Source organism: Coralloluteibacterium stylophorae, assembly GCF_018122625.2.
GTDB lineage: Bacteria > Pseudomonadota > Gammaproteobacteria > Xanthomonadales > Xanthomonadaceae > Coralloluteibacterium > Coralloluteibacterium stylophorae.
The window spans coordinates 113,312-199,675 of record NZ_JAGQFT020000009.1 but is presented as its reverse complement, the minus strand read 5'-3'; the positions used below and the strand labels follow the sequence as shown (position 1 = coordinate 199,675).

The 86,364-nt window shown below is 73.4% G+C and carries 89 protein-coding genes, 1 tRNA gene and 1 pseudogene (1 of these 91 running past the window's edge); 45 read left to right on the top strand and 46 right to left on the bottom strand.

All coding sequences use genetic code 11. The annotated features are described in order from the left end of the window. Positions 1-232: 232 nt before the first annotated feature. Entirely contained in the window at positions 233-1,009 is a 777-nt protein-coding gene (locus tag KB893_RS14055) for a siderophore-interacting protein (protein ID WP_213173800.1), read from the top strand. 28 nt (positions 1,010-1,037) lie between these two features. Here KB893_RS14055 and KB893_RS14050 read toward each other — a convergent pair whose 3' ends face one another. From KB893_RS14050 to KB893_RS14040, 3 genes are all read right to left on the bottom strand, one after another. After that, the gene (locus KB893_RS14050; protein ID WP_211925300.1) at positions 1,038-3,374 is read right to left on the bottom strand and encodes an NADP-dependent malic enzyme; all 2,337 of its coding nucleotides are present in this window, start codon (positions 3,372-3,374) and stop codon (positions 1,038-1,040) included. Between the two features lie 101 nt (positions 3,375-3,475). After that, a complete protein-coding gene (locus tag KB893_RS14045) occupies positions 3,476-4,306 on the bottom strand; it encodes an ABC transporter permease (RefSeq protein ID WP_211925299.1) in 831 nt (276 codons plus the stop codon). Beyond that, positions 4,303-5,283, bottom strand: a complete 981-nt coding sequence (locus KB893_RS14040) for an ATP-binding cassette domain-containing protein (protein WP_211925298.1) — start codon at positions 5,281-5,283, stop codon at positions 4,303-4,305. The genes KB893_RS14045 and KB893_RS14040 overlap by 4 nt, the downstream gene beginning before the upstream one ends. Before the next feature lie 152 nt (positions 5,284-5,435). Here KB893_RS14040 and KB893_RS14035 point away from each other — a divergent pair, with 152 nt between their 5' ends. After that, a complete protein-coding gene (locus tag KB893_RS14035; RefSeq protein WP_211925297.1) occupies positions 5,436-8,555 on the top strand; it encodes a ligand-binding sensor domain-containing diguanylate cyclase in 3,120 nt (1,039 codons plus the stop codon). Here KB893_RS14035 and KB893_RS14030 read toward each other — a convergent pair. Both KB893_RS14030 and rsgA read right to left on the bottom strand, forming a co-directional pair. Continuing rightward, positions 8,552-9,838 carry a peptidase MATCAP family protein gene (locus KB893_RS14030; protein WP_211925296.1) on the bottom strand — a complete coding sequence of 429 codons (1,287 nt, stop codon included), beginning with the start codon at positions 9,836-9,838 and terminating at the stop codon, positions 8,552-8,554. The two genes, KB893_RS14035 and KB893_RS14030, sit on opposite strands and share 4 nt — an antisense overlap. A 5-nt stretch (positions 9,839-9,843) precedes the next feature. After that, the gene (gene rsgA, locus KB893_RS14025; protein ID WP_211925295.1) at positions 9,844-10,932 is read right to left on the bottom strand and encodes a ribosome small subunit-dependent GTPase A; all 1,089 of its coding nucleotides are present in this window, start codon (positions 10,930-10,932) and stop codon (positions 9,844-9,846) included. Positions 10,933-11,044: 112 nt separating this feature from the next. On the opposite strand from rsgA, the gene KB893_RS14020 reads away from it, so the two are divergent. From KB893_RS14020 to KB893_RS14010, 3 genes are read left to right on the top strand one after another with little or no spacing between them, the layout of a single operon-like run. Beyond that, the gene (locus KB893_RS14020) at positions 11,045-11,554 is read left to right on the top strand and encodes a DUF4345 family protein (RefSeq protein WP_211925294.1); all 510 of its coding nucleotides are present in this window, start codon (positions 11,045-11,047) and stop codon (positions 11,552-11,554) included. Beyond that, entirely contained in the window at positions 11,508-12,746 is a 1,239-nt protein-coding gene (locus KB893_RS14015; RefSeq protein ID WP_211925293.1) for an aminotransferase class I/II-fold pyridoxal phosphate-dependent enzyme, read from the top strand. The genes KB893_RS14020 and KB893_RS14015 overlap by 47 nt, the downstream gene beginning before the upstream one ends. A 22-nt stretch (positions 12,747-12,768) precedes the next feature. Beyond that, the gene (locus tag KB893_RS14010) at positions 12,769-13,437 is read left to right on the top strand and encodes an SGNH/GDSL hydrolase family protein (RefSeq protein WP_213173802.1); all 669 of its coding nucleotides are present in this window, start codon (positions 12,769-12,771) and stop codon (positions 13,435-13,437) included. Between the two features lie 3 nt (positions 13,438-13,440). Here the strand turns inward: KB893_RS14010 and KB893_RS14005 are convergent, their stop codons facing one another. Both KB893_RS14005 and KB893_RS14000 read right to left on the bottom strand, forming a co-directional pair. Continuing rightward, the gene (locus KB893_RS14005; RefSeq protein ID WP_211925292.1) at positions 13,441-13,950 is read right to left on the bottom strand and encodes a hypothetical protein; all 510 of its coding nucleotides are present in this window, start codon (positions 13,948-13,950) and stop codon (positions 13,441-13,443) included. Then, positions 13,947-14,510 (bottom strand): RNA polymerase sigma factor, encoded by a 564-nt coding sequence (locus KB893_RS14000; protein WP_211925291.1) that lies wholly within the window; start codon positions 14,508-14,510, stop codon positions 13,947-13,949. The genes KB893_RS14005 and KB893_RS14000 overlap by 4 nt, the downstream gene beginning before the upstream one ends. A 135-nt stretch (positions 14,511-14,645) precedes the next feature. On the opposite strand from KB893_RS14000, the gene adhP reads away from it, so the two are divergent. Together adhP and KB893_RS13990 are read left to right on the top strand one after the other, a co-directional pair. Next, positions 14,646-15,674: an alcohol dehydrogenase AdhP gene (adhP, locus tag KB893_RS13995; RefSeq protein ID WP_211925290.1), complete on the top strand. Its 1,029-nt coding sequence runs from the start codon at positions 14,646-14,648 to the stop codon at positions 15,672-15,674. Between the two features lie 68 nt (positions 15,675-15,742). Continuing rightward, positions 15,743-16,411: a class I SAM-dependent methyltransferase gene (locus tag KB893_RS13990; RefSeq protein ID WP_211925289.1), complete on the top strand. Its 669-nt coding sequence runs from the start codon at positions 15,743-15,745 to the stop codon at positions 16,409-16,411. Here KB893_RS13990 and KB893_RS13985 read toward each other — a convergent pair. After that, entirely contained in the window at positions 16,358-17,188 is an 831-nt protein-coding gene (locus KB893_RS13985; protein ID WP_211925288.1) for a polysaccharide deacetylase family protein, read from the bottom strand. The genes KB893_RS13990 and KB893_RS13985 overlap by 54 nt on opposite strands. Next, positions 17,188-17,922 carry a COG4648 family protein gene (locus tag KB893_RS13980; protein ID WP_211925287.1) on the bottom strand — a complete coding sequence of 245 codons (735 nt, stop codon included), beginning with the start codon at positions 17,920-17,922 and terminating at the stop codon, positions 17,188-17,190. Before KB893_RS13980 ends, KB893_RS13985 begins: the two co-directional genes overlap by 1 nt. 71 nt (positions 17,923-17,993) lie before the next feature. On the opposite strand from KB893_RS13980, the gene grxD reads away from it, so the two are divergent. The 7 genes from grxD (at position 17,994) to yedA (ending at position 25,224) form a co-directional block, all read left to right on the top strand. After that, on the top strand, positions 17,994-18,920 hold the full coding sequence (gene grxD / locus KB893_RS13975; protein ID WP_211925286.1) for a Grx4 family monothiol glutaredoxin: 927 nt from the start codon (positions 17,994-17,996) through the stop codon (positions 18,918-18,920). 92 nt (positions 18,921-19,012) lie between these two features. Next, complete coding sequence (locus tag KB893_RS13970) at positions 19,013-19,291, top strand: DUF493 family protein (protein WP_211925285.1); 279 nt, start codon at positions 19,013-19,015, stop codon at positions 19,289-19,291. After that, positions 19,288-20,019 (top strand): lipoyl(octanoyl) transferase LipB, encoded by a 732-nt coding sequence (gene lipB / locus KB893_RS13965; RefSeq protein WP_338026961.1) that lies wholly within the window; start codon positions 19,288-19,290, stop codon positions 20,017-20,019. Before KB893_RS13970 ends, lipB begins: the two co-directional genes overlap by 4 nt. Continuing rightward, the gene (gene lipA, locus KB893_RS13960; RefSeq protein WP_213173799.1) at positions 20,016-21,032 is read left to right on the top strand and encodes a lipoyl synthase; all 1,017 of its coding nucleotides are present in this window, start codon (positions 20,016-20,018) and stop codon (positions 21,030-21,032) included. Before lipB ends, lipA begins: the two co-directional genes overlap by 4 nt. A gap of 136 nt (positions 21,033-21,168) precedes the next feature. Further along, positions 21,169-23,319 carry a carboxy terminal-processing peptidase gene (locus KB893_RS13955; RefSeq protein WP_211925282.1) on the top strand — a complete coding sequence of 717 codons (2,151 nt, stop codon included), beginning with the start codon at positions 21,169-21,171 and terminating at the stop codon, positions 23,317-23,319. 85 nt (positions 23,320-23,404) lie between these two features. Beyond that, the gene (locus KB893_RS13950) at positions 23,405-24,292 is read left to right on the top strand and encodes a methylated-DNA--[protein]-cysteine S-methyltransferase (protein ID WP_211925281.1); all 888 of its coding nucleotides are present in this window, start codon (positions 23,405-23,407) and stop codon (positions 24,290-24,292) included. Continuing rightward, on the top strand, positions 24,289-25,224 hold the full coding sequence (gene yedA, locus KB893_RS13945) for a drug/metabolite exporter YedA (RefSeq protein ID WP_377730403.1): 936 nt from the start codon (positions 24,289-24,291) through the stop codon (positions 25,222-25,224). The genes KB893_RS13950 and yedA overlap by 4 nt, the downstream gene beginning before the upstream one ends. 107 nt (positions 25,225-25,331) lie before the next feature. Here the strand turns inward: yedA and KB893_RS13940 are convergent, their stop codons facing one another. From KB893_RS13940 to KB893_RS13875, 14 genes are all read right to left on the bottom strand, one after another. Continuing rightward, the gene (locus KB893_RS13940; RefSeq protein WP_246505663.1) at positions 25,332-26,429 is read right to left on the bottom strand and encodes an alpha/beta hydrolase; all 1,098 of its coding nucleotides are present in this window, start codon (positions 26,427-26,429) and stop codon (positions 25,332-25,334) included. Between the two features lie 58 nt (positions 26,430-26,487). Then, entirely contained in the window at positions 26,488-27,366 is an 879-nt protein-coding gene (gene rarD / locus KB893_RS13935; RefSeq protein WP_211925304.1) for an EamA family transporter RarD, read from the bottom strand. Positions 27,367-27,491: 125 nt separating this feature from the next. Further along, a complete protein-coding gene (locus KB893_RS13930) occupies positions 27,492-27,785 on the bottom strand; it encodes a hypothetical protein (RefSeq protein ID WP_211925280.1) in 294 nt (97 codons plus the stop codon). 13 nt (positions 27,786-27,798) lie between these two features. Then, positions 27,799-28,977, bottom strand: a complete 1,179-nt coding sequence (locus tag KB893_RS13925; RefSeq protein WP_211925279.1) for an ABC transporter permease — start codon at positions 28,975-28,977, stop codon at positions 27,799-27,801. Between the two features lie 16 nt (positions 28,978-28,993). Beyond that, the gene (locus tag KB893_RS13920) at positions 28,994-30,145 is read right to left on the bottom strand and encodes an ABC transporter permease (RefSeq protein ID WP_211925278.1); all 1,152 of its coding nucleotides are present in this window, start codon (positions 30,143-30,145) and stop codon (positions 28,994-28,996) included. A 70-nt stretch (positions 30,146-30,215) separates the two neighbouring features. After that, positions 30,216-30,914, bottom strand: a complete 699-nt coding sequence (locus tag KB893_RS13915; RefSeq protein ID WP_211925277.1) for an ABC transporter ATP-binding protein — start codon at positions 30,912-30,914, stop codon at positions 30,216-30,218. A 51-nt stretch (positions 30,915-30,965) separates the two neighbouring features. Beyond that, a complete protein-coding gene (locus KB893_RS13910; protein ID WP_211925276.1) occupies positions 30,966-32,207 on the bottom strand; it encodes an efflux RND transporter periplasmic adaptor subunit in 1,242 nt (413 codons plus the stop codon). Between the two features lie 339 nt (positions 32,208-32,546). Further along, positions 32,547-33,941: a leucyl aminopeptidase family protein gene (locus tag KB893_RS13905; protein ID WP_211925275.1), complete on the bottom strand. Its 1,395-nt coding sequence runs from the start codon at positions 33,939-33,941 to the stop codon at positions 32,547-32,549. Next, positions 33,938-34,654 carry an HAD family hydrolase gene (locus KB893_RS13900; RefSeq protein WP_211925274.1) on the bottom strand — a complete coding sequence of 239 codons (717 nt, stop codon included), beginning with the start codon at positions 34,652-34,654 and terminating at the stop codon, positions 33,938-33,940. Before KB893_RS13900 ends, KB893_RS13905 begins: the two co-directional genes overlap by 4 nt. Before the next feature lie 38 nt (positions 34,655-34,692). After that, positions 34,693-35,796 carry an AI-2E family transporter gene (locus KB893_RS13895; RefSeq protein WP_211925273.1) on the bottom strand — a complete coding sequence of 368 codons (1,104 nt, stop codon included), beginning with the start codon at positions 35,794-35,796 and terminating at the stop codon, positions 34,693-34,695. Continuing rightward, a complete protein-coding gene (locus KB893_RS13890) occupies positions 35,793-36,173 on the bottom strand; it encodes a hypothetical protein (protein WP_211925272.1) in 381 nt (126 codons plus the stop codon). The genes KB893_RS13895 and KB893_RS13890 overlap by 4 nt, the downstream gene beginning before the upstream one ends. Continuing rightward, positions 36,170-36,757 (bottom strand): phage holin family protein, encoded by a 588-nt coding sequence (locus tag KB893_RS13885; RefSeq protein ID WP_211925271.1) that lies wholly within the window; start codon positions 36,755-36,757, stop codon positions 36,170-36,172. Before KB893_RS13885 ends, KB893_RS13890 begins: the two co-directional genes overlap by 4 nt. Beyond that, positions 36,757-37,197 carry a hypothetical protein gene (locus tag KB893_RS13880; RefSeq protein WP_246505662.1) on the bottom strand — a complete coding sequence of 147 codons (441 nt, stop codon included), beginning with the start codon at positions 37,195-37,197 and terminating at the stop codon, positions 36,757-36,759. Before KB893_RS13880 ends, KB893_RS13885 begins: the two co-directional genes overlap by 1 nt. Before the next feature lie 73 nt (positions 37,198-37,270). Continuing rightward, a complete protein-coding gene (locus KB893_RS13875) occupies positions 37,271-38,710 on the bottom strand; it encodes a Do family serine endopeptidase (RefSeq protein WP_211925270.1) in 1,440 nt (479 codons plus the stop codon). 195 nt (positions 38,711-38,905) lie between these two features. Here KB893_RS13875 and KB893_RS13870 point away from each other — a divergent pair, with 195 nt between their 5' ends. The 6 genes and pseudogenes from KB893_RS13870 (at position 38,906) to KB893_RS13845 (ending at position 42,757) form a co-directional block, all read left to right on the top strand. Then, positions 38,906-39,730 (top strand): histone H1-like repetitive region-containing protein, encoded by an 825-nt coding sequence (locus KB893_RS13870; protein ID WP_211925302.1) that lies wholly within the window; start codon positions 38,906-38,908, stop codon positions 39,728-39,730. A gap of 304 nt (positions 39,731-40,034) precedes the next feature. Next, positions 40,035-40,394 (top strand): EF-hand domain-containing protein, encoded by a 360-nt coding sequence (locus KB893_RS13865; RefSeq protein ID WP_211925269.1) that lies wholly within the window; start codon positions 40,035-40,037, stop codon positions 40,392-40,394. A gap of 126 nt (positions 40,395-40,520) precedes the next feature. Beyond that, complete coding sequence (locus tag KB893_RS13860) at positions 40,521-40,718, top strand: hypothetical protein (protein ID WP_211925268.1); 198 nt, start codon at positions 40,521-40,523, stop codon at positions 40,716-40,718. 3 nt (positions 40,719-40,721) lie between these two features. After that, positions 40,722-41,702 (top strand): annotated as a pseudogene (locus tag KB893_RS13855) (glutathione S-transferase family protein). A 58-nt stretch (positions 41,703-41,760) separates the two neighbouring features. After that, positions 41,761-42,477: an HAD family hydrolase gene (locus KB893_RS13850; RefSeq protein ID WP_211925267.1), complete on the top strand. Its 717-nt coding sequence runs from the start codon at positions 41,761-41,763 to the stop codon at positions 42,475-42,477. A gap of 70 nt (positions 42,478-42,547) precedes the next feature. Next, positions 42,548-42,757 (top strand): hypothetical protein, encoded by a 210-nt coding sequence (locus tag KB893_RS13845; protein WP_211925266.1) that lies wholly within the window; start codon positions 42,548-42,550, stop codon positions 42,755-42,757. On the opposite strand, the gene KB893_RS13840 is transcribed toward KB893_RS13845, so the two are convergent. After that, positions 42,754-43,062: a hypothetical protein gene (locus KB893_RS13840; protein ID WP_211925265.1), complete on the bottom strand. Its 309-nt coding sequence runs from the start codon at positions 43,060-43,062 to the stop codon at positions 42,754-42,756. The genes KB893_RS13845 and KB893_RS13840 overlap by 4 nt on opposite strands. Before the next feature lie 139 nt (positions 43,063-43,201). On the opposite strand from KB893_RS13840, the gene KB893_RS13835 reads away from it, so the two are divergent. The 7 genes from KB893_RS13835 (at position 43,202) to KB893_RS13805 (ending at position 49,970) form a co-directional block, all read left to right on the top strand. Then, positions 43,202-43,645 (top strand): hypothetical protein, encoded by a 444-nt coding sequence (locus KB893_RS13835; RefSeq protein WP_211925264.1) that lies wholly within the window; start codon positions 43,202-43,204, stop codon positions 43,643-43,645. A 100-nt stretch (positions 43,646-43,745) separates the two neighbouring features. Beyond that, entirely contained in the window at positions 43,746-44,195 is a 450-nt protein-coding gene (locus KB893_RS13830; protein ID WP_211925263.1) for a hypothetical protein, read from the top strand. A gap of 131 nt (positions 44,196-44,326) precedes the next feature. Next, entirely contained in the window at positions 44,327-46,183 is a 1,857-nt protein-coding gene (locus tag KB893_RS13825) for an ABC transporter ATP-binding protein (RefSeq protein ID WP_211925262.1), read from the top strand. Positions 46,184-46,264: 81 nt separating this feature from the next. Then, positions 46,265-47,287, top strand: a complete 1,023-nt coding sequence (dusA, locus tag KB893_RS13820; protein ID WP_211925261.1) for a tRNA dihydrouridine(20/20a) synthase DusA — start codon at positions 46,265-46,267, stop codon at positions 47,285-47,287. Between the two features lie 137 nt (positions 47,288-47,424). After that, positions 47,425-47,763 (top strand): hypothetical protein, encoded by a 339-nt coding sequence (locus tag KB893_RS13815; RefSeq protein ID WP_213173798.1) that lies wholly within the window; start codon positions 47,425-47,427, stop codon positions 47,761-47,763. 61 nt (positions 47,764-47,824) lie between these two features. Further along, complete coding sequence (locus tag KB893_RS13810) at positions 47,825-48,505, top strand: response regulator transcription factor (protein ID WP_213173797.1); 681 nt, start codon at positions 47,825-47,827, stop codon at positions 48,503-48,505. A gap of 85 nt (positions 48,506-48,590) precedes the next feature. Then, positions 48,591-49,970, top strand: a complete 1,380-nt coding sequence (locus tag KB893_RS13805) for an ATP-binding protein (protein ID WP_211926716.1) — start codon at positions 48,591-48,593, stop codon at positions 49,968-49,970. Between the two features lie 10 nt (positions 49,971-49,980). On the opposite strand, the gene KB893_RS13800 is transcribed toward KB893_RS13805, so the two are convergent. Then, positions 49,981-50,712, bottom strand: a complete 732-nt coding sequence (locus tag KB893_RS13800) for a M90 family metallopeptidase (RefSeq protein WP_211926717.1) — start codon at positions 50,710-50,712, stop codon at positions 49,981-49,983. A gap of 89 nt (positions 50,713-50,801) precedes the next feature. Further along, positions 50,802-51,059: a hypothetical protein gene (locus tag KB893_RS13795; RefSeq protein WP_211926698.1), complete on the bottom strand. Its 258-nt coding sequence runs from the start codon at positions 51,057-51,059 to the stop codon at positions 50,802-50,804. A gap of 150 nt (positions 51,060-51,209) precedes the next feature. Here KB893_RS13795 and KB893_RS13790 point away from each other — a divergent pair, with 150 nt between their 5' ends. From KB893_RS13790 to KB893_RS13735, 12 genes are all read left to right on the top strand, one after another. Next, positions 51,210-52,256, top strand: a complete 1,047-nt coding sequence (locus tag KB893_RS13790) for a biotin--[acetyl-CoA-carboxylase] ligase (protein WP_211926699.1) — start codon at positions 51,210-51,212, stop codon at positions 52,254-52,256. A 79-nt stretch (positions 52,257-52,335) separates the two neighbouring features. Continuing rightward, complete coding sequence (locus KB893_RS13785) at positions 52,336-53,079, top strand: type III pantothenate kinase (protein ID WP_211926700.1); 744 nt, start codon at positions 52,336-52,338, stop codon at positions 53,077-53,079. 23 nt (positions 53,080-53,102) lie between these two features. Beyond that, positions 53,103-53,762: an SPOR domain-containing protein gene (locus tag KB893_RS13780; protein ID WP_211926701.1), complete on the top strand. Its 660-nt coding sequence runs from the start codon at positions 53,103-53,105 to the stop codon at positions 53,760-53,762. Positions 53,763-53,809: 47 nt separating this feature from the next. After that, positions 53,810-53,885, top strand: a tRNA-Thr gene (locus KB893_RS13775). A gap of 146 nt (positions 53,886-54,031) precedes the next feature. After that, positions 54,032-54,436, top strand: a complete 405-nt coding sequence (locus tag KB893_RS13770) for a rhodanese-like domain-containing protein (protein ID WP_211926702.1) — start codon at positions 54,032-54,034, stop codon at positions 54,434-54,436. Next, complete coding sequence (gene rocF, locus KB893_RS13765; protein WP_211926703.1) at positions 54,433-55,356, top strand: arginase; 924 nt, start codon at positions 54,433-54,435, stop codon at positions 55,354-55,356. Before KB893_RS13770 ends, rocF begins: the two co-directional genes overlap by 4 nt. A 145-nt stretch (positions 55,357-55,501) precedes the next feature. Next, entirely contained in the window at positions 55,502-55,615 is a 114-nt protein-coding gene (locus KB893_RS13760; protein WP_377730426.1) for an entericidin A/B family lipoprotein, read from the top strand. Between the two features lie 41 nt (positions 55,616-55,656). After that, positions 55,657-55,800, top strand: a complete 144-nt coding sequence (locus tag KB893_RS13755; protein ID WP_211926705.1) for an entericidin A/B family lipoprotein — start codon at positions 55,657-55,659, stop codon at positions 55,798-55,800. Between the two features lie 122 nt (positions 55,801-55,922). Beyond that, positions 55,923-57,266, top strand: coding sequence for a tryptophan--tRNA ligase (locus KB893_RS13750; protein ID WP_211926706.1), 1,344 nt, complete (start codon positions 55,923-55,925; stop codon positions 57,264-57,266). Next, the gene (locus tag KB893_RS13745; protein ID WP_211926707.1) at positions 57,263-57,577 is read left to right on the top strand and encodes a hypothetical protein; all 315 of its coding nucleotides are present in this window, start codon (positions 57,263-57,265) and stop codon (positions 57,575-57,577) included. Before KB893_RS13750 ends, KB893_RS13745 begins: the two co-directional genes overlap by 4 nt. Next, positions 57,570-57,998 (top strand): HIT family protein, encoded by a 429-nt coding sequence (locus KB893_RS13740; RefSeq protein WP_211926708.1) that lies wholly within the window; start codon positions 57,570-57,572, stop codon positions 57,996-57,998. Before KB893_RS13745 ends, KB893_RS13740 begins: the two co-directional genes overlap by 8 nt. Before the next feature lie 22 nt (positions 57,999-58,020). After that, a complete protein-coding gene (locus tag KB893_RS13735) occupies positions 58,021-58,971 on the top strand; it encodes an MBL fold metallo-hydrolase (RefSeq protein WP_211926709.1) in 951 nt (316 codons plus the stop codon). Between the two features lie 5 nt (positions 58,972-58,976). Here the strand turns inward: KB893_RS13735 and KB893_RS13730 are convergent, their stop codons facing one another. After that, positions 58,977-59,360, bottom strand: coding sequence for a VOC family protein (locus KB893_RS13730; protein ID WP_211926710.1), 384 nt, complete (start codon positions 59,358-59,360; stop codon positions 58,977-58,979). Between the two features lie 142 nt (positions 59,361-59,502). Between KB893_RS13730 and KB893_RS13725 the strand changes: the two genes are divergently transcribed. Continuing rightward, the gene (locus KB893_RS13725) at positions 59,503-61,167 is read left to right on the top strand and encodes a M28 family metallopeptidase (RefSeq protein WP_211926711.1); all 1,665 of its coding nucleotides are present in this window, start codon (positions 59,503-59,505) and stop codon (positions 61,165-61,167) included. A 12-nt stretch (positions 61,168-61,179) separates the two neighbouring features. Here KB893_RS13725 and KB893_RS13720 read toward each other — a convergent pair whose 3' ends face one another. The 10 genes from KB893_RS13720 to phhA all read right to left on the bottom strand — a co-directional run bounded on the left by KB893_RS13720 (position 61,180) and on the right by phhA (position 71,523). Further along, a complete protein-coding gene (locus tag KB893_RS13720; RefSeq protein ID WP_211926712.1) occupies positions 61,180-61,989 on the bottom strand; it encodes a DODA-type extradiol aromatic ring-opening family dioxygenase in 810 nt (269 codons plus the stop codon). A 98-nt stretch (positions 61,990-62,087) separates the two neighbouring features. Continuing rightward, positions 62,088-62,360: a hypothetical protein gene (locus tag KB893_RS13715; RefSeq protein ID WP_211926713.1), complete on the bottom strand. Its 273-nt coding sequence runs from the start codon at positions 62,358-62,360 to the stop codon at positions 62,088-62,090. A 77-nt stretch (positions 62,361-62,437) separates the two neighbouring features. Beyond that, positions 62,438-63,187 carry an SDR family NAD(P)-dependent oxidoreductase gene (locus tag KB893_RS13710; protein ID WP_211926714.1) on the bottom strand — a complete coding sequence of 250 codons (750 nt, stop codon included), beginning with the start codon at positions 63,185-63,187 and terminating at the stop codon, positions 62,438-62,440. A 27-nt stretch (positions 63,188-63,214) separates the two neighbouring features. Further along, the gene (locus KB893_RS13705; RefSeq protein ID WP_213173796.1) at positions 63,215-64,639 is read right to left on the bottom strand and encodes a dihydrolipoamide acetyltransferase family protein; all 1,425 of its coding nucleotides are present in this window, start codon (positions 64,637-64,639) and stop codon (positions 63,215-63,217) included. Between the two features lie 79 nt (positions 64,640-64,718). Beyond that, positions 64,719-65,714, bottom strand: coding sequence for an alpha-ketoacid dehydrogenase subunit beta (locus KB893_RS13700; RefSeq protein ID WP_211928076.1), 996 nt, complete (start codon positions 65,712-65,714; stop codon positions 64,719-64,721). After that, entirely contained in the window at positions 65,711-66,820 is a 1,110-nt protein-coding gene (gene pdhA, locus KB893_RS13695; RefSeq protein WP_377730429.1) for a pyruvate dehydrogenase (acetyl-transferring) E1 component subunit alpha, read from the bottom strand. Before pdhA ends, KB893_RS13700 begins: the two co-directional genes overlap by 4 nt. 661 nt (positions 66,821-67,481) lie before the next feature. Next, on the bottom strand, positions 67,482-68,453 hold the full coding sequence (locus KB893_RS13690; RefSeq protein WP_211928281.1) for an IS110 family RNA-guided transposase: 972 nt from the start codon (positions 68,451-68,453) through the stop codon (positions 67,482-67,484). A 358-nt stretch (positions 68,454-68,811) separates the two neighbouring features. After that, complete coding sequence (locus KB893_RS13685) at positions 68,812-69,519, bottom strand: 2OG-Fe(II) oxygenase (protein WP_211925209.1); 708 nt, start codon at positions 69,517-69,519, stop codon at positions 68,812-68,814. A gap of 4 nt (positions 69,520-69,523) precedes the next feature. Continuing rightward, complete coding sequence (locus KB893_RS13680) at positions 69,524-70,573, bottom strand: class 1 fructose-bisphosphatase (protein WP_211925208.1); 1,050 nt, start codon at positions 70,571-70,573, stop codon at positions 69,524-69,526. A 59-nt stretch (positions 70,574-70,632) separates the two neighbouring features. Next, on the bottom strand, positions 70,633-71,523 hold the full coding sequence (gene phhA, locus KB893_RS13675; protein ID WP_211925207.1) for a phenylalanine 4-monooxygenase: 891 nt from the start codon (positions 71,521-71,523) through the stop codon (positions 70,633-70,635). Positions 71,524-71,647: 124 nt separating this feature from the next. Between phhA and KB893_RS13670 the strand changes: the two genes are divergently transcribed. From KB893_RS13670 to KB893_RS13660, 3 genes are all read left to right on the top strand, one after another. Beyond that, entirely contained in the window at positions 71,648-72,130 is a 483-nt protein-coding gene (locus KB893_RS13670) for an Lrp/AsnC family transcriptional regulator (protein WP_211925206.1), read from the top strand. Between the two features lie 180 nt (positions 72,131-72,310). After that, positions 72,311-73,042 carry an ATP-binding cassette domain-containing protein gene (locus KB893_RS13665; RefSeq protein ID WP_211925205.1) on the top strand — a complete coding sequence of 244 codons (732 nt, stop codon included), beginning with the start codon at positions 72,311-72,313 and terminating at the stop codon, positions 73,040-73,042. Next, positions 73,039-74,502, top strand: a complete 1,464-nt coding sequence (locus KB893_RS13660; RefSeq protein WP_211925204.1) for a glycine betaine ABC transporter substrate-binding protein — start codon at positions 73,039-73,041, stop codon at positions 74,500-74,502. The genes KB893_RS13665 and KB893_RS13660 overlap by 4 nt, the downstream gene beginning before the upstream one ends. On the opposite strand, the gene KB893_RS13655 is transcribed toward KB893_RS13660, so the two are convergent. From KB893_RS13655 to KB893_RS13615, 9 genes are all read right to left on the bottom strand, one after another. Beyond that, positions 74,503-75,192 carry a rhomboid family intramembrane serine protease gene (locus KB893_RS13655; protein ID WP_211925203.1) on the bottom strand — a complete coding sequence of 230 codons (690 nt, stop codon included), beginning with the start codon at positions 75,190-75,192 and terminating at the stop codon, positions 74,503-74,505. It abuts the gene before it with no gap. Between the two features lie 44 nt (positions 75,193-75,236). Beyond that, positions 75,237-75,779: a DUF3016 domain-containing protein gene (locus KB893_RS13650; RefSeq protein ID WP_211925202.1), complete on the bottom strand. Its 543-nt coding sequence runs from the start codon at positions 75,777-75,779 to the stop codon at positions 75,237-75,239. Positions 75,780-75,873: 94 nt separating this feature from the next. After that, positions 75,874-76,986, bottom strand: a complete 1,113-nt coding sequence (locus KB893_RS13645; RefSeq protein ID WP_211925201.1) for a glycoside hydrolase family 88/105 protein — start codon at positions 76,984-76,986, stop codon at positions 75,874-75,876. Beyond that, complete coding sequence (locus KB893_RS13640) at positions 76,983-78,560, bottom strand: glycoside hydrolase family 28 protein (RefSeq protein WP_211925200.1); 1,578 nt, start codon at positions 78,558-78,560, stop codon at positions 76,983-76,985. The genes KB893_RS13645 and KB893_RS13640 overlap by 4 nt, the downstream gene beginning before the upstream one ends. After that, positions 78,557-79,852 carry an ABC transporter substrate-binding protein gene (locus KB893_RS13635; protein WP_211925199.1) on the bottom strand — a complete coding sequence of 432 codons (1,296 nt, stop codon included), beginning with the start codon at positions 79,850-79,852 and terminating at the stop codon, positions 78,557-78,559. Before KB893_RS13635 ends, KB893_RS13640 begins: the two co-directional genes overlap by 4 nt. Beyond that, the gene (locus tag KB893_RS13630) at positions 79,849-80,715 is read right to left on the bottom strand and encodes a carbohydrate ABC transporter permease (RefSeq protein WP_211925198.1); all 867 of its coding nucleotides are present in this window, start codon (positions 80,713-80,715) and stop codon (positions 79,849-79,851) included. The genes KB893_RS13635 and KB893_RS13630 overlap by 4 nt, the downstream gene beginning before the upstream one ends. Further along, on the bottom strand, positions 80,712-81,608 hold the full coding sequence (locus KB893_RS13625; protein WP_211925197.1) for a carbohydrate ABC transporter permease: 897 nt from the start codon (positions 81,606-81,608) through the stop codon (positions 80,712-80,714). The genes KB893_RS13630 and KB893_RS13625 overlap by 4 nt, the downstream gene beginning before the upstream one ends. Next, on the bottom strand, positions 81,605-82,711 hold the full coding sequence (locus KB893_RS13620; protein ID WP_338026959.1) for an ABC transporter ATP-binding protein: 1,107 nt from the start codon (positions 82,709-82,711) through the stop codon (positions 81,605-81,607). Before KB893_RS13620 ends, KB893_RS13625 begins: the two co-directional genes overlap by 4 nt. Before the next feature lie 314 nt (positions 82,712-83,025). Next, on the bottom strand, positions 83,026-84,045 hold the full coding sequence (locus KB893_RS13615) for a sugar kinase (protein ID WP_211925196.1): 1,020 nt from the start codon (positions 84,043-84,045) through the stop codon (positions 83,026-83,028). A 436-nt stretch (positions 84,046-84,481) separates the two neighbouring features. On the opposite strand from KB893_RS13615, the gene KB893_RS13610 reads away from it, so the two are divergent. Both KB893_RS13610 and KB893_RS13605 read left to right on the top strand, forming a co-directional pair. Then, entirely contained in the window at positions 84,482-85,762 is a 1,281-nt protein-coding gene (locus KB893_RS13610) for a pectate lyase family protein (protein WP_211925195.1), read from the top strand. Next, positions 85,749-86,364, top strand: partial view of a 2-keto-4-pentenoate hydratase gene (locus KB893_RS13605; RefSeq protein WP_211925194.1) — the 5' portion only. The gene runs 185 nt beyond the window's last position; the window shows 616 of its 801 coding nt (coding positions 1-616); the start codon lies at positions 85,749-85,751; its stop codon lies beyond the right edge, outside the window. Before KB893_RS13610 ends, KB893_RS13605 begins: the two co-directional genes overlap by 14 nt.

Below are 86,364 nucleotides of genomic sequence, written 5' to 3'. Positions count from 1 at the left end.
TGACGGGGGGCGGGAACGGGGGGGGGGAACGGGGAACGGGGAACAGGGAACAGGAGCCTTGCAGCCAGCCCAGGCCCGACCAGCCCCAAAGCCCCCCAGCCTCGACGCCTCGAACCGACCTCCACGCGCCAAGCCCGCTCCAGTTCCCTGTTCCCCGTTCCCCGTTCCCGCCTCCGATTCCCGATTCCCGATTCCCAATTCCCGCCCCAAACCCTTCCCCAAGGCCCCACCCATGCCCCACCACGACAACCGCACCCTCCGCCACGCCACCGTCCTGCGCCGCCTCGAGGTGCGCGAGAGCGTCGCCCTGACGCCGCACATGCGCCGCATCGTGCTCGGCGGGGCGGAGCTGGAGGGCTTCCACAGCGCCTCGCCGGACGACCACGTCAAGCTGTTCCTGCCGAACGCCGAGGGCGAGCTGGTGCTGCCCACGCTCACGCCCGAGGGTCCGCGGTTCGCCGAGGGTGCGCTGCCGTCGCCGGCGCGCGACTACACGCCGCGCCGCCACGATCCGGCGGCCGGCACGCTCACGGTCGATTTCGTCCTGCACGGCGACGGGCCCGCGGCCGCGTGGGCGGAACGGGCGCGGCCTGGCGATGCGATCGCCGTCGGCGGCCCGCGCGCGTCCTTCGTGGTCGCCGACGACTTCGACGCCTACCGCATCCTCGGCGACGAGACCGCGCTGCCGGCGATCGGGCGCTGGCTGGAGGAGCTGCCGCCGGGCCGGCGTGCGCAGGTCTTCGTCGAGATCCCCGGGGACGCCGACCGCCAGGACCTCGCCAGCCGTGGCGACGTCGCCATCACCTGGCTGCCGCGCGACGGTGCGCCGGCGCATGCCGAAGGCCGGCTGGAGCAGGCGCTGCGCACGGCCGCGCCGATCGCCGGCGACGTGTTCCACTGGATCGCCTGCGAATCGCGCCGCGCGCGCGCCATGCGCAAGGCGCTGGAGGAGGCCGGCGTGCCCGGCGACTGGATCCGCGCCACCGGCTACTGGAAGCACGCCGCCTGAGCACGGCGTGCGCTGCGACGACGGGGCCTCAGCCCTCGTCGTCGAGCTCGTCTTCCTCGGGCAGGGCCTCGCCGCGGCCGCGCGGCATCGAGCCGAGCTCCTCGCGGATCTGCGCCTCGACCGCGGCGATCGCCGACATGTTGACCACCCGCCGCACCGTCGCCGAGGGCGTCAGCACGTGCGCGGACTTGGCCACGCCCATCAGGATCGGCCCGAGGCCGACGCCGTCGGTCATCGCCCGCACCAGGTTGTAGGCGGTGTTGGAGGCGTCGAGGCTGGGGAACACCAGCAGGTTGGCGCTGCCCTTGAGCGCGGAGTTCGGGAAGATCCGGCTGCGGATCTGCTCGTTGAGCGCGGCGTCGACGTGCATCTCGCCCTCGGCCTGCAGCCGCGGCGCGCGGCGGCGGATGATCTGCAGCACCTCGCGCATCTTCTGCGCGCTGGGGTTGTCGTGGCTGCCGAAGTTGGAATGCGACACCAGCGCCACCTTGGGCTCGATGCCGAACAGCTTCAGCCGGTAGCTGGCCTGCAGCGCGGCCTCGGCGATGGTCTCGGCGTCCGGCTCGTACTGCACGTGGGTGTCGGCGAAGAAGAACACGCCCTTGTCGTTGAGCACCGCGCTCATCGCCGAGGTGCGCTTCACCCCCGGCTCGCGGCCGAGGATGTTGACCAGGTAGGCCAGCTTCTTCTGGTAGCGGCCGACCACGCCGCAGATCAGCGCGTCGGCCTCGCCGCGGCGGACCATCAGCGCGGCGATCGCCGCCGAGCGGCTGCGCACCACCGCCTTGGCCGCGGCCGGGGTGACGCCGCGGCGCTCCATGATCGAGTGGTAGAGCTGCCAGTACTCGTTGAAGCGCGGGTCGTCGTCGATGTTGGTGACCTCGACGTCCTCGCCGATGCGGATGCGCAGGCCCAGGCGCCTGATGCGCGATTCGATCACCGAGGGGCGGCCGATCAGGATCGGCCTGGCCAGCTTCTCGTCGACCACCGTCTGCACCGCGCGCAGGACGGTCTCCTCCTCGCCCTCGGCGTAGGCCACGCGCTTGAGGTCGCGGCGCGCGCGGTCGAACACCGGCTTCATCAGCAGGCCGGTGCGGAACACGAACTGGTTGAGCTTCTCGCGGTAGGCGTCGATGTCGTGGATCGGACGCTCGGCCACGCCCGATTCCATCGCCGCCACCGCCACCGCCGGAGCGACGATGCCCATCAGGCGCGGGTCGAGCGGGCGCGGGATCAGGTATTCGCGGCCGAAGGACGGGGTCTCGCCGGAGTAGGCGGTACCGAGGTCGGCGGCCTCCATGCGCGCCAGCTGGGCGATGGCGTGCACGCAGGCGGTCTTCATCGCCTCGTTGACCACGGTGGCGCCGACGTCCAGCGCACCGCGGAAGATGAAGGGGAAGCAGACCGCGTTGTTGACCTGGTTCGGGTAGTCCGAGCGGCCGGTGGCCATGATCACGTCGGGGCGCACCGCGTGCGCGTCGGCCGGCATGATCTCGGGATAGGGATTGGCCAGCGCCAGGATGATCGGGTTGTCCGCCATCGTGGCGACCATCTCCGGCTTGAGGATGCCGCCGGCGGAGAGGCCGAGGAACACGTCGGCGCCGTCGACGATCTCCGCCAGCGAGCGCGCCGGGGTGTCGCGGGCGTAGCGCTGCTTGGCCGGGTCGAGGTCGGTGCGCTCGGCGTGGATCACGCCCTCGCGGTCGAAGGCGAGGATGTTCTCGGGCTTCAGGCCCAGCGTCACCAGCATGTCCAGGCAGGCGATGCCCGCGGCGCCGGCACCGGTGGTGACCAGGCGCACGTCCTCGATCTTCTTGCCGGCCACGTGCAGCGCGTTGAGCACGGCCGCGCCGACGATGATCGCGGTGCCGTGCTGGTCGTCGTGGAACACCGGGATGCGCATGCGCTCGCGCAGCTTCTGCTCGACGATGAAGCACTCCGGCGCCTTGATGTCCTCGAGGTTGATGCCGCCGAAGGTCGGCTCGAGGCTGGCGATGATGTCGACCAGCTTGTCGGGGTCGGTCTCGTCGATCTCGATGTCGAACACGTCGATGCCGGCGAACTTCTGGAACAGCACGCCCTTGCCCTCCATCACCGGCTTGGACGCGAGCGGGCCGATGTTGCCCAGGCCCAGCACCGCGGTGCCGTTGGAGATCACCGCGACCAGGTTGCCGCGGGCGGTGAGTGCGGCGGCCTCGCGCGGGTCCTCGACGATCGCCTCGCAGGCGTGGGCGACGCCGGGCGAGTAGGCCAGCGAGAGGTCGCGCTGGGTCACCATCGCCTTGGTCGGCATGACCTTGATCTTGCCGGCCGGGTTCTGGCGGTGGTACTCGAGGGCGGCTTGCTTGAACGTCTCGTCGGACATGGCGGGCGGGGCACCGGGGGCGGAAAACGCCCGATTCTAGCGCCCCGCCCGCGCCGGCTGGGATCGCCGGAAGGTGGTATGGCGCCGCGCGCCGGGCGGGTTCAGCGCTCGCGGCGGTACAGGCGCATGGCCAGCGGCGCGAAGGCCGCGGTCACCAGCGCCGGCGCGATCAGCGCCAGGCCGATCGCGCCGGCGTCGGGGTCGCCGTGGATGACGCCGCGGATCGCGGTGACCAGCAGCGCGACCGGGTTCACCGCGACCACCGCCTGCAGCCAGCCGGGCATGGTCGCCGGGTCCACGAACACGTTGGAGGCGAAGGTCAGCGGCATCAGCACCAGCCAGCTCAGCGTCATCACCGTCGACGGCGTGCGCACCCACAGCGCCACCGCGGTGAAGATCCAGCTGGTGCCGAACGCGAACACGTCGAGCAGCAGCAGCGATGCGACCACGCCGGCCAAGCCGGCGCCGGGGCGGAAGCCCATCAGGAGGCCGATCACGATCACGATCAGCCCCGACAGCGTGTAGCGCAGCTGGTCGCCGAGCATGGCCCCGACCAGGGGCGCCGGCTTCCAGATCGGCATCGAGCGGAAGCGGTCGTAGACCCCGCGCGAGAGGTCGGTGTTGAGGGTGAAGCCGGTATAGATCGTGGTAAACATCACCGTCTGCACCAGCATTCCCGGCAGCAGGAACTGCAGGTAGGCCGCGGTCGAACCGGCCAGGGCGCCGCCGAAGAGGTAGGTGAACAGCACCGTGAACATGATCGGCGTCACCACCACGTCGAACAGCTGCTCGGGCGTGTGCTTGATCTTGAGCAGGGCGCGCCAGGCGAAGGTCACGGTGTTGGCGACCGCGCGCGGCCGCGCCTCGACCGCGGGCGCGGCGAAGGCGGCGCGCAGGCGCGCGGCGGTGGCGTCCGGCGCGGGCGTGCTCATGCGTGGTCTCCATCGGTGTCGGTGTCGGCCGCGGCGGCGTGACCGGTGAGGGCGAAGAACACTTCGTCGAGGCTGGGCTGGCCGAGGGCGAAGTCGCTGACCGCGATGCCGGCCTCCGCCAGCCGCGCCAGCGCCGGCGCGGCGGCGGCGGAGTCGTCCAGGCGCGCGCCGAGCGCGCGCGGGTCGGTGTCGGCGGTGACCTCGACCGCCAGCGCGGCGGCGAGCAGGGCCTGCGCGCGGGGGCGCGCAGCCGGGTCGGCCAGGCGCACGCGCAGCACGCCGCTGCCGACCCGGGCCTTGAGCTCGGCGCTGGTGCCCTCGGCGATGACGCGGCCGTGGTCGATCACCGCGATGCGGTCGGCGAGCTGGTCGGCCTCCTCCAGGTACTGCGTGGTCAGCAGCACGGTGACGCCGGCCGCGGCCAGGCCGCGCACGATCTGCCAGACCTCGCCGCGGCTGCGCGGGTCGAGGCCGGTGGTGGGCTCGTCCAGGAACAGCAGCTCCGGGGTGCGGATCAGGCTGGCGGCGATGTCCAGCCGCCGGCGCATGCCGCCGGAGAAGGCCTTGAGCTGGCGCCCGGCCGCGTCGGCCAGGTCGAAGGCGGCGAGCAGGTCGTCGCAGCGCCGGCGCGCATCGCCGCGGCCGAAGCCGCTCAGGCGCGCCAGCAGCACCAGGTTCTCGCGCGCGGTGAGGTCCTCGTCGACCGAGGCGAACTGCCCGGTCAGGCCGATCCGCCGGCGCACCGCGGCGGCCTCGGCGACGACATCGTGGCCGAGCACGCGGGCCCGGCCGCCATCCGGGCGCAGCAGGGTGGCGAGCATGCGCACGGTCGTGGTCTTGCCGGCGCCGTTCGGACCGAGCACGCCATAGATGCTGCCGGCAGCCACGCGCAGGTCGACGCCGTCGACCGCGCGCTGGCTGCCGAAGCGCTTGACCAGCGCCTCGGTCTCGATCGCGAGGGGTGGGGTGGCGGCCATGGCCTTTCCGGCGGGCATGCGGCGCAGCAGTCTAGCCGGCGCCGGGCGGCGTAGACTCGGCCCATCGCCAGGGGACAGGGCGACGCCGGGCGGCGATGGGGACGATGCGGGGAGCGACGCGGAGATCGTGGTGTGCAGCATGCGCGGGCGGGATGCTGCTCGCCGCCGCGTTCGCCTGCGCGCAGGCGCGGGATGCCGCGCCGGAGCCGGCCGTGGTGCACAGCCTGGAGCGCTTCGGCCTGGACGACGGCCTGTCGCAGCTGTCGGTCACCGCGCTGGCGCTCGACGACCAGGGCTTCCTCTGGGTCGGCACCCAGGAGGGGCTGAACCGCTTCGACGGCCACGGCTTCGAGGTCTACCGCCGCGATCCCGAGGATGCCGACGCCGGGCTCGCCAGCAGCAGCATCGAGGCGCTCGCCTTCGACCGGCGCCGGCGCCTGTGGCTCGGCACCGACGAGAGCGGGCTCGAGGTGGTCGACCTGGGGAGCTGGCGGCGCTGGCGTCTCGGCCCCGGATCCGGGCTCTCGCATGCGCGGGTGCGGCATGTGCTGCTGGACGCCGACGACGGCGCCTGGCTCGGCACCGAGGCCGGCGTCGACCGCGTGGGGCCGCGGCTCGACCGCGTGCGCCGGCTGGGCGCGACGCCGCCGGTGGTGGGGCTGGCGCCCGATCCCGCCGGCGCGGGCGCGCTGGTGCTGGACCGCGACTGCGGCCTGTGGCGCGCCTCGTCCGGCACCCTGGTACCGCTGCCGGTGGAGCTGGACCTGGAGCCGGCGCCGGCCTGCGTCGCCATGGCCGCCGACGGCGGCGGCGTATGGCTGGCGACGCGCAGCCAGGGGCTGGTCCGGCTCGATGCCGCCGGCGCCGTCGTCGCCCGTCTGGCGCCCGCGACCCTGCGCGAACGCGAGGTGCCGGTCACGGCGCTGGGCGCGCTGCGCCACGGCGGCGTGCTGGTCGGCCACGCCGACGGCGCGGTGCTCGAGGTGCGGCTGCGCGGCGGCGCGCCGGAGGTGCGGCCGCTGTGGCTCGACCCCGTGCCGGGCAGCGCGATCACCGCGCTGCACCAGGACGCCGGCGACCTGCTGTGGATCGGCACCTACACCGACGGCCTGCAGCGGGTGCGGCCGCTGTCGGGCGTGATCCGCAACGACCGCATCGCCGATGCCGCCGGCTGGCCCAGCCGCAGCGCGCGCGCGATCGGCGAGGACGGCGGCGGCCTGCTGCTGGGCACCGACGCCGGCCTGCTGCGCCGGCGCGCAGGCGCCGCCGACTGGCAGCCGGTCGCGGCCTTCGCCGGGCGCTCGGTGCGTGCGCTGCTGCCGGCGGACGCGGGCTGGTGGGTCGGCACCCACGACGGCCTGTACCGCTGGGATCCGCCGCGCGCGCCGGTGCGCCTGGAAGGCCTGCCGGACGCGCGCGTCGAGGATCTGCTGGAGACCGCCGACGGCCTGTGGATCGCGACCCGCGGCGGCCTCGCCCTGCGCACCCCCGACGGCGCCGTGTCGCGCGACTTCGGCGCCCTCGACGGCCAGCTCCTGACCTGCCTGCGGCACGACGCCGACGGCACGCTGTGGATCGGCAGCAACGAGCAGGGCCTGTGGCGGCTGCGCCCCGGCGCGGATCCCGAGCGCGTCGCCGCCGCCGACGGGCGCCTCCCGGACTCGGTGTGGGCGCTGCACGCCGACGCCGGGGCGGTGTGGATCGGCAGCTTCTCCGAAGGCCTGGTGCGGCTGGACCGGGCCAGCGGCGCGACCCGCCGCTTCACCGAGCGCGACGGGCTGTCCAACAACGTGGTCTACCGCATCGTCGTCGACGGCGACGCGCGCCTGTGGCTCAGCACCAACGCCGGGCTCACCGTGCTCAACCCGGGCTCCGGCGTGATCCAGACCCTCGGTCGCCGCGACGGCCTGCGCAACCACGAGTACAACTCGGGCTCCGGCCTGCGCGGTGGCGACGGCCTGCTCTACTTCGGCGGCACCGAGGGCGTGGACGTGCTCGACCCGGCGCGGCTGTCGCCGCGCAGCCTGCCGGCGCGGCCGGCGATCACCGCGGTCACCGTGCACAGCACCCGTCGCGGGGGCGGCGCGCCGGAGGTGCGCGCCGGCGGCGCCGCCTCGGTCTACGCCGCTGCGCTGGAGCTCGGCTACGACGACAGCGTGCTGGCCTTCGCGCTCACCGCGATCGACCTCGCCGCGCCGGCCGCCGCGCGACTGCGCTACCGCCTCGCGCCGCTGCACCAGGACTGGGTGTATCCGCAGGCGCCGCGCACCGAGTTCTGGGTGAGCCGGCTGCAGCCCGGCGACTACAGCCTCGAGGTGCAGGCGGCCGGCCGCGACGGCCGCTTCGGGCCGAGCCGCCTGCTGGCGCTGCACATGCCGCCGCCGCCGTGGCGGCATCCGCTGGCGCACGCGGCCTACGTCCTGCTGGCGCTGGTCGCGGCGGCGTGGCTGGCGTGGCGGGTGCGGGTCGCGGTGCGGCGCGAGCGCCGCCGCGCCGAGCGCCTGCACCGGCTGGTCGCCGAGCGCACCGCGCAGCTCGAGGAGGCCAACCTCGCCCTGGTCGGCAGCAACGCCCGGCTGGAGGAGGCCAACCGCCGCGACCCGCTGACCCAGGTGTCGAACCGCCGCGACCTGCACGACTGGCTCGCGCGAGAGTGCGACGGCGTGCAGGCGCGGCTCGACCGCGGCGACGGCGAGGCGCGGCTGGTGTTCTTCATGATCGACATCGACGACTTCAAGCACATCAACGACGAGCACGGACACCAGGCCGGCGACCAGGTGCTGGTGCATTTCGCCGAGCGCCTGCGCCAGCTCTGCCGCGAGGACGACGTGCTGGCGCGCTGGGGCGGCGAGGAGTTCATGCTCGCCAGCTGCCGGCTGCGCATGGACGATGCCGCCGGGCTGGCCGAGCGCATCCGCGCCACCGTCGCCGCGCACCCGTTCCGGCTCGACTGCGGCCGGGTGCTGCCGGTGACCTGCTCGGTCGGCTTCGCGCCGTGGCCGTTGGCGCTGGCCTGGCCGCGGCTGGGAGACAGCGAGCAGAGCGTGGACCTCGCCGACCGCTGCCTCTACGCGGCCAAGGCCGCGGGCAAGGACACATGGGTCGGCATCGTCGCCGCGCCCGGCGCGGGCCGCGGCTGCCTGCAGGCGCTGCTGGCCGGCGCCGCCCCGGACGCGCTGGCGCCGGGCTGCGTCGAGCTGCTGCACCCGGCGCAGGTCGTGCCGCGCTTCCTGCGCCAGCCCGCCGGGACCGGGGGCGGCCGGGCCGGCTAGCGCCGCGGCATCAGGTCCTGCGCGTCGACCCGGTCGAGGCGGATGCGGTTGGCGAACAGCGAAAAGGCGAGCGTGCCGGCCAGGCCGCTGGCGCGCTGCACCCAGGGCGGCAGGTAGCGCGGTTCGGCCAGCGCGCCGTCGTCGAACAGCGGCGCCAGCCCGGCCACGTCCTGCAGCGCCAGCTTGCCCGCGAACACCAGCCGCGTGTCGCGCAGGCGGCCGTCGCGCAGCGCCCAGCGGAAGAAGGTGTGCACCGAGAGCAGGCCGTGCAGGTAGACGGTGTCCTTGGTGAAGGCGCTGCCGCCGCCGACCGGCGCGCCGCGGAACACCCGCTGCGCCGAGGCGAAGCTGTCGGCCTCGGTCTGGCCGGCGTCGAGGAAGAAGCGGAACACCTCGATGAAGTCGGCACCCGCCAGCGCGCGGTCGATCGCCAGGATGCGCAGGCTGATGCGCTTCATCCGGTTGATGTCGATCGCCCCGGAGATCTGCTCGGCGAACACCGCCAGGCCTTCCTGGGTGGCGGTGGCGCGCGGCGCGGTGCGGGCGAAGGACTTCATCCACGGCTGGCGCTGGCCGTTGATCGCGGTCAGCGAGTGCACGAAGGCCTCGTGTTCGAGCAGCTGGCGGCGGTCGTACTCGCTGAAGGCGGCCTTGCTGCGCAGGCGCACGCGACTGGCGCCGGCGGCGGCCTTGGCGATCAGGTTGTCGTCGAGCTCGACCCGCACGCGGTGGTCGACGAAGAAGGCGTCGAGCGCGGCCTGCAGCTCGGCCTGCAGGTGCGCGGCGGGAATGCAGTAGTCGGCCTCGTCCACCGGCAGCGCGCCGTCGAGTTCGTCGGCGATGGCCAGGAAATGCCGCGCGGCGTCGAGGTTGCTGAGCCCGCCGCCGGGCAACGGGTCGCCGGGACGTCCGTAGAGCTCGATCGCGTGCCGGGTCGCCTCCGCGCTGCCGACCGTCTCCAGCAGGCGCGTGGCGGTCGCCCAGCTCAGCGCGGTGTGGCGCAGGTAGGCGCCGAGCGGATGGTCGACGTCGGCGGCCGCGGCGATGGCCTCGAGTTCGCGGCGCGTGCCGGCGTGCGCCTGCGGCGCGTAGTCGACCTGCGGCAGGCGGGCCTGGCCGCGCCGCCAGCGCGCGAGGAAGTCGGCCTGCAGCGCCGCCGGCCAGCTCACCGCCTCGAGCAGGCGCAGCCCGCGGGTGGCGGCGACCAGGCGTGCGTCGAGCGCGGCGAACGGGGCGAGCCAGGCGGGTGCTGCGGATCCGGCGGCGTCGGCGGGCGTGGGCATCGGCTCTAGCGGCGGCCGTGCCGGTCGGCGGGGCGGCGGCCGAGCGCCTTGCCCTGCACGCGCTCCTCGGCGCGCTGCGCCGCGCGCTGCGCGCGCTGGCCGGCGCCGGCGGCCAGTTCGTCGCGGAGCTTGAGGTAATTGGCGTAGCGGCCCGGGTCGAGCTCGCCGGCCTCGAGCGCCGCGCGCACCGCGCAGCCCGGCTCGCGGCCGTGCGCGCAGTCGTTGAAGCGGCAGGCCGCGGCCAGCGCCTCGACGTCCTCGAAGCCGCCCTCGGCCAGGTCCTCCTCGCCGCTGAGCTTGATCTCGCGCATGCCCGGGGTGTCGATCAGGCAGCCGCCCTGCGGCAGCGGGATCAGGGCGCGGTGGGTGGTGGTGTGGCGCCCGCGCGAGTCGGTCCCGCGGACCTCGCCGGTGCGCATGCGCTCGCGCCCGAGCAGGGTGTTGGTCAGCGTGGACTTGCCGGCGCCGGAACTGCCGACCAGGACCGCGCTGCGCCCCGGCCCGAGGTAGGGGGCGAGCACGTCGTTGGTGGCCGGGTCCTTGGCGTTGACCGCGTGCACCGCGATGCCGGAGGCGCGGATGTCGTCGAGGTCGGCGATGCGTGCCGCGGCGTCGGCGCAGCGGTCGGCCTTGGTCAGCACGACGACCGGCTCGGCGCCGCCGCTGCGCACCACCAGCAGGTAGCGCTCGATCCGGCGCGGGTTGAAGTCGCCGTCGAGCCCGCACACCACCAGCACGTGGTCGACGTTGGCCGCGATCAGCTGCTGCCGGTAGTGCTCGCCGGCGGCGCCGCGCTTGAGCACCGAACGGCGCGGGACCAGGGCGACGATCTGGTCGTCGTCGGCCGCCAGCGTCACCCAGTCGCCGACCACGGCGCGCTCCTCGGCCGGCCAGCGCGGGCGCAGCCACGGCGCCGGCGCCTGCACCGGGAAGCCGGCGCCGGGTTCGGTGCAGGCGATGTAGCCGGAGCGGTGCTGCTCGCTGATGCGGGCCAGGCGCGCACCCTCGACCGCATCCAGCGCCGCGCGCGCGGCCGCGTCGTCGGGCCAGCCGAGCGGGCGCAGGCGGTCGAGGTCGGCGGAGGCGGGATGCATCGGCGGATTCTAAGCCGCGCCGCGGTCGTGCCGGGCGCGCACTGTCGATGGATGCGGCGGGATGGTAGCGTCGACCGCTCCTCGACACCGCCGCCGGCACCCTGACGTGTCCATGCGCTGGCTTCCCATCCTGCTGCTGTGCTTCACCGGCCTGGCCTTCCTGGGCTTCGGCGCGTGGTATGCGTTCGACGTGCGCGCGCCGCTGGCGATGCTGGGCATCCACATCGACGGCGAGATCGCCACCACCCACCTGCGCACCTACCTCGGCGGCCTGCAGATCGGGCTCGGCCTGTACCTGCTCGGCGCCGCGGCCTATCCGCCGTTCCGCCGCGGGGCGCTGTGGCTGGTGTTCCTCAGCCACGGCTGCATGGGCCTGACGCGCATGCTCGGGGTCATCCTCGGCGGACCCTACGCGCCGGTGTTCTTCGCCCTGCTGGTGTGGGAGCTGGGGCTGGCCTTCCTCGCGTTGCTGGCGCTGGCGCTGGGCCGCGAGGCGACGCGCCGCGGGGGACGCCGCGGTGCAACCGGCGCGCGCGAATCCGCTACGCTCGGCGGACACTCCCCGGCCCGTCGCCATGAATCCCATCGCCACCCGCAGCCGTCTTCGCGAAGTCCGCTATGAGATCCGCGGCCAGCTCGCCCGCCGCGCGCGCGAACTCGAGGCCGGCGGCCGCGAGCTGATCAAGCTGCACATCGGCAATCCCGGCGTGTTCGGCTTCCGCGCGCCCGACCACCTGCAGGAGGCGGTGTCCTCGCGCCTGTGGGAAAGCGATCCCTACACCCACCAGCAGGGCATGCCCGCGGCGCGCGAGGCGGTCGCCGCGCACCACCGCGCGCGCGGCGTCGCCGGGGCCAGCGCGGAGAAGGTGTTCATCGGCAACGGCGTCAGCGAGCTGATCGACATCGCCCTGCGCGCGCTGCTGGACCCGGGCGACGAGGTCCTGCTGCCGGCGCCGGACTACCCGCTGTGGAGCGCGGCGACCATCCTCAACGAGGGCGTGCCGCGCTACTACGCCTGCGAGGCCGGCAACGGCTTCCTGCCCGATCCCGACGCGATCGAGGCGCTGGTGACGCCGCGCACGCGCGCGCTGGTGCTGATCAACCCGAACAACCCCACCGGCGCCAGCTATCCGCGCGCCCTGCTCGAGCGCCTGGTCGACATCGCTCGGCGCCACGGCCTGGTGCTGATGGCCGACGAGATCTACGAGGGCATCCTCTACGACGGCGCCGCGTTCGAGCCGCTGGCGCCGATCGCGACCGAGGTGCCGTGCCTGTCCTTCGGCGGGCTGTCCAAGGTGCACCGCGCCTGCGGCTGGCGGGTGGGCTGGGCGCTGCTGTCCGGCGACCCGGTGCGCAGCGGCGACTACCACCACGCCATGGACCTGCTCGGCGCGCTGCGGCTGTGCGCCAACGTGCCGGGGCAGCACGCGGTCGAGGCCGCGCTCGGCGGGCCGAACACGATCGACGCGCTGTGCGCCCCGGGCGGGCGGCTGTACGAGACCCGGCGCGCGGCGATCGAGGCCTGCGCGGCGAGCCCGCACCTCGACCTGGTCGCGCCGCAGGGCGCGCTCTACGCCTTCCCGCGCGTGGTCGGCGAGGCCGCGCGCGACTTCGACGACCACGCCTTCGCCCTCGCTCTGCTCGAGAACGAGGGCGTGCTGATCGTGCCCGGCACCAGCTTCAACATCACCGACCGCCGCCACTTCCGGATCACCCTGCTGCCGGAGGCGGAGGTCATGCGCGAGGTGTTCCGGCGCATCGGCCGCGCGCTCGACGCGCACGCCGGGCGTGCGCGGGCGCGGCATGTGGCGTGACGGGCTGGCGGGGCTGCTGCTGATGGCCGCGACCGGTTCCGCGGCAGGCGCGGATGCGTCGCCGCCGGTGCGCTACCTGGCGCTCGGCGACTCCTACACCATCGGCGAGGCGGTGCCAGAGGCCGGGCGCTGGCCGGTGCAGCTGGCGCGCATGCTGCGCGCCGAGGGCGTGCCGCTGGCGCGTCCGGACACCGTCGCCACCACCGGCTGGACCACCGACGAGCTCGACGCCGGCATCGACCGCGCGCTCGCCGGCGGCGGCATCGCGCCGCCCTACGGCTTCGTCAGCCTGCTGATCGGGGTCAACAACCAGTACCGCGGCCGCGGGCTCGACGAGTACCGTGCGCAGTTCGCGGACCTGCTGGAGCGCGCGGTCGGCTTCGCCGGCGGGCGCGCCGACCGTGTCCTGGTGCTGTCGATCCCGGACTGGGGCACCACGCCGTTCGCGCGGGGCTCCGGGCGCGACCCGGCGCGCATCGCGGACGAACTGGACGCCTTCAACGCCGCCGCCCGCGACATCGCGACCGCGCACGGCGTGGCCTTCGTCGACATCACTCCGCTCGGCCGCGCCCGCGCCGACGATCCCGGCAGCGTCGCCGCCGACGGCCTGCATCCGTCGGCCGACCTCTACCGCGCCTGGGCGCAGGCGGCCCTGCCGACCGCGCGCCGCCTGCTCTCCACCCGCGACTGACGCTCAACGGCGCGCCACCAGGGCCCGCTCGAGCGCATCGCGTCGTGCGCGCAATGCCGCCACCGCGCGGCGCGCGCGGTGCAGCTGCAGCGCCGCCAGCGCGGACAGCAGGAGGCCCGCGACGGACGCCGCCACCGCCGCCGGGCTGCCGGCCAGTACGCTGGCGGCGAGCGCGGACGCGGTGAAGGCGGCGCTCGCCGCCAGCCCGATGGCGGCAGCGATCACCCGGTGGCGGCCGAGGAGGACCTGCCGCGTGCGCAGCACCCAGCCGGCGTAGCCGGTCCAGCCCAGGCCGATGGCGCCCAGCGCCAGCAGCGCGGTGCGCGTGCGCACGGGCAGCCCGGGCTCGCCCATGCCCAGTGCGAGCAGCGCCACCGTGACTGCCGCCGCGGCCAGCAGCAGGGCGACGTGCGCCAGGCGCGCGTGCGGCGCCAACTGGCGGCGGACCAGTCGCTGCAGCTCCTCCGCCTCGGGGACCGGCCGCGCGGCCGCCATCGTCTCGTCGTCGTTCATCGCCCCATGCCTCTGCGTTCGAGTTCCGCGCGGGCCAGGCGCCGTGCCCGGAACAGCCTCGACTTCACGGTGCCCACGGGCACCGCGGTGATCCGCGCGATCTCGTCCAGCGAGTACTCACGCAGGTGGAACAGGTCCAGGACCCGGCGCTCGACCGGCGGCAGTCGCCCCAGCACGGCGCGTACGAGGGGCGCGCTGTCGAGCCCCGCTTCCGCAGCGACGTCCTCGTCGGCCGCCAGCAGGTCGGGATCGGCCTCCGCTCCGCCCGGCGCTGCGTAACGGGTACGCAGGTGGTCCATCCAGGCCCGGCGCGCGACGGCGAAGAGCCAGGCGCGCAGGCGGCGCGGGTCGCGCAGCCGGCCGATCCCGCGGACGATGCGCAGCCAGGTGTCCTGGACCACGTCCGCTGCGTCGACCGGGCCGGCGCGGCGCAGCACGTACTCGCGCAGCGGTGCCTCCCAGCGTCGGATCAGGGCGTCGAAGGCCTCCGCCTCGCCGAGCTGGCAGCGGATGGCGAGCAGTTCGTCCTCACGCGGGTCGGGTGCGGTGTCGGGATGCACGACGGTCTCCATGGTTCGCCGTTGGAGTCGTGCCAGGCGGGAAGAAGGTTCACCCAGTGGCCTTTTGATCCGGATCAATGCCGCGGCCGGGGCGCGCGACGAGCATGGCTCCTCCCCGATGCGCGAGGTGGTGTCATGGATCGCACGATGCAGGCCGCGGTGGTCACGGCGTTCGGCGCGCCGCTGGAGCTCCGCGAGGTGGTGGTGCCGCGCCCGGGGCCGGGCGAGATGCTGGTCAGGATCGAGGCCTGCGGCGTGTGCCATACCGACCTGCACGCCGCCGAGGGCGACTGGCCGGTCAAGCCGGTGCCGCCCTTCATCCCCGGCCACGAGGGCGTGGGCCACGTGGTCGCGCTCGGCGCGGGCGTCGCCCACCTGCGCGAGGGCGACCGGGTCGGCATTCCCTGGCTGTACTCGGCCTGCGGCCACTGCGAGCACTGCCTCGGTGGCTGGGAGACCCTGTGCGAGTCGCAGAAGAACACCGGCTACTCAGTCAACGGCGGCTTCGCCGGCTATGCGCTGGCGGCCGCCGACTACGTCGGGCGCCTGCCCGACCGCGTCGGCTTCGTGGAGATCGCGCCGGTCCTGTGCGCCGGAGTGACCGTCTACAAGGGCCTGAAGGCGACGGGCGCGCGTGCCGGCGACTGGGTCGTGATCTCCGGCATCGGCGGGCTCGGGCACATGGCGGTCCAGTACGCGCACACCATGGGCATGAACGTGGCCGCGGTCGACGTCGACGACGACAAGCTCGCGCTGGCGCAGCGCCTCGGCGCCACGGTCGCGGTCAATGCGCGCACCACCGATCCGGGGGCGTTCCTGAAGAAGGAGATCGGCGGCGCCCACGGCGTGCTGGTGACCGCGGTCGCCCCGCGCGCCTTCCGGCAGGCGCTGGACATGGTCCGCCGCGGCGGCACGGTGTCCCTGGTCGGCCTGCCGCCGGGCGACTTCCCGCTGCCGATCTTCGACATGGTGCTCAACGGCATCACCGTGCGCGGCTCCATCGTCGGCACCCGCCTGGACCTGCAGGAGTCGCTGCAGTTCGCCGCCGACGGCCGGGTGGCGGCGACGGTCGCCACCGACCGGCTGGACCGCATCAACGACGTGTTCCAGCGCATGCGCGAAGGCCGGATCGAGGGCCGGGTGGTGCTCGACATGGCGGCCTGATGCCGCCGCGCGGGCGTCGCCGCGACGGCCTCGGGTAAGGTGCGCGCACCCCCTCGCCGCCCACTCGCATGCAGACCTCCGCCGCCGCGCCCACGCCCGCGCAGATCGCGCACGCCTTCCTGCCGGACCGCTGGCACTACCACTACGCGCGCAGCAAGCTCGCCAGCGATCCGCTGTACGCGGGCGTGCTCGGGGCGCTCGATGGCGCGGCGATGCCGGTGCTGGATCTCGGCTGCGGGATCGGCTTGGTCGCGCACTACGCGCAGGCGCACGGACGCGCGCTGGACTACCGCGGCGTCGATAACGACGCCGGCAAGATCGCGCAGGCGCAGGCCGGCGCCGCACGAGTCGGACTGGCCGGCGCGCGCTTCGAGGTCATGGACCTGGCCCGCGCCTTCCCCGCGCACCGTGGCAGCGTGCTGCTGCTCGACGTGCTGCAGTTCCTGCCGGCCGCGGCGCAGGCGGCGACGCTGGAACGGATCGCCGCCTGCCTGGGTCCCGGCGCGCGCCTGGTGATGCGCACGGGCCTGCGCGACGGCAGCTGGCGCGCGGGCGTGACCCGCGCCGCCGACCTCGCCTCGCATGCGATCCGCTGGATGCGCAGCGCGCCCGGGAGCCTGCCGACGCGACGGGGGCTGGAGGCGCGCCTGGGTGAACTGGGGCTCGAGGCCCGCTTCACCCCGCTATGGGGCCGGACGCCCTTCAACAACTGGCTGGTCGTCGCCGAACGCCGCTGAATCCGGCAGCGTCGTGCGCAGCTCGCGCCGCGCCAGCGCCGCGAGCACGGCCTCGACGATCGCCGGGCAGCGCCCGTGCGCCGCGCCCTCGTGCAGCAGCACGATGGCGCCCGGCTCCAGGTCGCGCTCGATCCGGTGCAGCACCGTGGCGACGTCGCCGGTGACCGCGTCGTAGCCGCGCGCGCTCCACGCGACCCGCTCCAGCCCCAGCGCGTGCAGCACCGGCTCCACGAACGGGTTCGCATGTCCGGCCACGGCGCGGAAATGCCGCGGCGCCACGCCGTCGCACAGCGCGGCGAGCTGCGCCTGCGCACCGGCGATCTCCGCCTGCATCCGGCGCGGGCCGAGCCGCCAGAAGCGGGCGGACGGGTGGCTCTGGGTGTGGTTGCCGACCGTATGCCCGCGCGCGCGGATCGCCGCGACGAGGTCCGGCCGCTGCCCGGCGCGGTCGGCGACGAGGAAGAAGGTCGCCCGCGCGCCCGCGCGCCCGAGCGCGTCGAGGATGGCCAGGGTGTCGTCGGACGGCCCGTCGTCGATCGTGAGCCAGACGCCGTCGGCGTGGTCGAGACGGCGCCGGACCGGGCCGAAGAGGGTCGAGCCGGGGCGCAGCGTGCCCCACAGCCAGACCGCATGCGCCGCCGCCAGCGCAGCCAGCGCCGGCAGCGGCGCGCCCGACGCGAGCAGGGCCGCGGCGGGCAGATGGGCGGCGATGGCCGCCGCCGCCCGACGCCGCAGGCCGCGGACCGGAGCGCCGCTTGCGCCGCTGGCGGCGGCCATCAGGCGACCAGGTCGCGCCAGATCCCGGGCAGCGTCGTGCGCATGCGGCGCAGGAAGGCCAGCAGGGTCGGGTAGCGCGCGCGGTGCTGCGGGAAGCGCCGGCGCCGGTACGCGAACTCCGCGGCCATCAGCACGCCCGCGGCGGACAGGTTGACCACGTTGGTGAACCAGAACCACCAGGCCTGCGGCAGCGGCAGCGGGTTGCGCAGCCCCGCCAGCGCGAGGATGCCGTCGGGCTCGGCCACCACCGCCAGCGCGCCGCTGACCGCGGCCACGACCAGGAAGAAGGCGCCCCAGACCCAGGTCAGGCGCCGGGCATAGGCGGCGAGGTCGGGCTCGAGCGCGTCCGGGCGGTCGTGCAGGTGCCAGACCACCCGCGCGATCAGCGGCGTGTTCCCGCCGCCGAGCGTGCGCAGGAAGATCCAGGCGATGAACAGGTTGGCCGCGACCGGCGGCAGGTACAGCGGCAGCACCGCCAGGTGCAGCGAGGCCAGGCCGCAGAGGACGGCCAGCGCCGCCGCGGCCGCCAGCCATGCCGCCGGGCGCAGGGCGGCGAGCGGCTTCCACAGCGCGGCCAGCGCCAGCGCCATCCCGGCGGCGACGGTCAGCGGCATGCTGCGGAAGTGCAGCGCCAGGTGGGCCAGCACCGGATAGGCCACCACCAGCACGGCGACGGCAACGGCATCCAGGCGGCTCGCCGCGGGCGGCGCGGGATCGGGCGCGGAGGTGAACACGGAACTCAGCGATCCGGAAGGCCGGGCGGGGCGGGGCGCTAGAATACCCGCCCGTTCCAGGAGTCGCTCCCATGTCCCTCGACCCCGCCCTGCGCGCGCGCATCGACGGCGTCCTCGCCGACAACCGCATCGTCCTGTTCATGAAGGGCTCGCCGGCCGCGCCGCAGTGCGGCTTCTCGGCCAAGGCCAGCGGCATCCTCAACGGCCTCGGCGTCGAGTACGGCCACGTCGACGTGCTGGCCGACCCCGCGATCCGCGAGGGCATCAAGACCTACGGCAACTGGCCGACGGTGCCGCAGCTCTACATCGACCGCGAGCTGGTCGGCGGCAGCGACATCGTCGAGCACATGCTCAACACCGGTGAGCTGCACGCCGCGCTGGGCCTGCCCGAGCCCGACCGCACGCCGCCGGCGATCACCATCTCCGACGAGGCCGCCGAGGCGATCCGCAGCGCGATGGCCGACGCCGATCCCGGCATGGCCCTGCACCTGTCGATCGGCCCGCGCTTCGACGCCAACCTGCGCTTGGCCGAGCCGAGCGGGCACGAGGTGGTGGCCGAGGCCAACGGCATCCGCGTGTACTTCGACGTCGCCAGCGCGCCGCGCGCGCAGGGCCTGCAGATCGGCTGGACGGAGGGTCCGCGCGGCGCCGGCATCGCCATCCACAACCCGAACGCGCCCGGCCCGGTGAAGCCGCTGACGGTGGCCGCGCTGAAGGCGCGCCTGGACGCCGGCGACATCACCGTCGTCGACGTGCGTCCGGTCGAGGACCGCGAGTTCGCGCCGTTCCCCGGTGCCGAGGTGCTCGACCAGGCCAGCCACGACCGCCTCGCCGCGTTCGACAAGGCCACGCCCCTGGCCTTCCTCTGCCACCACGGCGTCTCCAGCCGCCAGGCCGCCGAGCACTTCCGCGCGCTCGGCTTCCGCGACGTGCACAACGTCGAGGGCGGCATCGAGGCCTGGTCGAGCGAGATCGACCCGTCGGTGCCGAAGTACTGACCGGCACGGCCGCCGCCGCGGGCTTGCGCATCGCGGCGGCGCCCCCCATCCCGTCCGCCGGGCGCCGTCGCCCGCAGCCAAGGCCGCCGCGCATGAGCATCCATTCCGACAATCCCGAACACGGCTTCCAGTTCCCGGGCACCTTCGAGGTCAGCGCGATGGGCTCCTCGGAGGCCGAGCTGCACAGCGAGGTGACCGGCGCGATCGAGGCGCTGGGCCTGCAGGTGCTGCACGAGACCCTGCGCATCAAGCCCTCGTCCAAGGGCACCTACGTGTCGGTGACGGTGAGCTTCGTGGCGCGCTCGCGCGCCGACTACGACGCGGTGCACGAGGCCCTGCGCGCGCATCCGGAGATCAAGTGGACGCTGTGAGCGTCGCCGCCGCCGCGGACGTCGCCGCGGGGCCGGTGCCTGTCTGCCGGGTGCGCCGGCTCGGGCGCCAGGCGTACGCGCCGGTGTGGCATGCGATGCAGCGCTTCACCGATGCGCGCGGCGCGGACACCCCCGACGAGCTGTGGCTGGTCGAGCACGACCCGGTGTTCACCCTCGGCCAGGCCGGCAAGGCCGAACACGTGCTGATGCCGGGAGACATCCCGGTGGTGAAGGTCGACCGCGGCGGCCAGGTCACCTACCACGGCCCCGGGCAGCTGGTGGCCTATCCGATGCTCGACCTGCGCCGGCTCGGCATCGGCGTGCGCGAGCTGGTGCACCGGATCGAGCAGGCCACCATCGACACCCTCGCCGGCTGGGGCATCGCCGGCGAGCGCCGCGAGGGCGCGCCCGGCATCTACGTCGGTGCCGCCAAGGTCATGGCGCTGGGCCTGCGCGTGCGCCGCGGCTGCAGCTTCCACGGCCTGGCCTTCAACGTGGCCATGGACCTGTCGCCCTACCAGCGCATCAATCCCTGCGGCTACGCGGGGCTGGCGGTGACCTCGGTGCAGGCCCTCGGCGGCCCCGGCGACCTCGGCACCGTCGCCGACGCCCTGCTGCCCCAGCTTGCGCGCGCGCTCGGCTTCCGGGCCGAATACGACGACGCGCTCCCCGATCTCTCCGAGCCCGCCGATGCGGCCGGGCTCCCGTCCGCAGTGGCCAGTCCATGAACGAGTCTTCCGTGAAGTCGATTCCCCTCGCCGTCGTCGATGCCGCCGCGCCCGCGGCGCTGGAGGCCGGCCGCAAGCAGATCGGCGGCGACAAGATCGCGCGCAGCCCGGTCAAGTTCGACCCGAACGCACCGACCCTGCGCAAGCCGAGCTGGATCCGCGTGCGCATCCCGGCCGGCAATGCGGTCGCCAACCTCAAGGCGCGGCTGCGCGAGAACCGCCTGGTCACCGTGTGCGAGGAGGCGAGCTGCCCGAACATCCACGAGTGCTTCAGCCACGGCACCGCGACCTTCATGATCCTCGGCGAGGTCTGCACCCGGCGCTGCTCGTTCTGCGACGTCGCCCACGGCCGGCCGAAGCCGCCGGATGCGGGCGAGCCGGCCAGCCTGGCGCGCACCATCGCCGACATGAAGCTGCGCTACGTGGTGATCACCTCGGTCGACCGCGACGACCTGCGCGACGGCGGCGCCCAGCACTTCGTCGACTGCATCGCCCGCGTCCGCGAGGCCTCGCCCGGCACCAGGATCGAGATCCTGACCCCCGACTTCCGCGGCAAGGGCCGCATGGACCGCGCGCTGGAGATCCTGGCGACCAACCCGCCCGACGTGTTCAACCACAACCTGGAGACGGCCAAGGCGCTGTACCGCGACGTCCGCCCGGGCGCCGACTACCAGTGGTCGCTGACCCTGCTCAAGCGCTTCCGCGCGCAGCATCCGGGAGTGCCGACCAAGTCCGGGATCATGCTCGGCCTGGGCGAGACCCGCGAGCAGGTGATCGAGACCCTGCAGGACCTGCGCGACCACGACGTCGACATGATCACCATCGGCCAGTACCTGCAGCCCACCCCGCACCACCATCCGGTGATCCGCTACTGGAGCCCGGAGGAATTCGCGGAACTGGAACGCATCGGCCTGGAGATGGGCTTCACCCACGTCGCCTCCGGGCCGATGGTACGGTCTTCCTACCACGCCGACCGCATGGCGGCCGACGCGGGCTTCGTCGACGTCGCCTGAACGCCGCCACGGCATCCTGTCCTCGTCCCGTTGCACAGTGGGAACAAACCGAGCGGGTTCCGGTCGTAGCATCACCACCGGAAACGACACACCGCGGCGTGCGCCCCGAGGCGCCGCCGCAGACCGAGGATCGTACATGTCGCCGTCGCTGAAACGCATCGCCATCCTGGCCCTGGCGATCACGCCCGCCCTCCTGGCGGCCCGCACCCAGGATCCCGCCCAGCTCACCCCCGAGGGCAGCCAGGCCGGCGCCGCGCGCATGGTCTACGGCCTGCTCTCCGACAGTCGCTACGCCTACGCGCCCAAGCCGCTGGACGCCGGGCTCGAGGACGAGGTGCTCAAGCGCTACCTCGATTCGCTCGACAGCGAGAAGCTGTTCTTCCTGGCCGCCGATATCGACCGCTTCCGCTCGCACAAGGCGCAGCTCGGCGAGGCGATCAAGGGCGCCGGCCTGGATCCGGCCTACGATGTCTTCAACACCTATGTCCGCCGCGTCGGCGAGCGCACCGCGCACGCGCGCGCGCTGCTGGAGAGCGGCTTCGACTTCGGCGCCGACGAGGACTGGCGCTACGACCGCGAGGATGCGGCGTGGGCGCAGACCCCGGCCGAGCTCGACGAGCTGTGGCGCAAGTCGGTCAAGAACGACTGGCTGCGCCTGAAGCTGGCCGGCAAGGACGAGGACCAGATCCGCGAGACCCTGGACAAGCGCTACGCCAATCTCGAGGAGCGCGTGCGCGAGCTGGATTCCGAGGACGCCTTCCAGGTGTTCATGAATGCCTACGCGGCCTCGGTCGACCCGCACACCTCCTACCTGAACCCGAAGAGCGCGGAGAACTTCAACCAGGCGATGTCGCTGTCGCTCGAGGGCATCGGCGCGGTCCTGCAGCGCCACGACGACTACGTCGTGGTCCGCGAGATCGTGCCCGGCGGCCCGGCCTCGCGCTCGACGCTGCAGCCGGGCGACCGGATCTCGGCGGTCGGGCAGGGCGCGCGCGGCGAGCTGACCGACGTGGTCGGCTGGCGCATCGACGACGTGGTGCAGCTGATCCGCGGCAAGAAGGGCACCGACGTGCACCTGCAGTACCTCGCCGCCGAGGACGGCATGGACGCCAAGAGCCGCGACGTGGTGATCACCCGCGACCGCGTGCGCATCGAGGAGCAGGCGGCCAAGAGCGAGGTGCTCGAGATCGACGGCCGCCAGGTCGGCGTGGTCGAGCTGCCGACCTTCTACCAGGACTTCGAGGGCCGTCGCCGCAACGCGGCCGACTACGCCTCGGCCACCCGCGACGTCGCGCGGATCCTGCGCGAGTTCAAGGGCCAGGGCATCGATGCGGTGGTGATGGACCTGCGCAACAACGGCGGCGGCTCGCTGACCGAGGCGATCGAACTCACCGGCCTGTTCATCGACCGCGGTCCGGTCGTGCAGGTGCAGGATGCGGCCAAGCGCACCGCCGTGCAGGGCGACACCGAGGCCGGCGTGGCCTGGGACGGTCCGCTCGCGGTGCTGGTCAACCGGGCCTCGGCCTCGGCCTCGGAGATCTTCGCCGCGGCGATCCAGGACTACGGCCGTGGCCTGATCATCGGCGAGCAGACCTTCGGCAAGGGTACGGTGCAGAACCTGGTCGACCTCGACCGCTTCCCGAAGGGCGGCGAGGCCAAGTTCGGCCAGCTCAAGCTGACCGTGGCCGAGTTCTTCCGCATCTCCGGCGGCAGCACCCAGCACAAGGGCGTGCTGCCCGACATCCAGTTCCCGGTGACGCTCGACGCCACCGAGTATGGGGAAAGCACCTACGACAACGCGCTGCCGTGGACCGAGATCGCGCCGGCGCCGTACCGCCGGGTCGGCAACTTCGCGCCGCTGCTGCCGCAGCTGCGTGCGCGCCACGACGCCCGCGCCGCCAAGGACCTGGAGTTCCAGTGGTGGACCGAGGACGTGGCCAAGGTCCGTGCCGAGCGCGAGGAGAAGTCGATTTCGCTCAACGAGGCCGAGCGCCTGGCCGAGCGGCGCGAGGACGATGCGCGCCGCGAGCGGCGCCAGGCCGAGCGCAAGGCCGCGGGCCTGGAGCCGGACGAGGCCGCGGTGTTCGACGACGACGGCCTGCAGGCCGGCGAGCGCGACGTGCTGAAGGACATCGCCCGCGAAAAGGCGGCCGAGGACCGTCCCGACCCGCTGCTGCGCGAATCGGCGGCGATCCTGGTGGACGCGGTCGACCTGCTCACCGCGGACGGCCAGCTCGCCGCGCAGGTCCTGCCGCCGGGCGCGACCGGCACGGCCTGGGCCGACTGACCGCAACGCGGTATCGCAGGATCCGGATAGCGGGCGCCCTCGGGCGCCCGCTACGCTTCGTGGCCCCTGACATCGGTGTTCCCGCATGCGCCCCGCGGCCCTTTCCCCCGCTATCGATCCCGCCGCGGCGGCCAGCGAGCCGGCCATCGAGCCGCGGTTGCTGGCGGTCGCGCACCGCCTCGACCAGGCCGATGCCTCGCTGGCCGAGCTCGCCGCCGTCAGCGGCTGGAGCCCGGCCCACCTGCAGCGCCGCTTCCGCGCCGCGTTCGGGCTGTCGCCGGCGCAGTACCGCGCCGCCCGGCGCCTGCGCGGCTTCAAGCGCGCACTGCGGGCCGGCGACGACGTCACCGGCGCGCTGTACGGCGCCGGCTACGGATCGCCGAGCCGGATCTACGAGCACGGCGCGGCGCGCCTGGGCATGACGCCGGCGCGTTACGGGCGCGGCGGCCTCGGCGTCGAGATCCGCTGGTGCACCCTCGACAGCGGCCTTACCGCCGCCAGTGGCCGCCGCGCGCTGGTCGCCGCGACCGTGCGCGGGATCTGCGCGGTGCTCCTCGGCGCGGACGATGCCGGCCTCGAGCGGACGCTGCGTGCCGAGTTCCCGCGGGCGGCGCTGGAGGCGGTGGACTGCGGCCGCGACGCCTTCCTCGCCCCGCGCATCGGGGCGGTGGCGCAGGCCCTGCGCGGTGCGTCGGTGGCGCTGGACCTCGATCTGCTCGGCACCGCGTTCGAGGTCCGCGTGTGGCAGGCGCTGATGGCGATCCCCGCCGGCGCCAGCCGCAGCTACGCGGAGATCGCCGCTGCGATCGGCGCACCCGGCTCGGCGCGCGCGGTGGGCCGCGCCTGCGGGCGCAACCGCGTCGCCCTGGTCGTGCCCTGCCACCGCGTGCGCCGCGGCGACGGCAGCCTGGGCGGCTATCGCTGGGGGGTCGGGCTCAAGCAGGCGCTGCTGGACCGGGAGCAGGGCGCTTGAGCGCGGACGCCGGCACCGCGCCCGCCGCGCGCGGCCTCGCCGTCGCGCTGGCCCTGGCGGCGGTCTATGTGGTCTGGGGCTCGACCTACTTCGGCATCGCCGTCGGCCTCGAGGGTTATCCGCCGCTGCTGCTGGCGGGCATCCGCTTCATCGTCGCCGGGGTGCTGATGTATGCCGGCCTGCGCCTGGCGGGGCACGCGGCGCCGACCCGGCCGCAGTGGCGCAACGCCGCGGTGATGGGCGTGTGCCTGCTGATGCTGGGCAACGGCCTGGTCTGCGTCGCGGAGCAGGAGGTGTCGTCGGGGCTGGCGGCCGTGGCCGTGGCCTCGGTGCCGCTGTGGATCGGCCTGTTCTCGGCGATCCGCGGCGTGCGCATGACCCGCGGCGAGTGGCTGGGCCTGGGCATCGGCTTCGTCGGCGTGGTCTGGCTCAACGCCGGCAGCACGCTCGCCGCGACCCCGCGCGGGATGGTTGCCCTGCTGGTGGCGCCGGTGGCCTGGGCGTTCGGCTCGGTGTGGAGCCGCGGCCGCGATCTGCCTGCGCCGTTCATGACCGCCGCCGCGCAGATGCTCACCGGCGGCGCGCTGATCACCGCGGTGGCGCTCGCCATCGGCGAGCGCGTCGTCGATGTGCCGCCGCTGCGCGCGACGGTCGCCCTCGGCTACCTGGCGCTGTTCGGCTCGATCGTCGCCTTCAGCGCCTACGTCTGGCTGCTGCACAACGTGCGCCCCGCGCTTGCCGGCAGCTACGCCTACGTCAACCCGGTGATCGCGCTGGCGCTGGGTGCCCTGTTCGCGGGCGAACGCTTCGGCGCGGCCGACCTCGGCGCCACCGCGGTGATCCTCGCCGGCGTGGTGGTGATCAACCTGGTCCGCGCGCGGCCGAAGCGCCGCGCCGCCGCGGTGCCGGCGGCGCCTGGCAGCGCCGACTGAGCCGCGCAGCCGGGGATTGTAGGAGCAGCTTCAGCCGCTGTGGGAGGGACTTCAGCCCCGACGGATCTGCGGCAGGATGGCAGCCCGGGTCGCGGCTGAAGCCGCTCCTACGGATCGCCGGTCGCGGGCAGCGCGAACGCGGGGCAGGAGGCGTCGGTGGACGTGGTCGCCGCCGCCGTGGCCCAGGCGATCACCGGCCGGGCGAGCCGGTCCAGGCGCAGCGGCAGGCTGAGGTGGTCCTCGCCGTCCACGACGGCCAGCCGCGCGCGCGGTGCGGCCATCGCGAGCGCGCGGCTGTGCGCCGGCGGCAGCATCCGATCGGCCGCGCCGTGCAACAGCAGCGTGCAGCGCGGCCAGGCGGCGAGGGCGTCGCCGGGGCCGACGCTGTCCAGGTCGAGGCCGAGGCGCGCGGAAGCGGCTGCCACCACGGCGTCGCGGTCGACGTCGCCGTAGCGCCAGCGCGCCAGGCGCAGGCCCACCGGCCCGCCGCGGCCGGCGAGTCCGTCGTCGAGCATGTCGCGCACGGCCGCGCCGGCGTTGGCGAACGGCTCCAGCGCGACGACCGCGGCCACGGCCTCGTGCCGCGCCGCCGTCTCGAGCGCGACGGCGGCCCCGTAGGACATGCCGAGCAGCACCAGCGGTCCGACCAGTTCGCCGCGCTGGCGCAGGTCGTCGATGGCCCGTGCCACGTCCACGGCCTCGCGCGGACCGAAGCCGGCCGGCGCGCGGCCGGAGGCGCCGTGGTTGCGCAGGTCGAGCAGCACCGCCCGCCAGCCGGCGTCGGCAAAGGCGAAGGCCCAGGGCAGCGTGCTGTCCTTGTCCATCGCCCAGCCGTGCAGCAGGAGCACTGTTGCGCGCGGGCGCCGGGCGGCATCGGACTTCGGCGGCGCGCGGAAATCGAGTTCCACGGCCATGTGCGTCGTGTGCCCGGCCGGGTCGACTCGACGCTCGAAGCGCGTGTCCACCTCGAACTCGCCGGGATCGACGATGCGCCAGGCGAGTTCCGGCCGCTCCGGGCCGTCCGCGGGCGTGGTGCCGGTGCGCAGCACCTCGGCGAAGCCGGGCGTGGTCTCGATCAGCCGGGTCCACGGCATGGGCGCGGATTCGGGTTCGGCGACCCGGCGCGCGAGGCCGTCGACGGCGCTGCAGCCGGCGAGCGCGGAGCCCGCCAGCAGCGCAAGGCAGTACACGATCCGCATGGGCATCCCTGTCCGAGGCTGCCCGCAGTCTAGTGGAGCCGGCGACGCGCCCGGACCGCCGCGCTCAGGTCGCGGCGCGGCGCGCCATCCGTGCCAGCCGGCCGCGGCGCCAGCCGTCGACGGCGAACACCGCCAGTGCGATCCAGATCAGGCCGAAGCCGATCGCCCGCACCTGGCCGAACGGCTCGCCGAAGGCGAACACGCCGCAGGCCAGCTGCAGCGAGGGTGCGATGTACTGCAGCAGGCCAACCACCGCCAGCGGGATCCGGCGCACGCCGTAGGCGAAGCCGATCAGGGGCAGGGCGGTGAGCGCGCCGCCGGTGACCAGCAGCAGGTCGATGCGCAGCGGCCAGGCGCCGAAGAAGCCGCCGCTGCCGTGCGTCTCGCCCCACATCAGCAGGGCGATCGACGGCAGGAACAGGTAGACGCTCTCCACCCCCATGCCCTGCACCGCCTCGACGTCGGCGAGCTTGCGCAGCAGGCCGTAGAGCGCGAACGAGCCGGCCAGGCCCAGCGCGATCCACGGCGGCGTGCCCAGCCGCACCGCGAGCCACAGCACGCCGCAGGCGGCGATGGCGACCGCGCCCCACTGTGCGCGGTCGAGCCGCTCGCCGAGCACGAGCACGCCGATCAGCACGTTCACCAGCGGGTTGATGAAGTAGCCCAGGCTGGCCTCGACCACGTGACCGGAGACCACGGCCCAGATGTAGAGGCTCCAGTTCGCCGCGATCAGCAGCGCGCTGCCCGCCAGCATCAGCGCCAGCCGCGGGCGCGCGATCACCGTGGTGAACCAGCGCAGCCCGCCGCGCAGGCACAGCCAGCCGATGACGAGTACGCCGCCCCACAGCATGCGGTGCGCCATGATCTGCATCGCCGGCACCTCGCGCAGCAGCACCCAGAACAGCGGCACCAGGCCCCAGATGACGAAGGCACCGGCGGTCATCGCCAGGCCGCGGCGGTCGAGGGCGGGTTGCTCGGGAGGCACGCGCAGGTCCTGCGGGAGGGGCCGCGATGGTACGCCGGCCGTGCCTGCCCGCCGAGCGCGCCGCGTCGAACGCTGCGTCGTGATCAGCCGCGCTGCGACAGCCAGGCCAGCGCCAGCAGGCCGGCCGCGCCGACCGTCCAGGCGCAGCCGCGCATCCAGCGGGCGAGGCGGCGCGCGCGCCGCGCCTGCTCGGCGCCGAGTTCGCGCGCCTGTGCGATCAGCGGCGCGGCGTCGCGTTGCGCGGCCGCCAGCGCCTGCGCACGCTCGCCGGGATCGTCGATGTCCGCGGCCGCGTCGAACAGCGCGCAGACCTCGCCGTGCAGCGCGCGGTAGCGCGCCGCCAGCACCCGCGTCGGCAGCCTGCGCGGCGGCGTCACCCGGCCCGCTGCATCAGGCGGTGCGCAGCGCGGTGGTCACCGGCAGGCGCGCCGCACGCAGCGCCGGCACCAGACCGCCGACGATGCCGATCAGCAGCGCCCACACCAGGCCGTTGACCAGCAGCGCCGGGGTCACCCGGAAGTCGAAGGCGACCTGCGAGAACCCGGCGCCGAGCGTCGACACGCTGTAGCCGTTGAAGATCGCCCATGCCAGCGCGCCGCCGGCGACGCCGCCGAGCAGTGCCAGCAGCAGCGCCTCGGCCATCACCGACACCACCACCGGCAGCCCGCCGAAGCCGATCGCGCGCAGGGTGGCGATCTCGCGCTGGCGCGTGCCGATGGCCGCGTACATGGTGTTGAGCGCGCCGAACACCGCGCCCACCGCCATGATCACCGCGACGAAGTAGCCGACGCCGTTGATCAGCATCGACAGGCCCTTGGACTGCTCGCGGTAGAAGTCGGCCAGGCTCTGGATCTTGAGCGTCAGCCGCGGGTCGGCGGCGAGCGCCTCGCGGAACGCATCGATCGCCTCGGGGCTCTCGAGCTGTACCGTCACCGAGTTGTAGCCGCCGCGGCGGAAGGCCGACTGCAGGGTGTCGGCGTCGCCCCACAGTTCCGATTCGTGCGCGCCGCCGCCGGCCTCGAACATGCCGACCACGGTCCAGGTGCTGTCGCGCAGGCGGATCTCGGTGCCGACGCCGAGGTCGTCGAACTGCGCCGCCGCGCCGCGGCCGACGATGAGCTCGCGCGGGCCGGCCTCGAACATCCGTCCTTCCACGATCCGCACCTCGGGGCGCACCGCGAAGGCGGCCGCGGTGACGCCGCGCATGGCGGCGTTGGCGGTGGTGCCGTCGCGCGGCAGGTCGGCGATCACGTTGAGCTCGGGCGAGGCCAGCGGGCGCCCGTCGGCGCCCGCGGCGACGCCCGCACCGGCGGCGATCAGGTCGGCCTGTTCGCGGGTGAGCCCGCTGGTGAGCTCGGTGCTGGCGCCTTCGCGCAGCACGATGGCGCGGTCGGCCGCCGCGCCGCCGGCGAGCGTGGCGCGGAAGCCCTCGCCCATCGCCAGGATCGACACCAGCACGCCGACCACGCCGGCGATGCCGACCACGATCACCATCGACGTGCCCCAGCGCTGCGGCACGTTGCGCAGGTTCATCGCGGTGATCTCGCTGATCTGCTTGAAAAGGGCCATGGCGGTTGCCTCCGGGTCAGGCGTTGAGGGCGTCGACGATCTTCAGGCGCATCGCCTGGATCGCCGGGATCGCGCCGACCACCAGCGCGGTGACGAGCATCAGCACGAGGCCCTGCAGCAGCACGTCGGGCTGCATCCCGGTGATGCCGAACTGCGACATGCTGGCCTTGAGTACCTGCAGCGCGAGCCAGGCGAGGCCCAGGCCGATCGCGCCGCCGACCACCAGCATCAGCACCGCCTCGGCGAGCACGAAGCCCAGCACCGATTCGTTGCGGAAGCCCAGGGTCTTGAGGATGCCGAGCTCCGGGATACGCTCGCGCAGCGCCTGCGCCATGGTGTTGCCGGTCAGCACCACCAGGGTGAAGAACACCGCACCCAGGATCGAGGTCACGATCAGGCCGATGTCGCCGATCTGCTTGACGAAGCCCTGCGCCCAGGCGCGCTCGGTCTGGGTCTTGGTCTCGGACTCGGAGTTGGCGAACAGCGCGTCGATCGACTGCGCCACCGCGTCGGCCTGGCCGGGATCGTCGACCGCCACGGAGAACCAGCCCACGCGGCCGCTGCCGAACTGGCGCGCCTCGTCGAAGAAGTCGTAGCGGAACAGCAGCGAGTTCTCGTTGGCCGGGGTCTCCGGATCGGTGTAGATGCCGACCAGGTCGAACTCCCAGGCGTTGGAACCGTCCTTCAGCGGCCAGATGTCGGCGCGCACCGGGATGCGGTCGCCGATCGACCACCCGTATTTGTCCGCCAGGGCCTGGCCGACGATGGCGCCGGTGCGGGTGGCCTGCCAGGCCTCCATCTGCTCGGCCGGAAGTTTCATCTCCGGGACCACGTCGAGGTAGTCCTCCGGCACCACGGGGAAGATCGCGAAGGCCGCCGGCGTGTCCTGGTAGGCGCCGCCGAACCAGGTCGCGTGCGCCACGTTGCGCACCCCGGGAACCTGGCGGATGCGGTCGAGGTAGCTCACCGGCAGCAGGTCGACGATGGAGAAGCGCGAGGAGGTGACCAGGCGGTCCGCGGCGGCGGCATCGCCGGCGCCGGCGAAGGCCTGGTTGACCGTCTGCAGCAGGCCGAACAGGAGGAAGGCGACCGCGATCGAGAGCAGGGTCAGGATCGTGCGCACCTTCCTGCGGAACAGGTTGGCCCAGATCAGGTGGAGGTATTTCATCGTGGCGTCCTCGGTGTCCCCGCGCGGGGATGGGCACGGCGATGGCGCCCGGCGTGCCGGGCGGGACGGATCAGTGCGCGAGCGCCTCGGCGGCGTCGATCAGCGTGCCCTTGTCGAGGTGCACGGTGCGCCGCGCGTACTCGGCCGCCTTCGGGTCGTGGGTGACCATGATGATGGTCTTGCCGTGCTCGGCGTTGAGCCGCTGCAGCAGGGTCAGGATCTCGTCGGCGGTGGCGCGGTCGAGGTCGCCGGTCGGCTCGTCGCAGACCAGCAGGGTCGGGTCGGAGACCAGCGCTCGGGCGATCGCCACGCGCTGCTCCTGGCCGCCGGAGAGTTCCTTCGGCTTGTGTCCGCTGCGCTCGGCCAGGCCGACCAGTTCCAGCGCGATCCGCGCCCGGCGTGCGCGCTCCGAGGCGGACATGTCCTTGAGCAGCAGCGGCAGCTCGACGTTCTTCTGCGCGGTGAGCACCGGCAGCAGGTTGTAGAACTGGAACACGAAGCCGACGTGCTCGGCGCGCCAGTGCGCGAGCGCCTTGTCGTTGAAGCGTTCGATCGCCTGCCCGCCGATGGCCAGGCTGCCCGAGGTCGGCGAATCCAGGCCACCGATGAGGTTGAGCAGCGTGGTCTTGCCCGAGCCCGACGGGCCCATCAGGGCGACGAAATCGCCGGCGGGAATGTCAAGGTCGATGCCGTGCAGCACCTCGACCGTCTGCTTGCCGCGGGTGTAGGCCTTGGTCAGCCCGCGGATCTCGACCAGTACGTCCGACATCGTCCGTTCCTCCCGTTGGATGCCGGCGGCGCGCCGCGCGCCGCCGGTGGATCAACCGCCTGCCGCCTCGTCCTGCACCGCACTGCCGTCGGCGAGCTCCGCCGGCGGCGACAGCACGACCCTTTCGCCGATCGCCAGGCCCGACTGCACCCGGCGCTGGCCACCGCGCGCCGCGTCGGCCTCGACCTCGCGCCGCGCCGCCTGCCCGTCGCGCACCACGAACACCACCTCGGCGCCGTCGCGCGGGACGACCGCCGCCGCGGGCACGTGCACCCCGGCCGGCGCCGCCGCGGCGGGCTGCTGCGCATCATCGAGAAAGGACACGCGCGCGCCCATCTCCGGCACGATCCGGGCGTCCTTCTCGTCGAGCCGGATGCGCACCTTGACCGTGGCCTTGCTGCGGTCGGCGGTCGGCACGATGGCGATCACCGAGCCGGGGATGCGCCAGTCCGGGTAGGCGTTGAGGGTCACGGTGACGCGCTGGTCGGGGCGTACGCGGCCGATGAAGGATTCGCCGACGTCGACCTGCACCTCCAGCGAATCCATGTCGACGACGGTGCCGATGCCGGTGCGGGTGAAGCCGCCGCCGGCGGAGATCGGCGAGACGATCTCGCCCGGCTGCGCGGCCTTGACCGTGATCACGCCGGCGAACGGCGCGCGCACCACGGTGTTGTCGACGCCGATGTCGGCGACCTTCAGCGATTCGCTGGCGACCTCGACGTTGCGCTCGGCGGTGGCGAGCTGGGCGACGAGGGCGTCGCGCTCGGCCTGGGCCTGGTCGAGCTGGGCCTGCGCGATCAGCCGGCGACCGGAGAGTTCGCGGCTGCGCACCAGGGTCTTCTCCGCCAGCGTGAGCTGGGCGCGGGCCTGCGCGACCTGGGTGCGCGCCGCGGCGAGCTGGGCCTGGGCGAGCGCACGCTGCGCGTCGGCGTCGATCGGCTCGAGGCGGGCGAGGATCTCGCCCGCCTCGACGCGCTGGCCTTCCTCGATCAGCACGTCCTCGACCTTGCCGGTGATCTTGGCCGAGACCGTGGCCTGGCGACGCGCGGTGACGTAGCCGGTGGCATCCAGCACCGAGGCGCCCTGCGCCGGCCCGGCGCCGGTGATCGCCTGCGCCTGCGCGGTGCGCACCGGGATCGGCGCCTGCCGGCCCAGCAGGAACCACGCCACGAGCGCGACCGGCACCACCGCCGCGACCAGCCACGGCCAGCGCCGGCGCGAGGGCGGAGGCGGCGGGGCGCTCGGCCTGCGCTCGATGCGCAGTTCCTTGAGCAGGTCGGACGAGGCATTCATCGGCTGGCGTCGGGTCCGTCGGAGCGGGCAAGTGTGCCCGCTGTCACGGGCACGTCAAAGGTGCCGATCGGCACCACCTGCGCGCGAGTGTGCGGCGTCAGCGGATGCGGGTGATGGGTGTCAGGTGGCTGGAGTGGGGAGGTCGGAGCGGGAAGCGGGAATCGGGACTTGGCGGTCGGGCGGTGCCGATCCTCCGGCCTCTGCAGGAGCGGCTTCAGCCGCGACAGCGGGCGCCGACGGCATGCGGCGCCTGCGCGAAGCGGGTCGCGGCTGAAGCCGCTCCTACGGGCGCATCACCGTCGCCGGGACGCGCGATCCTCGCCATTCCCGATTCCCGATTCAACCGCCGAACCGCTCCCGCAGCATCGCGAAGGCGCTGCGCAGGCCCTGGGCGTCGCCGCCGGCGGGGTGGCCTGGGCGGTCGCTGTCGCACCAGGCGTAGACGTCGAGGTGCGTCCACGGGACGCTGTCGGGGACGAAGCGCTGCAGGAACACCGCGGCCACGATCGAGCCGGCCATGCGCGAGGCCCCGGAGTTGGCGAAGTCGGCGATGCCGCTTTTCAGGTAGCCGAAGTAGGGCTTCCACAGCGGCATGCGCCACACCGGGTCGCCGTCGCGCAGCCCGGCGTCGAGCCAGGCCTGTGCGGCGGCCTCGTCGGTGGCGTACAGCGCCGGCAGTTCCGGGCCCAGCGCGATGCGCGCGGCGCCGGTCAGGGTGGCGAAGTCCATCAGCAGCGCGGGCGGCGTCTCCGCCGCGTAGGCGAGCGCGTCGCACAGCACCAGGCGGCCTTCCGCATCGGTGTTGTCGACCTCGACGCTCAGGCCCGCGCGCGTGGCCAGCACCTCGCCGGGGCGGAAGGCGTCGGGGCCGATCGCGTTCTCGACCGCCGCCACCAGCAGGGTCAGGCGCACCGGCAGGCGACGCGCCATGACCAGCTGGGCGAGGCCGATCGCGTGCGCGGCGCCGCCCATGTCCTTCTTCATGTTGCGCATGCCGTCGGCGCCCTTGAGGTCGAGGCCGCCGGTGTCGAAGCACACGCCCTTGCCGACCAGGGTCAGCGCCGGATGCGCCTCGTCGCCCCAGGTCAGCTCGATCAGCCGCGGCGCGCGGTGGCTGGCGCGGCCGACGGCGTGGATCGCCGGGAAGCCGGCGTCGAGCAGCTCGTTGCCGACGACGGCGCGGACGCCGGCGCCGAAGCGGTCGGCGAGCGCGCGGCAGGCCGCCTCCAGCTCCTCCGGGCCCATGTGCTCGGTCGGCGTGTTGACCAGGTCGCGCACCAGGCCGCTCGCCTCGAGCATCGCCGCGGCCTCGCCGTCGGCCCAGGCCTCGTCCAGCACCAGCCGCGCCGGCGCGCGCGGCGCCTTGCGGTAGCGCTCGAAGCGGTAGGCGCCGAGGCCCCAGCCCAGCGCAGCGCGCGCCGGATCGATCGCCAGACCCGCACCCGGCTCGAGGCGGTAGTCGCCGGGCGGCAGCGCCCACGGCGCATGCGCGAGCGCATGCGGGTCCGCGGCCTCCGCGACCACCCCGACGAAGGCGCAGGCGGGCCGGCCGTCGTCGCCGGGAACCAGCAGCGCGGTGCCGGGCTCGGCGGCGAAGCCCTGCGCCCGGCACCAGGTGCGCACGCGGGCGTCCTGCGTCTCCAGGTGCGCGTCGAAGCCGGCGCGGTCGAAGGCGTACAGCGGCGTAGCGGCGTCGCCGGCGGAGGCCGGGGCGAAGCAGGCGGGTCGGGTCATGCGGCGGATCCTTGGTTTACGTCGCCGGCGAGCAGGACGTCGGCGAGCGCGGCGAGGTCGGGAACGATGAGGTCGGGGCGCACCTCGGGACGCGTCCAGGCGGCGCCGGTGCGGTTGATCCAGCAGGTGCGCAGGCCGGCCCCGGCGGCGCCGACGACGTCGCAGCGCGGGTCGTCGCCCACGTGCAGCACCTCGTGCGGCGCGCAGTCCAGGCGCTCGCAGGCGGCGCGGAAGATGCCCGGGTCGGGCTTGGCCGCGCCGTGGTCGCGGGCGTTGAGGCAGAAGCGGAAGTGCGGGTCGACGCCGCACAGGGCGAGATCGGCATTGCCGTTGGTCAGCGCCGCCAGCGGCCAGCGCGCGGCGAGGCGGTCGAGCGCATCGGCGACGTCCGGATACAGCTCGACTCGGTTGCGCGCGGCGTGGAACGCCGCGAAGGCGGCGTCGGTGTGGGCGAGGTCGTCGCCCGAATCCTGCAGCGCCATGCCGAGCGCCAGCCTGCGCTGCGCGGTGAGGTCGTGCGCCAGGTGCGGGGAGTCGCCGGCCACGCGCTCGCGCAGCGCGCGCATCGCCTGCAGCGGGTAGCGGCGCGCGGTGCCCGGCGTGTGCTCCTCGAGCCAGGCGTGCAGCGCCGCCTCGGCCGCCGCGATCAACGGGGCGATCGCCCACAGGGTGTCGTCGAGGTCGAAGGTGATCGCGCGTGGAGAGATCCGCATCCCGGGGATTGTAGCGGGCGCCCGCCGGGCGCCGGCACTCACTCCAGCAGCCGCGCCCAACCGCCGCCGCCTTCGATCCGGCACAGCACGATCTTGACGCAGACCAGCATCGGCACCGCCAGCAGCAGGCCGGCGATGCCCCACAGGAATCCCCAGATCATCAGCCACAGCAGCAGCACCAGGGGCGAGATCGCCAGCCGCCGGCCGAGCACGATCGGCGTCACCACCTGGCCCTCGATGGTGTGCAGCAGCAGGTAGACCGCGGGCAGGGCGAGCGCGCGGCCTGGCTCGTCGAAGGTGATCACGCCGACCAGCAGATAGGTCAGCACGCCGATCAGCGGCCCGATGTAGGGCGCGAAGTTGAGCAGCCCGGCGACGATGCCCCACAGCAGCGCGTTGGTGAGGCTCAGCCCCAGCCACCACAGCACGCCGGCCAGCACCAGGGCCACGCCGGTGTTGATCAGGCTCACCGTCACCACGTAGCGCGCCATGTCGCGGCCGATGTCGTGGAGGATGCCGACCGTGATGCGCTGGTACTGGCGTTCGGGCAGCAGTGCGATGGCCTTGCGCTGGAAGCCGGAGCCGAAGGCCAGGAAGAAGTAGGTCAGCAGCACCACCGCCAGCACCGCGGTGACCACGCTCGGCGCGCGCGCGAGCAGGTCCCACAGGTCGCTGCGGCGCTCGACCACCTGCAGGCGCTGGATGCCGGAGCTGGCGGTGGCGCTGGTCAGCGCCTGCGCCGCGCGATTGGCGTCCTCGAACGGGCGCACGTAGGCGCGCAGCTTGGGCATCTGCCGGCGCAGTTCGCGCGGCGCGTCGCGCACCCATTCCGCCGCCGGCGGCGCAAGCTGCACCGCCAGCGCGCCGGCCACCGCGAAACCGCCGGCCACCAGCACGAAGGCGCCGAGCCAGGCCGGGATCCACAGCCGCTGCATGCGTGCGACCAGCGGGCTGCCGAGGATCGCCAGGAACATCGCCAGCATGATCGGGATGAACAGATCCTGCGCCGCCCACAGGGTGAAGGCCATCGCCAGCACGGCGATGATCCACAGCGGCCGCGTGCGCCGCGCGCGCGGCGGATCCGGCGGCCGCGCGTCGCCCGACGACGCAGGGACCGTTGCCGCAGCGGACGCGGCGCTCATTGCGCCGCGGTCTCGTCCAGAGCCTCGGCCACGTCCTCGGCGCGGTCGGCCACGGCATCGGCATCCTCCGCGCTTTCCTGCGCGGCGCTGGCCGCGCGGGAGGCGGCGACCGCCGAGACGATGGCGCTCGCGCCGCGGATCAGGGTGGGGGCGAACATCTTCGCCAGCTTCACCGCGCCGAGCGCGCGCGGCCCCACCGGCCGCATGCGGCCGAGCAGGAAACCGCCGAGCAGGCCGACCACGACGATGCGCCCCGGCGTCGCCGCGCGCCTGCCGGTCTCGACGAGCTGGCGGCGGTCGGCGGCGAAGCCGCGGCGCGTGGCGACCAGGTTGCGTTCGCAGTCGGCGACGCGGTCACGGAGCGCACGGCGGCTCATGCGCGCGGTTCCCGATGCGGTTCGGTATCGCCTTCGGCGGGCGGCGGCGCCGTGGCGACCTCGCCCTCGTGCGGCTCGGCGACGGCCGGGCCCGGGCCCGGCGCGGATGCCGCCGCGGGTGCGGAGGCGTCGCCCGATCCCGCTGGAGGCTCCGGCATGTCCGGGTCGGGCTCCCTGCCGCGCATGCGCGCGAGCTGGCGGCGGGTCGCGGCGAAATTTGCATCGCGCAGCGAGCGCCACGCCAGCAGCCCCGCCAGCACGGCGAGCAGCAGCGCCCCGGCGAGCGTGATCACGAGCGCCGCCGGCCACGACAGCCCGGCATAGGCGACCAGGCAGGCGACCACCAGCGCGGTCGCCAGCAGCAGGCCGATCACCCCGAACAGGACGCCCGTCGAAGCCAGGACCAGGGCGCCGACGACCGCCGAGCGCGCCAGCGCCATGTCCGCACGCAGCAGGGCGCGTAGGGCGGAGAAGGTGTCGGCGAACTGGCGCAGGACGGCGAGGCCGGCGGCCTGCAGCGCGCGCAGGTCGTCGGTGACGCCGGAGGGATCGCCGGCGTCCTCGGTCGCGCTGCCTCGCTTCATCAGTCGCGGCGGCCGAGCTTGGCCACCACCCAGCCGGTGGCGACGGCGATGCCGAGCGCCGCGAGCGGCTTCTCGCGGATCAGGTCGCGTGCGGTGTCGAGCAGTTCCTGGCCCTTGGCGAGGGCGAGATCGAGCTGCTCCTCGCCGACCGCACGTGCTTCGCGTGCGGCTTCGCGGCCGGCGCCCGCGGTCTCGCCCAGTTCGCCGCGGATGCGCTCGCGGCCGTCGTCGATCTCGCCGCGGGCGGCGCTGGCGGCCCCGCGCAGCGCGTCGCCGGCAAGCGAGGCGGCCTGGCGCAGGTGGTCGCCCGCCTCGCCGAGGTGGCCCTTGAACGCGGCCTTGTGCGCGCTGTCGGCGGCGCCCGCGGCCTGGTCGGGGCTGCTGCCTGCGGTCCCGGTGGTTCCGGCGGGCGTGGCGGTGGAGACGGTCTGGTCGTTCATGGCGGGCTCCCGGAGGGGTGGCGGAGAGGGAAGGGCAGTCTCCGGGGCGCCTCGTGCAGGCCGCGACAACGCCTCAGCGCATCGCCAGCTCTCCTGCGCGGCCGCCGCGGACCAGCCCCAGCACCATCTGCGGGGGCTGGGTATCGAGCGCACGGCGCAGGCCGTCGAGGTCGGTCACGTCGCGGCGGTTGAAGCGCACCACCAGGTCGTCGACGCGCAGCCCGCTGCGCGCGGCGCGGCTGCCGGGCTCGATCGCGCCCACGCGCACGCCGGCCAGGCCCTGCTGCCGGTAGCGCTCGTCGAGTTCGACGAAGCGCGCACCGGACAGGCGCGGGTCGAGCCTTGCGCCATCGAGTTCGGTCAGGCGCGGCTGCAGGATCGGCGACAGGGTCACCGTCTCGCCGTCGCGCACCACCTCCAGCACCACCGGCTTGCCGACCGGCAGCAGGCCCTCGATGTTGTGCAGGGCCGCCATGCCGTCGACGCGCTGGCCGTTGGCCGAGACGATCACGTCGCCGCTGCGCAGCCCGGATTCGGCGGCCGGCGAGCCTTCGCGCACCGCCGCGACGATGGCGCCGCGGCGGTCGTCGAGATCCAGCGCCTCGGCCATCTCCGGGGTGACGTCGTGGGTCTGGATGCCGAGCGTGCCGCGCTGCACCGTGCCGGTCTCGATCAGCTGGTTCATCACTTCGGCCGCCAGTGCGGACGGAATCGCGAAGCCGATGCCGATGTTGCCCTCGCGGCTGCCGCCCGGATTGAAGATCGCGGTGTTCACGCCGATCAGTTCGCCGCGCAGGTTGACCAGCGCGCCGCCGGAGTTGCCGGGGTTGATGCTGGCGTCGGTCTGGATGAAGTTCTGGTAGCCGAGGCCGCGGATGCCGCTGCGCCCGAGCGCGGAGACGATGCCCGAGGTTACGGTCTGGCCGAGGCCGAAGGGATTGCCCACCGCGACCACGAAGTCGCCGACGCGCAGCGAGTTCGAATCGACCAGCGGCACCGCGTCGAGGTGGTCGGCCGGAATGCGGATCACCGCGACGTCGGTGTCGGGGTCCGAGCCGATGAACTCGGCCTCCAGCGTACGCCCGTCCGCCAGCGTCACCGAGACCTCCTCGGCGCCCTCGACCACGTGGTGGTTGGTCAGCACGTAGCCCTGCTGCGCATCGACGATGACGCCGGAGCCCAGCGACTGCGCGACGCGCTCCTGCGGCAGCGCGCGCAGGCCGAGCATGCGCAGGAAGGGGTCGTCGGCCAACGGGTTGCGCACGCGCACGCGCTGCCGCGTATAGATGTTGACCACCGCGGGCGTCACCCGTTCGAGCATCGGCGCCAGCGAGGGCAACGGCTGGCCTTCGACCACCGCCGGCAGCGGGCTGCCCATCGCGACCGGGGCGGCGCGCGCCGGCGCGACCAGAGGATCGGAGAGCGACTCGTCGTTGCGGACGCAGGCGACGGCGACCAGGCCGCCGACCACCGCGGCCACCAGGATGGAAGCGAACTGCGGAATCGGACGCATCGGGGTTCCCTGTGTTCGGGCGCGGCGCCGGGCACCGGGGTCGCCGCGCGAGCCGGGCATTCTGGCGACCGTGGCCTTGCTGGCAAATGAAATCGCCCGGGGCGGGCGCGGCAGGCGCGCACGTCCACCGCGATGGGCTAGATTCGCGCCGCGGGCGCCGTGCCCGAGCGACAGCCTCCCGGAGGGGATCCACGCATGAGCAATGGCAACGGAGTCACCACGACGCTCACCAGCGCCATCGAAAGCGTCGGCGAGACGGCGCAGCGCGTTGGCAGCGCGGTCGTCGAGGCGGCGGAGCCGGTGGCGACCGCGATCCGCGACGCGGCGCGCAATGTCGGCGAAGCGGGCAGGGCGGTGGGCAAGCGCATCGCCCGCGTGCGCGGCGGTGCCGCGGACCCAGGCCCCGGCACCGCGGCGCGCAAGCGCGCACCCGCCCGGACGCGGGCCTCCGGTCGCAAGACGGCCGCGACCTCGGCGGCGCGCAAGGGCACCACCAAGCGGGCGGCGTCCACGACCGCTGCGACGCAGCCGGCGGCAGGGAAGAAGGGCGCAGGCAAGAAGGTCGCGACGAAGAAGAGCGCGACGAAGAAGGCGGCACCGCGGAAGGCCGCCTCGAAGACGGCCGCCTCGAAGACGGCCGCGGCGAAGAAGGTCGTGGCGAAGAAGGCCGCGGCGAAGAAGGTCGCGACGAAGAAGGCCGCGGCGAAGAAGGTCGCGGCGAAGAAGGCCGCGGCGAAGAAGGCCGCGACGAAGAAGGTCGCGGCGAAGAAGGTCGCGGCGAAGAAGGTCGCGCTCGGAAGGCGCGCAGCGAAGAAGAGCGCAACGAAGAAGGCGAGCGCGAAGAAGACGAGCCCGAAGAAGGCTGCGGCCAGGACGGTGAAGAACTCTTCGGCGCGGAAGGCGGGCGACGGTGCGGCGAAGACGGGCGCCCGCGACACGGGCGCGCGCAAGGCGGCAGGTTCCACGGCGAAGAAGGCGCCGGGAACCCCGCGGAGCGCGTCGGGGCACGGCGCCCGCTGAGGTCCCGACGCCCGTGCGCCGGGCGCGGACGCCCGGGCGACGCCGCGCGCAATCGGCTTGTGTGGCGCAGCACGAGCGGCGCGACTCTCTCACGCGTCCGTCGCGGACTGCGTCCATCCTTGTCGCTTCGCCGTCCGCGGCGAGGGACGCAAACGTTTGCGTGGAACGAATGCCCCAGCAGGGTGAAACGGTCGTGTATTCGGCGGCGCGCGCTCAGTGCCGGTAAAGCCCCCGGTCCTAGCGTGGCGGCGTGGGCCAGACCCGCACTTCCGCAACGACCACACGAACTTTCCGGAGGGACATCATGCGCACCAGGACCGCACTGACCACCGCCCTGCTCGCCGGCATGCTCGCCGCGCCGGCGGCCTTCGCCGGCGACATGGAGTGGAGCCAGCTCGACACCGACTCCGACGGCATGCTCAGCCGCGAGGAGGCGATGGGGCACACCGCGCTGTCGAGCAATTTCGCCCAGGCCGACACCGACCGCGACGGCATGCTGTCGAGCGCCGAGTACAAGGCCTGGCAGGGCAGGAACGGCAACAAGGGTGATCGCATGGATCACTCCGAGATGCGCGACGGCATGAACGACAGCAGCACCGACGACGGCCGCATGGGCGATACGCGCCAGCGCGGCGACGACTCCGGCGACGACGACATGCTCTGAGGCGAGAGCGTCCGCTGGATCGGGAGGGCGGCTCCAGGGCCGCCCTCGTCGTGTCCGCGCGCTCACGCCGCTTCGGCGTCCTGCGGCCGACAGTGCCGGCGGTTCGGATCGGAAGGAGGTGCCGGCATGCATGCCACCCGGAACATGGAGCCCAGGGCCCTGCGCGAGAGCCTGGAGGCGGTCGCACGCGGCGAGCAGCTGCCCAAGGGCCTGGTCGAAACCCTCGTCGAGGCGGGGCTGGTCGAGCATCACGGCACCTCGCCGGGAGAGGCGGTGCTGACGGCGGGCGGCCGGCGCCGGCTCGAGCAGCTGCACGGGAGCTGAGGCATGGGGCGCCTCGTCGACGGCGCCTAGACCGCTGCCGGCTACGACACGAGCGCCAGCGGCGGCGCCTTCGTCCGCGAGGACAGCCGCTTCCGCCACTGGATCACCGCCGACGGTCGTCCAGGCCCCGGCGATGCCGGCGGCTTCGCGGCCGAGCCCGGCCGCTACCATCTCTACGTCTCGCTCGCCTGCCCGTGGGCGCACCGCACCCTGATCCTGCGCCGGCTCAAGCGGCTCGACGCCATGATCGGCCTCTCGGTCGTGCACTGGTTCATGGGCGACGACGGCTGGACCTTCGCCGAGGCGCCGGGGACGGTGCCGGACCCGCTCCACCACGCCCGGTTCCTGCACGAGCTCTACACCCGTGCCGATCCGCATGCGACCGGACGCGCGACCGTGCCGGTGCTGTGGGACAGGGAGCGCCAGACCATCGTCAGCAACGAGTCTGCCGACATCATCCGCATGTTCAACAGCGCCTTCGACGCGGTGGGCGCGGCGCCGGGCGACTACTACCCGGAGCCGCTGCGCGCCGAGATCGACGGCTACAACGCGCGCATCTACGACACCCTCAACGACGGCGTCTACAGGGCCGGATTCGCCGGGACGCAGGCCGCCTACGAGGCCGCCGTGGTGCCGCTGTTCGAGACGCTGGACTGGCTCGATGCGCACCTCGCCCGGCGCCGCTACCTCTGTGGGACGGTGCTCACCGAGGCCGACTGGCGCCTGTTCACCACGCTCCTGCGCTTCGACGCGGTCTACCACGGCCACTTCAAGTGCAACCTGCGGCGGATCGCGGACTACGCGCATCTACCCGGTTACCTGCGCGACCTGTACCAGCACGAGGGCGTGCGCGACACCGTCGACTTCGCGCACATCAAGAACCACTACTACCGCAGCCACGCCGCGATCAATCCGGGGCGGATCGTGCCGCTGGGGCCGCTGCAGGACCTCGACGCCCCGCACGGGCGCGGTGCGCTGGCGTGATGGCCGCCGGCCGGCGCGGCGGCATACCATCGCCGCTTTCACCCGTACCGGAGCATCCGTGATCGAACTGGTGGGCTTCGACGGCGACGACACCCTGTGGCGCAGCCAGGAGTTCTACGACGCGGCGCAGGCCGACTTCGAGCGTGTGCTGGCGCGCTACGTCGACGTCGACGACGCCGGGCTGCGCGCGCGCCTGTACGCGGTCGAGGCGCAGAACATCTGCCTGTTCGGCTACGGCGCGAAGGGCATGACCCTGTCGATGATCGAGGCGGCGGTGCAGGTCACCGGTGGACGCATCGAGGCGGGCGACGTGCACCGCATCATCGAGATCGGCAAGGCGGTGCTCTCGCATCCGGTCGAACTGCTGCCGGGCGTGCGCGAGGCGGTCGAGGCGGTCGCGGTCGAGCTGCCCATCGTGCTGATCACCAAGGGCGACCTGTTCCACCAGGAGGCCAAGGTCGCGGCTTCCGGCCTCACCGAGGTGTTCCCGCGGATCGAGATCGTCTCGGAGAAGGACCAGGCCGCGTACGCGCGCGTACTCGAGGAATGCGGGGTGGCGCCGGATCGCTTCGTGATGGTCGGCAACTCGCTGCGCTCGGACATCGCACCGGTGGTCGCGCTGGGCGGCTGGGGGCTGTACATGCCCTACCACACGACCTGGGCCTACGAGCTCGATACCGACTTCGCCGAGGACGCACCGCGCGTCGAGCGGGCGGCGACGCCGGCCGCGATCCCGGCGGCACTGGCGCGGCTGCGCGCGCTCGCCGGAGGCTGAGCCGGGCTTCACGCCGCGTGCTCCCCGGCCGCGCGCACCGTCGCCGCTTTGCCGTCGACCACGGACCGCCATGCCCAGGATCCTCCGCTTCGCCCCCGCGGCCCTGCTGCTCGCCGGGTGCGCGCACGACGATGCCCTCTATCGGCCGGTGGATGCGGCGCCGTTGCCGCAGCCGGCCATGGCGCAGCCGGTGGAAGGCGTGCCGCCACCCGAGGACACCGGCGCCGGGCGTCAGGTCGAGGAGCAGCAGGAGGCCGACGCGGGTCGCGACCTGCCCTAGTCGCGCAACACCCAGGCGCGCAGCGCCTCGACGTCGATGTCGTCATCGACGACCCGCAGCTGCGATGCCCCCGTGGCCAGTTCGCGTCCGCGCGCGAGGGCGATGCCGCGCTTGGGGCAGAGGTCGAAGCAGGACACCGTCGCCACCCGGACGTCGCGGTGGCCGGCCTGCTTGAGCGCACGCTTGAGGTCGCCGCGCAGCGCCTCGCGGTCGCGCTTCTTCAGGCATTTGCCGCAGAGCAGGACCAGCTCGCGCCAGGGCGCGTCGGCGGGCTGCGGGATGTCGGGGGGCGTCGATGCGATCATGCGGGGGAGGATGCCAGCCCGGCCGTGGTCCGCCCGTGGCGGCGGCTGAACGCGGACGCACCGGCACGCGCGCGTGCACGCATGCCGGACGCGGCGCACGGCAGGCTTCCGGCCGTTCCCACCCTCGAGGAATCCCGCCATGCGTCCTGCGCTTTCCGTTTCCGCCCTGCTGCTCGCCGGCATCGCCCTCGCGCCGTCCACCGTCCGCGCCGCGCAGGAGGTCGACTGCGAGATGCGCTTCAGCCTCTCCGGCTGGTCGGTGTTCTACAAGACCGCCTCCGGCAGCGGCATGATCCGCTGCGACAACGGGCAGTCGATGCCGGTGACCATCAGCGCCAAGGGCGGCGGGCTGACGTTCGGCAAATCCACCATCGACGACGGCATCGGCGAGTTCTCCGGCGTGATCGACATCGAGCAGACGCTCGGCAGCTACGCCAGCGCCGAGGCGCATGCCGGCGCCACCAAGTCGAGCAAGGCGATGGTGGTGACCAAGGGCGAGGTGTCGCTGGCGCTGTCCGGAGTGGGTCGCGGCTGGGACCTGGGCGTCGGCTTCGGCAAGTTCACCATCGAACGCGCGCGCTGACGCGCCCGCGGCTGAACGCCGTGAACGCGATGTCGAAAGGTTAAAGCCGGATTCACGGCGGCCGCCCGAGGCTGCCGCAAGGCCAACCGGATGCACGCCGATGCGCATCGCAGTCCTTCCCCTCCTCGCGGCGCTCGCGGGCGCCGCCACCCTCGTGCCGGTCGAGGCGCAGGCCCGGGTGCGGGTCTACGTCGATCTCGGCGACGTCCTGTTCTCGGCGGGGCGTCCCTACCACCGCCATTCGCACGCACCGCTCTACGTCGTGCATACCGGATACGGGCCCCGCTACTACCACTACGGCCCCGTGTACGCGCCGCCGCCGCGTTACTACGCACCGCCGCCGCCGCGGTACTACTACCACGCGCCGCCGCCGCGGGTGTATGCACCGCGCGTCCGCTACGCACCGCCGCCGCGCCACTGGCGCGACCACGACGGACACTGGCGCGACGACCGGCGCGGCCACCACGGGCCCGGGCGGCACCACGACCACGATCGCGACCACGGATACGACCGCGGACATGGCCGCGGTCGCGGTCACCACGACCGCTGACCGCATCGCCTCCACGCCGGAGCACGTCGCCGGAAGGGCCCCGCGGGGCCCTTTCGCGTTCGCAAGCGTCCCGCGTCGCCGGCGGCTGCTAGGCTGCCGCGCCCTGCGGTCGCCGCGCGTGGCGGCGCCGAATGCCTGGAGGCCTCGTGCTGTTCCGCCTGTTCGAATCGCTGATCGATCCGTTCCGCAATGCGCCCGACGGCCCGCCGCCTGCGGGCCTGCTGCGCTTCTACGCCTGGCACCTGCGCCAGGTCTGGCCGGTATTCGCCGCGCTGCTGGTGGTCGGCTTCTTCGTGGCGCTCATCGAGGTGGCGATGTTCGCCTTCATCGGCCGCATCGTGGACATGGCGGCGACCACGCCGGCGGCGTCGTTCTTCGCCGAGCACGGTCGCACCCTGACCTGGATGGCGCTGCTGGTCCTCGTCGCGCGACCGCTGCTGAACGCCCTGCACGACCTGCTGCTGAACCAGGCGGTGTCGCCGGGACTGGCCAACCGCGTGCGCTGGCAGAGCCACCGTCACGTGCTGGGCCAGAGCCTCGGCTTCTTCCAGGGCGACTTCGCCGGGCGCATCGCCAACCGGATCATGCAGAGCGGCGCCGCGCTGCGCGAATCCGCCTCGCAGGTGGTCGAGGCGATCTGGTACGTCACCGTCTACACCGGCAGCGCGATCTGGCTGTTCGCCGACGCCGACTGGCGCCTCACCGTCCCGATCGCGATCTGGATCGTCGCCTACCTCGCGACGCTGTGGATCTTCGTGCCGCGCATCAAGACGCGTGCCGCCGACGGTTCGGTCGCGCGCTCGCGGCTGATGGGGCGCATCGTCGACGGCTATACCAACATCATGACGCTCAAGCTGTTCGCGCACAGCGAGCAGGAAGCGGCCTATGCGCGCGAGGCGGTGGCCGAGACCGCCGCGCGGCACCGGCGCATGACCCGCGCGATCAGCGGCATGGACGTCACCGTCTCCACCCTCAACGGCCTGCTGGTGACCGCGACCACCGGGTTCGCGCTGTGGCTGTGGAGCATCGGCTCGGTCTCGGTGGGCGCGATCGCGCTGACCACCGGCCTGGTGATCCGGATCATCAACATGTCCGGCTGGATCATGTGGGTCGTCAACGGGATCTTCGAGAACGTCGGCACCGTGCAGGACAGCCTGGAGACGATCGCGCCGGCGCGGACCGTGGTCGACCGGCCGGAGGCGAGGGCGCTGGTCGTCGCCCGCGGCGAGGTGCGCTTCGAGCAGGCGACCTTCCACTATGGCCGCACCGGTGGCGTGATCGAGGGCCTGGACCTGCACGTGCGCCCTGGCGAGAAGATCGGCCTGGTCGGTCCGTCGGGCGCCGGCAAGACCACGCTCATGAACCTGCTGCTGCGCCTGTACGACCTCGAGGGCGGGCGCATCCTGATCGACGGCCAGGACATCGCCGGCGTCACCCAGGACAGCCTGCGCGCGCAGATCGGTGTGGTCACCCAGGACACCTCGCTGCTGCACCGCTCGATCCGCGAGAACCTGCTCTACGGCCGCCCGGGTGCGGACATGGCCGCGCTCGAGCGCGCGCTCGTGGATGCGCGCGCCGACGCGTTCGTGCCGGCGCTCGTCGACAGCGAGGGACGCACCGGGCTCGACGCCCAGGTCGGCGAGCGCGGCGTGAAGCTGTCGGGCGGCCAGCGCCAGCGCATCGCGATCGCCCGGGTGCTGCTCAAGAACGCGCCGATCCTGGTGCTCGACGAGGCGACCTCGGCGCTCGATTCCGAGGTCGAGGCCGCGATCCAGGACGGTCTCGACCGGCTGATGCAGGGCAAGACGGTGATCGCCATCGCCCACCGGCTGTCGACCATCGCGCGCATGGACCGGCTGGTGGTGATGGAACACGGCCGCATCGTCGAGACCGGCACGCACGCGGAGCTGCTCGCCCATGGCGGCCTGTACGCGCGGCTGTGGGCGCGGCAGACCGGCGGCTTCGTCGCCGCCGAGGACGCGGGATGAACCGGCGCAGAGCCTCCGGCGTGCGGGGCGCGGCGGTGGCGCGATAATGCGCGGCCGCCCGCATCGCGCCGCTGCCGCTCCATGACCGCATCCGTTCCCGCCGCCGCTTCGTCGTCCGCCTCCCCGGGATGGATGCTGTGCGTGGCGCCGATGATCGACGTCACCGACCGCCACTGCCGCCGCTTCCATCGCGAACTCGCCCCCGCCGCGCGGCTGTACACCGAGATGGTGCATGCGCAGGCGGTGCTGCGTGGCGACCGTGCGCGCCTGCTCGGCCACGATCCGGCCGAGCATCCGCTCGCCCTGCAGCTCGGCGGCAGCGCGCCCGCGGACCTCGCCGCCGCCGCGCGGGTCGGTGCCGACCTCGGCTACGACGAGATCAACCTCAACGTCGGCTGCCCCTCGGACCGCGTCCAGGCCGGTCGCTTCGGCGCCTGCCTGATGCGCGAGCCGGCGCTGGTCGCCGACTGCGTGGCGGCGATGCGCGCCGCCGTGCCCGCCGACGTGCCGGTGACGGTGAAATGCCGCCTCGGCGTCGACGAGCAGGACGACTACGAGGTCTTCCGCGCTTTCGTGGACACCGTCGCCGCGGGCGGCTGCACGGTGTTCGTCGTGCATGCGCGCAACGCCTGGCTGAAGGGTCTGAGCCCGAAGGAGAACCGCGAGATCCCGCCGCTGCGCTACGACTGGGCCTACCGGCTCAAGCGCGAGCGCCCGGCGCTCACCGTGGTGCTCAACGGCGGCATCGCGCGCGTGGAGGACGTGCGCGCGCACCTCGGGCACGTCGACGGGGTGATGCTGGGACGCGTCGCCTGGCACGAGCCCTACCGGCTTGCGGGGATCCAGCAGGCGCTCTTCGGCACCGAGCCGCCGACACGCGAGGCGGTCCTGCGCCGGCTGGAGCCGTACCTGCGCGCCCGCGCTGCGCATGGGGACCCCGTCGCCGCGCTGGTCAAACCGCTCCTCGGCCTGTTCCACGGCGAGACCGGCGGGCGCGCCTTCCGCCGCGTGCTGAGCGAGAACGCGCACCGCAGCGCCGACGCCGCCGCGCTCGTGGCCATGGCCGTCGAGGCCACCCGCCGGCACGCGGCGGCCGGGGCCTGAGCGCCAGCTCAACGCGCCGCGCCGGCGGCGGTCGCCGAGGCCTGTCATTTCAGAACGGGTTCACCGCCCCGGCAGCAGACTTGCGGCCGGTGAAGAGCATCTTCACCAAACCCCTACCTCCTCGTACCATGACCCGCATGCGCCTGGTTCGAACGCATTCGCTCATCGCCGCATCGCTGATCGCCGCCGGCTTCGGCGCCACGGCCGCACAGGCCCAGCAGGTGCGGCCGGTCGGCGCGGCCATGGGCGCGGCCAGCCCGTCGTCGCTGCGCGAGTCGATCCGGCGGGTCGAGCGCGAGACTGGCGGCGAGGTGCTGCAGGCCCGGCCCACGCCGTGGAACGGGCGCGAGGTCAACCGGGTGAAAGTGCTGACGCCGGAAGGCCGCGTGCGGGTGGTCACCGACGACCCTCGACAGGCCTCGGCGGAGCGCGAGCGGCGACGTCGCGATTCACGTAGTCGCGACGACGGACGCTGAAGCTTGAACATGCGGGCGGCCATCACCGGCCGCCTTCTTACATCCGGACGGGAGGACACTGATGCGCATCATGCTGGTCGAGGACGAAGCGCCACTGCGCGAGACCCTTGCAGCGCGCCTGAAGCGCGAGGGTTACGCGGTCGACGCGGCCAGCGATGGTGAGGAAGGTCTCTATCTCGGGCGCGAGGTGCCGTTCGACGTCGCGATCATCGACCTCGGCCTGCCCAAGATGTCGGGCATGGATCTGGTCCGTGCGCTGCGCGGCGAGGGCATGAAGTTCCCGATCCTGATTCTGACCGCGCGTTCGAGCTGGCAGGACAAGGTCGAGGGCCTGAAGTACGGGGCCGACGACTATCTGGTCAAGCCGTTCCACGTCGAGGAACTGCTCGCGCGGATCAACGCCCTGATGCGCCGCGCCGCGGGCTGGAGCAAGCCCTCGCTGGAGTGCGGCCCGATCCATCTCGACCTCGCCGCGCAGACGGTGGCGGTGGAGGGCAGCACGGTCGACCTGACCAGCTACGAGTACAAGGTGCTCGAATACCTGATGCTGCATGCCGGCGAGCTGGTCTCGAAGGCCGACCTCACCGAGCACATCTACCAGCAGGACTTCGACCGCGATTCCAACGTGCTCGAGGTCTTCATCGGCCGCCTGCGCAAGAAGCTCGATCCCGAGGGCGAGCTCAAGCCGATCGAGACGGTGCGCGGCCGGGGCTACCGCTTCGCGATTCCCCGCAACGAGTGATCCGGCGCCCGCGCGCCCACCGCCGCGCCCCGGCGCGGCGGCCCCTTACCAGGTCGTCCGCGTGAGGTTCTTCCGTACCCTGTCGCTGCAGGCGCGCCAGCTGCTGGCGGCGAGCCTCGGCTTCGTCGCCTTTCTCGGCGTCACCGGCTTCGCGCTGGATCGCGCCTTCGTCGAGGTCGCCGAGAACGGCCTGCGCGAACGGCTCAAGAGCTACGCCTACGCCTACCTGGGCAGCATGGAATTCCAGCGCCGCAGCAACGCGCTGGTGCCGCCGGAGTATCCGCCCGATCCGCGCTTCGACCGTCCGCGCAGCGGCCTGTACGCGGTGATCACCGGTGCGGTGCAGTGGCGCTCGCCGTCGGCGATGACATCGGGCCAGATGCTGCCCGAGCTGTTCGTGCTGCCGCTCAACACCGAGACCTTCGAGGGCCCGCTGCCCTCGGCCGACGCCGCCGCGAACTCCAACCTCGCCGCGGGTCAGTTCTACGTCTATGCGCGGGGCGTGGGCTGGGAGGACGGCGACAACGCCATCGACTACACCCTGCTGGTGATCGAGGACGCCGCGGCGATCGACCGCCAGATCAACATCTTCCGCCGCGCGCTCTGGGTCTACCTCGGCGGCGCCGGCATCCTGCTGCTGATGCTGCAGACCGGCGTGCAGCGCTGGAGCCTGCGTCCGCTGCGCCGCGTCGTCGGCGAGCTGGCCCATGTGCAGCGCGGCGGCGCGCAGGGCATGTCCGGCGAGCATCCGCGCGAACTCGAGCCGCTGACCGAGAGCATCAACGCCTTCATCGTCAGCGAGCGCGAGCACCTCGACCGCTACCGCAACACCCTCGCCGACCTCGCCCACAGCCTGAAGACGCCGCTGGCGGTGCTGCGCTCGCGACTGGAAAGCGAGACCGACGACCGCGCGTTCCGCGAGGAGGTCGCCAACCAGATCCAGCGCATGAGCGACCTGGTTTCCTACCAGCTGTCGCGCGCGGCCACGACCGGCCACCAGCTGTTCGCCGCGCCGCTGGAGATCACGCCCATCGCCGAGGAGATCGTGCGCAGCCTGGAGAAGGTATACGCGGCCAAGGGCGTGCTCTGCGAATTCGAGATCGACGAGGGCGCGCGTTTCCATGGCGAGCCCGGAGATCTGCAGGAACTGCTCGGCAACCTGCTCGAGAACGCGTTCAAGTGGGCGCGCAAGCGCGTCCTGCTGGTGGTGGCGCGGGTCGACGGCGGCGACCGCCGCGACGGCGTGCAGTTCTCGATCGAGGACGACGGTCCCGGCATCCCGCCGGAGCAGGTCGACCGCCTGCTGCAGCGCGGGGTGCGCGGCGACGAGCGCGTGCAGGGCCACGGCATCGGGCTGGCGATCGTGCAGGACCTGGTGCGCGCCTACCGCGGCAACCTGATGGTCTACGAATCCACCGAACTCGGCGGCGCACGCTTCCTGGTCACGATCCCGCCGGGACTGTGAGCGGCGGACCTCAGGCGAAGGGCGAGCGGCCGTAGAAGCGGTGCAGGTGGTCGGCGACGGCCGGCATCGCGCCCCGCAGCAGCGCCGGCGCGGAGAAGTGGTACTCGCTGGTGACGGCGAAGAACTCGTCCGGGCCCTCGGCGGCGTAGGCATCGATGCCGCGGTCATCGCCGGCGTCGACGTCGGCGCAGAAGGCGTCGTAGGCCTGCTGGAAATCGCGCGCCCAGGCGCGCTGCCAGTCGCGCGGCAGCAGCGGGGTGCCGTCCAGCACGCCATCGAGCAGGTCGAGCTTGTGCGCGACCTCGTGCACCGCCACGCAGCAGCCGCCCTCGGGGTCGTCGAGATCGCCCTCGACGTCGCGCCAGGACAGGATCAGCGGACCGTCGCTCCAGGCCTCGCCGGCGAGTTCGTCCTCCCATTCGGTGAGCACGCCGGTGGCGTCGTCGTGGTGGCTGCGGTTCACCCGGAACGCGTCGGGATAGACGATGAGCTGCGACCAGCCGCGCAGGCCGTCGAAACCGAACTCCAGCACCGGCAGGCAGCACAGCGCGGCCAGGACGTGGCGCTGGCGGGCGTCGAGCGTCAGCGCGCCGGCCGCGGTCACGGTCTTGGTGGCGAGGAAGCGGGCGGCGAGCGCGCGTAGCCGCGCCTGGCGCTCTGCATCGAGCCGTCCGACGAGGGCGACGTCGGCGCAGACGTGGCGCCATTCGGCATCGCCGAGCTGCGGGGTCGGTGCGGCGATGCCGACCCGGCGTGCGAGGCCGGAGAACAGGGACGAGAGCACGGGGCGAACCGACCGCCCGCGCGGGCGGCACGGCCCGCGCGGATGTCTCAGCGGAACATGCCCGGCAGGACGCTGTGCCAGCGCAGCGGCGAGGAGCGCGGCACGACCGCGTCGCCGCCCGGTACGGCGGCTGGTCGCGCCGCCGGCGTGGCGGCCGGATGCGCGGGTTCGCGTGCCGGCTCCGTGACCGTCTGGCCGCTGCCGGCACCGTCGGGGCAGCGGCGCTCGCCGTGCGTCGCGCCCGCATCGGCCGCAAGCGCCTCCGGGATGGCGATGATGGCGAGCAGCAGGAGGAGCTTGTTCACGGAATCCTCGCAGGAAGGGCGGGCACGTGTCGGCCCTGTGAAGGCAGGGCAGCGGCCGATGCTAGCAGGTTCCGGGCGCGCTGCAGGGCAGCGGCGACGGCCGGGCCGCTTTGGGTCACACTTCGGGCCTTCGACGTTTCCCGAGCCGCGATGCGATCCCGCGCCGACTCCCAGCCCGCCTGCGCCACGACGGTTGCCGATCCGCTCGAACGGGCCTTGCTCGCGCGCCTGCTCGCCGGCCCCGTCTCCGGCGCCGAGCTGGCCGCGGCGGCCGGAGTGACGCGCGCTGCGGTCTGGAAGCGGGTCGAGGCGCTGCGTGCGCAGGGCGTCGACGTGGAGGCGCGGGCCGGCACCGGGTACAGCGTGCCGGCGGGATTGGCCGCGCTCGGCCTGCTGGATCCGGACGCGATCCGGGCCGCGGCCGGCGCGGCGCTGCACGGCCGCCTCGACGCGCTCCGGGTGGCCTGGAGCATCGACTCGACCAGCAGCGCCCTGCTGCGCGACGCGCAGGCCGGCGACGGCAGCGTGCTGCTCGCCGAGCGCCAGAGCGGCGGTCGCGGCCGCCGCGGCCGCGCCTGGGCCTCGCCGCTGGCGGCGCATGTCTACCTCTCGCTGCTGCGCCGCTTCGAACTGCCGCCGGTGCGCCTGGGCGGCCTGAGCATCGTCGTCGGCATCGCCTGCGCGCATGCGCTGCGCGGGTTTGGGTTCGGCCAGGTGGGGCTGAAGTGGCCGAACGACGTGGTGGTGGTGCGCGACGGCGTGCTGCACAAGCTCGGCGGGATCCTGGTCGAGTTCGGCGGCGAGGCCGGCGGGCCGGTGCGCGCGGTGATCGGCATCGGCATCAACGGGCGCATGCCGACCTCGGTCGCGGCCACGCTCGACCAGCCCTGGACCGACCTGGCCACGCTCGCCGCCGGCGCGCCGCCGTCGCGCTCGGCCGTCGCCGGCGCGGTGCTGGCATGCCTGGTGCCGGCGCTGGATCGGTTCGCGCAGGAGGGGCTGGCACCGTTCCTGGAGGCGTACGCCGGGCTCGACGTGCTCGCGGGGCAAGCGGTGACGATGCTCGGCGGCGCGCGGACGGACGAGGGCGTGGCCTGCGGCATCGGCGAGGACGGCGCCCTGCGCGTGCGGCACGCCACCGGCATCCGTGCCTGGCACTCCGGCGAGGTCAGCGTGCGGCTGGCGGGCGTGACGTGACGCGCGTCGCTGGGGCGTCGCACGCGCGCCGACTATCCTTGCCGCCCCGCCTGCGGACGAGGCCGCGCCCACCATCGCCATGACCTGGCTGATCGATCTCGGCAACACGCGCCTGAAGTGGGCGCGTCTCGATGGGAGCGGCGGCGGCCTCGTCGATCGTGGCGCGCTCGCGCACATGGACGCGGACTTCGAGCCGGCCTTCGATGCCGCGCTGGGCGCGCTGCCGCGGGCCGATGTCGCGCTGCTGGCCTCGGTCGCCGGCGACGACCTGACCGCGCGGGTGAGCGCGCTGGTCGCGCGCCACGGCGTGCCCGGCGAGCGGGTCCGCACGCGGGCGGAGCTGGCCGGCGTGCGGGTGGCCTACGCGATGCCGTCGCGGCTCGGCGTCGACCGCTTCCTGGCCCTGCTCGGCGCCCATGCGCGCGGCGCCGGGCCGTGGCTGGTCGCGAGCGTCGGCACCGCGCTGACGATCGACGCGCTCGGCGAGGACGGGGTGCACCGCGGTGGGCTGATCGCGCCTTCGCCGGGGCTGATGCACGCGGCGCTCGGCGAACGCGCGCCGCAGCTGCACCTCGCGCCCGGCCGCTGGGTCGATTTCGCCGACGACACCGTCGATGCGCTCACCAGCGGCTGCCTGGGCGCCGCGGCGGCGCTGGTCGAGCGCAGCCGGGCGCGCGCCACCGCACTGTTCGGCCGCCCCCCGTGCCTGCTGCTGTCCGGCGGCGGCGCGCAGGCGCTGGCGCCCGGCCTCGACAGCCCGCATGTCGCCGCGCCGGACCTCGTGCTCGAGGGGCTGGCGCGCTACGCCGCCCACGTCGCCTGAGCCGCCACGGAGAGACCGTCCCGATGCTTGCGCGTTCGCTCGTGGTCCTGCTGGTGGCGATGAACCTCGGCGCCGCCGCCTGGTGGATCGGCCACCGCGCGCCGCCGCCGGCGGCTCCGCCGCCGCCACCCGCCGACGTGCCGGCGCTGGTCCTGCTCAGCGAGGCGGAGCCGCGCGACCTCGCGGTGCCGGAAGCCGAGACCGCGGCCGCGCCGGAACCCCTGACCGCCGCCCCGCTCTGCCTCAGCCTGGGCCCGCTGCAGACCCCGGCGGACGCGCGCAGGATCGTCGATGCGCTGGGGACGGCCGTCGCGCGCAGCCGCACGCGCGAGGTCGCCGGCGAGACGCTGCGCGGCTATCGCGTCTACCTGCCGGCGTCGCCGACCCGCGAGGCGGCGCTGGCCACCGCGCGCGAGCTCGCCGCGCGCGGCATCCAGGACTACTACGTGGTCACCGCCGGTGCGCAGCAGAACACGGTGGCGCTGGGCCTGTTCCGCGACCTGTCCAACGCCGAGGCGCGCCGCGACGCGGTGCGCGCGCTCGGCTATGCGCCGGTCCTCGAACCCCGCACCGAGCCCGGTTCGCAGTGGTGGGTGGACATCGCCGCCGCCGCGGACTTCGACTGGCGCGCGGGCCTGGGCGGCTACTCCAGCCTGCAGGCGCGCGCGATCGACTGCTTCTGATCCGCACCGGGCCGCGAGGCACCGGTCGCGCTAGAATCTGCGGCCCGGCCGGCATAGCTCAGTTGGTAGAGCAACCGCCTTGTAAGCGGTAGGTCCTCAGTTCGAGTCTGAGTGCCGGCACCATGTCCATGTGCGGGCGCACATGAGTCGCCATGGCCGCGCGGCTAGACTGCCGCGCCATCGCGCCGCCGGCACGCATCGTGCGACGCCGTCCCGCGCACGCCGCGGCAGCCCCGCGCGGCGGCCATCTGCGACCGGAGGAATCCGCCATGTTCCGCCTCCTCTTCGCGGCGTGTCTCGCCATCGCCGCGGCTCCCGCCACCGCAGGCGAGGCGCTCGCGCCGCGTGCGCTCGCCGCCGCGCAGGCCTCGGCCGATGCCCCGCAGGTGGTGGACGCGCGCTCGCCGGAGGAGTACGCCGCCGGCCACGTCCCCGGCGCGGTGTCGATCCCGCACGACGCCGACCTGTCGGGCCTCGCGCTCGATCGCGGCCGCGACGTCGTCGTGTACTGCCGCAGCGGGCGACGCGCGCAGGTGCTCGCCGAGGCCCTGCTGGCCCGCGGCTTCCGCGTCGACCATCTCGACGGCGACTTCCCGGCCTGGGAGGCCGCCGACCTGCCCGTGGTGCGCGGTCCCGCGCCGGGCGCCCCTTCCGAAGGAGAACCAGCACGATGACTCGAACCCACCCGCCCCTGTCCGTGATCGGCGTGCCCACCGACATCGGCGCCGGCCATCGCGGCGCATCGATGGGGCCCGAGGCCCTGCGCGTGGCCGGCCTGCTCGAGGCCCTGCGCGAGCGCGGTCTCGAGGTGCACGACCGCGGCAACCTCGGCGGGCCGCACAACCCGTGGCTGCCGCCGGTCGAGGGCTATCGCCATCTCGATGCGGTGGTGGCGTGGAACCGGGCGGTGTTCGAGGCCGTCTCGGCGGAGCTCGAGCGCGGCCACTTCCCGGTGATGCTGGGCGGCGACCACTGCCTGGCGATGGGCTCGGTGGGCGCGGTGGCGCGGCACTGCCGCAAGGCCGGCAAGCGCCTGCGCGTGCTGTGGCTGGACGCGCACGCCGACTTCAACACCAGTCAGATCACCCCCACCGGCAACGTCCACGGGATGCCGGTGGCCTGCCTGTGCGGCGTCGGCCCCGAGGTGCTGACGACCCTGAGCGGGCCGGCGCCGGCGATCGAGCCGCACGAAGTCAAGCAGGTGGGCATCCGCTCGGTCGACGCCGGCGAGAAGCGGCTGGTCAAGCAGCACGGCATCGATATCTACGACATGCGCCACATCGACGAGCACGGCATGCGCCGCACGATGGAGCAGGCGCTCGCGGACATGGGCGACGACACCCACCTGCACGTGAGCTTCGACATCGACTTCCTCGACCCCGGCATCGCGCCCGGCGTCGGTACCACCGTGCCCGGAGGCCCGACCTACCGCGAGGCGCAGCTGGTGATGGAGATGATCGCCGACAGCGGCCGCCTGGCGTCGCTGGACATCGTCGAACTCAACCCCGCCTACGACGACCACAACCGCAGCGGCCGGCTGGCGGTGGACCTGGTCGAGAGCCTGTTCGGCAAGTCGACGCTGATGCGCGACTGAGGACGCTCGCCCGGCTCGCCTGCGCTTGACGCCTGCTTCACCGGTGGGTCAACAAGCTGAATTCGTGCGCCGCGGCATCCGCCCGGCGCCGTCTTCCACCCCACACCGAGGCGAGTCGACCATGACCTTCAAGAAGTCCGTCCTGATGCTGCTGCTTGCCGGTTTCGTCGTGTCCTTCCTCCCTGCCTGCAACACCGTCGAAGGCGCCGGCCGCGACATCCAGGGCGCAGGCGAGGAGATCGAGGACGCGGCGAACTGAGGCGTCGCGCCCGCGCGGCCACCACCCACAGAGGCTCACCCATGAAGAAGACCATCCTGATGCTCCTGCTCGCCGGCTTCGCGGCGTCGTTCCTGTCGGCCTGCAACACCGTCGAAGGCGCCGGCCGCGACGTGCAGGGCGCCGGCGAGGCGATCGAGGATTCGGCGCAGCGCCACAACGACTGATCCAGTCGTTCCACGCAGCACCCGACGGGCCGCACATGCGGCCCGTCGTCGTTCGCGGGGCCCGGCGCGGCGCGGACGTCGCTTACACTGCGCGATCCGAGCCGTTCCTGACGTTCCCGCACATGCGCACGACCCGCGTCCTCACCGGCATCACCACGTCCGGCACGCCGCACCTGGGCAACTACGTCGGCGCGATCCGCCCCGCGATCCGCGCCAGCCGCGCCGAGGACGTCGACAGCTTCTTCTTCCTCGCCGACTACCACGCGCTGATCAAGGTCGACGATCCCGCGCGCGTGGCGCGTTCGCGTCTGGAGATCGCGGCGACCTGGCTGGCCTGCGGCCTGGATCCGGAGCGGGTCACCTTCTACCGGCAGTCCGACATCCCCGAGATCCCGGAGCTGACCTGGTACCTGACCTGCGTCGCCGCCAAGGGCCTGCTCAACCGCGCGCACGCCTACAAGGCCGCGGTGGACCGCAACGCCGAGGCCGGCGAGGATGCCGATGCCGGCGTCACCGCGGGCCTGTACATGTACCCGGTGCTGATGGCCGCCGACATCCTCGCCTTCAACGCGCACAAGGTTCCGGTCGGGCGCGACCAGATCCAGCACATCGAGATGGCGCGCGACCTCGGCCAGCGCTTCAACCATCTCTACGGCGCGGCGTGGCGGGCGGCCGGCGGCGGGGGCGAGCCCTTCGTGCTGCCCGAGGTGGTGATCGAGGAGAACGTGGCGACGCTGCCCGGCCTCGACGGCCGCAAGATGTCCAAGAGCTACGACAACACCATCCCGCTGTTCGCGGAGCCGGCCACGATCCGCAGGCTGATCGCCTCGATCGTCACCGATTCCTCGGCGGCCGATGCGCCCAAGGACACGTCGTCCAACGTGTTCCAGATCTACCAGGCCTTCGCCGATGCCGACGAGACCGCGGCGATGCGGCGCGCCTACGCGGACGGCATCTCCTGGGGCGAGGCCAAGCAGGCGCTGGCCGAGCGCATCGAGAGCGAGGTCGCGCCGATGCGCGAGCGCTACCGCGAGCTGATGGCGCGGCCCGACGACATCGAGGCGATCCTGCACGCCGGCGCCGCGCGCGCGCGCGCGCTGGCGACGCCGCTGCTGGAACGGCTGCGGCGCACCGTCGGCCTCGGATCGCTGCTCTCGGCGGCCACGTCGGGCGGCAGCGCGGGTGCACGGCGTGCGCTGCCCGGCGTCAAGCAGTACCGGGAGGACGACGGCTTCCGCTTCAAGCTCGTCGGCGGCGACGGCGCCACGCTGGTCACCAGCGTCGCCTTCGCCTCGCCGCGCGAGTGCGGCCAGGCGCTGGCGCGGCTGCGCCGCGAGGGCCTGGCCGGCGTCGACCGCGCCCAGCTCGCCGAGGCCGACGGCATCGATGCCGATGCGGTCGCCGCCGCGCTCGCCGAACTCGCCGCCGACGAGGCCGCACGCGCGCAGGCCAAGGGCGCGGCATGAACGCCGCGGTCGAGCTCAATCTCGCGTTCATCCTGTTCGTCCCCTGGTTCCTGATCCTGGGCGCGCTGTTCTGGATGTACCCGCGGCCGGCGCGCCGCAGCGGCGCGCGGCTCGGCTTCGATCTCGGCGCACTGCTGGTGGCGGTGGTGGCCAGCGTGCTGGCGACGCAATGGGGCTACGCGCTGGGCGCGGCCGCGCCCGAGGTCGGCGCGATCTGGCGGCAGGTGCTGGCCAGCCTCACCTCCTACGCCGCATTCCTGGTCGTGCTGCTGATCGCCTGGCCGCTGCGCGCGAGGGTGGTGCGTGGCTGAGGCGCCGGCCTGCGTCTTCTGCGCGATCGTGGCCGGTCGCGCCGCGGCCAGCATCGTCCATCGCGATGCGCTGTGCACCGCCTTCATGACCATCGAACCCCTGGCCATCGGGCATACGCTGGTGGTGCCGAACGCCCACGCGACCGACCTCGCCGAGCTGCCGTCGGCGAGCGCTGGACACCTGTTCCAGGTCGCCCAGCGCATCGTCGCCGCGCAGCGCGCCAGCACCCTGCGCTGCGAGGGCGCGAACCTGCTGATGTGCGACGGCGCGGCGGCCGGGCAGACCGTATTCCACGTCCATCTGCACGTCAGTCCGCGCCATGCGGGCGATGGCATCGTGATGCCGCACGCGGCCGGCCCCGCTGCGCGCGCGGAGCTCGACGCCGCGGCGGCGGCGCTGCGTTCGGCGCTCGCCACCTGAGCACACCGGTTCCGGAGGATCCATGTCCAGCCCGCACGGCATCCACCTCATCGACACGCTGTACCAGCAGCCGCGCTTCTGTGCCGCCTACCTGATCGCCGAGCGCGGACGCGCGGCCTTCGTCGACACCGGCACCGCGCATTCGCTGCCGCAGCACCTGGCGGCGCTGGAGGACGCCGGGCTCGGCGTGGAGGACGTCGACTGGGTGATCCTGACCCACGTCCACCTCGATCACGCCGGCGGTGCCGGCGCGCTGATGCGCGTGCTGCCGAACGCGCGGCTGGTGGTGCACCCGCGCGGTGCGCCGCACATGGTCGACCCGGCGCGCCTGATCGCCGGCGCCACCGCCGTCTATGGCGAGGCGGAGATGGCGCGCAGCTACGGCGAGATCCTGCCGGTGGAGGCCGGGCGCGTGGTCGAGGCGCCCGACGGCCACGTCGTCGAGCTGGCCGGTCGGCGCCTGGAATGCCTGGACACGCCCGGCCATGCGCGCCACCACCTGTGCGTGTGGGACGCGGCCAGCCGCAGCGTGTTCAGCGGCGACACCTTCGGCCTGTCCTACCGGGAGTTCGACCTCGCCGATGGCACGCCCTGGGTGATGCCGACCTCCTCGCCGGTGCAGTTCGAGCCGGAGGCCCTGGTCGCCTCCATCCGCCGCATCCTCGCGCTCGATCCCGGGTCGGTCTACGTCACCCACTACGGCCGCGTCGGCGACGTGCGCCGCCTCGCCGGCGAGCTGGTCGGGCAGGTGGAGGCGATGGCGGCGCTCGCGCGCCGGATCGATGCGGAAACGGGTTCGGTCGGGGAGCGCCACGCGCGGCTGAAGGCGGCCCTGGCGGCGCTCTACCTGGACCGCCTGGGTGCCCACGGCAGCACGCTCGACGCCGACGCCATCGACGCGCAGATCGCCGGCGACATCGAGCTCAACGCCCAGGGCCTGGGCGTGTGGCTGGACCGCGCAAAGCGCGCCTGACGGTTTCAGTCCCAGCGGTTGAGGTGCGGGCCGAACGGCGTGCGCTGCTGGCGGACGATGCAGAAGCGATGCCCGCTCGGTGCCTCCATCACCCACCAGCGCTTGACGAAGCCGATGCGGCGCGCACCCAGGGCCTCCAGCCGGTCGGCCTCGGCGTCGATGTCGTCGCTCTCGATGTCGAGGTGCACACGCGCCGGATGGTCGACCTTCTGCAGCAGCAGGATCGGCTCGTCGGCGGCGGTCTCCAGCTCCGCGTAGCGGCCGTCGCCGTCCGCATCCGGCGTGGCCACCGGCTTGCCGAGGGCGGCGCTCCAGAAGCGCAGCGAGGCGTCGAGATCCCCGACCGGGCAGTCGAGCACGAGGGTGGACAGGCGGCTGTGGTGGGCCATGCGCGGACTCCTGGGTGGCGGGTGTAGCGATGGTTGCGCGGATCGTCGGCGCCGCGGCGAACGCACCGACATGCGGCGTGCCCGGGGGCGGCGCGGGCATCGCGTAGGCTTGGCGGTCCTGCCTTGCCGACCGGAGCCGCCGATGCGCCTCGTCCCGCTGTCCCTCGCCGTGGTCCTCGCCCTGCCCGCGCTCGCCCTCGCCGCGCCGCCTCTGCCGGGCGGCGGCATCTCCGGCGACAGTCTCGCCCGCGACATCGGGACGCTGGCCTCCGATGCGTTCGAGGGCCGTGCGCCGGGCACCGCGGGCGAGGACCGGACCGTCGACTACCTGGTCCGGCGCTTCCGCGAGGCCGGGCTCGAGCCGGCGGGCGAGGACGGCGGCTGGACCCAGACCGTGGAACTCGTGCGCAGCGAGATCGAGGGCACGCCTGCGCTGTCGATCGCGGTCGAAGGCGAGCGCCAGGCCCTGACCCAGGGCGAGGAGATCGCGGTGGAGACCCTGCGCCCGGGCGCGCGCGTGCACCTGGAGGATGTGCCGCTGGTGTTCGTCGGCTACGGCGTGCATGCCCCGGAACTCGGCTGGGACGACTACGCCGGGCAGGACCTGCACGGCAAGGTCGCCGTGGTGCTGGTCAACGATCCCGATTTCGAGACGCCCGAACCGGGCCTGTTCGGCGGCCGCGCGATCACCTACTACGGGCGCTGGAGCTACAAGTACGAGGAGGCCGCGCGACGCGGCGCGGCGGGCGTGCTGATCGTGCACGAGACCGCGCCGGCGGCCTATCCCTGGGCGACGGTGCGCGCCGGCCGGCTCGGCCCGCAGTACGACATCGTCCGCGACGACGCGGAAGCCGCGCACGTGCCGGTGCGCGGCTGGATCCAGCGCGATCTCGCCGAGTCGCTGTTCGCCCGCGCCGGTCTGGATCTCGAGGCGCAGAAGCGCGCGGCGCAGCGCAAGGGCTTCGTGCCGGTGCCGCTGGCCGAGGCGACCTTCTCCGCCGACTTCGGCGTCGAGCGCTCGCGCATCACCAGCCGCAACGTGCTGGGCCTGCTGCCCGGCGACGCGCGGCCGGAGGAGACGGTGGTGGTCTCCGCGCACTGGGACGCGCTGGGCAAGGACGAAGGCGGCGGCGACGGCGACCCGGTGCACCACGGCGCGGTGGACAACGCCACCGGCACCGCCTCGCTGATCGAGCTGGCGCGCGTGTTCGCCGCGGGCGAGCGCCCGGACCGGTCGCTGCTGTTCCTGGCCACCACCGCGGAGGAGAGCGGCCTGCTCGGGGCCATGTACTACGCCGCCAACCCGCTGCGCCCGCTCGCGACCACCGCCGCCGACATCAACATGGAGATGTGGAGCCCCGACGGCCCGACCCACGACATCTCGACCTGGGGCATGGGCCACGTCTCGCTGGAGCGCGACGTCGCCGCCGCGGCCGCGGTGGACGGCCGGCGCTGGTCGCCGGACCCGAAGCCGGAAGCCGGCTTCTTCTACCGCGCCGACCACTTCGCATTCGCCAAGGCCGGCGTGCCCGCGATCACCGTCGGCCCCGGCATGGACCAGCTCGAGGGCGGCACCGCCGAGGGCGAGGCCGACCGCGCGGCCTATTTCGCCACCGCCTACCACCAGGCCGCCGATACCTACGACGCGGACTGGGACATGCGCGGCCCGGTCACGGACCTCACCACCGTCTACCGGCTGGTGGAGGACATCGCCAACGATGCCGGCTGGCCGCAGTGGGATGCGGGCTCCGAGTTCGAGGCCGAGCGCGCCGGGAGCGCGGCCGCACGCGCGGCCGCCGGGGACTGAAGGGCTGCCGGCTCAGTCGAACCGGAACGCGGAGACGGTCGTCTCCATCACGCGGTCGCTGAAGATGCGCCGGCCCGCGCCGGCGGGCGCGGCGCCGGCGGCGACCATCAGCGGCAGGAGGTGCTCCTCGGCCCGCGGCGGATGCGCCAGCCGTGCATCGGGCGCCTCGCTCCAGGCGGCCAGCCGCGTGGCGCGCACGCCGGGCGCGGCCTCGACCGCCGCGCCCAGCCAGGCATCGAAGCGGTCGGACACGGGCCCGAAGCGGGCATCGCCGTAGCCGCGCATGTTGTGGAAGCTCATGCCGCTGCCGACGATCAGCACGCCGTCGTCGCGCAGCGGCGCGAGCGCCCGCCCGGCATCGAGATGCGCCTGCGCATCCAGGTCGCCGCGCAGCGAGAGCTGCAGGACCGGGATGTCGGCGTCGGGCGCGACCAGCATGAGCGGGATGAACACGCCGTGGTCCCAGCCGCGCGCGGCGTCCTGCGCCGCCGGCAGGCCGGCGCCGGCGAGCAGGCGCGCGACGGTGGCGCCCAGCGTGGGCTCGCCGCGGGCGGGGAAGGTCAGCCGGTAGGTGTGCCGCGGGAAGCCGTGGTAGTCGTAGATCAGCGTCGGCGCCGCCGCCGTGCCCACCGTGAAGCGCGGCGCCAGCCAGTGCCCGGAGACTACGAGGATCGCCCGCGGTCGCGCCGGCAGCGTGGCCAGCAGCCCGCGCAGGAAGTCCGCCATCCGGTCCCAGGTGCCGGGCGGATTCCAGTCCATGAAGAAGCAGGGCCCACCGCCGTGGGGGATGTAGAGCGTGGGCTGGCGCGGGGCCGCGGGCATGGTCGGGTCCGGTGCGGATGGGCGCCGGCCACCTTGCGGACGCCGCCGCCGCGGACCAAGGCCCGTGCGGCGGACGCTGCGTCCGGCGGCGTGGTGCGTCAGTCCTCGGCCGGCGGCCGCGACTGGTGCTCGAGGCCGTACTTCTGGAACTCGTAGACCAGGATGCGCGCCTGCTCCAGGCCGACCTCGGCGACGTCCTCGCGGGACGCGCCCTCGACGTTGGCGATGCGCTGCGCGGGCATGCAGCGCACGCCCTCGGGATTGGCGATGTCCACGCGCAGCTCCCACGCCGCGTCGGCCTCGGCGCGGTGCGCGCGGATGGTGATCGCGTAGTCCTCGTAGGTCTCGTGGCGGGTGAAGCGTTCGGTCACGGGCGTCTCCGGGCGGCGGGGACGCAGCACCCTACGCCAGTCGCGCGTGTCCGGCACGTCCAGGATGCGGGTGCGGGTCAGAGGCTCTGGCCGCCGTCGACCGCGAGCACCTGCCCGGTGATCCATCGCGCCGCCGGCGCGCACAGGAACAGCGCCGCGGCGGCCACGTCCTGCGGGGCACCGAAGCCGCCGAAGGGAATGCCGTCGCGGACGCGGGCGTAGAGCGCCGGGTCCTCCGCGCGGCGTCGCGCCCACAGCCCGCCGGGGAACTCGATCGAGCCCGGCGCGATGGCGTTGACCCGGATCCGCTGCGGCGCGAGTTCGGCGGCCAGCGTGGCGGTGTAGTGGTTCACCGCGGCCTTGGCGACGGAGTAGGCCATCGCCCGTGGGGTCGCGCGGATGCCGTTGATCGAGCTGATGTTGAGGATCGCCGGATGCGCGCTGCGCGCCAGGTGCGGCAGCGCGTGGCGGTTGCAGCGCACCGCGGCCATCAGGTCGACCTCGACGCTGGCGCGCCAGCCCTCCTCGCCGGCGCCGCTGCCGAAGCCCGAGGCGTTGTTCACCACCACGTCGAGCCCGCCCAGCGCCGCGGCCGCCTGCGCGACCATGCGCTCGATGTCGCTGGCGACGGCGAGATCGCAGGCGAACGCGTGCACGGGGTGGCCGTGGCGGGCGAGCGCGTCGCGCGCGGCCTCGAGGCCGGTCGCACCGCGGGCGCAGATCGCCACCGCCGCGCCGGCCCGCGCGAACGCATCGGCGATGGCCAGGCCGATGCCGCGGCTGCCGCCGGCGACGAGGACGCGGAATCCGGTGGGCAGCTCGGTCATGGCGGTCGCTCCGGGCCGGTGCACGCGTCAGCGCGCGCGGCGCAGGTCGTCGAGCAGGGCGCGCAGGAAGCGCGCGGCCTCGCCGCCGGTGGCGGCGCGATGGTCGAAGGTCAGCGAGATCGGCATGATCCGGTGCGTCTCCAGCCCGCCCATCACCGGCACCACCTCGTGGAACAGGCGGCCGGCGCCGATGATCGCCACGCAGGGCGGCACCACCACGGGCGTCGCGTACTTGCCGGCGAACACGCCGAAATTCGACAGCATGATCGTGTAGTCGCGCATCTCCTCGGGTGGGATGGTGCGCGCCGTGGCCTGCTCGCGGATGCGGGTGATGCCGGCGCGGACCTGGCCGGGCTGCAGCCGCTCGCAGTTGCGCAGCGCGCTGACCAGGAGCCCCTCGGGCGTATCGACGGCGATGCCGACGTCGACCCGCGAATGCCGGCGCAGCGTGCCCTCGCCGGCGTTGAGCCAGGCGTTGAGCGCCGGCTCGGCCTCCGCGGCCACGGCGATCGCGCGGATCAGGCGCGCCATGATGTCCTCGCCCGGCGCCCAGGCATGGATGTCGGCGTCGTCCATGAGCGTGGTCGGCACCACCTCGGCGTGCGCCTGGCTCATCGTCCGCACCATGTTGCGGCGCAGGCCGCGGATCGGGGCGTCGACGTCCTTCTGCGGCGCGGCGCCGCCGGCCTCCGCCGCGCGGGCCGCGGGAGCCGGATCCGGGCTGGCCGGCGCCGTCCGCGCAGGCGCGGGCGCGGGCGCTGCCCGGTCGCGCGGGGCCTCGGTGCGCGGGGCGCCGCGTCCGCGCGGTTCGAGCCGCGCGCTGCCGTCCTCGGCGGCACGACGCACGTCGGCCAGGGTGATGGTGCCGTCGGCGCCGCTCGGCGTGACCCGCGCCAGGTCGACCTTGAGCTTGCGCGCCTGCGCGCGCACCGCCGGCATCGCGCGTACGCCGCCCACGCTGCCGGCGCGCTCGGCGTGGACGCGGTCGGAGGCCTCCATCGCGCCGACCACGGTGCCAGCATCCGCGCGCTCGGCGGGTTCGGCATCGGACTCGGCGAGCACGCCGCCGTCGTCGGAGGCGACCACGCTCGTATCGGCCGCGTCCGCGTCCGGGGCGGTCGTCGCGGACGGCGTGCCGGTGCCCTTGCCTGGCGCAGGGCCGTGGCCGTGGCCGGTGGCTTCGGCATCGGCGCGCTGCGGCGCCGACGCGTCGAGTTCGAATTCCGCCAGCACCGCGCCGGTCTGGATCACGTCGCCCGGGCCGCCGGCCAGCGCCACCACCGTGCCGGTGAAGGGCGAGGGCACGTCGACCACGGCCTTGGCCGTCTCCATCGACACCAGCGGAGCGTCGAGGGCGACGCTGTCGCCCACCTTGACGTGCCACTCCACGATCTCGGCGTCGGGCAGGCCCTCGCCGAGGTCGGGCAGGTGGAAGGCTTTCTTCTCGCTCATCGAAACTCTCCCGCGCAGCGCGCGTCTGATGCGGTGGGGGCTGGCGTCGCGCGGCGGCCGCGGGACGGCCGCCGCGCGGTCAGCCCGCGTCGAGGGTGCGCCGGGCCGCGGCGACGATGCGCTCCACGCTCGGCAGGTACTTCATCTCGAGGCGGAACAGCGGGATCGGCACGTCGTAGCCGGTCACCCGCTCCACCGGCGCGAGCAGGTCGTACATCGAGTGCTCGGCCAGGCGCGCGGCGATCTCCGCGCCGAAGCCGCCGGTGCGCGCGGCCTCGTGCACGATCACGCAGCGGCCGGTCTTGGCCACCGACTCGGCGATGGTGTCGAAGTCCAGCGGCTTCAGCGTCGCGACGTCGATGACCTCGGCGCTGATGCCCTCGGCCTCGAGCGCGTCGGCGGCCTCGAGTGTCTCCTTCACCTGTGCGCCCCAGGTCACCAGGGTCACGTCGCTGCCGTCGCGCAGGACGAAGCACACGTCCAGCGGCAGCGCCTCGCCGTCGTCGGCCACCGCCTCCTTGTACTGGCGGTAGATGCGCTTGGGCTCCATGAAGATGACCGGATCCGGGTCCCGGATCGCCGCCAGCAGCAGGCCGTAGGCGCGCTGCGGCGAGGACGGCAGCACCACGCGCAGGCCGGGGATGTTGGTGAACATCGCCTCGTTCGCCTCGGAGTGGTGCTCGGGCGCGCGGATGCCGCCGCCCCAGGGCACGCGCAGCACCATCGGGCAGGTCAGCCGCCCGCGCGTGCGGTTCCGGAAGCGCGCGGCGTGGCAGACGATCTGGTCGAGCATCGGGTAGACGAAACCATCGAACTGCACCTCCGCCACCGGCTTCATGCCCTGGCTGGCGAGGCCGACGGTGAGCCCGGCGATGGTGGTCTCGTCCAGCGGCGTGTCGAGCACGCGCATCTCGCCGAAGGTCTTCTGCAGCCCTGCGGTGGCGCGGAACACCCCGCCGTTGACGCCGACGTCCTCGCCCAGCACCAGCACGCTCTCGTCGTTGCGCAGCTCCCAGGCCAGCGCCTGGGTGATCGCCTCGATCAGGGTGATGTTGTTGACCGCCGTCGCGCTCATCGCCGCGCCTCCCGGGCCACGACCTCGGCCCGCTGCGCGGCGAGATCCTCGGGCATCTCGCCGTAGATGTGGTCGAACATGCTCTCCACCGGCTGCGCGCGGCTGCCGAGATAGGCGTCGACCTCGGCGTCGATCTCGCGCCCGCACTCGGCCTTCCACTCGGTCTCCTCGGCCTCGCTCCACGCCTTCTGCGCGATCAGCCAGGTGCGCAGGCGCTTCATCGGCTCGCGCTCCCAGGCCGCCTTGACCTCGTCGTCCGGCCGGTAGCGGCGCGCGTCGTCGGCGGTGGTGTGGTCGGAGAGCCGGTAGGTGACGAACTCGATGACGCTGCCGCCGTGGCCGTTGCGCGCGCGCTTGAGCGCATGGTCCATGGCCGCGTGCACCGCGATGATGTCGTTGCCGTCGACCTGCAGCGATTCCAGGCCGCCGGCGAGGCCCTTCTGCGCCAGCGTCTTCGCGCCGGTCTGCGCCGAGCGCGGCACCGATATCGCCCACTGGTTGTTGATGATGCACTGGATGAACGGCAGCCCGTAGGCGCCGGCCGAGTTGATGGCCGCGTAGGTGTCGGTCTTGGAGCTGCCGCCGTCGCCGACGCAGGCCACGCCCACGCGTGGCTCGCCGCGCAGCTTGAAGGCCAGCGCCGCGCCGGCCGCGTGCAGGCACTGGGTGCCGATCGGCACGCACCAGGGATAGTCGTGCGGCGGGCCGGCGAAGTCGTTGCCGCGCTCGTCGCCGCCCCAGTACATCAGCACGTCGCGCGGGCGCACCCCCCGCATGAACTGGGCGCCGTACTCGCGGTAGCTGGGTGCGAGCACGTCGTCGTACTGCATCGCCGCGCCGATGCCGATGTGGGTGGCCTCGTGGCCGAGGCAGGAAGCGTAGGTGCCCAGCTTGCCGGTGCGCTGCAGGGCGATCGCCTTGGTGTCGAAGCTGCGCACCCGCAGCATCTGCTTGTACAGCTCGACCAGCCGCGCGGGGTCGCGGGCGAACTCAGGCAGGTCGTCCCGCACCAGGCGCCCGTCGGCGTCCATGTACTGCAGGTACTCGATCTCGAACGTCGCGACGGTAGTCAAGCTGCCTCCTCGGCCGACGGCAAACCCCACCATGGTAGGGAGCGCGCGCATCCGGGGCGAGCTGCGGTGCAGCGATCGCGGCCGCACGAGGCTTGTCGGTGCGTGCCGGCGGTAGTTGTCGTTTCGTGCCAGCACGCGCGTTGGCGTGGTTCCGAGCCGCGATCGGTGGCGCCGGCGGGACCTGTCGGCCCGCGATTGCGGGAGCGCGCTGTGGGAGGGGCTTCGGGCCCGACCGGGGCTGCAGGTCGTTCCTCCCCCGGTCGCGGCTGAAGCTGCTCCCACAAGAGCGCAAGCGCACTGCGTCGCGTCGCCCGGCATGCCATTCTCTCGCCCACTTTTCTCCAGGGGAAAAGTGGGTCGGGCGCCCGCAGGGACCTGCGGAGCAGGAGCAAGAGCTTCCGAAGCCCTGCGGGCTCCGGGTCACTTCTTCTTTGCTTGCCCAAAGAAGAAGTAACCAAGAAGAAAGGGCACCCCGGGCGGCACGCCTGCAGCGCTGCGCGCCGCGGGTGCGCGATCGCCTTCCGGGCGTTTCCCACGCGGCATCCTGCCGCGAGGAAAACGTCGCGGGCGTCCATGCCCGCGCCCGCTGCGCGGCTGATCCTCCAGGCGCTCGCCGTGCCTCACGGGGACCCGAAGAGCGAAGGGCAACGGCAACAGCAGAGCAGGCTTGCAGTCGTAGATACCGTCTTGCCTCCTACCTGGCAACGGCTCTTGCAGGATCGAATGGCTGACCTGACTTGAGCACGCCGTAGACGATGCGCAGCAGCCTGCGCATGGCGGCGCAGATGATCTGCTTGGCGCATTTGCCGCGCAGTTTCAGGCGTTGTTTGAGCGCCTGCAGCACCGGGTTGTGGCTGAGCGCCACCAGCGCCGGCATGTACAGGCCACGACGCAACCGTGCCGAGCCGATGCGCGAGATGCGCACGTGGCCGCGGTAGGTGCCGGACTCCTGCAGTTTCGGGTTGAGGCCGGCGAAGGCGGTCACCGCGCCGGCGTCGCGGAACCGCGTCGCATCCCCGAGCTCGGCCAGCAGCAGCGCGGCGGTGCGCTGCGCGATGCCGTCGATGCTCACCAGCAGGTCGCGGCGCTGGCGCAGCGTCGGGTCGTTGTCGATGTGGTCGTCGATCTCGCGCTGGATCCGGTCGATCTCCGAGCGCAGGTGCGCCAGCACCTGCTGGATCGAGCCGTCCACATTCGCCGACGCCACGTCCAGGCGGTTCTGCTCCATCTGCGCCATCTCCTGCAGGTCCTGCAGGCGCCGGACCAGGGCGCGCAGGCGCTTGAGCGCCGGCGGATCGGGCTGCCAGGGCCGCAGCTGGTCGAGATGGCGCTGGGCGTAGGTGGCAAGCAGCTTGGCATCGGTGCGGTCGGTCTTGACCCGCTGCAACTGGCTCTTGGCATAGCTGGCCACCTGCGCCGGGTTGAGCACGGCCACCCGGTAGCCGAGGCCATGCACGTACTCCGCCAGCGCCTCGTGGTAGCTGCCGGTGGCTTCCATCACCACCCAGGCGTCGGATGCCACGTGCTGCGCCAGCCAGGCGTGCAGGAGCTTGAAACCGGCCTCGTCGTTGCGCAGCCGGGCCTTGGTGCGGTGCTTGCCGTTGGGCAGGGGCGTGGCGAGATCGAAGCTGCGCTTGGCGACATCGACGCCCACGAGCTGGCTCATTTGCTTCCTCCGTCAGTGCGATCAGACACGATCATCACTGCGCCCGGTCCGCCCTTGTGGATGCGAGTTCACGCCGCTGGCGGACTCTGGATACCGTTCGGACTCGTGTGGGCGAGTGTGGAGGGGGGAGCACGATCTACGATGCAAGCTCGATGGCTTCAGGAGCGGCTCGGGCGTCCCACCCTCCCCCGATGATCGGTCGGGGACAGTGCCCCTTCATCGGGGCGCTGTCGAGATACAAGGAGCGGCTTCAGCCGCGACCGACGAACGCCACGGAACCCGTCTGCGCGGTGGGAGAGCGCCGACACCGCGCCCGGTCGCGGCTGAAGCCGCTCCTACGGGCTGTCGGTGCAGCGGCTCAACGCGCTGCGTACAGACGCTCGGCGCGCTGGAACAGCACCCAGCTGGTGGCGATGTACTTGTCGCCGCCCTCGGGGCGGTTGCCGCGGTGGGTGTGGGTGAAGGCGGTGGGGGCGATCAGCAGGCTGCCGGTGGCGGGTGCGATCCTGCGTTGCTGGTAGAGGAACTCGGTCTCCCCCGCGGCGAACCCGTCGTTGAGGTAGATCGTCCACAGCAGGGTGCGGTGCAGGGTGTCGCCGCCGGTGTCGCGGGGATAGTGCTCGCAGTGCCAGTAGGGATAGCCACCCTCGCCCGCCGCGTAGCGCTGCAGGTTGATGCTGCCGGGGCGGAAGACCTGGCGCGCGATGGGAGCGAGGCGGGCGTCGTCGAGGCGCTCGAAGTCATCGGCATCCAGGCGCTTGGGCCTGCCCGTCTCGGGGTCGGCGATCTGCAGCATCAGCGGCGCGATCAGCGCGTAGCGGTAGCTGCGCAGGTAGCGCAGCAGGCCCGCGAACATGGCCTGGTTGAGGGCGATTTCGGCGTCCTTCCACTCCGGTCGGCCGCCGAGGGTGATGTCGCGGCTGTGCTTGAGCTCCGGGTGCACGCCGCCGCCGGTCGCGCCCGGCGTGGCCTGGCCGCTGGCCTCGAAGCGCTCGACCAGGGCGCGGCAGGCCTCCGGTGCCAGCGCGCCCGGGTAGACCTCGATGAAATCCGGGGCGCCGGCCACGCCCCTAGCCGACCGCGACCGGCTGCGCGGCCGCGTCGTGTTCGAGGTGGTAGCCGGTCGCCGCCTCGACCTCGTTCTTCGAACCGAGGAACACCGGCACGCGCTGGTGCAGGCTGCCGGGCTGGATGTCCATGATCCGCCCGCGGCCGTCGGTGGCGGCGCCGCCGGCCTGTTCCACGATCATCGCCATCGGGTTGGCCTCGTACATCAGCCGCAGCTTCCCTGGCTTGGACGGATCCTTGCGGTCCCAGGGATAGATGAAGATCCCGCCGCGGGTCAGGATGCGGTGCACGTCGGCGACCATGCTCGCCACCCAGCGCATGTTGAAGTCCTTGCCGCGCGGGCCGTCGGCGCCGGCGAGCAGGTCCGCCACGTAGCGCTGCATCGGCGCGTCCCAGTGGCGCTGGTTGGACATGTTGATGGCGAACTCCCTGGTGTCCGCCGGCACCGTCATGTCGCGCTGGGTCAGCAGGAAGCTGCCGATCTCGCGGTCCAGGGTGAAGCCGTACACGCCGTGGCCGATGGTCAGCACCAGCGTGCAGTTGGGCCCGTAGACGCAGTAGCCGGCGGCCAGCTGCATCGCGCCCGGCTGCAGGAAGGCCTCGGCCGAGGTCGGGTCGACGCCCTTCGGCGCGCGCAGCACCGAGAAGATGGTGCCGACCGAGACGTTGACGTCGATGTTGGAGCTGCCGTCGAGCGGATCGAACAGCAACAGCAGGTCGCCCTTCGGGTAGACGTCGGGGATCGGCTGCGGGTCGGCCATCTCCTCCGAGGCGCAGGCGGCGAGATGGCCGCCCCAGGCGTTGGCCTGCAGCAGGATCTCGTTGGAGATGACGTCGAGCTTCTTCTGCGCCTCGCCCTGGATGTTGCCGGTTCCGGCCTCGCCGAGCACGCCGCCCAGCGCGCCGCGCGAGACCTGGATCGCGATCATCTTGCAGGCGCGCGCCACCACTTCGATCAGCAGCCGCTGCTCGGCGCTGAAGTCCTCGTGCGCGCGCTGTTCCTCGATCAGGAACTGGGTCAGGGTGATCGGCTTGCTGGACGTCGCGGCCATGACGGCTCCGGGTGGCGGGCGGGGCCTCGCATTCTAAGCCGCACCTCGCCGCGCCCGCCTCAGACGTCGCCGCCCTCGGCGAAGCCCTCGCCGGTTCCGCGCTGGATCACCGCGTCGCCCTCGCCCACCTCGCCCGCAGGGATCGGCGGCCGCCCGGCGAGGCGTGCGTAGATCGGGGTGAAATCCGGTTCGGTCGCGGCCATGAGTTCCGCGAAACCGTCGATGACGAAGTAGGTCTTCTGGAAGGTGTCGATCCGGTACTGCGCGCGCATCACCCGCTCGAGGTCGAAGCCGATCCGGTGCGGCGCGGCCGACTCCAGGCTGTAGATCGACTCGGTCTTGGAGCTCAGTACGCCGGCGCCGTAGATGCGCAGGTCGCCGTGCTGGCGGATCAGCCCGAACTCGACCGTGTACCAGTACAGCCGGGTCAGGTTGGTCAGCGCCTCGGGGCCGATGCCGTGGGCCTTGACCCCGCCGCGCCCGTAGGCGGCCATGTAGTCGGCGAATACCGGCTCCATCAGCAGCGGCACGTGGCCGTAGAGGTCGTGGAACAGGTCGGGCTCGCTGAGGTAGTCGAGCTGTTCCGGCGTGCGGATCCACCAGGTCACCGGAAAGCGGCGGTTGGCGAGATGCTCGAAGAAGTCGAGCTCGGGCAGCAGGCCCTCGACGCCGATGATCTCCCAGCCGGTGGTCCTGGCCAGCGCGGCGTTGAGTTCCGAGAATTTCGGGATGCGCTCCGCCGTCATCCCCATGCGCCGCTGGTTGGCGAGGAACTCGTCGCAGGCGCGGCCGACCAGGAGCTCGTTCTGGCGCGCGAACAGCTGCGCCCACACGGCGTGGTCGGTCTCGCTGTAGTCGTTCCAGGGCTGCTCGACGATGCCGGTGGCATAGACCGGGACGTAGCCCTTGTCGGTGAGCTGGTGCTCGACGCGCTTCGGAGTGGCGGCCATGGGGACTCCCGGGCTGGTGAGGCCTTCGAGTCTAGGCCGAGCGGCGCGCAATGGGCTTGCTTCGTTGCGCGCCGGCGGCGCGGAGGGGCAACATTCGTGCGTTCGCCGCCGATCTGGAGCACGAATGGAGCGCGTTTCGCTGGACCGCACCGACCTCGCCCTGCTGCGCGAGCTGCAGGAGCACGGCCGCATCACCAACGCCGAGCTGGCCGAGCGCGTGCACCTCTCGGCCTCGGCCTGCCTGCGCCGGGTCCAGCGGCTGGAGTCGGCCGGCGTCGTCACCGGCTACGGCGCGCGGCTGGCGCCGGCGGCGGTGGGCCTCGGCCTGCAGGCCTTCGTCCGCGTGCAGCTGGCCCGCCACGATGGCGCCAGCATCGACGCCTTCACCGCGCGCATGGCCGACGCCGACGAGGTGCTGGCCTGCCATGCCCTGACCGGCGACATGGACTACCTGCTGCACGTCGCGGTGCAGGACCTGGAGCATTTCTCCCGCTTCCTCCTCGACCGCCTGCTCGGCGTCGGCGACGTGGCGGACGTCAATTCCAGCTTCGTGCTGCGTACGGTGAAGCAGGCGCGCGGGTGGCCGCTGGGGCACCTGCCCGGGTGAAGCGGGAGCCGGGAACCGGGACTCGGGAATGGAGGCGCGCGAGGCGCCTCTAGCGCGTCGCACGCCGGGAGCCGTCGATGATCTGGCCACGAGGCGCTCGCGCTCACGGCATCCGCGGCATGCTCTTTCCCGATTCCCGATTCCCGATTCCCGATTCCCGATTCCCGCCCCACCCAAACCATGTTCACCCTCACCCACATCCAGCACCGCTACGGCGACCGCGTCGCGCTCGAGGTCGATCTGCGGATCGAGCCGGGGCGCACGACGGCGCTGATCGGGCCGAGCGGGGCGGGGAAGTCGACCCTGCTGCGGCTGCTGACCGGGCTGGAGTGGCCGGACCGGGGCGAGGTGCGCTTCGACGGGGCCCCGCTGACGCCCACGGACCTCGCCGCGCAGCGGCGGCGCATCGGCTACGTGATCCAGGAAGGCGGCCTGTTCCCGCACCTGACCGCGCGCCAGAACGCGGCGCTGGTGGCGCGGGTGTGCGGCTGGCCGACGGCACGCATCGCTGCGCGGATCCGCGAGCTGGCGGCGCTGTGCCGGCTGCCGGAGGATGCGCTCGATCGTTATCCGGGCGAACTCTCCGGCGGCCAGCGCCAGCGCGTGGGCCTGGTCCGCGCGCTGATGCTGGATCCGCCGGCGCTGCTGCTCGACGAGCCGCTGGGCGCGCTCGATCCGATCGTGCGCCACGACCTGCAGACCGACCTGCGCGCGCTGTTCGCCGACCTCGGCAAGACCGTGGTGCTGGTGACCCACGACGTCGCCGAGGCCTTCTTCCTCGCCGGCCACGTGGTGCTGCTGCGCGACGGCCGCGTCGCGCAGGAGGGCACGCCCGCGGCGCTGCGCACGGCGCCAGTCTCGGACTTCGTGCGCCGCTTCGTGCATGCGCAGCGCGCGGTGGCGACGGCATGAGGCGCGGGGTCCGCTGGATCGCCCTCGCCCTGGTGCTGCTCGCGGCGCCGGCATGGTCGGCGGCGCCGGTCCGGGTCGGCTCCAAGGTCTTCACCGAGGGCGTCATCCTCGGCGAGATCGCCACGCAGGCGGTCGGCGAGGCCGGCGTCGCCGCCGAACACCTTCGCGGCCTCGGCGGCACCGCGGTGCTGTGGAGCGCGCTGCGCCGCGGCGAGATCGACGCCTATGCCGAATACACCGGGACCCTGGCGCAGGAAGTCCTGAAGATGCCGGGCGCCAGCCGCGACGCACTCGCCGCCGCGCTGGCGGCGCAGGGCATCGCGATGACGCCGTCGCTGGGCTTCTCCAACACCTACGCGCTGGGCATGCGCCGGGAGCGCGCGCAGGCGCTCGGCATCGACGGCATCGACGACCTCGCCGCGCATCGCGGGCTGCGCCTGGGCTTTTCCAACGAGTTCCTCGACCGCGCCGACGGCTGGCCGGGCCTGCGCACGGCCTATGCGCTGCCGCAGGACGGCGGCAACGGGCTCGACCACGACCTCGCCTACCGCGCGCTGGCCAGCGGCGACCTCGACGTCATCGACCTCTACGCCACCGATGCCGAGATCCCGTACTACGACCTGGTCGTGCTCGCGGACGCGCGCGGCTTCTTTCCCGACTACAGCGCGGTCTACCTCTACCGGCTCGACCTGCGCACCCGCGCGCCCGCCGCCGCCGCGGCGCTCGAGGCGCTGGCCGGGCGCATCGATGCCGACGCCATGCGCCGGCTCAACGCCGCGGCCAAGCTGGAGCGCGTGCCGGAGCCGCAGGTCGCCGCCGACTGGCTCGGCATCGACATCGCGGCCGGCGCCGGCCGCGGCGCGCGCATCCTCGGGCGCACCGGCGAGCATCTCGCGCTGGTCGGCGCCTCGCTGGTGCTGGCGATCGCGATCGGCCTGCCGCTGGGCGTACTCGCCGCGCGGCGGCCGCACCTGGGCCAGGGCGTGCTCGCCCTGACCGGGCTGCTGCAGACCCTGCCGTCGCTGGCGGTGTTCGTGTTCATGATCCCGCTGCTGGGGATCGGCGCGGCGCCTGCCATCGCGGCACTGTTCCTGTACAGCCTGCTGCCGATCGTGCGCAACACGCATGCCGGCCTCACCGGGATCCCGCGGCCGCTGCGCGAGACCGCGGCGGTCATCGGCCTGCCGCCGCGCGCGCGGCTGTGGCGGATCGAACTGCCCCTCGCGCGGGCGTCGATCCTCGCCGGCATCAAGACTGCGGCGGTGATCGACATCGGCACCGCCACCCTGGGCGCGCTGATCGGCGCGGGCGGCTACGGGCAGCCGATCCTGACCGGCATCCGCCTCGACGACATGGGCCTGATCCTGGAGGGCGCAGTGCCGGCCGCGCTGCTGGCGCTGGCCGCGCAGGGCCTGTTCGAGCTGCTGGAGCGCCGGCTCACGCCGCGCGGCCTGCGCTAGCTAGTTCCGGGGTTCGTCCGGGCGCGGGCGCGGGCCGTGCATCCGCTCCGCGTCGTCGTGCGCGGCCTCCTCGATCTCCCAGGAGTAGCGCGCACGCGGTGCGCCCGGGTCGAGCCCGCGCCAGGCAAACGCCGCGGCCAGGCCCATGAGCGCGCCGCACAGGTGCGATTCCCAGCTGATGTCCGGCGCCTGCGGCAGCACGGTCAGCAGCATCCCGCCGTAGAGCAGGAAGGCGATCAGCGCGGCCGCGATCGCCGCGCGGTCGCGGCGCAGCAGGCCGAGGAAGAACACGAACCACAGCAGGCCGTGGGCGACGCCGCTGGCGCCGAGATGGGCGGCGTCGCGGCCGATCAGCCACACGCCCAGGCCCGAACCCAGCCACACCAGCGGCAGCGCGCGCAGGCTCGCGCGAGGGTAGGCCGACAGGCTCAGCGTGCCCAGCACCAGCAGCGGCAGGGTGTTGGCGAGCAGGTGCGCCCAGGAGCCGTGTACCAGCGGCGCCGTCAGCACCCCGACGAGCCCGGCCGGCGTGCGCGGGCGCACGGCGAGCGGGGCAGGGTCGCCGACCAGGGGCAGCAGCGCGTGGATGACGTAGAGCACCGCGACGAAGGCCACGGTCGACCAGGCCGCCAGACGGAAGCGACGCGCGTCGGCGCGTCGCTGGGAATCGGGTTCGGCGGTGCTGTCCATGCCGGCGACGTGGGGCCGTCGCCGGCGGGCCGCAAGGGCGGGGCTCAGGCGTCCGGCAGCAGCTCGCGCAGCCAGCGGTCGAGCATCTGCTTCTCGTAGCGCAGCGGATCGCTGGTGCCGGCGGTGGTGCCGCTCTGCAGGAAGCCCATGTCGCGCAGCTCCTCCTCGCCGCGGTCAAGCACGGTGCCGCCGGGGCCGGTGAGGACGTAGGTCAGCTCGATCCGCGGCGGGTAGATGTCGCGCACGATGCGGATGTTGTCGGCGCGCGGCCCGCGCCACGGTTCGTAGCTGCCGGCGCGCTCGATGTCGGTGAACGTGACCTCCAGCGCATGCTCCGGTGGCAGCCGCTTCTCGGCCCGGCGCCGGGTGTACTCGGCCAGCTGCTGCAGCCATTCGCCACGCCGGGCTTCCCAGCGGTTGCCGCTGTGCCTGAGCTCGCTGAACTCCTGCGGATCGGTCCAGTGCACCTGGACCGGGCCCTGCTCCGGCAGCCCGCCCGGGCCCTCGGGGACGTCGGCGAGGGCGCTGCCGCCGCCGAGGGCGAGGAGCGCGGCGAGCGCAAGGCGAACGGGATGTGTGGACGGCATGACGGTCTCCTGCGAAGCGGTACCGGACGGCGCAAGCCTGCCGCATCCGGCTTCTGTGCAGGGTCAATACGCGCCAGCCGCGCCGAGCGTCGCGTCAGCCGCGGCGCAGGAACTCCGACAGCGCCATCAGCAGCGCGCCGACGCCCTTGGGATCGTTCGGCACGATCGCTTCGCCGAGGTAGTAGTCGATGCTGCCGTCGCGGTAGGGCACGTTGCCCAGGCCGGCCACGCCGCAGATGCCGCCGAGCGCGTCGCGGTCGAGGAAGCGCGCGACCACCGCACGCAGCGCCTGTGCGCCCGCCTCGCCGCAGGCCGGTTCCAGGACCTCGAGCCGCGCCGCCTTCATCAGCGCGTAGGCGATCATCAGCGAGGCGGAGGTCTCCTCGTAGTTGCCGGCCTGCCCCGGCAGCGCGGCGAGCTGGTACCACAGCCCGTCCGCGCTGCGCAGCGGCAGCAGCAGGTCGACCTGTCCGCGCAGCTGCGCGGCGAGCGGTCCGCTGCGGTCGGGCGCGTCGATGGCCTCGATGCAGTCGACCAGCGCCATCAGGTACCAGCCCAGCGCGCGGCCCCAGACGTTCGGCGAGCGCCCGGTGGCGGAGTCGCTCCAGCGCTCGCTGCGGCTCTCGTCCCAGCCGTGCACCAGCAGCCCGCTGTCGGGGTCGCGCAGGTGCGCGTGGGTCTGCCCGAACTGGCCGACCACGTCGTCCAGGGTCGCCGCGTCGCCGGCGTCGCGTGCGACCAGGCAACGCAGCGGCTGCGCCATGTACAGCCCGTCCAGCCACACCTGGTTCGGATAGATGCGCTTGTGCCAGAAGTTGCCGGAGGCGGTGCGCGGGTGCGCGGCGAGCTGGGCGAGCTGGTGGTCGAGCGCGAGGCGGAAGCGCTCCTCGCCCGAGTCCTTCCACAGCGCGAACAGCACGCGCCCGGGATTGACGTTGTCGATGTTGAACTCGCCGGGGTCGTAGCCGTCGATGCGGCCGTCGCATCCGATCCGGCGCGAGACCTCGCGGTAGACGAAGTCGGCCAGCGTGCGCTCGACGCCGGCCGCGGCGAGGTCGAGCGCGCCCTTCCAGACCACGCCGTCCTCGTAGTTCCAGCTCGGCTTGTAGCTGCGCCAGCGCTGCAGGGCGCCGCGCACGAACGGCGCGACCTCGGCACCGAGACCGGCGAAGGCATCCTCGAGCAGGCGGACGGGTACGGCGGTCATGCGGCGGTGTCCTCGTCGTGGATGTCGGGGTCGACGTTGCGGGTGGCGTAGAGCGGCCCCTCTGCACCGGCGACGTCGATGCCGTGCAGCGCGAGCCCGCGCACGTTCTCGAAGGTCAGCCCGGCGCGGCGCAGGGCGGGAATGCCCTCGGCCATGTCCGGATGGCCGGGCGCGGCGGCGTCCGCATAGCGCACGCGCAGGCCGTCGATGCGCAGGCCCTCGACCGGCCGCTCCGGCAGCCCCAGCACGTAGGCGGCGGCGTGGGCGACCCCGGCGCAGTCGACGTCCTCGAGCGCGATGTCGCGCACCGTGGGCGTGCCGGCGTCGATCGGCCGCGGCGCGCGGTCGCCGACGTGCGGTTCGCGGCCGTCGGGGTCGCACCAGTAGAAGCTGTTGACCACGAACGGCGTACCGACGCCGCGCATGCGCACGTTGGCGAGGCGCACGCCGGCGATCACCGCCGCGCGCCCGCGCCCGCGCCGGGTCTTGATGCGCAGGCCGCGGTCGGTGCCGTCGAACACGCAGTCGCGCGCCTCCACGTCGTGGATGCCGCCGGCGCATTCCGAGCCCAGCACCACCGCGCCGTGGCCGCGCTGCAGCAGGCAGTTGCCGATGCGCACGCCGCGGCTCGGCGGCGGCGCGCCCTCGGATCCCGGCTTGCCGGACTTGACCGCGATGCAGTCGTCGCCGGTGTCGATGCGGCAGCCGAGGATGCGCACGTCCTCGCAGGACTCGGGATCGATGCCGTCGGTATTGGGCGAATCCGCTGGCGCCTCGATCGTCAGCCGCGCGAACAGCAGCGCGCGCGAACGCAGCGCGTGGACGGTCCACGCCGGGGCGTTGCGGAAGGTCAGGCCCTCGACCGCGACCCGCCGCGCGTGCGCGATCAGCAGCGTGCGCGGGCGCCAGCCGGCGAACGGCGTCTTCGGCCGGCTCCACCAGGTGGCGAAGGAGGCGTTGGCGTCGATCGTGCCGTCGCCCTCGATGCGCACGTCCTCAGCATCGATGACGTTGAGCAGGCTGGCGTGGCAGGCGGCGGGACGTCCTTCCCAGCTGCCGAGCACACGCGCGCCGGCGGCGCCCGGAAGCGTCGCCGGCAGCAGCGGCCAGCGCGCGATGTCGGGATGGCCGAGCAGGCCGGCGCCCTCCTGCAGGTGCAGCACCGTGCGGCTGCGCAGGAACAGCGGGCCGCTGAGCCAGGTGCCGGCGGGCAGCAGCACCGTGCCGCCTTCGGGACAGCACGACAGTGCCGCCTGCAGCGCCGCGGTGTCGTCGTGGCGGCCGTCGCCGACCGCGCCGAAGTCGCGCACGTCGAGGCCCGGGCTGGCCGCCGCGGTGCGGGCGTCGATGCGCAGCACGTCGCCGCCGCTCTCGATCGCGAGGGCGTGGAGCCGCTCCGGCGCCAGCCCGCGCAGCGTGAACACGTTGCGCGCATCGCGATGCACCTCGCGTCCGTCCACGCGCACGAGGTGCGGGGTCGGCGCCGCCCAGGGATGCCCGTTGCGCAGCTCGAAGGTCAGCCGTTCGCTGCCGGCGACCAGCAGCTCGACGGTCGGTCGCGCCGCGTCGCTCACCGCCCGCTCCGCGGCGTGCGGATGGTCCGCTCCAGGATCCGGTTGAGGTCGTCGTGCAGGCGCTGGCCGAAGGTCTCGGCGTCGATGCGGCCGTAGGCGTAGAGCTCGACCAGGTCGATGAAGGCATCGCGCACGCGCGCATGCTCGAACCAGGCGCTCTCGGTGACGTGGCGCGGCAGCGTCGCGATCTCGGCGCCGCCCTCGACGGCGAGCCCCGTGAGCGCACCGGCCGCGTCCAGCGTGCGGGCGGCGTGCGCGCTGGTCGGCACGCCGCGCTGCAGGCCCATCGCCGTGGCGGCGACCGGGTCGTTGAGCAGGAAGTCGAGCAGCTGCGCGGCCTCGTGCGGGTGCGCGGTGTCGGCGTTGATCGCCAGCATCATCGACGGGCGGTAGATGAGCCCAGCGTCGCGCGCACCCGCCTGCACCGGGTGTGGGGCGAGCACCACCTCCTGGCCCGGGGCCAGGGTCTCGATGAACTTGCCGACCGAGCTCACCCATTGGTAGGCGCCGGCGAACTCGCCGTTGATCCACGGCCTGAGTTCCTGTGCGGCGACGTGGCCGTAGGAGGCGCGGGTCGGCAGGTCGGGGATCACGTGCGCATCGACCAGGCGCGTGTAGAAGCGTGCGAGGTCGGCGAGCTGCCCGGGCGTGGCATTGACCCGGCGCCCGCGTTCGTCGATGAAGGGCAGGCCGGTGCGCTGCACCAGGCGCGCGCGCAGCACCGCGACCAGCTCCTGCGTCGGCAGGTCGAGCGGGTAGTACTGCGGGCCGAGGCGGTCGCGGAACACGGGACCGGCGGCGACCAGCTCCTCCCAGCTCGACGGCACCTCGAGGCCCGCCTTCGCGAAGGTGGTGGCGTTGAAGTAGAACAGCCGCGCCGACATCGACACCGGAATCGCATTGAGGCGGCCGTCGATCGTGCCCATCGCCAGCGCCTCGGCGTCGAAGGCGTCGAGGTCGACGACGTCGTCGAGGCGGCGCAGGTCGTAGAAGCCCTCGCCGTCGCGCGAGAACAGCACCAGCCAGTTCCAGTTGACCTGCATCACGTCCGGCGCGGTGCCGCCGGCGATCTGGGTGGTGAGGCGCTCGAGGTGGCCGACCCAGCCGGTGTACTCGGTCTTGACCGTGATCCCGGGATGGCCGCGCTCGAAGGCGCGCACCGAGTCCAGCATCGCCCGGTGCACCTCGTTGCCGCCCCACCACGACAGCCGCAGTTCCACCGGTTCCGCGGCCGCGGCGGCGGCGGGCAGCGCCACCAGCAGGGCGAGCACGAACAGCAGGCTGCGCATCATCCCTTCACCGCCCCGGCCGTGGTGCCCTCGACGAAATACTTCTGGGCGAGGAAGAACAGGATCAGCGAGGGCATCAGCGCGATCGTCGACATCGCCAGGATCTGGTTCCAGCTCGTCGCCTCGGTGACGTCGATCGACATCTTCAGGGCGAGCGAGACGGGGTAGTGCTCCACGCTCGACAGGTAGACCAGCGGTCCGATGAAGTCGTTCATCGTCCACATGAACTGGAACAGCGCGACCGCGATCATCGCCGGCACCAGCAGCGGCACGACCACGTGCCAGAGCACCTGCAGGCTGTTGCAGCCGTCGATCACCGCGGCTTCCTCCAGCTCGCGCGGCAGCCCGCGCATGAACTGGATGATCAGGAACACGAAGAAGCCCTCGGTCGCGAACGCCGACGGCACGTACAGCGGCAGGAAGGTATCGAGCCAGCCGAGCTCGCGGAACATGAGGTACTGCGGGATCAGCAGCACGCTCTTGGGCAGCAGCACGGTGGCGATCAGCGCCGCGAACAGCAGCTTCTTCCCCGGCACGTTGAAGCGGGCGAAGCCGAAGGCCACCAGCACCGACGAGATCACGGTGACGATGACCTTGGGGATCACGATGCGGAAGGTGTTGGCGAGGTAGGTCGCGAAGCTGTACTCGGTGCTGGTGCGCCAGCCCTCGCGCACGCCCTCCAGCGTCGGATCCTGGGGGATGAAGCCGATCGAGCCGAAGATCTCGTGGTTGGGCTTGAACGCGCCGCCGACCATCCAGAACAGCGGGTACAGCATCAGCAGGCCGACCACGACCAGCACCGTGTAGCGCAGCGCCGGCTGCAGCCAGCGCGCGGCGCGCGCGGTCGCGGGCGCGACCGCGCTCATGCGTCGTCCCCGCGCTCGTTGGCGTAGAACACCCAGTACTTCGACGACAGGAAGGCGATGGCGGTCAGCACCGCGATGATCGTGAACAGCGCCCACGACAGCGCGCTGGCGTAGCCGACGTCGAAGTACTTGAACGCCTCCTCGTAGATCATCATCGGCAGCAGGTAGGTCGACTTCAGCGGACCGCCGCCGGTGATGATGTAGGGCCCGTTGAACTCCTGGAACGCCTGCACCATCTGCATGATGAAGTTGAAGAAGATCACCGGCGTCAGCAGCGGCAGGGTCACCCGCAGGAAGGTCTGCCACAGCGACGCACCGTCCAGCCGCGCGGCCTCGTAGAGGTCGTCCGGGATCGCCTGCAGGCCGGCGAGGAACACCACCATCGCCGAGCCGAACTGCCACAGCCGCAGCGCCACGATGGTCGCCATCGCATAGCCCGGCTCGCCGAGCCAGTTGACCCCATCCAGGCCGATCGCCTCCAGCGCCTGGTTGAGCAGGCCGTCGCCGGCGAACACGTAGCGCCACACCACCGCAATCGCCACGCTGCCGCCGAGGATCGAGGGCAGGTAGTAGGCGGTGCGGAACAGGCCGATCGCGCGCAGGCGGAAGTTGAGGACGAAGGCGATGAACAGCGCGAAGGCGAGCTTCAGCGGCACCGTCACCAGCACGTAGACCACGGTCACGCCGAGCGAGCGGTGGAAGGTCGGGTCCTGCGCCATGGCCGCGTAGTTGGCCGCGCCGATGAAGCCGGCCTCGCCGACCGGATCCTGCAGCTGGTAGTCCGACAGGCTCAGCAGCAGCGAGGCCACGAACGGGAACAGGGTGAAGGCCAGCAGCCCGAGCAGGAAGGGCATCAGGTAGAGCAGGCCGCTGCGGCGGTCGGCGTAGATCATGCCGGCGCGCCCACCGCGCGGCCGGCCGCGTCGAACAGGTGCACGTCGCCGGGCCGCGCCGCCAGCGCCACCGTTTCGCGCGCGGCGAGGGTGGCGTCGCCGGCGAGCTTGAGCGTCAGCGTGTCGTCCGCCCCGGGACCGGTGCTGACGTAGGCGATCGCCTCGCTGCCGAGGCGCTCGACCAGGGTCACCTCGCCGCGGGCGACCACATCGGGCGCGCCGTCGGCGACCGGGCGCAGGTCCTCGGGACGGATGCCGACGGTCAGCGCGCCCTCGTCCAGCGCGATCGCCGCCTCGCGCGCCACGCGCAGCCCGCCCCGCGCCAGGTCCACGACGATGTCGCCGCCGTCGCGCGCATGCGCGGTGGCGGCCAGGAAGTTCATCCGCGGCGCGCCGAGGAAGCCGGCGACGAAGCGGTTGGCCGGGCGCCGGTACAGCTCCAGCGGCGCGCCGATCTGCTCCACCCGGCCGCGGTTGAGGACGACGATGCGGCTGGCCAGGGTCATCGCCTCGACCTGGTCGTGGGTGACGTAGACCATGGTCGCGCCGAGCTGGGCGTGCAGGCGCGCGAGCTCGATGCGCATCTGCCCGCGCAGCGCCGCGTCGAGGTTGGACAGCGGCTCGTCGAACAGGAAGATCTCCGGCTGGCGCACGATCGCGCGACCGATCGCCACGCGCTGGCGCTGGCCGCCGGAGAGCTGCCGCGGCTTGCGGTCGAGCAGGTGCTCGAGCTGCAGGATGCGCGCCGCATGGGCGACCTGCTCGCGGATCGCCGCGCGCTTCTCGCCGCGGATCCTCAGGCCGAAGCCCATGTTGTCGGCCACCGACATGTGCGGGTACAGCGCGTAGGACTGGAACACCATCGCCACCCCGCGCTGGGCGGGGTGCACCCGGGTCACGTCGCGCTCGTCGATGCGGATGCTGCCGGTGTCGGGCGTCTCCAGCCCCGCGATCAGCCGCAGCAGCGTCGACTTGCCGCAGCCCGACGGGCCGACGAACACCACGAACTCGCCGGCGTCGGCGTGCAGCGCGACGTCGTCGATGACCTGGGACGTTCCGAACGTCTTGCCGACGCCGGTCAGGGTGAGGCTGCTTCTCGACACGTGGACCCTCCGATGCCCCGGACGCCCGCAGCTCTGTCGGCACGGGTCGCCGGATCGCGTCGGGCATGTTGAGGGGAAACCGGTGTCATGCGCAATCGCGGGTGGGGCGGGAAGGGGGAACGGGGAACGGGAAACGGGAAACGGGAAACGGGAAACGGGAAACGGGAATTGGGAATTGGGAATTGGGAATTGGGAATTGGGAATTGGGAATCGGGAATCGGGAATCGGGACTTGCGGGTCGCGCCTGGGCGCTGGGGGCGGCGTCCATGTCCCGAGCGCCACGCCCCATGCCCCGCGTCGCCCGCCCTCTCCCCTCAGCGCCGCACGTCGAACTGGCCGGTCGCGACGAAGGCGGCGATGTCGCTGGCGTCCAGCAGCATGAAGTCGCCGGGAAGGGAGTGCTTGAGTACGCCGGAAGCGAGGCCGAAGCGGAGGGCGGCGTCGTCGTCCATGCCGCTGCGCAGGCCGTGCAGCACGCCGGCGGCGAAGGCGTCGCCGCCGCCGATGCGGTCGACGATGCCCGCGACCGTATAGCCGGGCGTGGCGTGGCGCGCGCCGTCGCGCACCGCCATCCGTGCGCACAGCGCATGGTGGTCGACGCTGTGCACGTCGCGGCGGGTGCAGGCGATGCGGCGCAGATTCGGGAAGGCGGCGAACGCGGCGTCGGCGGCCTCGGCGAAGCGGCGCTCGGGATCCTCGGCATCGAAGCTGCGGCCGAGCACCAGGGCGAAGTCGCGGTGGTCGGCGAAGGCGATGTCGGCCTCGGCCATGAGCTGGCGCAGCAGGGCCGGCGCGTCGCCCTGCCAGGCCTGCCACAGGCGCCCGCGGTAGTTGCCGTCGAAGGACACCGTCAGCCCCGCCGCGCGGGCGGCGCGCGCCGCCCGCAGGGCCGCCTCCGCGCTGGCCGGACCGAGCGCGGGGGTGACGCCGGACAGGTGGAAATGGTCGGCGCCCTCGAGCGCGGCGTCCCAGTCGATCGCATCGGCCGCGGCTTCGGCGAAGGCCGAGCGCGCGCGGTCGTAGACCACTTCGCTCGCGCGGTGCACCGCCCCCGGCGAGAGGAAATACAGGCCCATGCGGCCCGGTGCGCGCAGCACGCGCGCGGTGTCGACGCCGTGCCGGCGCAGTTCGCCGAGCGCGGCGCCGCCGAGCGGGTTGTCGGCGACCACGCTGGCGAATCGCACCGCATGGCCCCAGCGCGCCAGCGCGACGGCGACGTTGGCCTCCGCCCCACCGACATGGACGTCGAGCTGGGGCGACTGCAGCAGCAGCTGCCGGCCGGGTGCGGACAGCCGCAGCAGGAGTTCCCCGAAGCACACGATGCGAGCCGCCATTTCTCCTCCCGATTGTGATCGTCATGGTCGTCGCGACGTCGATGCTGGCCTGCAGCATCGACCGGCGCGCGCCATCGCCACGCCGGAAAAGTCGCCAGCCGCGCATGTTCCGGCGCGGTCGAAGCGCGCATTCGAACACGCCGGGCGACCTTCTTGTTGCTGCGCTGCGGTGTCTGGTAGCGTTTTTGACCACCGGTGTCACTGCAGCGATTGTGGCCGATGTTACCGGTGTCATCACGTCATACCAGCCGCCGGCAGCGCTGCGGCGGACGCGGATCGGAGGGGGTCGCAGCCATGCACAGCCACGTGCGCCGAGGCGCCAGGTGAGGGCGGCGTGCGCCGCAGTCTTCCCCGCGTCACCGGGTGCGACCGCGCCGCTTCCAGCGCCGTGGCCGCAGCGCGGCCCGCGACAACGTCTTCCGAAGGAGATTCCCGCATGATCCTGCGCCGCCTCGCCTTGCCCGCCCTGGCCCTGGGCCTGCTGTTCGCGGCGCTGCCTGCCGTCGCCGCCGCACAGTGGGCGCAGACCGACGGCGGCCGCGGCGGCCGCATCGTGCGGGTGACCACGCTCGCCGCCGACGGCCCCGGTTCGCTGCGCGCGGCGCTGGCCGAGCGCGGGCGCCGCATCGTGGTGTTCGAGGTCGGCGGCGTGATCGATCTCGACCGCAAGGGCATCACCATCACCGAGCCCGAAGTCACCGTCGCCGGGCAGACCGCCCCCTCGCCCGGCATCACCCTGATCCGCGGCGGCATCGGCGTGCGCACCCACGACGTGATCGTGCAGCACCTGCACATCCGGCCGGGCGACGCCGGCGCCGCACGCGGCGAATGGGAATCCGACGGCCTCTCCGCCTCGGGCGCGCACGACGTGGTCTTCGACCACAACTCGCTGACCTGGGCGATCGACGAGAACGGCTCGGCCTCCGGTCCGCGCTTCGATGGCGGCGGTCCGGCGGACTGGCGCGAGGCGACCTCGCACCGCATCACCTTCAGCAACAACCTGATCGCCGAGGCGCTGGCGCATGCGACGCATGCCAAGGGCGAGCACTCCAAGGGCGTGCTGGTCCACGACAACGCCACCGGCATCCTGATGACCGGCAACCTGTTCGCCCACAACTTCGAGCGCAACCCGCTGTTCAAGGGCGGCGTCCACGGCGCGGTCCTCAACAACCTGATCTACAACCCCGGCCAGCGCGCGATCCACTACAACCTGATCGCCTGGGAGTGGGAAGGCGAGGACTACCAGGACGGCGTGATGGACATCCGCGGCAACGTCCTGCGCGGTGGCATGGACACGGCGGAGGGCCTGCCGCTGCTGACCTTCGGCGGCAGCGGCGACCTGCGCGCGCATCTCGCCGACAACATCGCGGTCGACCGCTTCGGCCAGCCGCTGCCCACGAGCGGGCGCTACACCACCGGTCCCGCGCGCCTGGTCGAGACCGACACGGGCATGGACCTGCCGCGCGGCTTCGCGCTGCGTCCGGCCGCGGAGGTCGAGGAGGCCGTGCTCGCCGAGGCCGGCGCGCGGCCGTGGGACCGCGATCCGCACGACATCCGGATCATCGCCGACGTGGTCGAGGGCCGCGGCCGCATCCTCGACAGCCAGGACCAGGTCGGCGGCTACCCCGCCTACGAGGAGACCCGCCGCGCCTTCGATCCCGCCGACTGGGATCTCGACACGCTCACGCCCAAGGGAGGCTTCGATGACCACGGCTGACGCCAACGCGATCGCCACCGCCTTCGTCGCCGCGCGCCGCGAGGCGCGTGCGCTGCCGACCTATCCCGGCCCGATCCCGGCCGATCTCGATGCAGCCTACGCCATCCAGGACGCCGCGATCGGGCGCTGGGGCGACGCCGTGGCCGGCTGGAAGGTCGGCGCCATCGCGCCGACGTGGCGCGAGCGCTATCCGGAGGAGCGCCTGGTCGGGCCGGTGTTCGCCCGGCGCGTGGGCCGCGCCGGAGATCCCGTCGCGCTGCCGGTGATCGACGGCGGCTTCGCCGCGGTGGAGGCGGAGTACGTGGTCCGCGTCGCCCGCGACGCCGATCCGCGCCGGCTCGACTGGACCGCCGAGGCCGCGGCCGGCCTGGTCGGCGCGCTGCACATCGGCGTGGAGTTCGCGGCCAGCCCCTTCGCCGGCATCAACGACCACGGCCCGGGCGTGACCGTCTCCGACTTCGGCAACAACGCCGGCCTGATCCTCGGCCCGGAGCTGGCCGGCTGGGATGCCGACGGCCCGGAATGCCGCACGCTGCTCGACGGCGTCGAGGTCGGGCGCGGTCGGCCCGGCTCGATTCCCGGCGGCCCGCTGGCGGCGTTCG

Excerpts from the sequence above, each read along its gene's own strand:
- KB893_RS13615 (WP_211925196.1), bottom strand. The coding sequence starts at position 84,045 with ATGGCGGCTCGCATCGTGTGCTTCGGGGAACTCCTGCTGCGGCTGTCC.
- KB893_RS13985 (WP_211925288.1), bottom strand. The coding sequence starts at position 17,188 with ATGGCCGCCGCCAGCGGCGCAAGCGGCGCTCCGGTCCGCGGCCTGCGG.
- rocF (WP_211926703.1), top strand. The coding sequence starts at position 54,433 with ATGACTCGAACCCACCCGCCCCTGTCCGTGATCGGCGTGCCCACCGAC.
- KB893_RS13660 (WP_211925204.1), top strand. The coding sequence starts at position 73,039 with ATGAGGCGCGGGGTCCGCTGGATCGCCCTCGCCCTGGTGCTGCTCGCG.
- KB893_RS13630 (WP_211925198.1), bottom strand. The coding sequence starts at position 80,715 with ATGAGCGCGGTCGCGCCCGCGACCGCGCGCGCCGCGCGCTGGCTGCAG.
- KB893_RS13610 (WP_211925195.1), top strand. The coding sequence starts at position 84,482 with ATGATCCTGCGCCGCCTCGCCTTGCCCGCCCTGGCCCTGGGCCTGCTG.
- KB893_RS13950 (WP_211925281.1), top strand. The coding sequence starts at position 23,405 with ATGCGCCCCGCGGCCCTTTCCCCCGCTATCGATCCCGCCGCGGCGGCC.
- rarD (WP_211925304.1), bottom strand. The coding sequence starts at position 27,366 with ATGACCGCCGGTGCCTTCGTCATCTGGGGCCTGGTGCCGCTGTTCTGG.
- KB893_RS13725 (WP_211926711.1), top strand. The coding sequence starts at position 59,503 with ATGCGCCTCGTCCCGCTGTCCCTCGCCGTGGTCCTCGCCCTGCCCGCG.
- KB893_RS13650 (WP_211925202.1), bottom strand. The coding sequence starts at position 75,779 with ATGCCGTCCACACATCCCGTTCGCCTTGCGCTCGCCGCGCTCCTCGCC.
- KB893_RS14035 (WP_211925297.1), top strand. The coding sequence starts at position 5,436 with ATGCTGCTCGCCGCCGCGTTCGCCTGCGCGCAGGCGCGGGATGCCGCG.
- KB893_RS13880 (WP_246505662.1), bottom strand. The coding sequence starts at position 37,197 with ATGAACGACCAGACCGTCTCCACCGCCACGCCCGCCGGAACCACCGGG.
- KB893_RS13925 (WP_211925279.1), bottom strand. The coding sequence starts at position 28,977 with ATGGCCCTTTTCAAGCAGATCAGCGAGATCACCGCGATGAACCTGCGC.
- KB893_RS13870 (WP_211925302.1), top strand. The coding sequence starts at position 38,906 with ATGAGCAATGGCAACGGAGTCACCACGACGCTCACCAGCGCCATCGAA.
- KB893_RS13645 (WP_211925201.1), bottom strand. The coding sequence starts at position 76,986 with ATGACCGCCGTACCCGTCCGCCTGCTCGAGGATGCCTTCGCCGGTCTC.
- KB893_RS13915 (WP_211925277.1), bottom strand. The coding sequence starts at position 30,914 with ATGTCGGACGTACTGGTCGAGATCCGCGGGCTGACCAAGGCCTACACC.
- KB893_RS13845 (WP_211925266.1), top strand. The coding sequence starts at position 42,548 with ATGCCCAGGATCCTCCGCTTCGCCCCCGCGGCCCTGCTGCTCGCCGGG.
- KB893_RS13760 (WP_377730426.1), top strand. The coding sequence starts at position 55,502 with ATGCTGCTGCTTGCCGGTTTCGTCGTGTCCTTCCTCCCTGCCTGCAAC.
- rsgA (WP_211925295.1), bottom strand. The coding sequence starts at position 10,932 with ATGCATCCCGCCTCCGCCGACCTCGACCGCCTGCGCCCGCTCGGCTGG.
- KB893_RS13865 (WP_211925269.1), top strand. The coding sequence starts at position 40,035 with ATGCGCACCAGGACCGCACTGACCACCGCCCTGCTCGCCGGCATGCTC.
- KB893_RS13790 (WP_211926699.1), top strand. The coding sequence starts at position 51,210 with ATGCGATCCCGCGCCGACTCCCAGCCCGCCTGCGCCACGACGGTTGCC.
- KB893_RS13625 (WP_211925197.1), bottom strand. The coding sequence starts at position 81,608 with ATGATCTACGCCGACCGCCGCAGCGGCCTGCTCTACCTGATGCCCTTC.
- KB893_RS13815 (WP_213173798.1), top strand. The coding sequence starts at position 47,425 with ATGCGCCTGGTTCGAACGCATTCGCTCATCGCCGCATCGCTGATCGCC.
- KB893_RS13705 (WP_213173796.1), bottom strand. The coding sequence starts at position 64,639 with ATGAGCGAGAAGAAAGCCTTCCACCTGCCCGACCTCGGCGAGGGCCTG.
- KB893_RS13700 (WP_211928076.1), bottom strand. The coding sequence starts at position 65,714 with ATGAGCGCGACGGCGGTCAACAACATCACCCTGATCGAGGCGATCACC.
- KB893_RS13910 (WP_211925276.1), bottom strand. The coding sequence starts at position 32,207 with ATGAATGCCTCGTCCGACCTGCTCAAGGAACTGCGCATCGAGCGCAGG.
- KB893_RS13635 (WP_211925199.1), bottom strand. The coding sequence starts at position 79,852 with ATGATGCGCAGCCTGCTGTTCGTGCTCGCCCTGCTGGTGGCGCTGCCC.
- KB893_RS13920 (WP_211925278.1), bottom strand. The coding sequence starts at position 30,145 with ATGAAATACCTCCACCTGATCTGGGCCAACCTGTTCCGCAGGAAGGTG.
- grxD (WP_211925286.1), top strand. The coding sequence starts at position 17,994 with ATGTCCCTCGACCCCGCCCTGCGCGCGCGCATCGACGGCGTCCTCGCC.
- KB893_RS13770 (WP_211926702.1), top strand. The coding sequence starts at position 54,032 with ATGTTCCGCCTCCTCTTCGCGGCGTGTCTCGCCATCGCCGCGGCTCCC.
- adhP (WP_211925290.1), top strand. The coding sequence starts at position 14,646 with ATGGATCGCACGATGCAGGCCGCGGTGGTCACGGCGTTCGGCGCGCCG.
- KB893_RS14020 (WP_211925294.1), top strand. The coding sequence starts at position 11,045 with ATGCGCTGGCTTCCCATCCTGCTGCTGTGCTTCACCGGCCTGGCCTTC.
- KB893_RS13810 (WP_213173797.1), top strand. The coding sequence starts at position 47,825 with ATGCGCATCATGCTGGTCGAGGACGAAGCGCCACTGCGCGAGACCCTT.
- KB893_RS13835 (WP_211925264.1), top strand. The coding sequence starts at position 43,202 with ATGCGTCCTGCGCTTTCCGTTTCCGCCCTGCTGCTCGCCGGCATCGCC.
- KB893_RS13720 (WP_211926712.1), bottom strand. The coding sequence starts at position 61,989 with ATGCCCGCGGCCCCGCGCCAGCCCACGCTCTACATCCCCCACGGCGGT.
- KB893_RS14010 (WP_213173802.1), top strand. The coding sequence starts at position 12,769 with ATGGCCGCGACCGGTTCCGCGGCAGGCGCGGATGCGTCGCCGCCGGTG.
- KB893_RS13670 (WP_211925206.1), top strand. The coding sequence starts at position 71,648 with ATGGAGCGCGTTTCGCTGGACCGCACCGACCTCGCCCTGCTGCGCGAG.
- KB893_RS13665 (WP_211925205.1), top strand. The coding sequence starts at position 72,311 with ATGTTCACCCTCACCCACATCCAGCACCGCTACGGCGACCGCGTCGCG.
- KB893_RS13825 (WP_211925262.1), top strand. The coding sequence starts at position 44,327 with ATGCCTGGAGGCCTCGTGCTGTTCCGCCTGTTCGAATCGCTGATCGAT.
- KB893_RS13830 (WP_211925263.1), top strand. The coding sequence starts at position 43,746 with ATGCGCATCGCAGTCCTTCCCCTCCTCGCGGCGCTCGCGGGCGCCGCC.
- lipA (WP_213173799.1), top strand. The coding sequence starts at position 20,016 with ATGAACGAGTCTTCCGTGAAGTCGATTCCCCTCGCCGTCGTCGATGCC.
- KB893_RS13890 (WP_211925272.1), bottom strand. The coding sequence starts at position 36,173 with ATGAGCCGCCGTGCGCTCCGTGACCGCGTCGCCGACTGCGAACGCAAC.
- KB893_RS13755 (WP_211926705.1), top strand. The coding sequence starts at position 55,657 with ATGAAGAAGACCATCCTGATGCTCCTGCTCGCCGGCTTCGCGGCGTCG.
- KB893_RS14045 (WP_211925299.1), bottom strand. The coding sequence starts at position 4,306 with ATGAGCACGCCCGCGCCGGACGCCACCGCCGCGCGCCTGCGCGCCGCC.
- KB893_RS13680 (WP_211925208.1), bottom strand. The coding sequence starts at position 70,573 with ATGGCCGCGACGTCCAGCAAGCCGATCACCCTGACCCAGTTCCTGATC.
- KB893_RS13905 (WP_211925275.1), bottom strand. The coding sequence starts at position 33,941 with ATGACCCGACCCGCCTGCTTCGCCCCGGCCTCCGCCGGCGACGCCGCT.
- KB893_RS14040 (WP_211925298.1), bottom strand. The coding sequence starts at position 5,283 with ATGGCCGCCACCCCACCCCTCGCGATCGAGACCGAGGCGCTGGTCAAG.
- KB893_RS13655 (WP_211925203.1), bottom strand. The coding sequence starts at position 75,192 with ATGGACAGCACCGCCGAACCCGATTCCCAGCGACGCGCCGACGCGCGT.
- KB893_RS13895 (WP_211925273.1), bottom strand. The coding sequence starts at position 35,796 with ATGAGCGCCGCGTCCGCTGCGGCAACGGTCCCTGCGTCGTCGGGCGAC.
- KB893_RS13860 (WP_211925268.1), top strand. The coding sequence starts at position 40,521 with ATGCATGCCACCCGGAACATGGAGCCCAGGGCCCTGCGCGAGAGCCTG.
- KB893_RS13840 (WP_211925265.1), bottom strand. The coding sequence starts at position 43,062 with ATGATCGCATCGACGCCCCCCGACATCCCGCAGCCCGCCGACGCGCCC.
- KB893_RS13955 (WP_211925282.1), top strand. The coding sequence starts at position 21,169 with ATGTCGCCGTCGCTGAAACGCATCGCCATCCTGGCCCTGGCGATCACG.
- KB893_RS14005 (WP_211925292.1), bottom strand. The coding sequence starts at position 13,950 with ATGAACGACGACGAGACGATGGCGGCCGCGCGGCCGGTCCCCGAGGCG.
- KB893_RS13885 (WP_211925271.1), bottom strand. The coding sequence starts at position 36,757 with ATGAAGCGAGGCAGCGCGACCGAGGACGCCGGCGATCCCTCCGGCGTC.
- KB893_RS13780 (WP_211926701.1), top strand. The coding sequence starts at position 53,103 with ATGCTTGCGCGTTCGCTCGTGGTCCTGCTGGTGGCGATGAACCTCGGC.
- KB893_RS14030 (WP_211925296.1), bottom strand. The coding sequence starts at position 9,838 with ATGCCCACGCCCGCCGACGCCGCCGGATCCGCAGCACCCGCCTGGCTC.
- KB893_RS14050 (WP_211925300.1), bottom strand. The coding sequence starts at position 3,374 with ATGTCCGACGAGACGTTCAAGCAAGCCGCCCTCGAGTACCACCGCCAG.
- KB893_RS14055 (WP_213173800.1), top strand. The coding sequence starts at position 233 with ATGCCCCACCACGACAACCGCACCCTCCGCCACGCCACCGTCCTGCGC.
- pdhA (WP_377730429.1), bottom strand. The coding sequence starts at position 66,820 with ATGGTGGGGTTTGCCGTCGGCCGAGGAGGCAGCTTGACTACCGTCGCG.
- KB893_RS13710 (WP_211926714.1), bottom strand. The coding sequence starts at position 63,187 with ATGACCGAGCTGCCCACCGGATTCCGCGTCCTCGTCGCCGGCGGCAGC.
- KB893_RS13750 (WP_211926706.1), top strand. The coding sequence starts at position 55,923 with ATGCGCACGACCCGCGTCCTCACCGGCATCACCACGTCCGGCACGCCG.
- KB893_RS13735 (WP_211926709.1), top strand. The coding sequence starts at position 58,021 with ATGTCCAGCCCGCACGGCATCCACCTCATCGACACGCTGTACCAGCAG.
- dusA (WP_211925261.1), top strand. The coding sequence starts at position 46,265 with ATGACCGCATCCGTTCCCGCCGCCGCTTCGTCGTCCGCCTCCCCGGGA.
- KB893_RS14015 (WP_211925293.1), top strand. The coding sequence starts at position 11,508 with ATGAATCCCATCGCCACCCGCAGCCGTCTTCGCGAAGTCCGCTATGAG.
- KB893_RS13745 (WP_211926707.1), top strand. The coding sequence starts at position 57,263 with ATGAACGCCGCGGTCGAGCTCAATCTCGCGTTCATCCTGTTCGTCCCC.
- KB893_RS13900 (WP_211925274.1), bottom strand. The coding sequence starts at position 34,654 with ATGCGGATCTCTCCACGCGCGATCACCTTCGACCTCGACGACACCCTG.
- KB893_RS13875 (WP_211925270.1), bottom strand. The coding sequence starts at position 38,710 with ATGCGTCCGATTCCGCAGTTCGCTTCCATCCTGGTGGCCGCGGTGGTC.
- KB893_RS13785 (WP_211926700.1), top strand. The coding sequence starts at position 52,336 with ATGACCTGGCTGATCGATCTCGGCAACACGCGCCTGAAGTGGGCGCGT.
- KB893_RS13970 (WP_211925285.1), top strand. The coding sequence starts at position 19,013 with ATGAGCATCCATTCCGACAATCCCGAACACGGCTTCCAGTTCCCGGGC.
- KB893_RS13730 (WP_211926710.1), bottom strand. The coding sequence starts at position 59,360 with ATGGCCCACCACAGCCGCCTGTCCACCCTCGTGCTCGACTGCCCGGTC.
- phhA (WP_211925207.1), bottom strand. The coding sequence starts at position 71,523 with ATGGCCGCCACTCCGAAGCGCGTCGAGCACCAGCTCACCGACAAGGGC.
- KB893_RS13990 (WP_211925289.1), top strand. The coding sequence starts at position 15,743 with ATGCAGACCTCCGCCGCCGCGCCCACGCCCGCGCAGATCGCGCACGCC.
- KB893_RS13940 (WP_246505663.1), bottom strand. The coding sequence starts at position 26,429 with ATGCCCATGCGGATCGTGTACTGCCTTGCGCTGCTGGCGGGCTCCGCG.
- KB893_RS13690 (WP_211928281.1), bottom strand. The coding sequence starts at position 68,453 with ATGAGCCAGCTCGTGGGCGTCGATGTCGCCAAGCGCAGCTTCGATCTC.